87 protein-coding genes and 2 tRNA genes (2 of these 89 only partly in view) are annotated in these 115,343 nt (G+C 61.0%); 48 read left to right on the forward strand and 41 right to left on the reverse strand.

The annotated features are described in order from the left end of the window. Nucleotides 1–621: the start of a glutamate synthase large subunit gene (gltB, locus tag GGU46_RS10760; protein WP_183403555.1), read on the reverse strand. It extends 3,900 nt beyond the left edge of the window; 621 of the gene's 4,521 nt are visible here — the first part of the coding sequence; its start codon is at nt 619–621; its stop codon lies beyond the left edge, outside the window. Nucleotides 622–880: 259 nt separating this feature from the next. On the opposite strand from gltB, the gene GGU46_RS10765 reads away from it, so the two are divergent. From GGU46_RS10765 to GGU46_RS10800, 8 genes are all read left to right on the forward strand, one after another. Beyond that, nucleotides 881–1,237: a winged helix-turn-helix domain-containing protein gene (locus GGU46_RS10765; RefSeq protein ID WP_246399000.1), complete on the forward strand. Its 357-nt coding sequence runs from the start codon at nt 881–883 to the stop codon at nt 1,235–1,237. 69 nt (nt 1,238–1,306) lie between these two features. Further along, nucleotides 1,307–2,269 carry a bifunctional helix-turn-helix transcriptional regulator/GNAT family N-acetyltransferase gene (locus GGU46_RS10770; protein WP_183403556.1) on the forward strand — a complete coding sequence of 321 codons (963 nt, stop codon included), beginning with the start codon at nt 1,307–1,309 and terminating at the stop codon, nt 2,267–2,269. A gap of 117 nt (nt 2,270–2,386) precedes the next feature. Next, the gene (locus GGU46_RS10775) at nt 2,387–5,029 is read left to right on the forward strand and encodes a TonB-dependent receptor (protein ID WP_215906329.1); all 2,643 of its coding nucleotides are present in this window, start codon (nt 2,387–2,389) and stop codon (nt 5,027–5,029) included. Nucleotides 5,030–5,227: 198 nt separating this feature from the next. Beyond that, the gene (locus GGU46_RS10780; RefSeq protein ID WP_183403557.1) at nt 5,228–5,542 is read left to right on the forward strand and encodes a hypothetical protein; all 315 of its coding nucleotides are present in this window, start codon (nt 5,228–5,230) and stop codon (nt 5,540–5,542) included. A gap of 255 nt (nt 5,543–5,797) precedes the next feature. Then, nucleotides 5,798–8,227 (forward strand): TonB-dependent receptor, encoded by a 2,430-nt coding sequence (locus tag GGU46_RS10785; protein WP_183403558.1) that lies wholly within the window; start codon nt 5,798–5,800, stop codon nt 8,225–8,227. Nucleotides 8,228–8,434: 207 nt separating this feature from the next. After that, the gene (locus GGU46_RS10790) at nt 8,435–9,145 is read left to right on the forward strand and encodes an ABC transporter ATP-binding protein (RefSeq protein ID WP_215906330.1); all 711 of its coding nucleotides are present in this window, start codon (nt 8,435–8,437) and stop codon (nt 9,143–9,145) included. Nucleotides 9,146–9,155: 10 nt separating this feature from the next. Then, nucleotides 9,156–10,574, forward strand: a complete 1,419-nt coding sequence (locus tag GGU46_RS10795; RefSeq protein ID WP_183403559.1) for an ABC transporter permease — start codon at nt 9,156–9,158, stop codon at nt 10,572–10,574. A gap of 4 nt (nt 10,575–10,578) precedes the next feature. After that, the gene (locus GGU46_RS10800; RefSeq protein WP_183403560.1) at nt 10,579–11,961 is read left to right on the forward strand and encodes an ABC transporter permease; all 1,383 of its coding nucleotides are present in this window, start codon (nt 10,579–10,581) and stop codon (nt 11,959–11,961) included. Nucleotides 11,962–12,000: 39 nt separating this feature from the next. Here the strand turns inward: GGU46_RS10800 and GGU46_RS10805 are convergent, their stop codons facing one another. Genes GGU46_RS10805 through GGU46_RS10815 form a run of 3 tightly spaced genes read right to left on the reverse strand, consistent with a single transcriptional unit; the run spans nt 12,001 to nt 13,977 of the window. Next, entirely contained in the window at nt 12,001–12,351 is a 351-nt protein-coding gene (locus tag GGU46_RS10805) for a hypothetical protein (RefSeq protein ID WP_183403561.1), read from the reverse strand. A gap of 16 nt (nt 12,352–12,367) precedes the next feature. Beyond that, entirely contained in the window at nt 12,368–12,955 is a 588-nt protein-coding gene (locus GGU46_RS10810) for a hypothetical protein (RefSeq protein ID WP_183403562.1), read from the reverse strand. Between the two features lie 47 nt (nt 12,956–13,002). Continuing rightward, nucleotides 13,003–13,977 carry a hypothetical protein gene (locus tag GGU46_RS10815; RefSeq protein WP_183403563.1) on the reverse strand — a complete coding sequence of 325 codons (975 nt, stop codon included), beginning with the start codon at nt 13,975–13,977 and terminating at the stop codon, nt 13,003–13,005. A gap of 89 nt (nt 13,978–14,066) precedes the next feature. On the opposite strand from GGU46_RS10815, the gene GGU46_RS10820 reads away from it, so the two are divergent. From GGU46_RS10820 to GGU46_RS10835, 4 genes are all read left to right on the forward strand, one after another. After that, nucleotides 14,067–14,648 carry a Crp/Fnr family transcriptional regulator gene (locus tag GGU46_RS10820; RefSeq protein WP_317171904.1) on the forward strand — a complete coding sequence of 194 codons (582 nt, stop codon included), beginning with the start codon at nt 14,067–14,069 and terminating at the stop codon, nt 14,646–14,648. A gap of 359 nt (nt 14,649–15,007) precedes the next feature. Then, nucleotides 15,008–15,544 carry a (2Fe-2S)-binding protein gene (locus GGU46_RS10825; protein WP_183403564.1) on the forward strand — a complete coding sequence of 179 codons (537 nt, stop codon included), beginning with the start codon at nt 15,008–15,010 and terminating at the stop codon, nt 15,542–15,544. Between the two features lie 94 nt (nt 15,545–15,638). Further along, nucleotides 15,639–16,661, forward strand: a complete 1,023-nt coding sequence (locus GGU46_RS10830) for an FAD binding domain-containing protein (protein ID WP_183403565.1) — start codon at nt 15,639–15,641, stop codon at nt 16,659–16,661. After that, entirely contained in the window at nt 16,658–18,889 is a 2,232-nt protein-coding gene (locus GGU46_RS10835) for a xanthine dehydrogenase family protein molybdopterin-binding subunit (RefSeq protein ID WP_183403566.1), read from the forward strand. The genes GGU46_RS10830 and GGU46_RS10835 overlap by 4 nt, the downstream gene beginning before the upstream one ends. Before the next feature lie 59 nt (nt 18,890–18,948). On the opposite strand, the gene GGU46_RS10840 is transcribed toward GGU46_RS10835, so the two are convergent. From GGU46_RS10840 to GGU46_RS10865, 6 genes are all read right to left on the reverse strand, one after another. Further along, complete coding sequence (locus tag GGU46_RS10840; protein ID WP_183403567.1) at nt 18,949–20,208, reverse strand: hypothetical protein; 1,260 nt, start codon at nt 20,206–20,208, stop codon at nt 18,949–18,951. Nucleotides 20,209–20,381: 173 nt separating this feature from the next. Further along, nucleotides 20,382–20,534: a tetratricopeptide repeat protein gene (locus GGU46_RS10845; protein ID WP_183403568.1), complete on the reverse strand. Its 153-nt coding sequence runs from the start codon at nt 20,532–20,534 to the stop codon at nt 20,382–20,384. A gap of 100 nt (nt 20,535–20,634) precedes the next feature. Then, a complete protein-coding gene (locus GGU46_RS10850; protein WP_183403569.1) occupies nt 20,635–20,964 on the reverse strand; it encodes a DUF5615 family PIN-like protein in 330 nt (109 codons plus the stop codon). After that, nucleotides 20,948–21,187, reverse strand: coding sequence for a DUF433 domain-containing protein (locus GGU46_RS10855; protein ID WP_183403570.1), 240 nt, complete (start codon nt 21,185–21,187; stop codon nt 20,948–20,950). Before GGU46_RS10855 ends, GGU46_RS10850 begins: the two co-directional genes overlap by 17 nt. Nucleotides 21,188–21,217: 30 nt before the next feature. Continuing rightward, nucleotides 21,218–22,393, reverse strand: coding sequence for an MFS transporter (locus GGU46_RS10860; protein WP_183403571.1), 1,176 nt, complete (start codon nt 22,391–22,393; stop codon nt 21,218–21,220). A gap of 225 nt (nt 22,394–22,618) precedes the next feature. After that, on the reverse strand, nt 22,619–23,179 hold the full coding sequence (locus tag GGU46_RS10865; protein WP_183403572.1) for a GNAT family N-acetyltransferase: 561 nt from the start codon (nt 23,177–23,179) through the stop codon (nt 22,619–22,621). 479 nt (nt 23,180–23,658) lie between these two features. Here GGU46_RS10865 and ygiD point away from each other — a divergent pair, with 479 nt between their 5' ends. Continuing rightward, the gene (gene ygiD / locus GGU46_RS10870; protein WP_183403573.1) at nt 23,659–24,492 is read left to right on the forward strand and encodes a 4,5-DOPA-extradiol-dioxygenase; all 834 of its coding nucleotides are present in this window, start codon (nt 23,659–23,661) and stop codon (nt 24,490–24,492) included. 266 nt (nt 24,493–24,758) lie between these two features. Then, nucleotides 24,759–27,392 (forward strand): MGH1-like glycoside hydrolase domain-containing protein, encoded by a 2,634-nt coding sequence (locus tag GGU46_RS10875; RefSeq protein ID WP_183403574.1) that lies wholly within the window; start codon nt 24,759–24,761, stop codon nt 27,390–27,392. 64 nt (nt 27,393–27,456) lie between these two features. On the opposite strand, the gene GGU46_RS10880 is transcribed toward GGU46_RS10875, so the two are convergent. Continuing rightward, on the reverse strand, nt 27,457–27,912 hold the full coding sequence (locus tag GGU46_RS10880; RefSeq protein ID WP_183403575.1) for an ankyrin repeat domain-containing protein: 456 nt from the start codon (nt 27,910–27,912) through the stop codon (nt 27,457–27,459). A 154-nt stretch (nt 27,913–28,066) separates the two neighbouring features. On the opposite strand from GGU46_RS10880, the gene GGU46_RS10885 reads away from it, so the two are divergent. Continuing rightward, nucleotides 28,067–28,771: a dienelactone hydrolase family protein gene (locus GGU46_RS10885; protein ID WP_183403576.1), complete on the forward strand. Its 705-nt coding sequence runs from the start codon at nt 28,067–28,069 to the stop codon at nt 28,769–28,771. Between the two features lie 80 nt (nt 28,772–28,851). On the opposite strand, the gene GGU46_RS10890 is transcribed toward GGU46_RS10885, so the two are convergent. Further along, the gene (locus GGU46_RS10890; protein WP_183403577.1) at nt 28,852–29,304 is read right to left on the reverse strand and encodes an ankyrin repeat domain-containing protein; all 453 of its coding nucleotides are present in this window, start codon (nt 29,302–29,304) and stop codon (nt 28,852–28,854) included. Nucleotides 29,305–29,564: 260 nt separating this feature from the next. Between GGU46_RS10890 and GGU46_RS10895 the strand changes: the two genes are divergently transcribed. Further along, nucleotides 29,565–32,027, forward strand: a complete 2,463-nt coding sequence (locus tag GGU46_RS10895) for a TonB-dependent receptor (protein WP_183403578.1) — start codon at nt 29,565–29,567, stop codon at nt 32,025–32,027. 18 nt (nt 32,028–32,045) lie between these two features. Further along, nucleotides 32,046–33,185, forward strand: a complete 1,140-nt coding sequence (locus tag GGU46_RS10900) for a PepSY-associated TM helix domain-containing protein (RefSeq protein ID WP_183403579.1) — start codon at nt 32,046–32,048, stop codon at nt 33,183–33,185. A 226-nt stretch (nt 33,186–33,411) separates the two neighbouring features. Here GGU46_RS10900 and GGU46_RS10905 read toward each other — a convergent pair whose 3' ends face one another. The 5 genes from GGU46_RS10905 to GGU46_RS10925 form a co-directional block, all read right to left on the reverse strand. Further along, a complete protein-coding gene (locus tag GGU46_RS10905; protein ID WP_183403580.1) occupies nt 33,412–34,455 on the reverse strand; it encodes a bile acid:sodium symporter family protein in 1,044 nt (347 codons plus the stop codon). An 86-nt stretch (nt 34,456–34,541) separates the two neighbouring features. Next, the gene (locus GGU46_RS10910) at nt 34,542–35,909 is read right to left on the reverse strand and encodes a PepSY-associated TM helix domain-containing protein (RefSeq protein WP_183403581.1); all 1,368 of its coding nucleotides are present in this window, start codon (nt 35,907–35,909) and stop codon (nt 34,542–34,544) included. 140 nt (nt 35,910–36,049) lie between these two features. After that, a complete protein-coding gene (locus GGU46_RS10915; protein WP_183403582.1) occupies nt 36,050–38,614 on the reverse strand; it encodes a TonB-dependent receptor in 2,565 nt (854 codons plus the stop codon). A gap of 204 nt (nt 38,615–38,818) precedes the next feature. Beyond that, on the reverse strand, nt 38,819–39,871 hold the full coding sequence (locus GGU46_RS10920; RefSeq protein WP_183403583.1) for an LLM class flavin-dependent oxidoreductase: 1,053 nt from the start codon (nt 39,869–39,871) through the stop codon (nt 38,819–38,821). A 55-nt stretch (nt 39,872–39,926) separates the two neighbouring features. Continuing rightward, nucleotides 39,927–40,568 carry a CatB-related O-acetyltransferase gene (locus tag GGU46_RS10925; protein ID WP_183403584.1) on the reverse strand — a complete coding sequence of 214 codons (642 nt, stop codon included), beginning with the start codon at nt 40,566–40,568 and terminating at the stop codon, nt 39,927–39,929. A gap of 153 nt (nt 40,569–40,721) precedes the next feature. Here GGU46_RS10925 and GGU46_RS10930 point away from each other — a divergent pair, with 153 nt between their 5' ends. Beyond that, the gene (locus tag GGU46_RS10930; RefSeq protein ID WP_183403585.1) at nt 40,722–41,504 is read left to right on the forward strand and encodes a sulfite exporter TauE/SafE family protein; all 783 of its coding nucleotides are present in this window, start codon (nt 40,722–40,724) and stop codon (nt 41,502–41,504) included. A gap of 178 nt (nt 41,505–41,682) precedes the next feature. Here the strand turns inward: GGU46_RS10930 and GGU46_RS10935 are convergent, their stop codons facing one another. Beyond that, nucleotides 41,683–42,156: a hypothetical protein gene (locus tag GGU46_RS10935; protein WP_183403586.1), complete on the reverse strand. Its 474-nt coding sequence runs from the start codon at nt 42,154–42,156 to the stop codon at nt 41,683–41,685. 225 nt (nt 42,157–42,381) lie between these two features. On the opposite strand from GGU46_RS10935, the gene GGU46_RS10940 reads away from it, so the two are divergent. From GGU46_RS10940 to GGU46_RS10960, 5 genes are all read left to right on the forward strand, one after another. Beyond that, nucleotides 42,382–43,407 (forward strand): SDR family NAD(P)-dependent oxidoreductase, encoded by a 1,026-nt coding sequence (locus GGU46_RS10940; protein WP_183403587.1) that lies wholly within the window; start codon nt 42,382–42,384, stop codon nt 43,405–43,407. 392 nt (nt 43,408–43,799) lie between these two features. Next, on the forward strand, nt 43,800–44,552 hold the full coding sequence (locus GGU46_RS10945; protein WP_183403588.1) for a prolipoprotein diacylglyceryl transferase: 753 nt from the start codon (nt 43,800–43,802) through the stop codon (nt 44,550–44,552). Nucleotides 44,553–44,604: 52 nt separating this feature from the next. Further along, nucleotides 44,605–45,390 carry a DUF3223 domain-containing protein gene (locus GGU46_RS10950; protein WP_183403589.1) on the forward strand — a complete coding sequence of 262 codons (786 nt, stop codon included), beginning with the start codon at nt 44,605–44,607 and terminating at the stop codon, nt 45,388–45,390. A 20-nt stretch (nt 45,391–45,410) separates the two neighbouring features. Continuing rightward, nucleotides 45,411–46,811: a radical SAM protein gene (locus GGU46_RS10955; RefSeq protein WP_183403590.1), complete on the forward strand. Its 1,401-nt coding sequence runs from the start codon at nt 45,411–45,413 to the stop codon at nt 46,809–46,811. A gap of 12 nt (nt 46,812–46,823) precedes the next feature. Next, the gene (locus tag GGU46_RS10960) at nt 46,824–47,105 is read left to right on the forward strand and encodes a hypothetical protein (RefSeq protein ID WP_183403591.1); all 282 of its coding nucleotides are present in this window, start codon (nt 46,824–46,826) and stop codon (nt 47,103–47,105) included. Between the two features lie 117 nt (nt 47,106–47,222). Here the strand turns inward: GGU46_RS10960 and GGU46_RS10965 are convergent, their stop codons facing one another. The 4 genes from GGU46_RS10965 to GGU46_RS10980 form a co-directional block, all read right to left on the reverse strand. Further along, nucleotides 47,223–47,723 (reverse strand): DUF5004 domain-containing protein, encoded by a 501-nt coding sequence (locus GGU46_RS10965; protein WP_183403592.1) that lies wholly within the window; start codon nt 47,721–47,723, stop codon nt 47,223–47,225. A 315-nt stretch (nt 47,724–48,038) separates the two neighbouring features. Next, nucleotides 48,039–48,857 carry a DNA-formamidopyrimidine glycosylase gene (mutM, locus tag GGU46_RS10970; protein WP_183403593.1) on the reverse strand — a complete coding sequence of 273 codons (819 nt, stop codon included), beginning with the start codon at nt 48,855–48,857 and terminating at the stop codon, nt 48,039–48,041. A 163-nt stretch (nt 48,858–49,020) separates the two neighbouring features. Beyond that, the gene (locus GGU46_RS10975; protein WP_183403594.1) at nt 49,021–49,923 is read right to left on the reverse strand and encodes a PhzF family phenazine biosynthesis protein; all 903 of its coding nucleotides are present in this window, start codon (nt 49,921–49,923) and stop codon (nt 49,021–49,023) included. Nucleotides 49,924–50,083: 160 nt separating this feature from the next. Beyond that, nucleotides 50,084–50,968: a M48 family metalloprotease gene (locus GGU46_RS10980; RefSeq protein ID WP_183403595.1), complete on the reverse strand. Its 885-nt coding sequence runs from the start codon at nt 50,966–50,968 to the stop codon at nt 50,084–50,086. A gap of 187 nt (nt 50,969–51,155) precedes the next feature. Here GGU46_RS10980 and GGU46_RS10985 point away from each other — a divergent pair, with 187 nt between their 5' ends. Further along, nucleotides 51,156–53,252 (forward strand): IPT/TIG domain-containing protein, encoded by a 2,097-nt coding sequence (locus tag GGU46_RS10985; RefSeq protein ID WP_183403596.1) that lies wholly within the window; start codon nt 51,156–51,158, stop codon nt 53,250–53,252. 84 nt (nt 53,253–53,336) lie between these two features. On the opposite strand, the gene GGU46_RS10990 is transcribed toward GGU46_RS10985, so the two are convergent. The 4 genes from GGU46_RS10990 to GGU46_RS11005 all read right to left on the reverse strand — a co-directional run bounded on the left by GGU46_RS10990 (nt 53,337) and on the right by GGU46_RS11005 (nt 60,558). Beyond that, nucleotides 53,337–55,133 (reverse strand): ABC transporter ATP-binding protein, encoded by a 1,797-nt coding sequence (locus tag GGU46_RS10990; protein ID WP_183403597.1) that lies wholly within the window; start codon nt 55,131–55,133, stop codon nt 53,337–53,339. A gap of 329 nt (nt 55,134–55,462) precedes the next feature. Continuing rightward, entirely contained in the window at nt 55,463–57,154 is a 1,692-nt protein-coding gene (locus GGU46_RS10995; RefSeq protein ID WP_183403598.1) for an MFS transporter, read from the reverse strand. A gap of 287 nt (nt 57,155–57,441) precedes the next feature. After that, nucleotides 57,442–59,616 carry a hypothetical protein gene (locus GGU46_RS11000; protein ID WP_183403599.1) on the reverse strand — a complete coding sequence of 725 codons (2,175 nt, stop codon included), beginning with the start codon at nt 59,614–59,616 and terminating at the stop codon, nt 57,442–57,444. 225 nt (nt 59,617–59,841) lie between these two features. Next, nucleotides 59,842–60,558, reverse strand: a complete 717-nt coding sequence (locus GGU46_RS11005; RefSeq protein ID WP_183403600.1) for a DUF305 domain-containing protein — start codon at nt 60,556–60,558, stop codon at nt 59,842–59,844. A gap of 172 nt (nt 60,559–60,730) precedes the next feature. Between GGU46_RS11005 and GGU46_RS11010 the strand changes: the two genes are divergently transcribed. After that, the gene (locus GGU46_RS11010; protein ID WP_183403601.1) at nt 60,731–63,004 is read left to right on the forward strand and encodes a heavy metal translocating P-type ATPase; all 2,274 of its coding nucleotides are present in this window, start codon (nt 60,731–60,733) and stop codon (nt 63,002–63,004) included. Nucleotides 63,005–63,147: 143 nt separating this feature from the next. On the opposite strand, the gene GGU46_RS11015 is transcribed toward GGU46_RS11010, so the two are convergent. After that, nucleotides 63,148–63,219 (reverse strand) — tRNA-Glu (locus tag GGU46_RS11015). Nucleotides 63,220–63,331: 112 nt separating this feature from the next. After that, the gene (locus tag GGU46_RS11020) at nt 63,332–64,060 is read right to left on the reverse strand and encodes a TVP38/TMEM64 family protein (RefSeq protein ID WP_183403602.1); all 729 of its coding nucleotides are present in this window, start codon (nt 64,058–64,060) and stop codon (nt 63,332–63,334) included. Nucleotides 64,061–64,218: 158 nt separating this feature from the next. Between GGU46_RS11020 and GGU46_RS11025 the strand changes: the two genes are divergently transcribed. Further along, entirely contained in the window at nt 64,219–66,006 is a 1,788-nt protein-coding gene (locus GGU46_RS11025; RefSeq protein WP_183403603.1) for a glycoside hydrolase family 15 protein, read from the forward strand. Between the two features lie 110 nt (nt 66,007–66,116). Here the strand turns inward: GGU46_RS11025 and GGU46_RS11030 are convergent, their stop codons facing one another. From GGU46_RS11030 to GGU46_RS11040, 3 genes are all read right to left on the reverse strand, one after another. After that, the gene (locus GGU46_RS11030; protein WP_183403604.1) at nt 66,117–68,291 is read right to left on the reverse strand and encodes a bifunctional alpha,alpha-trehalose-phosphate synthase (UDP-forming)/trehalose-phosphatase; all 2,175 of its coding nucleotides are present in this window, start codon (nt 68,289–68,291) and stop codon (nt 66,117–66,119) included. A gap of 304 nt (nt 68,292–68,595) precedes the next feature. After that, nucleotides 68,596–69,822 carry a PQQ-dependent sugar dehydrogenase gene (locus GGU46_RS11035; RefSeq protein ID WP_183403605.1) on the reverse strand — a complete coding sequence of 409 codons (1,227 nt, stop codon included), beginning with the start codon at nt 69,820–69,822 and terminating at the stop codon, nt 68,596–68,598. Between the two features lie 261 nt (nt 69,823–70,083). Further along, nucleotides 70,084–70,155 (reverse strand) — tRNA-Glu (locus GGU46_RS11040). Between the two features lie 298 nt (nt 70,156–70,453). Here GGU46_RS11040 and gap point away from each other — a divergent pair. The 3 genes from gap to GGU46_RS11055 all read left to right on the forward strand — a co-directional run bounded on the left by gap (nt 70,454) and on the right by GGU46_RS11055 (nt 73,074). Continuing rightward, the gene (gene gap, locus GGU46_RS11045) at nt 70,454–71,464 is read left to right on the forward strand and encodes a type I glyceraldehyde-3-phosphate dehydrogenase (protein WP_183403606.1); all 1,011 of its coding nucleotides are present in this window, start codon (nt 70,454–70,456) and stop codon (nt 71,462–71,464) included. A 320-nt stretch (nt 71,465–71,784) separates the two neighbouring features. Next, nucleotides 71,785–72,651 (forward strand): diacylglycerol/lipid kinase family protein, encoded by an 867-nt coding sequence (locus GGU46_RS11050; protein WP_183403607.1) that lies wholly within the window; start codon nt 71,785–71,787, stop codon nt 72,649–72,651. Nucleotides 72,652–72,729: 78 nt separating this feature from the next. Further along, on the forward strand, nt 72,730–73,074 hold the full coding sequence (locus GGU46_RS11055; RefSeq protein ID WP_183403608.1) for a translation initiation factor: 345 nt from the start codon (nt 72,730–72,732) through the stop codon (nt 73,072–73,074). A 19-nt stretch (nt 73,075–73,093) separates the two neighbouring features. On the opposite strand, the gene kdsB is transcribed toward GGU46_RS11055, so the two are convergent. Continuing rightward, the gene (gene kdsB / locus GGU46_RS11060; RefSeq protein WP_183403609.1) at nt 73,094–73,840 is read right to left on the reverse strand and encodes a 3-deoxy-manno-octulosonate cytidylyltransferase; all 747 of its coding nucleotides are present in this window, start codon (nt 73,838–73,840) and stop codon (nt 73,094–73,096) included. A gap of 261 nt (nt 73,841–74,101) precedes the next feature. On the opposite strand from kdsB, the gene GGU46_RS11065 reads away from it, so the two are divergent. From GGU46_RS11065 to rlmF, 4 genes are all read left to right on the forward strand, one after another. Beyond that, nucleotides 74,102–75,136, forward strand: a complete 1,035-nt coding sequence (locus tag GGU46_RS11065; RefSeq protein WP_183403610.1) for a LysM peptidoglycan-binding domain-containing protein — start codon at nt 74,102–74,104, stop codon at nt 75,134–75,136. A 105-nt stretch (nt 75,137–75,241) separates the two neighbouring features. Beyond that, on the forward strand, nt 75,242–76,000 hold the full coding sequence (locus tag GGU46_RS11070; protein ID WP_183403611.1) for a TIGR02757 family protein: 759 nt from the start codon (nt 75,242–75,244) through the stop codon (nt 75,998–76,000). A gap of 252 nt (nt 76,001–76,252) precedes the next feature. Next, on the forward strand, nt 76,253–78,670 hold the full coding sequence (locus GGU46_RS11075) for an endonuclease MutS2 (RefSeq protein ID WP_183403612.1): 2,418 nt from the start codon (nt 76,253–76,255) through the stop codon (nt 78,668–78,670). A 115-nt stretch (nt 78,671–78,785) separates the two neighbouring features. Next, a complete protein-coding gene (gene rlmF, locus GGU46_RS11080; RefSeq protein WP_183403613.1) occupies nt 78,786–79,736 on the forward strand; it encodes a 23S rRNA (adenine(1618)-N(6))-methyltransferase RlmF in 951 nt (316 codons plus the stop codon). Between the two features lie 80 nt (nt 79,737–79,816). Here the strand turns inward: rlmF and GGU46_RS11085 are convergent, their stop codons facing one another. The 6 genes from GGU46_RS11085 to GGU46_RS11110 form a co-directional block, all read right to left on the reverse strand. Continuing rightward, the gene (locus GGU46_RS11085; protein WP_183403614.1) at nt 79,817–82,096 is read right to left on the reverse strand and encodes a phospholipase D-like domain-containing protein; all 2,280 of its coding nucleotides are present in this window, start codon (nt 82,094–82,096) and stop codon (nt 79,817–79,819) included. Nucleotides 82,097–82,373: 277 nt separating this feature from the next. After that, nucleotides 82,374–83,390, reverse strand: a complete 1,017-nt coding sequence (locus tag GGU46_RS11090; protein ID WP_183403615.1) for a fibronectin type III domain-containing protein — start codon at nt 83,388–83,390, stop codon at nt 82,374–82,376. A gap of 202 nt (nt 83,391–83,592) precedes the next feature. After that, nucleotides 83,593–84,621 carry a UDP-N-acetylmuramate dehydrogenase gene (gene murB, locus GGU46_RS11095; RefSeq protein ID WP_183403616.1) on the reverse strand — a complete coding sequence of 343 codons (1,029 nt, stop codon included), beginning with the start codon at nt 84,619–84,621 and terminating at the stop codon, nt 83,593–83,595. Nucleotides 84,622–84,752: 131 nt separating this feature from the next. Continuing rightward, nucleotides 84,753–86,150, reverse strand: coding sequence for a sugar MFS transporter (locus GGU46_RS11100; RefSeq protein WP_183403617.1), 1,398 nt, complete (start codon nt 86,148–86,150; stop codon nt 84,753–84,755). 72 nt (nt 86,151–86,222) lie between these two features. Further along, nucleotides 86,223–87,242 carry a hypothetical protein gene (locus GGU46_RS11105; protein WP_183403618.1) on the reverse strand — a complete coding sequence of 340 codons (1,020 nt, stop codon included), beginning with the start codon at nt 87,240–87,242 and terminating at the stop codon, nt 86,223–86,225. A 188-nt stretch (nt 87,243–87,430) separates the two neighbouring features. Continuing rightward, on the reverse strand, nt 87,431–87,976 hold the full coding sequence (locus GGU46_RS11110; RefSeq protein ID WP_183403619.1) for a hypothetical protein: 546 nt from the start codon (nt 87,974–87,976) through the stop codon (nt 87,431–87,433). A 112-nt stretch (nt 87,977–88,088) separates the two neighbouring features. On the opposite strand from GGU46_RS11110, the gene GGU46_RS11115 reads away from it, so the two are divergent. The 8 genes from GGU46_RS11115 to GGU46_RS11150 all read left to right on the forward strand — a co-directional run bounded on the left by GGU46_RS11115 (nt 88,089) and on the right by GGU46_RS11150 (nt 98,687). Continuing rightward, entirely contained in the window at nt 88,089–89,267 is a 1,179-nt protein-coding gene (locus GGU46_RS11115) for a THUMP domain-containing class I SAM-dependent RNA methyltransferase (protein ID WP_183403620.1), read from the forward strand. A gap of 156 nt (nt 89,268–89,423) precedes the next feature. After that, entirely contained in the window at nt 89,424–91,304 is a 1,881-nt protein-coding gene (locus tag GGU46_RS11120) for a glycoside hydrolase family 13 protein (RefSeq protein WP_183403621.1), read from the forward strand. 368 nt (nt 91,305–91,672) lie between these two features. After that, nucleotides 91,673–93,949, forward strand: a complete 2,277-nt coding sequence (gene recQ, locus GGU46_RS11125; RefSeq protein WP_183403622.1) for a DNA helicase RecQ — start codon at nt 91,673–91,675, stop codon at nt 93,947–93,949. A gap of 305 nt (nt 93,950–94,254) precedes the next feature. Beyond that, nucleotides 94,255–94,956 (forward strand): DUF2306 domain-containing protein, encoded by a 702-nt coding sequence (locus tag GGU46_RS11130; protein ID WP_183403623.1) that lies wholly within the window; start codon nt 94,255–94,257, stop codon nt 94,954–94,956. Between the two features lie 184 nt (nt 94,957–95,140). Continuing rightward, on the forward strand, nt 95,141–95,926 hold the full coding sequence (locus GGU46_RS11135; RefSeq protein WP_183403624.1) for a hypothetical protein: 786 nt from the start codon (nt 95,141–95,143) through the stop codon (nt 95,924–95,926). Nucleotides 95,927–96,156: 230 nt separating this feature from the next. Then, the gene (locus tag GGU46_RS11140; protein WP_183403625.1) at nt 96,157–96,966 is read left to right on the forward strand and encodes an XRE family transcriptional regulator; all 810 of its coding nucleotides are present in this window, start codon (nt 96,157–96,159) and stop codon (nt 96,964–96,966) included. Between the two features lie 208 nt (nt 96,967–97,174). Beyond that, nucleotides 97,175–97,894 (forward strand): pirin family protein, encoded by a 720-nt coding sequence (locus GGU46_RS11145; protein ID WP_183403626.1) that lies wholly within the window; start codon nt 97,175–97,177, stop codon nt 97,892–97,894. A 76-nt stretch (nt 97,895–97,970) separates the two neighbouring features. After that, nucleotides 97,971–98,687: a GAF domain-containing protein gene (locus GGU46_RS11150; protein ID WP_183403627.1), complete on the forward strand. Its 717-nt coding sequence runs from the start codon at nt 97,971–97,973 to the stop codon at nt 98,685–98,687. A gap of 542 nt (nt 98,688–99,229) precedes the next feature. Here the strand turns inward: GGU46_RS11150 and GGU46_RS11155 are convergent. From GGU46_RS11155 to GGU46_RS11165, 3 genes are all read right to left on the reverse strand, one after another. Continuing rightward, the gene (locus GGU46_RS11155; RefSeq protein ID WP_183403628.1) at nt 99,230–101,083 is read right to left on the reverse strand and encodes a M2 family metallopeptidase; all 1,854 of its coding nucleotides are present in this window, start codon (nt 101,081–101,083) and stop codon (nt 99,230–99,232) included. Between the two features lie 124 nt (nt 101,084–101,207). Further along, complete coding sequence (locus tag GGU46_RS11160) at nt 101,208–102,152, reverse strand: zinc-dependent peptidase (RefSeq protein WP_183403629.1); 945 nt, start codon at nt 102,150–102,152, stop codon at nt 101,208–101,210. Between the two features lie 57 nt (nt 102,153–102,209). Next, the gene (locus tag GGU46_RS11165) at nt 102,210–102,533 is read right to left on the reverse strand and encodes a low molecular weight protein tyrosine phosphatase family protein (RefSeq protein WP_246398998.1); all 324 of its coding nucleotides are present in this window, start codon (nt 102,531–102,533) and stop codon (nt 102,210–102,212) included. Between the two features lie 231 nt (nt 102,534–102,764). Here GGU46_RS11165 and GGU46_RS11170 point away from each other — a divergent pair, with 231 nt between their 5' ends. From GGU46_RS11170 to bglX, 7 genes are all read left to right on the forward strand, one after another. Next, nucleotides 102,765–103,373: an RNA polymerase sigma factor gene (locus GGU46_RS11170; RefSeq protein WP_183403631.1), complete on the forward strand. Its 609-nt coding sequence runs from the start codon at nt 102,765–102,767 to the stop codon at nt 103,371–103,373. A gap of 136 nt (nt 103,374–103,509) precedes the next feature. Then, nucleotides 103,510–104,547, forward strand: coding sequence for a FecR family protein (locus tag GGU46_RS11175; protein WP_183403632.1), 1,038 nt, complete (start codon nt 103,510–103,512; stop codon nt 104,545–104,547). Nucleotides 104,548–104,743: 196 nt separating this feature from the next. Next, nucleotides 104,744–108,037 carry a SusC/RagA family TonB-linked outer membrane protein gene (locus tag GGU46_RS11180; RefSeq protein WP_246398997.1) on the forward strand — a complete coding sequence of 1,098 codons (3,294 nt, stop codon included), beginning with the start codon at nt 104,744–104,746 and terminating at the stop codon, nt 108,035–108,037. Between the two features lie 23 nt (nt 108,038–108,060). Further along, nucleotides 108,061–109,539 (forward strand): RagB/SusD family nutrient uptake outer membrane protein, encoded by a 1,479-nt coding sequence (locus GGU46_RS11185; protein ID WP_183403633.1) that lies wholly within the window; start codon nt 108,061–108,063, stop codon nt 109,537–109,539. A gap of 76 nt (nt 109,540–109,615) precedes the next feature. Next, the gene (locus GGU46_RS11190) at nt 109,616–110,995 is read left to right on the forward strand and encodes a glucoamylase family protein (protein ID WP_183403634.1); all 1,380 of its coding nucleotides are present in this window, start codon (nt 109,616–109,618) and stop codon (nt 110,993–110,995) included. Nucleotides 110,996–111,183: 188 nt separating this feature from the next. Then, nucleotides 111,184–112,944 carry a family 43 glycosylhydrolase gene (locus GGU46_RS11195; RefSeq protein ID WP_183403635.1) on the forward strand — a complete coding sequence of 587 codons (1,761 nt, stop codon included), beginning with the start codon at nt 111,184–111,186 and terminating at the stop codon, nt 112,942–112,944. Between the two features lie 248 nt (nt 112,945–113,192). Next, nucleotides 113,193–115,343 carry the 5' portion of a beta-glucosidase BglX gene (gene bglX / locus GGU46_RS11200; protein WP_183403636.1) on the forward strand. 174 nt of this gene lie beyond the right edge of the window, so the window shows 2,151 of its 2,325 coding nt (coding positions 1–2,151); it begins with the start codon at nt 113,193–113,195; the stop codon falls past the right edge of the window.

The following is a 115,343-nucleotide window of genomic DNA, read 5'->3' on the forward strand; positions in this document are numbered from 1 at the left end:
CTGGTAGGTAGTCAGCTGCCCTTTATAGATGATAACCCGACAGGAAAGCGACGCGAAGTACACCTCCGCCGCGGGTAGCTGGGCGCCTACTTCGCGCATCACCAGGCGGCGCAGCACGTAGAGCTTGCGCTCAAAATTCTCGGGGGTAGTCACGCCCGCCGGGCGGCCCACGAACAGCTGCTCCACGGCCGGCTCGGCGGCCAGGGCAGTGGGCCCAATGCCCGCCGGATTCACGGGCACGGGGCGGTAGCCCAGCACCGGCAGGCCCAGGCGGGCGGCAGCGGCGTTGATAATCGTGCGGCAGGTTTCGCGCAGTTGGGCATCTTTGGGCAGAAACGTCATGCCCACCCCATACTCGTCGGGCTCGGGCAGGCGGATGCCCAGCGCGGTGCATTCTTCCAGCAGAAACCAGTGCGGCAACTGCAGCAGCAGCCCGGCCCCGTCGCCGGAATCGGCGTCGCAGCCGCAGGCGCCGCGGTGTTCCATGTTTTCCAGAATCGTCAGCGCATCCGCCACAATCTGGTGCGATTTACGGCCATCGACGTAGGCCAGCAGGCCCGTGCCGCAGGCGTCGTGTTCAAACTCGGGCTGGTAGAGGCCCTGGGGCGCGTGGTGCTCCATCGGAGAGAAGGGTGTCGTGGTTCGAGCGTGGAAAGGTGACCCCCGGCAGCAGGTCCGAAATAGCAACCTAGGCACTGGCCGCAACCCCCGCTACCCGCCCGCGCCTCGTTTTCCGGTTTCTACCTTCGCGCCGCCTACCCCTCCGGCCGGCTCAAAACCCCCTCAAGGCCCGGGTTAGCGTATACCAGCGGCGCAGCCCGCCGGCCAACCGCCTACCCCCGCTACGATTTCAAACCGTTCGTTCTGCCATCTTTACCCCATGAAAAACCTGCTCCGCCCCGACCTGAACTTTCGCCTCACCGGCCGCCTCTGGGTAGAAACCCCCGACGACCGATTCATGGGCATCGGGCGGCTGGAGCTGCTTACGCTTATTCAGGAGCACGGCTCCATCTCAAAGGCGGCGCAGGAAATGGGCATGTCGTACAAGCGGGCCTGGGACTTGGTGTCGTCTCTGAACGCCCAGAGTGCTACCCCCTTGGTGCAAACCCAAACCGGCGGCAAGCGCGGCGGTGGAGCCGAGGTGACCCCCGAAGGCCAGCAGCTGATTCAGGAATTTCGGGAGTTACAGGAACGGTTCCAGGAATTTCTGCGGGTAGAAGCTGCCCGGCTGCTATAAAATCAGGGATCATACTTTTATATATTAGTACTAATGTAAGCACTTACGTAAATTATTTATGTTTGCAGTATGGACTTCTTTGATGAATTAGGCTCCGCCGGGCTGGGAAGCCGGCTGCGCCGACTGAGTGAAGTAGTGACGAGCCAGGCCGCCGAAGTGTACGAGCTATACCATGTAGCCTTTGAGCCTCGCTGGTTTCCCGTGTTTTATGTGGTAGCCACGGAGCCGGGCCGGCACGTCGGCGACATTGCCGAGCGAATCGGGCAAACCCACGCCGCCGTTAGCCAGGTAGTAAAGGACCTGGTAAAGCACGAGCTAGTGCAGGTACAGCGCGGCGAAACCGACCAGCGGCGCAGCGTCATTTCGCTCACCGAAAAGGGTGCCGCCCTCTGGCCCGCCCTCCAGCAGCAAACCGCCGACGTACGCCAAGCCACCGAGACGCTACTCGCCGAAACCCGCCACAACCTCTGGCTGGCCATCGGGGAAATGGAATACGCGTTGTCGCGCCAAAGCCTGGGGAGCCGGGTGAAAGCCATCCGGGATGCGCGGGTGGGCAGCGCAGTGCGCATTCGGGAGTATGAGCCGCAGTTTCAGCCGGACTTCAAGCGCCTCAACATCGAGTGGATTGAGCGGTATTTCCGGGTAGAGGAGCCGGATTTGAAAGCCCTGGACCACCCCGAGGAATACATTCTGCAGCCGGGCGGGCGCATTCTGCTAGCCGAGTACCAGGGGCAGATAGTAGGCGCGTGCGCCCTGCTGCGTATGGACGCCGATACAGTGGAGTTAGCCAAAATGGCCGTGTCGCCGGCGGCGCAGGGCCTGGGCATCGGATTCCGGCTGGGCGAGGCGGCCATTGCTCAGGCCCGGGCGCTGGGCTCGAAACGACTGTATCTGGAGAGCAACACCAAGCTGGCGCCGGCCATTCAGCTCTACCATAAGCTGGGCTTCCGCAAGACGGTGGCTGGTCAGCCCTCGCCCTACGAGCGCTGCAACATCCAGATGGAGCTAGTGCTGCAGGAAGTGAAAGGGTAAGGGCCGTAGCCAAAGCGTCAGGTGCACCGCCGAATGGCTTGCGGCTGGCCGGAGCAAACCATTCGGTGGGTTCTGCGTTATGTTTGTCGGAATATAACGACGCCTGAATCCGCCTGCATGCCTACTACTACCCCCTACAAGCCCGCAAAGCCCAACGTACGCGCCCTATGCCGACCGGCACTGATAGGCGGAATCATGGTAGTGGCGAGTGGGCCAGTGCTGGCCCAACGCAGTCTGCAACCCACGGCCCTGGCCGATACGACGCGGCTGGGGGAGGTAGTAGTGGCCGCCTCAAAGGTGGAGGAGAGCATGCTGCAGTCACCGGTGACGGTGGAAAAGCTGACGGCGCGGCAGCTGCGGCTCACGCCGGCTCCGTCCTTTTTCGATGCTATTGAGCATGTAAAGGGCGTGCAGGTGATTACACCCAGCCTGGGCTTCAAGGTGATAAACGCCAGGGGCTTCACCAATACCACCAACGTGCGCTTCGTGCAGCTGGTAGACGGCATCGATAACCAAGCCCCCCACATTGGCGGGCCCATCGGCAACGTGCTGGGCCCGAGCGACCTGGACATTCAGGCGGTGGAAATCGTGCCGGGCACGGCCGCGGCGTTGTACGGGCTGAACGCCATCAACGGGCTGGCCAACTTTAGTACCCGCAACCCCTTCCGCAGCGAAGGATTGAGCGTGCAGCAGAAGGTAGGGGTGAACCATGTAAACGACCCGAACACCGGCGCGCACCTGTTTTCCGAAACCAGTGTGCGCTACGCCAAAGCCGTGAGCCCCAAACTGGCGTTCAAGGTGAACGGCACCTACCTGCGCGGCTACGACTGGATGGCCACCGACCCCACCGACATCAACCCGAACGGCAACGCCACTACCGGCTTGTTCGGCACCGATAACCCCGCCCGCGACCCGGTAAGCAGCTACGGCAACGAGTCCTCCAACCGCTCGAACCTGACGCTGGGCGGCAAAACCTACCAGGTAGCCCGCACCGGCTACCGGGAGCAGGACGTGGTGGATTACCGCCTGCAAACCTTCCGCTACGATGCCGCCCTGCACTACAAGCTGACGCCCACGGCCGAGCTAGCCTACACCTACCGGGGCGCTAACTTCGACAACGTGTACCAGCGCAGCAACCGGTTTCAACTCAGTGATTACCACCTACAGCAGCACGCCCTGCAGCTGACTACCCCCGTAGTGCAGGCCCGCACCTACTTCACCCAGGAAAACACTGGCCGCAGCTACAACCTGCGCTCTATGGCCGAAAACCTGGACCGCAGCTTCAAGCCCGATGCGCGTTGGAACCAAGATTACACCGCCGCCTGGAACAGGGCCACGCAAGACGGCCAAACCGTAGCCCAGGCCCACGCCGCGGCCCGCGCGGCCGCCGATGCCGGCCGCCTGCAGCCCGGCACCCCCGAATTTAAGCAGCGCCTGCGGGAGCTAGCCGGCATCAACAACTGGGACCAGGGCGCGGCCCTGCGCGTGCAGGCCGAACTGCTCCACGCCGAAGGCCAGGTGAACGTGGGGGAGGCTTTGCGCCGGGGTGGCAACGCCCTGCCCGCCTGGACCGACCTACTGGTAGGTCTCGACCACCGCACTTACTTCATTCAGCCTGATGGCAACTATTTCATCAACCCCGAACAAGGCGAGGACCCGTACGGCACCCTGACTTATGGCAAAACCGGCGGCTTTGTGCAGGCCGGTGCCCGGCTGCTGCAGGAAAAAATCCGTTTGACGGCTACCCTGCGCGCCGACAAGAATGACTACTTCAGCACCCGCTTCAACCCGCGCCTGACGGCAGTGTACTCGCCCACCCAGCGCCACAACTTCCGGGTAAGCTACCAGAGTGGCTACCGTTTCCCGAGCTTGTTTGAGGGGTTTTCCAACGTGAACAGCGGACAGGTGAAGCGTATTGGAGGGCTGCGGGTTATGTCGGACGGGGTCTTCGAGAACAGCTACCTGCGCAGCTCCATTGATGCCTTTAACGCGGCTATAACGCGCGACGTGAATACCGGCGGCCTCTCGCGCAGTCAGGCTATTGCCAAAAATCAGGGCACCCTAGTGAAGAACCCCTATACCTACCTGCGGCCCGAGCACATCAAGTCCGTGGAGTTGGGCTACAAAGCGGCCCTGCTGCCCGGCGGCCGCCTGCTGGCTGACGTGGACTTCTACTACAATACCTACCGCGACTTTATTGCCCAGGTAGAAGCCTACGTGCCCATCAACGCCGCCGGCCAGCCGCTGTCTGCCGACGCCGACCTGAATACCGTGGCCACTGCCCTGAGCGCCCGTGCCGGCCAGGCCCGCTACCGCCTCTGGACTAACTCCCAAAGCCAGGTGTACAACTACGGCGGCTCCCTGGGGTTGCGCTACGACGTAGCGGGCGGCTACCTGGCCGGCGCCAGCGTCACCTACGCCCGCCTCGACCGCACCGAGTCGGGCGACGGATTAGAGGACGGCTTCAACACCCCGCGCTGGGCGTATAACCTGAGTCTGGGCAACGAGCATGTGGTGAAGAACTTCGGCTTCGGCCTCAACTTCCGCTGGCAGGCGGGCTACTACTCCCAAACTTTCCTGGTGACCGGCCACGTGCCCGCCTATAGCACCCTCGATGCCCAGGTCAGCTACCGCCTGCCTACCCCCAACCTGCGCCTGAAGCTGGGCGCCAGCAACCTGCTGAATCAGTACTATGTGAGTTACCTCGGCGGCCCCAGCGTGGGCGGACTATACTACCTGCAGGTGACGTACGGACTGTAAGCACTGACCTGCTCCGCTTGCCGGGTTACCGCGAAGCATAGGGGGTAGGGGGCGCCCTAGTAGCAGCCGGTTTCAGCCTAAGGCATTTATTAAATATGCAACAATGATGCATATTTAATAAATATCCTACCTTTGCCGGATATGATGCAGAAACAAGGGTAAGTGCATACAGGACGCAGACTAATAGCGTGGTGGCTGTTGAGCCTGCTACTTCGGGTGTTGGCACCCGAGGCCGCTATCCTGCGCCTGCACTTCCACCAGCACACCGAGGATGCGCCCCTGACCAGCAGTACGGTCACGTTGGGCAAGCACAAGGCTATGCTGTCGGCTAAGCACCAGCACTGTTCTACGGAGCAGCTGTACAATGCGCCTTTTCAGCCGGCTGTGCGTATCAAACTGCCGGAACCCGTGCGCCTGTTAGCCTACGCGGTCTACCGGCCGCAGGCCCCCGTATGCCGGGCCTCACACCTGCTGGATGGGGCTTCGCTACGCGGGCCGCCGGCTCGCGCCTAGTCTTGATTTAGGCTGCTACCCCCTCCGGGGTAGGGTAACCTGCCGTGCCTATCCGGCTGCGCTGCTAATTCCGCGCCCGTAGTGGCCTGCGTCCTTTTTCCGGCAGCCTGAATTCAGGCTAGTGGGCTCCTGCTGTATTTCAGCGGGTCGTCCGGCGCGGTGGGCGTGTAACGGCCTCCCCCTTCTTCCTCTGTTTTTCTGGTTTATTATCAGGAGCTGATGCCTCAGCTCACGGGCCCGGTGTGGCCCTGTCCTATGCCCCGCATTCTACTGGTTCTACTGCTCGTTCTTCCCCAATTGGCCCTGGGCCAACTCTCCGGCCACATCAGCGGCCACCTCATCAGCCCTACCGGCCAGACCCTAGAGGGCGTTATGGTGGTAGAGAAAAGCGGGCGGTTTTCTGCCCTTTCTGACGCCGAAGGGCATTTCTCCCTTGATCAGCTGCCCCTGGCTGAGTATACGCTCATCACCCGCAGCCTGAGTCACCAGCAGGAGCAGCGCACGGTTATCCTGAGCGCCGAAACGCCCGCCTTGGTAGTCGATTTTACCCTGCGCGCCAGCACCAATGCCCTGCAGGAAGTGGAAGTGCTGGGCCGCAAGGAAACCACCTACAAGAGTAACTACAGCTTTGTGGGCACCAAAACGGCCACTGCGCTAAAAGACGTGCCACAGTCCATTTCTACGGTCACCAAGGAGCTGATGGAGGACCGCCAGGCCCTGCGCTTGCCCGACGTGGTGAAAAACATTGCCGGCGTCACGCAGTACTCCCACTACGACGACCTGACCATCCGGGGCTTCCGCAACGGCTACGAAAGCGGCTTCCGTCTCCTCAACGGGTTGCGCTCGGGTTTCAGCTACGGCAACTCCTTTACCCAAGCTCCCCTGACCGTGAACCTGGAGCGGGTGGAGGTGCTGAAAGGTCCCGGCGCGGCTCTGTACGGCGACATCAACCCCGGCGGCACGGTGAACATGGTCACTAAAAAGCCGCTTGATGTGGCCCGCAAGGCAGTGAGCTTCTCCAACGGCAGCTTCAATACCTCCCGCGCCACGGCCGATTTCACGGGGCCGATGAACGAGCGGAAAAACCTGCTCTACCGCTTCAACGCGGGCTTCGAGAAGTCCAATACCTTCCGCGACGTGAACGACACCCGCTCCGTGATGGTGGCGCCCACGGTCACCTTTCTGCCCACCGACAACACCACCCTCAACGCCGAGCTGGTGTACACCCACATCGACGGCTACCTCGACCGGGGGCTTGCCATTCGGGGGGGCGACTTGTACGCCCTGCCGCGCTCCTTTACCCTGAGCCAGCCGAGCGACTATTTCCGCACCAGCACCTACTATCTCAACGCCTCGCTTAACCACAAATTCACCGACTGGCTGTCGCTGAACGCCTCCTACCTCGACTTCACCTACAACGAAGACCTGAGCGAACACCGCACCCTGAATTCCTATGCCGACGCGCCGGCCAACACGGTGATGAACCTGCGCTATTTCGACCGCCGCGCCGAGGAGTACACCAAAAACCTGGCGGCCTACTTCGCCCTGAACCGCTTTACCGGCTCGGTGGCCCACAAAGTGGTGCTGGGCGTCGACTACATCCGCTTCAACACGGATAAGCAAAGTACCATGTTTGAAGCGCGGCAGAAGCTGGTGGATGGGGTGAAATCTCCCCTGACCTTCGACCTGAAGAACCCGGTGTATGAAATCCAGGACCCCACTAAGTACATCCGCCGGCCGCTGCCCCTGTTCTTCATCGACTACATCAACTCGGTGTACCACACCACGGGCATTTATGTGCAGGACCAGCTTACCGTAACGCCGCGCCTGAGCCTGCTGCTGGGGGCCCGCTACGAGCTATTTGCCGATGAGCGCGACTACCCCGACGGGTCGCAGACCATTCCGCAGCGCCGGCTGCTGCCCCGCGCTGGCCTTACCTACGCCCTGCGTGACAACCTGAACTACTTCGCCAGCTACAGCGCGGGCTTCCGGCCCCTGAAGCCGGAGCTGCTGCGCTTTCCGGAGCGCTACGGCCGCGCTACTCCCTTCGATACCGAAACCAGCTACCAGGTAGAAACCGGCCTGAAGGGGGAGTTTTTCGATAAAGCTCTGTTTGGCACCCTGGCCGTGTATCAGATAGATAAGCGCAACCAACTTGTGCCAACCAATGCGCTGATGCCTGACGGAACGACCATCTACCGCCAGAATGATTTGGTCCGTTCGCGTGGGGCCGAAGTGGAGCTGACCGGCAACCTGCTTCCGAATCTGAATCTGAACGCCACTTACGCCTTCAACCACTCCGAGGTACTGGATGCTGCGCTGGCGGTGGAGGAGGGCCAGCCCCTGGCCAACTCGCCCAAGCATTCGGCGGGTTTGTGGACCAAGTATACCTTCACTCTACCTGCCCTGCGCGGCCTGGGAGTGGCCTTCGGTGGCAACTACGTAGCTGCCCGCCGTACCGAAAACCAGGTGACCAATACCACGACGGGGGAGGAGTACTGGGGGCACTGGCCTTCCTACACCGTGCTCGATGCGGCCCTGTTCTATACCGTGGACAAGTTCAACTTCCACCTGAACGTGAACAACCTGCTCGACCGGTACTACTTCGTGGGCGGGTATGACTACTTCCGCACCAGCCCCGGCGCCCCGCGCAACTTCATGGCTACCGTGGGCTACACCTTCTAAGGGGCGCCTCACCCCCCGGCCCCCTCTCCGAAAAAGGAGAGGGGGTGCCAGCCGTCAGCAACCTCCGCAACGCGCGGAACTGGTCGGCGCGAGTAAGGTCGCTTAACTCACCTCACCCTGCATTCATCAATCTTTTCACTTAAACGCCTGCGCCGCCGTGGCTCCCCCTCTCCCCCGGAGAGGGGGCCGGGGGGTGAGGCCCCTACTATGAACTACATTCTGGAAGCGCGCGACTTGCGCAAGGAGTACCCTAATAAACTGGCCCTACAAGGGCTGAACCTGCAAATTGAGCCGGGAGAGGTGTTTTGCCTGCTCGGCCAGAACGGCGCGGGCAAATCCACGACCATCAACCTGTTCCTGGGCTTCATTGCGCCAACGTCGGGGGCGGCCTTCGTGAACGGGTTGGAGGTAGCCCTCAATCCGCTCAAGATCAAGGAGCACCTGGCCTACATTCCCGAAAACGTGATGCTCTACCCCCACCTGACAGGCCTGGAAAACCTGGCCTTGTTCAGCAGTCTGGCGGGTTTTAAATACAAAGAGGCAGAGCTGCTCGACTACCTGCACCACGCCGGCTTGCCGGCCGAGGCGGTGCGGCGGCGGGTGGGCACCTACTCCAAGGGCATGCGCCAGAAAGTAGGCATTGCCATTGCCGTGGCCAAGCACGCCAAAGTGCTGCTGCTGGATGAGCCTACCTCCGGCCTCGACCCCAAAGCCTCCAATGAGTTTTCGCAGCTGCTTACCCAGCTAAGCGCCGAGGGCACGGCCGTGCTCATGGCTACCCACGACATCTTCCGGGCCAAGGAGGTAGGAACCCGCGTGGGCATTATGCGGGAGGGCGAGCTAGTGGATGTGCGCCCCACGGCGGCCCTGAACGCCCAGGAGCTGGAGCAGCTTTACCTCACCTACATGCACAACTAGCCCACCCCCGATGATGCATAGTATTGCGCAAAAAGAATTCGTCAGCACCCTGCGCGACAAGCGTTTCCTGGTGCTGAGCGTGCTGGTGCTGGCCTTGCTGCTGGCCGCTACCCTGGTGGGGCGGGCCAGCTACCAGACCCTGCAGCAGGAGCGCCAGTTGGCCCAGGAAACCGTCAATGACCAGTTTCGCCACCAGCCGGCGCGGCACCCGCACCGCGTGGCCCACTACGGCTCCTTTGCCTTTCGGCCCCGCTCCGGCCTCAGCCTGCTCGACTCGGGCGTGGACTCATTCACGGGCACCTCGGTGTTTCTGGAGGCCCACCAGCAGAACAGCGTCAACTTCAGCCAGGCCCAGCAATCAGGCTCCCTGATTCGGTTTGGGGAAATGACGGTGGCCTTCGTGCTGCAAATGCTGGTACCGTTGCTCATCATCTTCCTGTGCTTCGGGGCCTTCACCCAGGAGCGCGAAACGGGTACGCTGAAGCTGCTGCTCAGTCAGGGCGTATCCTTGCGGCAAGTGGCCTGGGGCAAGATTGTAGGGTACAGCCGCGCTGTGGCCCTGGTGGTTGCCCCGGCTCTGGCCCTGGCCGCCGCGCTGCTGTTCGGGACCGAGGAGTTTGCTTCCGGCGCTGACCTAGTAGGGCGGCTGGGGCTGTTTGTGCTGAGCTACGCCGTATACTTCTTCCTGTTCATTGTGGGGGCCGTGGTGGTATCGGCGGTGCAGGCCAGCTCCCGGGCGGCGCTGGTGACGCTGCTGGGCCTCTGGATTCTGGGCTGCATCATTCTGCCCAAAGCCACCGCCAACCTGGGCGCCACGCTCTACCCCGCCGTGACTAAGGCCCAGATGGACGCCGACGTGCACGAAGAAGCCCAGCACGGCATCAACGGCCACGACCCGCAGGACCAACGCTCGGCCGCCCTGAAGGCCGGGCTGCTCAAAAAGTACGGCGTCGATTCGGAGGAGAAGCTGCCGGTGAGCGTGGGTGGCATTGTAATGAGTGAGAGCGAAGCCTACTCGGCCAAGGTGTACCAGCAGCACTTCGCCGACCTGAATGCCACCTACGAGCGGCAGAACCGCCTTTCTGATTGGGTAGGGCTGCTAAACCCCTACCAAGCCATCCGGCCCCTGTCCATGGGTCTGGCCGGCTCCGATTTCGCCCACTACGTGCACTTTCAGCAGGCCGCGGAGGCCTACCGCTATAGCCTGGTGCAGCGCCTGAATGCCCTGCAAGCTAGCATGGGCTACGGCGACAAGGAGCGCAAGCTCGATGCCCACACCTGGCAGCAGCTACCCCTCTTTGCTTACCAGGCGCCACCCCTGGGCTGGGCCCTGCCCCGCCTGCTGCTGCCCGTTGTGGCCCTATTGCTTTGGGCCGTGGGCCTGAGCTGGCTGGGGCTGCGGCTGATTTCCAACTCCCGACTTGCCTGATCTGATGAGAATATTCTGGCTTCTGTTTTCCTACGAGTGGCGACACTTCCGCGCCGCCAAAGGGCTGGTGCTACTGTGCGCCTTACTGCTACTCACGGGCCTCTACGGCATTTACTACGGCACCACCGAAATTGAGCGCCAACGCCAGCACCTTACCACCCTGCCCGAGCTCACGCGCCGCAACGTGGAGGAGCTCAAGGTGAAGTTTCCTGGCCCCGCCGATGCCGGCGACATTGGCTACTACCACACCACCTACGCCGTGCACCACCCCGATGCCTGGGCGGCCCTCTCCCTGGGCCAGCGCGACGTAAATCCCTACTACGTGAAGCTGCGCCTGCTGGGCCTGCAAAACCAGCTCTACGCCACCGACAACACCAACCCCATGAAGGTGCTCAGCGGCAACTTCGACCTGGCGTTTGTGTTGGTGTACTTGTTTCCGCTGCTCATCATTGCCCTGAGCTTTAACCTGCTGTCCAGTGAGCGGGAAGAAGGCATCCTGACGTTGCTGCTGGCCCAGCCCGTAAGTTCTGGCGTGGTAGTGGGCGCCAAGCTGGCTTTCCGTCTGGCCGTGGTGCTAGGGCTGGCCTGGCTGCTCTCCGTCGTGGGCATGCTGTGGGCCCAGGTGCCGCTGGATGGCCGTATGGTTACCTGGCTGGGCCTGAGCACGCTGTACTGCCTATTTTGGTTCGGGGTAGCGCTGATTATCACGGCCTTGCAGCGCACGTCGGCTTTTAATGCGGTAACCCTGCTGGGCGTGTGGCTGCTGCTAGTGGTGCTGGTGCCCAGCCTGCTGAACCTGGGCGTGGCCGCCGCCCGCCCCGTACCGCAGGGCATTGAGCTGACCATCAAGCAGCGCGAGGAAATTCATGCCGGCTGGGACCGGCCGAAAACCCAGACCATGAACCGGTTCTTTGCCCTGTATCCGCAGTGGCGCGACACGGCCACCATCCGGGAGCGGTTTGTGTGGCGCTGGTACTACGCCTTCCAGCACCTCGGCGACTTGGCCGTGGCCAAGCAAGCCGCCGCCTACGCTAACGGCCTCCAGCAGCGCTACGACCTAGTAGAGAAATTGAATCTACTCTCCCCGGCCATCAACGCCCAGAGCAGCCTCAACGCCCTGGCCGGCACCGACTTGCCAACCCACCTGAAGTTTCAGCGCAGCGCCACTGCCTACCACGATGCGCTCCGGGCCTTTTACTACCCCTTCCTGTTCCGCAAAGTCGAGTTCACCCACGCCGATTATGCCCAGGAGCCTACCCACACCTTCACCAGCCAACCCGAGTTGGACACCGCGCTGCGCGGCCTCGGCAAGTTGCTGTTGAGCGTGGGGGGCGTATTTGCGGCCGGACTGCTGCTGCTCCGGGCGCGGCCCATCAATCCGCGCTAGGATTTAGCCAGCAGGGGCAGAAAGACGCAACCGCAGCCGCTAGTGACCTTCCTCCACGAATTGACGCAGGCGCCGACGGGTGATGGTCTGGTTGTTCCAGTAGAATGAATCGGCCATTTCCCGTCGGTTCAGCGTGGCATCCGACTGTTGGCTGAGCCAGCTTACGAAAGCTGCCCGGTCGGGGAAGGGTCGGGCGTAGGGTGGGCGCTCATCCAGGGTGTTCAGGCCCTGCAACTGCCCATCCCAGACTTCGGCGTAGATAAATGTGCCTTCTACGCAGGCCAGCCCGAGGCCACCATAGTCGCGGTGGTAGGGCACCAGCGTCCGGCCCGCGGCCAAGGCATCGGCTACCTGCTCGGCTAATGGCAACCCGTAGGCGCGTGGGGGCATGGCGGCTATAGTGGGGCTAGTACTCTAGCACGTCGTCAATCTTATAGCCCTGGTCCGTTTGGAGCACCTTGATGTCGCCCTGGTTATCCATTTTGTAGGTCACGTCCCGGATGGTAACGTTAAAGAGGTACCCGTTATCCTTGGTGCGCTCTTTGAACGTGCAGCGCGTGACTTTCAGGTTGCCGTAATCCTGAGCGGTGAACAGGAAGCCACCCGTGCCCACGTACTTGGTATTGTACTGGCCCGCCCACTTCTTTTCGAAGTCCGCTATTGCCTTATCCTGATCCTCCGCAAATTCCAGGTTGATGGATTCGAGCTTGTAGGCTTTGTAGCGCCGGGTGTAAATGCCAGCGGTAGTATCCGTATCGGCCTTGGCATCGGCGCCGGGGCTGTCCGTGTGGTAGTAGTCTTCCACGCTGGTCATGAGCCATTGCCGGGCACCGGCTACATCATCAGCGGCGGCCTCGGATGCTGTAGGTTGAGTGGGCGTCTGGGGTGCGCCTGCTGCGGGCGTGGAGGCAGCGGCTGGTGTTTCAGTGGGTTGGGTCTGGCAAGCCGTGAGCAGGCCCGCTAAGGCGGAAAGCGGCAACAGGAATTTAAGCATACAGGCATCTGGCGAATAGAGGGGGGTGAATAAAGAAAATCCTCTTCTTACAGGCGAGAAATTAAATCGGTTAGAGCCTCTTTTACGGTGGGTAGATGAGTGCAAACTCTTGGGTCCATCAGATTGCCCCCGAAACCTGCTCTATCTTCGGACGCTTTGCTAATTAGCTTTTGCAGGTTTGTCTTTAATGCTTTAGGCTGATGGGCACCCAGAGTCCAAATGGCAACTACTTTGGGGAAATCCGGCGTCTTGGCGTCTGACAGCAGAGTGAGCAACTGCTGATTTGCTTCCTGGGTGTTAACGGCCGTCAGCGCCCGAGCAGCGGATATTTGGGAGTGGAAGTTTTGGCTGTCGCGCAGGAAGGGTAGGGTAGCGGCGTAATAATCAGTCAGCCCCAGGTGATAAATAGTTTCCAGGGCGGCGTGCTGCTTAAAAAAGATAGGTAGTTCTTCCTCGTTCAGCGCGGCAGGCTTTTGGGCCAGCTGTTGCCCGATAAAAGTGCGAACTGCCTCGGCTGCGTATGGTTGCTGATGGTAGTGCTGAAAAATAGCCGTCATGGTTAGCTCATAGGCTGGTCGCTCCAGCAAGGCTTGATGGTAGCTATGGCGGTAGGTAGCGGAAACGCGCTGGCCTTTCACGAGGGCAAAGCCCGTGGTAGGGGTAGCCAGGCTGTAGGTACCAGTCTGATTTTTCTTAAGGAAAAAGTAAGCCGTATCCTGGGGGGTGAAGTGAAACTCTGGTCCGTGCCCGCCCGAAGTGCTGCACAAATCAAGTGCGTAGAAATCGGTGAGCTTAACGGTGCCCGTGAGCGGGCTGCCCGTCGTGCCCAGGGTAGCAAGTACAGTAAGAGTGGCGCTGTTCTTATCAGCCGCCGCGACAGTGGCCAGCACGAAATAATCTGCTTGCTTTACCACTTGGTCGTGCCAGGGTTCATTCCAGGTAGTAGCGTAGGTTAGGTGAGAACCGCCGAGCAGCAGGAGCCAAATCAGAACGAAGCGAAGAAAATGCTGCGGATTGCGCATACCAGCAATAGAATAGAAAAGAAGGTAGTATAGATTTGACGCAATACTATCAGATTCCTGTTGTTTTACTGCTACCTCATCCGCTTATTGTGCTTGACGCCCTGCGTACCTACCTGTCTGATAAATTCCCGCTCTCCGAAACACAGTTCGCGGAGTTGGCCGGGTTGCTTCTGCCGCGTCACCTGGCCCGGCACGAGGTGTTGGTGCGCCAGGGGGAGGTAGGGCGCTATGGGGCTTTTGTGGTACGCGGCTGCCTGCGCAGCTTCGTAACCGACGAGCGCCAGAAGGAGCACATTCTGCAGTTTGCGCCCGAAAACTGGTGGATTTCCGACCAGCACAGCCTCACGCGGCAGCAGCCAGCCCTGTTTTCCATTGATGCCCTGGAAGACTCCGAGGTGCTGGTGTTCGGGGCTGGGTTTTACGCGCGGCTGCCGTCTTTCGGGCCCGAGTTTCAACTGTTCTTTTACCAGTTGCTGCAAAACAGCCTGGTAGCGTTGCAGCGCCGCCTGATTGGGGTGCTGAGCGCTCCGGCGGAAGTGCGGTACCAGGAGTTTCTGCAGCTCTACCCCACGCTGGCCCGGCGCCTGCCCCAGCGCCACATTGCCGCCTACCTCGGCATCACACCCGAGTCCCTGAGCCGCATTCGGGGCGAGCTGGCCCGGAACGGGTAAGCCTGGTACTTTGCCAGTGGTTTAGGTGAGCCGCTGCCGGAGCGACGAGCAGTAGCGGGTCGCCGTTGTGTACGGTGATATATAACGCGAGGAATAGCAGGGACTCAGATTGAATTAGGGGGAATAGGGCGAATATTTAGAATTTGTATGCATAACCAATTAACTGCCTGAGGATTAGTCTTTCACCGTCGGGATTTTGGGCATATAGGATTTTTAAGAGAGAAAATACGCGCAAAAAAATAACGTGGGGCCGAGGTCCGGCGTAAAGCAAACCCACTATTCGGTCCGTAGCTCCTCTGGGCGCAGCAGGCCGGGTAGCTGCTTTCCGCTCGCACCTTCACCTAACTATCCTTTCGCTCATGATACAACAGTCCTCAACCTCCGCGGCCGCAGCGGGTGGGGTGGCCGCGCCGCCTCCCACGGGCACAGTGCGCCTCACCATCAACGGCCAGCAGCACACGCTGCAGATTGCGCCCTGGACTACCCTGCTCGACGCCCTGCGCGAATACGTGCACCTCACGGGCACCAAAAAAGGCTGCGACCATGGCCAGTGCGGGGCCTGCACGGTGCTGGTAAACGGCAAGCGCATCAACAGCTGCCTCTCGCTGGCCGTGATGCACGAAGACCACGACATTACCACCATTGAAGGGCTGGGCAGCCAGGAGAACCTGCACCCCCTGCAGCAGGCCTTCATCGACCACGACGCTTTCCAGTGCGGCTACTGCACGCCGGGTCAGATCTGCTCGGCCCAGGGCCTCCTCAACGAAGGCCGGGCCCACACCGAGGAGGAGATTAAGGAGCACATGAGCGGCAACCTGTGCCGCTGCGGCGCCTACGCCGGCATTCTGAATGCCGTGAAGGAAGTAGTGGATAGTCAATTAAGAATGAAGAATTAAGAATTAAAAATGGCTTGTCTGACGATGCGTAGCTGCCAGTGGCCCAAGCCTCAATTCTTAATTTCTAATTGTTAATTTTTAATTGACCTCAACCATGAACCCATTCACTTACTCCAGCGCTACGGCCGTCGAGGACGCCGTGCGCGACAACGCCAGCCACGAGGGCGCGGCCTACATTGGGGGCGGCACCAACCTGCTCGACCTGATGAAGGAAAATGTGGCGCGCCCTACCCACCTGGTGGGGCTGAACAAGCTGCCGCTGACTTCCATTGAGCCTACCCCCGAAGGCGGCCTGCGTCTGGGCGCCCTCGCCACCAACGCCGATACGGCCTGGAACGAGGAAGTAAAGCGCCGCTACCCCCTACTCAACCAAGCTATTCTGGCCGGGGCTTCTCCTCAGCTGCGCAACATGGCCACCAACGGCGGCAACCTCCTGCAGCGCACCCGCTGCTACTATTTCTACGACACGGCTACCCCCTGCAACAAGCGCGAACCGGGTTCGGGCTGCGGGGCTATTGGGGGCTTCAACCGAATTCATGCCATTCTGGGGGCTAGTGAGCAGTGCATTGCTACCCACCCCTCCGATATGTGCATTGCCCTGGCCGCCCTGGCCGCCACGGTGCGCGTGAGCGGGCCCCGTGGCGAGCGGACGATTCCCTTCGAGGACTTTCACCGCCTGCCCGGCACCACCCCGGAGCGCGACAACAACCTGGAGCCCGGCGAGCTAATTACCGGCCTCGATTTGCCGGCCAAAGGCTTCGAGAAGAACTTCAGCTACCTTAAGCTGCGCGACCGGAACTCCTACGCCTTCGCCCTGGTATCGGTGGCGGCGGCCCTGGAGCTGGACGGTGACACCATCAAGGATGCGCGCCTGGCCCTGGGTGGGGTAGCCCACAAGCCCTGGCGCGACCAGGAGGCCGAAAACCTGCTAAAAGGCCAGCCTGCTACCCCCGAAACCTTTGCCCGTGCTGCTGCCAAAGTGGTAGAAAGCGCCGTGGGCCAGGGCTCCAACAACTTCAAGATTGAGCTGGCCCGCCGCGCCATTGTGCGCGCCCTTAAGCAAGCCGCCGAAGGCAGCCAGCACGCATCCGACGTCTTTTTAAACTCGAATCCATGAGCACGACCAACTATATCGGCAAGCCCACGAGTCGGGTTGACGGCCCGGCTAAGGTGACGGGCGCCGCTACCTACGCCGCCGAGTTTCAGGTGCCCAACCTGGCCTACGGCTGGGTCGTGAGCAGTGCCATTGCCAAAGGCCGCATTACCAAAGTGCACTCCGAGGAAGTGCTGGCCATTCCGGGTGTGCTGGAAGTGTTTTCGCACGAAAACGTGCCCAGCCTGGCCTGGTTTGACCGCAACTACAAGGACGATGTGGCCCCCGGCGGCTCACCCTTCCGGCCCCTGCACGAAGACAAAATTCAGTTCAACCAGCAGCCCATTGCCCTGGTAGTGGCCGAAACCCTGGAACTGGCCCGCTACGCCTCTTCGGTGCTGCGCATTGACTACGAGGAAGAGAAACACGAAACCGACATCGAAGCCAAGCGCGACGAGGGTTTCGAGCCCGGCAACGGCAAATCGGGCTGGATGCCGCCGCCCCCGCCCCGCGGCAACCCCGATAAAGCCTGGGAGGAAGCTGAGCACCGCCTGGAGCACGAGTATGTGCACGGCGCTCAGCACCACAACCCCATGGAAATGTTCGGGGCCACGGTGGAGTGGCGCGGCGACAAGAAGCTGACGGTCTATGACAAGACCCAGGGGGTAGTAAACGTGCAGAACTACCTCACCAAAATCTTCGGGCTGAGCAAAGACGACTGCCGGGTAATCAACCACTACATGGGCGGCGGCTTCGGCTCGGGCCTGCGCCCCCAGTACTCGGTATTTCTAGCTGTGCTGGCCTCGCTGGAGCTGAAACGCTCGGTGCGCGTCACGCTCACGCGCCAGCAGATGTTTAGCTTCGGCCACCGGCCCCACACCCTGCAGTACGTGAAGCTGGGCACCAACCCCGATGGTACCCTGGCCGCCCTGCAGCACCACGCCCTCCACGAAACCTCGCAGTTTGAGGAGTACACCGAAAACGTGGTGAACTGGAGCGGTATGCTCTACCAGTGCGAAAACGTGAAGCTGGGCTACCAACTGGCTAAGCTGGATGTGTTTACGCCCCAGGACATGCGCGCGCCGGGCGCCGCTACCGGCTCCTTCGCCCTGGAAGTAGCCATGGACGAAATGGCCGCTGCCGCCGGAATTGACCCCATCGACTTCCGCATCCGCAACTATGCCGAAGAAGACCAGAACGCTGGCAAGCCCTTCTCCAGCAAGCGCCTGCGCGACTGTTACCACCAGGGAGCGGCCAAATTCGGGTGGGACCAGCGCAACCCCCAGCCCCGCTCCATGCGCAAGGGCAACCGCCTGGTAGGCTATGGCATGGCTGGCGGCGTGTGGGATGCCACCCAGAAGAAAGCCGCCGCCAAGGCTACCCTCACCGCCGATGGCCAGTTGCTGGTTTCCAGCGCCACCGCCGACATCGGGACGGGCACCTACACCATCATGACCCAGATTGCGGCCGAAACCCTGGGCCTGCCGCTGGAGGCCGTCACCTTCAAGCTCGGCGACACCGACATGCCCGAAGCTCCCGTGCAGGGCGGCTCCTGGACCGCCGCCTCCGTCGGCTCGGCCGTGAAGAGCGTGTGCGAGGCCATCGGGGAGAAGCTGCTCAAGCTGGCCCAGAAGATGGAAGGCTCGCCCCTAAAAGGCGCCAGCCCGGACGAGGTGGAGTTCGTGAACGGCCAGATCCGGCTGCGCCAGGACCCCGACAACGCCGTAGTCATCCGCGACGTGCTCCAGGCCAGCGGCGAAACCAAGCTGGAAACGGATAGCTCGGCCACGCCCAATATGCTCAAGCAGGGCACCCACTCCATGCACTCGCACAACGCCGTGTTTGTGGAGGTGGAGGTGGATGAGGAGTTCGGCACCGTGCACGTTACGCGCGTGCTCAACGCCGTAGCCGCCGGCCGTATCCTCAACCCCAAAACCGCCCGCTCGCAGGTGCTGGGCTCCATTGTGTGGGGCATCAGCATGGCCCTGATGGAGGAAACCATCATGGACCACCAGTTTGGGCGCTACATGAACCATAACTACTCGGAGTACCACATCCCCGTGCAGGCCGATATCCACGATATCGAGGTGCTGTTCGTGGAGGAGGAAGACGACGTAGTGAACCCGCTAGGGGTGAAGGGGGTAGGCGAAATCGGCCTACTGGGCGTAGCCGCCGCCATCACCAACGCCGTGTACCACGCCACCGGCAAGCGCGTCCGCGACCTGCCCATTTACCTGGATAAGCTGCTGTAATCCAGTTTGTCGTAATACAGAAAAGCCCCGGTTCCGTAAGGTACCGGGGCTTCTTCTTATTATGTCCTTTCTATTAGAGATTCATAAAGCTTCGTTCTCCAAAAATTTCTAGATATGACATCGTCATGTTCAAATAATTCTTCAACTTCTCTTAATAACTCGAAAAGTTTAAAAGTATTATCTACGTTTATGGTTGTCAACTTTTTATAAACTGCGTCTTTGTAGGTTTTAAACTCTTGATTCTTAGAATTTTTTACTTTTTCGCTTATAAATTTTCTGACATCATCAGGGTTTTGAATATTCGCTATTTTCTTAGCATCATCACTAACTTGCTTTATGAAGAAATCAATGAGTTGAGGAAGTTGTTTAGTTTTATCGAATATAGTTTCTACTTTGCCTCTGTGTGGAAAAGTAAGAAGATCTACTGGATGATTATATTCATCTGTTTTAATTCCTTTAGGCCTGATGTATATTTGACTAGTTTTGGAGTTGTCTTCAAATTTAAGTTTAAAAACCCCATTAAATGATACCGAACTTCTCTTTATCTCATCATTTTCTAATATTAAGTTGAAGGATAGATGGAGGTTATTGCTAACCCTTACCTGGTTCTTCATACTAAATGATACATATAGTGTAGAATCGTCTACTCGATAATTGTCAATAAAAATCTCGTTCTTAGATGTTTCAACGTATCTGCCTAAAGCAACTAAGGCAAAGAATACAGAAAAATTTATTCCAAAGTCCTTGTATCCATTGCCTGACGTAAAAGCGCGGATATAGAATTTTTCATCAGAATTCTTGTAGATTAATCTTAGGTTTTTTTCTTCTTCATTGTTAGAATTTTTATCACGTAAATATTCTTTTATTGTATTAATTAAGCTATCAAATTCTTTATCTCTACAATAGTTTGCAAATTTGCTAAAATTGAAGTAGTCTAATATGTCATTTTTGGCTGAATATCTTGTCTCTGCTATCAGTAAATCGGATTTTGTTTTTGATCTAATGAAGTTGTCATTTGTTGAAAATACTTCAAATAATGCCTTTTCTTCTTCTAGTATTTTGGAAAGATATATATTTTTAATCTTTGATGTTATATCAATTTTCTCACATTGTTTGTCTAGTCTGTTTAATGACGACAAAAGGTAACTTGCGTTTCCTATTTTGAAAACTTCATTTTTATTTTCATCTATCTCGAATATTTTTTGTAAATCTTCTTTGAATTCGTTTCTCTTTTCTAATATTCCTAATAGTTGCTTAGCTGTAACGAAGCTGTTAGATTCGAAATCATCCTTTTTACTCGACTCGCTTTCTAGTATCATTTGTGATGTTTGGTAATAGGGTTAAAAGAACAAATTGATAGAGTACTGTTCATGTATGCATCGACACTCCAAAGTAGATAGTTATTGATGTAAACTATGACAGTATATCTAAGCCCAAGATAGAAGTAATTGTAAGATTTGACAAACATATAAATTGACTGTTTGCCAACATGCTATAATGTTTTCAACACCTCCACCGCATTCGTGTTCTTCGGATTAAGCTCTACGGACTTTTTATAGTTGGCTTTTGCCAGCTCTTTGTTGCCGGAGGTGAGGTAGGCTTCGGCGAGGCTGTCGAAGGCGTTGCCGCTTTGGGGGTGGAGCACGGTGTTGAGCTTGAAGATCTCCAGGGCTTTCTGGGTTTCGCCCTAGCGCAGCAGCGTGTAGCCCCAGCTGTTCAGGTCGCTTTCGGAGTGGCGGTAGTGGTTACTCTGCTTTGATCACAACTGGACCGGTTGGTAGGGGTGAACTGGTTAACTGCTGCCTGACTTGGTTTGAAAGTGTCGTTAGCACGCTGTATTGGTTGATAGCTGCCGACAGCACGAAGACCGTAAGTGTGTACTTCTCGAAATTCTGCTGGTGCTGCAGGTTCTTGTCGAAGGTAAGCAGGGCGTCGAATCCTTCGGCCAGCATCCGTTTCAGCAGCTCGCCGTTTTTGATGCCGGCCCATCCTTTGTCGCGGACGGTGTACACTTCGTGCTCGGGGAAGTCTGCCTTCAACCGCTTCGGTAGGTTCTCATCAAGCAATAGCCGCATACCAGTGGGCTACGTTGCGGGAAGTCAGCAACTTGTTGGCGACCTCCAAAACGGCCACAGCTTGCTCCCGGCTTACCGTGGGGAAGTCGTCCAGGAATTCGGCCAGCGAAACGCCAGCTTCCAGGTGGTCGAATAGCGACTCCACAGGCACGCGGGTACCGGCAAACACCGGCTGCCCGCCCTGAATGTCTTCATCAACAGTAATCAGCGTCTTAATGTCCATAGCGAATTCAAGGTACTGCTTATTGGTCTTTTACGCGAGTACGCCTGGTTTGCTACCCCGCCGCAACCCCCAAAGCCCCAGGGCCGGCCCAATGGCCAAGGGCAGCAGCAGATACGGCGGCTCCAGGAAGTGGCTTAGCCAGTTGGTAAGCTGAATGCTAGCAATGGTCAGGGCAAACCCAAGGCAGTTGACAATAGTCAGAGAAGTACCCCGCGAGGCGGCCGGCGCGTTCTGCGCTACCAGCGTCGAGAACAGCGGCGAATCGGCTACCACCACTACCCCCCAGAAAAACAGAAACCCCAGCAGCAACCCCACCGAGCCACTCCCCAGCACCAGCGGCGACACCACGCAGCACACCCCCGACAAAGCCAGTGCCGCCGTAGCCACCGGGCGCGGCCCCAGCCGCTGGGAAAGCAGCCCGCTGCCCACGCAGGCCAGACTACCCACCCCAATAATCAGAAACGAGAGCAGGGGCACTGGCAGCGCTGCGCCGGCATGCTGCTGGTTATACGCCGCCAGCAGCACTGGCACGAAGGCCCAGAACGTGTACAGCTCCCACATGTGCCCGAAGTAGCCGAATGCCGCCGCCCGAAACGCCGGCTCCCGGAACCCCGCCAGAAACGCCGTGAGGCGCAGCTGCTGCCCGGCGCGGCGGTAAGGCCCATCGGGCACCAGCAGTACCAGCGCTACCCCGCCCAGCACCGCCAGTCCCGACGTAGCCAGCGTCACGTACTGCCACGGCAGCTGGGCGGTAGCGGCCTTGAGTAGGTGCGGAAACGCTGTGCCCAGCACCAGCGCCCCCACCAGAAACCCCAGTGACTTGCCCAGCCCGGCCTGGTAGTAGTCGGCGGCTATTTTCATGCCCACGGGGTAAATGCCGGCCAGGAAAAATCCCGTCAGGAAGCGCAACGCCAGCAGCTCCGGGGCCCCAATGCCGCCGAGGTTGACGCCCAGGTTGCAGGCCGCCGCCAGCAGCGCACTCACGCAAAATACCCGCGAGGGCGAAAACCGGTCGGCCACAGCCAGCAGGGCGAAGGTGAGCGTGCCGGTGATAAAGCCCAGCTGCACGGCGCTGGTGAGCGTAGCCACGAAGCTAGGCGGCAGGTGGAGTTGAGCGGCTATATCGGGGGCTACGGCGTTGCCGGCAAACCACAGCGAGGTGCAGAAAAACTGCGCCCCCACAATGGTGGGTAGGATGCGGGACATGAATGGTTGGGCGGGACGGGTGGGTAGGAGCGGAACAGGTCAGCAAGTTGCCGAAAGTTCGGCGGAGGTGCTCAGGGTATGTGGACAGGTAGCAATACCCGACCAATTAGAACAGTCATTTCGAGCTTGTCGAGGAATCTCGCGTGCTGATGTCTGATTAGTAATCCAACGTCAGCATGCGAGATTCCTCGACAAGCTCGGAATGACGTTCAGTAAACGGACGTGTTATTCCAGCTTCTTCGCGGTTTTGCAGGCCAGCTCGTAGTAGTGGTTGCCGTTGAACGCAAACTCCCGAATAACCTCCAGGCCCAGCTTTTGGGTGTGAGCGGCGTAGGAGCGGCCATTGATGCGGTTGATGAACGTGACCAGCACGGGGTAGCGCGCCGCCATCTGCTCCCTGGAGAACTCAAAAATCCGCTCCAGCAGGCCGCTACCCCGGTAGGCTTTGTCCACGCAGACCGGGCCGTACTGGTAGGAATTTTCGGTGCTCAGCTGCCGGTCCGCGTACGTTAACGTTGGCAATTGCTCGATCATAAAGGCAAAAATCGGCCACTCCGCCCAGAACTGCCACGAAGCCGCCATGACGTAGGCCACTACCTGACCCTGGTGGGTGGCAACGGACAGACCTTGTTCCTGCTCGATCAGCTGCATGAGCTGCTCGCGGGCAAAGGCCGTCGTCACGAAGCCGTCGGGCTTGTCTTCCTCGGCAATAGTGGCTAGCTGGTACTTCCGATGCAGGGCCAGCACGCCGTCGATGTCGCCTATGTCGGCTAGTTTGAGTTGCATAGGGGGGTAGGGGAAAGGGAGGTTGGGAGTGGAGAACTACAGGAAATAACCAGAACGTCCTATCGAGCTGGTCGAGACATCTCGCGGGCTGACGTTGCGGTGCTAATAAAACTGGCCTAGAACAGTATATAGCCTGTCATCCTGAGCTTGCGAAGGACCTTCCCCCGTCAGCACGAGAAGCTAGGCCAGTCGTTCACGCGGGGTAAGGTCCTTCGCAAGCTCAGGATGACGTGCTTGTATAGCGGGTTACCACTCCAGCGTCAGCCCGCGAGATGTCTCGACCAGCTCGACAGGACGTTCTGGTTGTTTTGAGGACGACTTCCGGACAGCAGCAATATAAGTGACGCCTTGCCCATTTCTTACCCTACATCAAGGCCCCGCCACCTAAGCCGGGGTACTTTTGTTAGGTAACTATTACCAACCGCATGCATCGCCAAGATTTCCTCAAAGCTCTGGCCGTGCTACCCCTCGCTACTGCTATGAATTCCCTGCAAGACCTCCACAAAACCGCCAGTTCCTTCCAGAAAACGGCCAAGATGCCCGTGCTTTTCGTGGGTCACGGCTCGCCCATGAACGCGCTGGCCGACAACCCTTTCACCCAAACCCTGCACCAGCTCGGCCATGATATCCGCAACCGGCAGCCTCCGCGGGCCGTGCTGGTGGTGTCGGCGCACTGGCTGACGCGCGGCACTTTCGTGGCCGTGAACGAGCGGCCCGAAACCATCCACGACTTCGGCGGCTTCCCGCAGGAGCTGTTCGACATGCAGTACCCCGCCCCCGGCGCCCCCGATGTGGCCCAGGAGGTGCTGCAGGCCCTGCCCGACGCCTACCCCACCGAGGAGTGGGGTCTCGACCACGGCACCTGGACGGTGCTGCACCATATCTTCCCGGAGGCCGATATTCCGGTGTTCCAACTCAGCATCGACTACTATAAGCCCCTTACCTACCACGCCGAGCTTTCCCGGCAGCTGCAGTTTCTGCGCCGCCGGGGCGTGCTCATTCTGGGCAGCGGCAACATCGTGCACAACCTGCGCCAGAGTATGCCCAAGCTGATGCAGGGTGACGCCACGCCTTACGCCTGGGCGCAGGAGTTTGATGAGTGGGCCAAAGCCAAAATAAACCAGCGCGACCTGCACGCCCTGGCCCACTACCAGCAGGCCGGGGCCAGCGGCCCGCTCTCCGTGCCCACCCCCGACCACTACATCCCCATGCTCTACAGCCTGGCCCTGGCCGAGCCCGCCGACGACATCCGCCACGCCTACGAGGAAGTGAGCTTCGGGGGCATGAGCATGCGCACCTTTGTGGTGGGGTAGGGTACGGATAACTGCCGTCTGCTGCTAAGCAGGGTTCAGTGTGGTGGGAGGGGTAGGAAAAGAGCCGTGGCAGGTTTTCGCGCTACCTCCTCCGTAGCAACCATCCTGCCCGAAACAGAGTAGGGCAAAGCTCACCTGAGAAGACCAGCTGCCGCCGGGCCGGGGCCCGCAGGCTACCCGGCGCCGTGGGCGCCCCGGCTCGGCGGCAGCTGGTCAATCGTGCGGCTCCTGGAAGTTTTAAGGAGCCTCTCCCGAGCTATTACTCTATGACGCAGGAACAACTACGCCTCGCAGAAACGAATACACACACCGCCCCCTGGAAAAAGTTTGGCCCCTACCTCACCGAGCGGCAGTGGGGTACCGTGCGCGAAGATTACTCGGCCGAAGGCAATGCCTGGAATTACATCAGCCACGACATGGCCCGCAGCAAGGCCTACCGCTGGGGCGAAGAAGGAATCGGCGGCATCTCCGACGATCAGCAGTTGCTGTGCTTTGCCGTGGCCCTCTGGAATGGGAAAGATGAAATTCTGAAGGAGCGCCTGTTTGGCCTCACCAACGGGCAGGGCAACCACGGCGAGGACGTGAAGGAGCTGTACTACTACCTCGACAGTACGCCCACGCACTCCTACATGAAAATGCTCTACAAGTATCCGCAGCGGGCGTTTCCGTACCGGAAGCTGGTCAGGGAAAATGCGCGCCGCACGCGTCAGGAACCCGAGTATGAGCTGCTCGACACGGGCATCTTCAACAAGGGCCGCTACTTCGATGTGTTTATGGAGTACGCCAAGGCCGGCCCCGATGACATCCTGATTCAGCTAACGGTGCACAACCGCGGGCCCAAGCGCGCCTCGGTGCAGGTGCTGCCCCAACTGTGGTTTCGCAACACCTGGAGCTGGGGCTACGATGCTGCTCGCCCCGTAATACGCGAGCTGGAGCCCGGCACGGCCCTGGCCGAACATCCGGCCCTGGGCGCCTACCACCTCTACTGCGACCAAGCCCCGCCGCTACTCTTCTGCGAAAACGACACCAACGGCGCCCGGCTCTATAACCTGCCCGCCGATGGCCTGCATTTCAAAGACGGCATCAACGATTACATTATTGATGGCAACGCGGCCGCCATTAACGCTGAGCAGCAAGGCACCAAACTGGCCGTTCAGTACCACCTTACCCTGCAGCCGGGCCAGTCGCAGCAGGTGCGGCTGCGGCTGCGGCAGCCGGCCTGCCCCGAGCCCTTCCTGGACTTCGACCACATCTTCGCGGCCCGCCGCCGCGACGCCGACGAATTCTACGACTGTCTCCAGGAAAACCTGCCCCCCGACCCCGATGCCCGCAACGTGCAGCGCCAGGCCTTTGCCGGCATGCTCTGGAGCAAGCAGTTCTATTACTACGATGTTACGCAGTGGCTGGAAGGCGACCCGGCCGTATCTACGCCGCCGGCCGAGCGCCGCAAGGGGCGCAACCGGCAGTGGGGCCACCTGCAGAACCAGGACATTATTTCCATGCCCGACAAGTGGGAATATCCCTGGTACGCGGCCTGGGACCTGGCCTTTCACTGCATTCCGCTGGCCATGGTCGATGCGGAGTTTGCCAAAAGCCAGCTGCGCCTGCTCACCAAAGACTGGTACATGCACCCCAACGGGCAGCTGCCAGCCTACGAGTGGAACTTCTCCGACGTGAACCCGCCCGTGCACGCCTGGGCTACCTGGCGCGTGTACAAAATGGATAAGAAGCTACGCCAGGACCAGGGCGACACGGCGTTTCTGGAGGCCGTGTTTCATAAGCTGGCCCTCAACTTTACCTGGTGGGTAAACCGCAAGGACAAGAGCGAGCGGAACATCTTCGAGGGCGGTTTCCTGGGCCTGGATAACATTGGGGTATTCGACCGCTCGGCTCCGCTGCCTACCGGGGGCTTCATCGAGCAGTCGGATGGCACGAGCTGGATGGCCATGTTTGCCCTGAACCTGATGCGCATGGCCCTGGAGCTGGCCCGCCACAACCCGGTGTACCAGGATATGGCCAGTAAGTTCTTCGAGCACTTCCTCTACATCGCCGATGCCATGACCCGCGGCGGCGACGGTCTGTTCAACCTCTGGGACGAGGAAGACGGCTTCTACTACGACGTGCTGCACACCCCCGATCAGGAGCGCATCAAGCTGAAAGTGCGCTCCATTGTGGGCCTGATTCCGCTGTTTGCGGTAGAAGTAGTGGACCAGGCCCTGCTGGACGCCATGCCCGAGTTTACCCGGCGGGCGCGCTGGCTGCTGGATAGCCGCCCGCACCTGGCCAAGCTGGTGGCCCGCTGGGAAGAGCCCGGCAAGGGCGCCCGCCACCTGCTGGGCCTGCTGCGCCGCTCCCGCCTGAAAAAGCTGCTCACCCGCATGCTCGATGAAACCGAGTTTCTCTCGGATTACGGCATCCGGGCCATGTCGCGCTACCACCTGGAGCACCCCTACGTGTTCAGCACCGAGGAAGAAAACTTTGAGGTACACTACGTGCCCGGCGAGGCCGAAAGCAGCATGTTCGGGGGCAACAGCAACTGGCGCGGGCCCATCTGGTTTCCTATCAACTACCTCATCATCGAGTCGTTGCAGCGCTACCACTTCTACTACGACAGCAAGTTTCAGATTGAATATCCCACCGGCTCCGGCACCTTGCTCACGTTGCAGGAGGTAGCCGCCGCCCTGGCCGGCCGCCTGACCAAGCTGCTGCTTAAGGACGAGAACGGCCACCGCCCCGCCTTCGGTGATAATGAGCTGTTGCAGCAGGACCCGCACTTCCGGGACTACCTGCTTTTCCACGAGTACTTCCACGGCGACACCGGCCTGGGCCTGGGGGCCAACCACCAAACCGGCTGGACCGGCCTGATTGTGCGGTTGCTGCAGTTGCAGGAGCAGCGTTAAACTGCCAGGGACCCGCCAACAAGCTGTTAGCGGGTCCCTGACGATTTGACGACGGTCGTTGCGCTTATTCTTTCAGTTTGGCCTCAATCAGGGCAATGACCTTCCGGTTCTTGCTTTGTTGAGCTGCCCCCAGTACCGTAGTGCCTTGGCCATCATCGGCCCGTACGTCGGCGCCGTGGGCCAGCAGCAGCTCCACCAGCTCCGGGCTGCCTTTGCCGGCGGCGTACATCAAGGCCGTCGTCTTGAACCAGTCTTTCCATTCGAGTTGGGCCTTGTGCTCTACCAGCAGCTTCACAATAGGAAAGGTACTGGTGTTGATGGCCATAGTAAGGGCGCTAAACTGAGCGCCCGGGCCCATTTGCATGATGGCGCTGGCGTCGGCACCCTCGTTGAGCAACTGCTCTACTTTCCGGGCGTCGTTGTCGTGAATGGCGGCAAACAGCTCCTTGGCCTTCGTCTGAGCGAGGCTTGCAACGGATAAACTAACGATGAATAGGAAGGTGAGGAAAGCTCTGAGCATACCGCAGCAGCAAATGTGTATTAGGAATAAACCCTAAAGGTAAGGTGCCTCGTCAGTAAACCAGTGCCGCAGGAAGCTGCCTGGCTGTAAAACAAACCGTCTGATTACCCGCTTTAGCACCTCAGCTGCTTTCCAACAACCGCACAGCTTCCATATGAGCTACCCCAACGCCGTTTCGCTTACTGCCTCCGATAACACCCAGTTCAACGCCTATACCGCCTTCCCGACTACGGAGGGGCCACATCCCGGCATTATTCTGCTGCAGGAAGCCTTTGGCGTAAAAGGCCACATCCGCAACGTGGCCGACCGGCTGGCTCAGGCGGGCTACGTGGTTATTGCTCCCGAAGTATTCCACCGCACCGCCGCGCCCGGCCTGGAAATACCTTACTCCGACTTCGCCAGCGCCATGCCCCACTACCAGGCGGTTACCCCAGAGGGCGTAACCGCCGACGTGCAGGCCTGCTACGACTGGCTGCGGGCCCAGCCCACCGTAACGGAGAAGATTGGCAGTATCGGGTTTTGCCTGGGCGGGCGGCTCTCGTTTCTGGCCAACGCCGTACTACCCCTCGCGGCGGGCGTATCCTACTACGGGGGCGGCACTCACCTGCTGAAAGACCGCGCCGCTGACTTGCACGCGCCGCACCTGTTCTTCTGGGGCGGGCTCGATCAGCACATCAGCAAGGAGAAGATTGCGGAGGTAATTGACGCCGTAGAAGCGGCCGGCAAGCCCTACCTCAACACCGTTATTTCCTACGCCGACCACGGTTTCCACTGCGACGAGCGCCCCAGCTACCACCCCCAGGCCGCCGCCGAAGCCTGGGCTCTCACGCTGGCCTTCTTCCAGGAAAAGCTGCGCTAGGCACTGCTTTATCGTGGGTGAAAACAACGGCGCCCTACCCCTCATTGTGGGGGTAGGGCGCCGTTGCTGCTTTATGGCATCTACTTGGCTTTGGCCTGAATCAGCTTGACTACCTCGGCGTTGCCGCCTTCCTTGGCGCTGGCCAGTACATCTTTGCCGTCCTTGTCTTTGGCTTTGGGGTTGGCCCCGCTGGCCAGCAGAAACTCCACCACTGGCAGGTGCCCGGCGGCAGCGGCGGCTATGAGGGCGGTGGTGTTAAACGAATCGGGCTTATCGACCTGGGCTTTGTTTTTAACGAGGGCTTTCACCACATCCAGGTGCCCATTGCCGGCTGCAATAACCAGGAAGGTTGTCGGGAAGCCAGGCATCATTTCTACCGCGGCGTTGGCATCGGCGCCGGCCGTGAGTAGGGCTTCCACTTCGGCCGCTTTGTTCTTCATTACAGCGGCGTACACCTTTTGGGTGAGAGTTTGGGCGTGGGTAAGGGTAGCGGTAGCTAAAAGTATCGTGAAAGCGAGAAGAAGTTTTTTCATGCCGGGAAATCCAATTACAAGCGGGAACCAAGCCCAAAGATAGTGCTATGCCACCGGAATATCCCTATTTCCGGCCCGCTGTGTGGCCCGGCAGCCAACGCGGGGCAGGAACGCAGGTAATTTTGGTAGAGCAGTTATAAGAGGACCAAAGCGAGTTGGTTATGGATATTTATATAGAATTAATCTAAATAAATTTTACTTCTCGGTTTTTCCGCTCTTACTTTGCAGCGTTTTAGAACGGTTCTAAATAAGTAGCTCGCATGAACACACTGCAACGCCTGGGTCTGGTTTCCACCTTAACGGCCTGTTCTCTTTCCGCTGTGGCCCAACAAGCCGCCTCCATTCGCGGCACGGTTACCACGGCCGACGGCCAGCCGGCCGAAGCCGTAACGGTTGGGCTGAAGGGCCGGAGCCAGGGCGCCATTACCAACGGCCGGGGCCAGTACACCATCGACCGGGTGCGCGACGGCGAATACACCGTCGTTGTATCGGCCGTGGGCCTAAAATCGGAGGAGAAGACAGTAACGGTAAGCGGGGGCCAGGGCGTAACGCTGGATTTCATGCTGACGGAAAGTGCCCAGCAGCTGAAGGAGGTAGTGGTGAACGGCGCCCGCGTGAACCGCTTCGCCCGCAAGCAGTCCGTGGACGTAAACAAGATGCCGCTCGACAACCTGGAAAACCCGCAGGTGTACGCCACCGTGGGCAAGGAGCTGCTGACCGAGCAAGTAGTATTCTCCGTGGATGATGCGACGCGCAACGCCCCGGGCCTGCAGAAAATGTGGGACGCCACCGGCCGCGGCGGCGACGGCGGCGCCTTCTACGCCGCGCGGGGCTTCGTTACGCAAAGCCAGCTGCGCAACGGCGTGGCCGGCAACGTAACCGGCAACATCGACGCGGTGAACCTGGAAAAGCTGGAAGTTATTAAAGGCCCCTCGGCCACGCTGTTTGGCTCGGCCCTGACCTCGTACGGCGGCCTGATCAACCGCGTCACCAAGAAGCCGCTCGACACCTTCGGCGGCGAAATCAACGTGGCGGCCGGTAGCTACGGCTTCCACCGCGTGAGTGCCGACGTGAACCTGGTGGACCAGAACACGCCCGCCGACCAGCTTAAAACGGTGGGTTTCCGCCTGAACACGGCCTACACCTACGAGGACAACTTCCAGAACCAGGGCTACACCGGCTTCAACAAGAACCTGGCCGTAGCCCCCAGCCTGCAGTGGCGCCCCTCGGACCGGCTGACGGTAAACCTGGACGCGGAAATCTACAAGGGCCGGGGCACGGGCAACCAGTTCATCTTCCTCTACTTCGCCCCGAACGTGCTGGGCTTTGACCGGGCCGACCAGTCGCCGTTTGACTACCGCCAGTCGTACCAGGGGCCGGGCCTGCTGCAGGATTCGCGCAGCACCAACCTGTTTGGGCAGGTGCAGTACAAGATTTCGCCCGCCTTCACCAGCACCACCTACCTGACCAGCAGCAACAGCTACTCCAACGGCAACTCGGCGTATTTCTACCTGACGCCGTCGACCGAGAAGTTCCGCCGCCGCCACCCCGAGCTGCCGGCCGCCGACAATTACCTGGTGCGGGCCGACCAATCGACGGACAATAGCCAGAAGCAGCTGTGGGAAGTGCAGCAGCTGTTCAACGGCGACTTCCAGGTGGGCAACATGCGCAACCGCGTGGTGCTGGGCCTGGACTTCCTGCGCATCGACTCGGACGTTAACTTCGTGGGCGCCAACTTCGACACGGTAGCCCTGGCCTCGCCGCGGCCCGTCCTGGACCGCTTCAACGGCCCCAATATGAACGCCGTGTACGCTAGCGGCGGCGGCGGGCGCTACCTGGTCACTACCAAATCGAACACCTACAGCGCCTTCATCTCGGACGTGCTGAACCTGACCGAGCAGCTAAGCGTGCTGGCCGCCCTGCGCGTGGACCACGTCAACAACAAAGGCGGGCTGTACTACTCGCCGGTGGCGGCCTACAAGCAGACCACTTTCTCGCCGAAGTTCGGGCTGGTGTATCAGCCGGTGAAGGAGCGGGTGAGCGTGTTTGCCAACTACCAGAACAGCTTCAACAACCTGGGCATTTACCTGGCCGCCGATGGCAGCCGGCCGCTGGCCCGGCCTGAGCGCGCCAACCAGTGGGAAGGCGGGGTGAAGCTGGACGCGGCCGGTGGCCGCCTCAGCGCCACGGTGAGCTACTACGACATTCGGGTGCAGGACCGGCTGCGGCTGCTGGGCTACGCGCCTACCACGTTTGAGGCCATCAACGCCCAGGATGCCACCCAGCGCAGCAAAGGCGTGGAAGTCAATTTCACGGCCAACCCGGTGCCCGGCCTGAACATGGTGGGGGGCTTTTCCTATAACGATTCGAAGTTTGAGGACTCGCCCGAAGATGTGAACGGCCGCCGGCCCAACACCGCTTCCTCGCCCTACCTGGCCAACGCCTGGGTAAGCTACCGCCAGCCCGAGGGCGCATTGCGCGGCCTGGGCGCCGGCATCGGTGGCAACTACGCCAGCGAAAACCGCGTGCAGAACTCCAGCACCAACGTATTCATCCTGCCCAGCTACACCATTTTCAACGCCAGCCTGTTCTACGACCAGCCCAAGTACCGCATTTCGGCTAAAGTGGATAACCTGACTGACCAGCGCTACTGGACCGGCTACACCACCATGAACCCGCAGAAGCTGCGCAGCATCATCGGCAGCGTGGCCTACAAGTTCTAACCTAATCCTTTCCCGCTTATGACGGCTAAGCAGCTCGTTGGCAAGCTACACCTCTGGCTCGGACTCGCGTCCGGGCTAGTGGTGTTTATTGTAAGCATCACGGGGGCCATCTTCGTTTTCCAGGATGAAATCCGGGACCTGACCGAGCCCTGGCGCAAAGTGGAGGCCCGGGCTATGGCGCCGGTGCTGCCCTCGCGCCTGCAAGCCGCCGCCCTGGCCGCCCACCCCGATGTTGCCAGCCAGGACACCTGGGTAACCTATTTCGGGCCCGCGCGCTCGGCTACCGTGTTCTTTACCACCAAGGCCGGGGCGCCCACCCAGGTGTACCTGAACCCCTACACCGCCGAGGTGCTGCACGAGCACGACCTGCGCACCCACTTCTTTGCGGTGGTGCAGGAAATCCACATGACCCTGCTGCTGCCCGAGGCCATTGCCAAATGGGTAGTGGGTGGCGCCGTCCTGATTTTCGTGGTGATGCTTATTACCGGCCTCGTGCTGTGGTGGCCCAAGCGCAAGCAGGAGCGTAAGCAGCGCTTCACCATTAAGTGGGGTGCCCGGTGGCGGCGCGTGAACTATGATCTGCACAACGTGCTGGGCTTTTACGCCGCCAGCATGGGGCTGCTACTGGCCCTGACGGGCCTGTTCATGATTTTTCCTTCGGTGCTGACGCCCATTGCCTACGTGGCTAACGGCGGCAAAACCTACCCCCAGGACCTGATAACGGCCAAAGTAGACACGTTGCAGCCTGTGGCCGCGGCAGCCCTGCCCGTCCGCGACGTTATCTACCAAGCGGCCCGCCGCCGCTCGCCCCAGGCCGAAATGATTCTGCTGGGCCCCACCGGCACCGGCAAGCAGCCCGCCTACTGCTGGACTTACCGCCAGGCCCTGCACTACTACTACCGCGACGACTACGCCTTCCACCCCGTTTCGGGCCAGGAGCTGCAGGCCAGCCTGCACGACACGAAAAGCGCCGGTACCCGGCTCACGGACATGAACTACGACATCCACACCGGCCAGATTCTGGGCCTGGGTGGGAAAACCGTGGCGTTCCTGGCCAGCCTGGTTTCGGCCAGCCTGCCTGTAACCGGCACCATTATCTGGTGGGGGCGGCGTAATAAAAAGAAAAAGCCCCGGAAGCGGCAGGTGCAGGTTGCCTGAGCAGGCGGGGGTAGGGCGCTGCCGCCGCAATGCAATGATAATAAGCCAAAAAGCTGGGCCCAGGGGTCCGGCTTTTTAGTTGGTGTGAAAACCAAACCGTCTGTCATCCTGAGCGCAGCGAAGGACCTTGTCACGTTAAAACGAGCCGTTAATACGTCTATTGTTCTACCGTGACAAGGTCCTTCGCTGCGCTCAGGATGACAGACGGTTTACGCCAGAAACTAGCTTACTGCCTACCATCAGCCTCCCTACCCATGCGCTGGGTCATCATGCTGGCCAGAATGATTTGCAGGGCGTGGTAGAGCATGAGGGGTAGCAGCAGGAGGCCCGTGGCGGCGGTGGCCGGGAATAGGAGGCTGGCCATCACGCTGCCGTGCACCAACGATTTTTTGGAGCCGCAGAACAGGGCCGTAATCCGGTCTTCGCGCGAGAAGCCCAGTACCCGGCTCAGGCCCCACACCACCCCGAAAATAGCCAGGTACAGCCCTACCATGCCCAGGCCCAGCAGCACAATGTCCTGGGCGGCGTAGCTGCGGAAAATACCCTCGGCAAACGACTCGCAGAAGGCCGTAAAGACAATTAGCAGAATCACGACCTGGTCGGAGATGCGCAGGGTGCCCTTGTGGTGCTCGGCAAAAGCCCCGAAGCGGCGGTTGAGCAGCACGCCCGCCACCACCGGCAGAATCACCTGCCAGGTCAGGCTCAGGGCCAGGCCCCAGAGGTGGCCGCCATCGGCGGACGTGTGCAGGAACAGGCTGGTCCAGAGCGGGGTGAGCAGGATGCCCAGCAAGCTGCTGATGCTGGCGTTAAAAATAGCGGCTGGCAGGTTGCCCCGCGCAATGCTCACCATCACCACGGAGGTAGAAACCGTGCTGGGCAGCGTGCACAGAAAGAAAATGCTCTGCCACAGCTGCTCGCCCTTCAGCCCCGCAAACAGGGGCCGGGCCAGCAGCGCCAGCACCGGAAAGGCCACGAACGTAATCAGCTGCACCACCACGTGCAGGCGCCAGTTGCGCAGGCCGGCCTTTAGCTTGTCGAGGCTCAGGCGCAGCCCGTAGAAAAAGAAAATCAGTGCCACGCCGGCCGTGGTAATGGCTTTCCACGGAATCGGGCTGGCCTTGCTGCCTACGTCTGGAATCAGGTACGCCAGCACCACCGCGCCAAGCAGCCCCAGCAGAAACCAGTCGAGCAGGCCCGCCCGACGGAGCAGGGCCAGGAAACGGTTTTCAGAAGGGTTTGGGGGCAGAAGGGGGGTAGGAGATGAAGCCATAGAAGCACAAAATAAAAGCGTCAGGCTGAAGTAGCCTGACGCTTTTTGCAAGTACGGACGCGTAACGCCCGGGTTATAGCCCGGCCTTATACGGCCGTAGCCAGCTTGCGCTCCTTCTTCCGGGCCTTACGCAGGCGGTTCAGCCACAGAATGGTGCCCGTGATGGGAAACGTGAAGCCCAGTACGCACACAATCAGGCTGATAACCTTGGACGGCCAGCCCCAGATAGAGCCCGTGTGCACGGGCTTAAATAGGCCGCGCACCCGCTGGCCGAGGCTGCGCTGCTCGTAGGTCTGCTGGCTAAGCACCTGGCCCGAGTACTGGTCGAGGTAGGTTTCGTCGGTGGCGTTTTCGTAGCTGGCATTGGGGCGCAGGGTAGCTACCCGAATGCTACCGGTAGGCTCCTTGGGCAGCTGCAGGGAGTAGTACACCGAAGTGGGCGCCAATGCGCGGGCCCGGGCCAGGGCCGCGTCGGGCGTGAGGCCGGGGGTAGGCGCTACTTCCGGGGTAGCAGTGGTTTCGGGGGCGGCGGCGGGGGTAGGGGCCGACGCTACGGCCGGGGCGCCCGGCACTACAGAAACCGGCGGCTCGGGGCGCTGCATGGGCGAGTTGGTCACGGCGTAGATGCCCTTGTTAAACCACTCAAACGACCAGGCCAGGCCCGTGAAGGCAAATACAAACAGGAACAACGCCGAGTAGAAGCCCAGCACAATGTGCAAATCGTGGTTGAGGCGCTTCCAGCCCCCGCTCCACTTCACCCGCAGGCGCTGCTTCAGGGCCTTGCGGGTAGCGGGCCACCAGAGCACAATGCCGGTGATGATGATGAACAGAAACATCACGGTGCACACGCCCACCACCAGCTTGCCGATGGGGCCGCCCACCATGCCGCGGTGCAGAGCCATCATGGTGAAGAAGAAGGTTTCGCGGTAGTTCAGCTCGCCGGTTACGGCGGCGGTATAGGGGTTCACGAACACCACCGGGCCGCGGCCGCCTTCGCCGCCGCCGCCCTTGCCTTCGCCTTTACCTTCTTTGCCGCCTCGCTCGCCCCGGCCTTCTCCCTGTCCGCCTTCGGGGCGGCGTTCTTCTCCCTGCGGGGTTTTGCCAGCTTCCATGCGGCCTCCTGCCGCTCCTTTGCCTTCGCCCTTGTGCTCACCACCGGGGCCACCGGGGGCGCCAGCCAGGTTAACCTCCACGGTGCGGGTAGGGTCGGCGTACACTTTCACGCCCGTAATTTTCGCATCGGGCTTGTAGGCTTTCACGGCGGCCGTGAGGCGGTCCAGGGGCAGGGCGGGGGTAGCGGCGGCCGGCGCGGCCACGAAGTAACGCTCCGGGTGCCAGGCCTGCTCCAGCTCTTTCTCGAAAACGAGCACGGCGCCCGTCAGGCAGACCACGGCAATAATCAGCCCCGAAACCAGGCTGAGGTAGAGGTGAATGTTGCGGAAGAAGATTTTCATGGGGCTAAAATACAAGGCGGGACGTCGGGCGAAAACCCGGAAGGTGGCTAGTTGCAGCCAGCACCTTCCGGGTTTCCTTTTCACTCACTTTTTGTTCGGCCAGCAAGGTCAGGTTCTTCAACCCGGCTGCCGTTAGGCGCTTACAGGCGGTAGCCCAGGGTAGCCGCGAAGTTGCGCGGGGCAATGGGGTTCACGCTGTTGTCGTCGTGCATGTTGTAGCTTAGCTCGTTGAGCAGGTTGGCCAGCTTCACGCGCACCGAGAACCGGTCGTAGCTGTAGCCCAGTGAGGCGTCCAGCTGCATGTAGTTCGGGATGGTAATGAACTGGTTGGCATCGGCGCCGGTAGCCCAGGGCTTGCCGTCGGCGGGGTTAACCAGGCGCGGGTTGCGGCCGGCCAGCTTATCGCCCACGTAGTAGGTCGTGATGCCCGCCGTCAGGCCCCGCAAGAACCCGTTGTCGCCGAAGGTGCTGCCGAAGTTGTAGAACAGGCTGAGGTTGGCCGTGTGGGCGGGGTTGTAGCGCAGGCGGCTGCCGTTTTCGAAGATGTTGCTGTTCGTGTACGCCGTGTGGTTGTAGCTGTAGCCGGCAATAAACGACAGCCCGTACATCGGCTTGCTCTGGATATCCACCTCCACGCCCTTGCTCGTCACCTCGCCGGCCAGCTCCTGGGGGCTGGTGGAGAACTGGGTGGTAAAGCGCGGGTCGGTGGGCAGTACGCTCTGAATCTGGTTGCTGTTGACGATGCGGTAGGCCGTCACGTTCGCCGACAGCGCCCCCTTGAACAGGTCGTTCTTGATGCCTACTTCGTACTGGTCGATGATGGACGGGGGCAGGGGCTGGCCGTTGAGGTCAACGGCCGTGTTGCTCTGCGGGGTAAACGAGTTGGAGTACGAGGCGAACAGGGCCGTCGTCTTGATGGGCTGGTACACTACCCCCAGGCGGGGCGAGAAGGCGTCATCGTAGCGGCGGTTGTTCACCAGCTGGCCGGCCAGGGGGCCATTCTTGTTGGTGCCCGAGCGGTTGGCGGCCGTGTTGTAGTAGTACAGGTCGCTGGGGGTTTCCTGGTAGCTCCAGCGAATGCCGGCCAGCACCTTCACCTTCTCCGAGACGCTAAGCAAATCCTGGGCGTAGAAGCCGGCCCGGCGGGTGTTGCTCCGGGTGGAAAGGTTGCGCACCAGGTCCCCAAAGCCCCCGATTCGCTCCTTGGGCTGGGCTACCACCTTGTTGCGGTCCAGGATGTTGATGGCGTCGTAGGCCGTAACGCTGGTGCGCGAGTTGGTGGCCGAGGTCGGGCCGGAGTAGGCCAGCGTGTTGGTCAGGTACTGGTCGGCATCGGCGCCCACCAGCACGGTGTGCTCCAGGGCGCCGGTGCGGAACTTGCCCGTCAGGTCCAGCTGGGCCAGGAAGTAGTTTTCGTTGGTTTCAGTGCGCTGCAGGCTGCGGGTCAGGTCGCCGTAGGTAGCGGCGGCGGCGCTGGCCACCGGGCGGCTGGCGCTGCGCAGCTCGTTGTTGTAGCGCTGGTAGCCGGCTACCCCCCTAATCTGCCAGGTATCGTTCAGGCGGCTGGTGAGGGTAGCGGTGGTGCTGGTTTGTTGGGTGGCGTTGTTGGCCCCGGACACGTTCAAAAAGCGGCTCCGCGACTCCTGAACCTGGTAGTTGATGGCCCCGATGCCGAAGTCGGGCGTGCGGTTGTCGCGTAGGTAGTCGCCTTCCAGCACCAGGGTGGTCTTGGGCGTGAGGGTGAACAGCAGGGAAGGGTTCACGTACACCCGGTCCGACTTCACCTCGTCGCGGAAGCTGTTGCCCTGCTCGTAGGTGCCGTTCAGGCGGAAGGCCACGTTTTCGCTGTTGCCCACGGCCCCGTACACGTCCACCATGGGCTTCCAGAAGCCGAAGCTGCCCACGCGCAGGCCCACCGAGCCGCCGCGCTCAAACTGCGGCTTCTTGGTGACCAGGTTCAGCACGCCGCCCGCGGCCACGTTGCCGTACAGAATGGCCGCGCTGCCTTTCAGCACTTCCATGCGCTCCAGGGAGCTGGCCTCGGGCATCACGCCGTTGTTGAAGCGCACCCCGTTCTTGAAGGTATTGTTGCTGCCGTAGGCAAAGCCCCGGCTGCCCAGCTCTTCTTGGGTGCCGCCGGTGGTGCTGGTCACGTACAGGCCGCTCACGTTCACCAGGGCATCAGAAAGGCGCAGTACCTGCTGCTGCTCCAGCACCTGGCGCTCCACCGTCACGGCGCTCTGGGGCAAATCCAGGGAGGCTACGGGCAGCTTGCTCACGCTGGTGGGGCGCTCGTTCAGGCTACGGTTGCCGGTTACGGTTACTTCGCTCAGCTGCTGGCTGCTCTGGGCCAGCGTAAACGAGGACAGGGTAGTGGTTTCGCCGGCCGCCACTGTTACGCTCAGCTCCTGCGTGGTGTAGCCCAGGCTGCTCACTACCAGCTGGTAAGAGCCGGCCGGCGCCGAAAGGCGGAAAGAGCCATCCGTGTTCGTCGTCGTGCCGAAGGAAGTGCCTTTCAAGGCCACCGTCACGCCTTCTACCGGCAGGCCTTTCTCGTCTTTTACTACCCCGGCCAAACGGCCGCGCTGGGCGGTTTCATCACCGGTATGTTTGGTAGTAGCCGGGCCATTATCACCGCTGAGGGAGGTAGCAAAGCCAGTAACCGGGAGAGAAAGCAGCAGCAGAAGGGGGAGAGGTCGGGCCATCGGGCGGGGGCAATCTTGTTTAGAACGATTTAAAACAATGCAAAGCTCGGCTCTATTTAGATAGATTCAAAACAGTTCTTTAGAAATATTCTACCCTTGGTTTAAGGCTTTTGAAAATCAGAATGATACCCAACAAAAAACCCAACGCGAGCAGGGCTTTGCGTTGGGTTTACACGATAGATAAGGGGTAGGCAGGGCAGCGCGCTACCCTGCTACGGCAGTCTGCGCGGCTGCTACCCCCACTGGCAAGGCAAAAGCCTCCGCCAGCAACTCGTAGGAGCGCAGGCGGTCATCAAAGTCATGGGTGATGGTAACAGCTACCACCTCGTCCACGGCATAGTCGGCGGCCAGGGCCAGCAGGTCGGCCTTTACCTTATCGGGCGTGCCGCTGATGATACGCTGGTGGTGGTAGGCCAGGCGGTGCAGCAGATCGGCCGAGAGGTTCTTCAGATTTACTTTCTCCACGGCATCAATGGGCGAGTAGTTGCCGGTTTCCAGCTTTAGCATCTGCAGGGCCAGGTTGTCGGCCAGGGCCTGGGCGTAGCCGGCCGTATCGGCGCACACTACAAATATGGCCACATTGGCCTGGGGCGCGGCCAGCTCGGCGGAAGGCTTGAACCGGTCGCGGTACAGCTTCATAAGCTTGGGGCCGCTGTTGGGGTTGATGAAATGGGCGAACGAGAAGGCGGCGCCCGCCTCCGCCGCAAACAAGCCGCTTTGGCCGCTGGAGCTGAGCAGCCACAGCTCGGGCTGGGTATCAGCGAAAGGCGCGGCTTTCACGGTGGCGTGAATGGTATCGGCCACTACCTCGTCGCGCAGGTAGGCCCGCAGGTCCATGAGCTGCTCGGCGAAGTCCTCGTCGCTGAAGGTGTTGTGCGGGTTGAGGGCGTGGGCCGTGATGCGGTCGGAGCCCGGAGCGCGCCCGATGCCCAGGTCGATGCGGCCGGGGTAGAGGGTTTCGAGCAGACGAAAGTTCTCGGCCACCTTCAGGGCCGAGTAATGGGGTAGCATCACCCCACCCGAGCCCAGCCGGATGCGGTCGGTTTCGGCCCCGAGGCGGGCCAGCAGCACCTCCGGCGCCGAGCCGGCCAGGGTATTGGTATTGTGGTGCTCCGACACCCAGAAGCGGGTAAAGCCCCGCTGGTCGGCCAGGCGGGCCAGCTCCAGGGTGTGCTGCAGGGCCTCGCGCGGGGTGCGGCCCACCGGCACCGGCGACTGGTCGAGGACGCTGAGATGTATGGTCGAAGAAGTTTTCATGGCAGAAGAGTAACAGCTACCATAACCGCCGGGCGGCCGGGTTAGTTTGCCGCCGCTACTCCGCGCATTCCAGGGCCGCCACGTCGGCGGCGTTGAGCAGGGCCAGGTGGCGGGTGATTTTCTCGGCCGGCCAGTCCCACCACGCCAGGCGGTTGAGGCGGGCAATGGTGTCCTCATCGAAGCGGTAGCGGACCAGCTGGGCGGGGTTGCCGGCCACAATGGCGTAATCGGGCACGTCGCGGGTTACCACGGCCTTGGTAGCCACCACCGCCCCGTTCCCGATGCGCACCCCGGGCATGATGGTGGCCTCGTGCCCCATCCAGACGTCGTGGCCCACCACAGTGTCGCCCTTCGAGGGGTACTTGTCCCGGATATCGACGCCCGCCATCAGCTGCTCCCAGCCGCCCCCGAAAATGGCGAAGGGGAAGGTGGAAACCGGAGCGGTTTCGTGGTTGCCGCCGTTCATGATGAACTTCACCCCCGAAGCCAGGGCACAGAACTTCCCGATAATCAGCCGGTCGCCAATGAAATCGAAGTGGTAGAGCACGTTCCGCTCGAAGTTGGCCGCATCGTCCAAGTCGTCATAGTAGGTGTAGTCGCCGACGATGATGTTGGACCGGGTGATGCTGTTTTTCAGGAACACCAGCTTGCGGTGGTGGGGTAGGGGGTGCAGGGTAGCGGGGTCGGGGCCGTGCATAGGAAGTCAGCAAAAAGTCGGCGTAAAGATAGATTGGCGCGTAGCTGCGGAGCGGCAGGTACCACCTTTTCTGGTGGCGGCGCGCACAAAATCCGGGTAAGATGGCGCACGCGTAGAAGTCTGCCGGCCGGCGTGCGCTACCTTCGCGCCCGCATGATTTCTACCCTTACCCTCGCCCTGCTCTGTGTATTTGCCTTTCTGGCTGGTTTGATTGACGCCATTGTGGGCGGGGGCGGCCTGATTCAGCTGCCGGCCATGCTGGTGCTGCTCAAAGATGTGGGTACGCCGGTGCCTACCATTCTGGGCACGGGCAAGGTGTCTTCCCTCATGGGCACGGCCGCCGCCCTGCGGCGCTACGCGGGCCAAGTGCCCATTCAGTGGCGGGCCGTGGGTACGGCGGCGGCCGTGGCAGGCATATTTTCGTTTCTGGGGGCGCGGGTGGTGAGCCGGCTGCCCCAGGAGCTGCTGCCGCCCCTGGTGCTGGGGCTGCTGGTGGTTATTGCCATCTATACCTTCTGGCGCAAGGATTTCGGCTCCATTCACGCCCCGCGCCTGCCCAAAAGCCGGGAGGCACTGTATGGTGGACTGGTTGGGCTGATTATCGGATTTTACGACGGATTTTTCGGGCCGGGCACGGGGTCTTTCCTGCTGTTTGCCTTCGTGGGGCTGTTCGGCTACGACTTCATTACGGCATCGGCTTCGGCTAAGCTGGTGAATGTGGCCACCAACCTGGCGGCCCTGGCCTACTTCGCTTATACCGGCCAAATTCTGTGGGGCGTTGCGCTGCCCATGGCCGTGAGCAATATCCTGGGCTCCACGCTGGGCGCCCACCTGGCTTTGCGCCACGGCACGGGTTTCGTGCGTATCCTGTTTCTGGTTGTCGTTGGCGCCTTTATTATTAAGCTCAGTCTGCAAGTCTTCGAGGTGAAGTTTTAAAGGGGTGTCATGGCGAGGAGGTACGACGAAGCCATCCTTCCTCTGCGTGTGAAAATCCTGATAACGTGACAAGCCCTTACTTCCAGCACGGAGGTAAGGGCTTGTCACATTTCAGGGGGTAGTGCGCTGGTCAGGACGGATGGCGTCGCGCTGCTCGCCATGACAATCCTTTGCCGCGCTACTCCTCGTAGCGGCTGGGCAGGCCGGGGGCGGCGTTGCCCTGGGCGCCCTGGCCGCTGGGCACGCCCATTTTCTCTTCGCGCTTGCGCTGATATTTATCGAACTGCTGGGGCGTGAGGGTTTCCTTGAGCATGGCCATGCGCGACTGCCCGATGTCGTCGATGACGGCGGCCATCTTGCGCACATCCTGGCGGTAGGTCTGGCGGGCCGTTTCCACGCCGCGCACACTAATCAGGTTGATCTGGCGCACTTTCTCTACTTGCTGCGGATTTAGCCCCAGGGCCTTCTGCATGTTATCGGTGAGGGCGTTGGCGCGGGCTTCTACCTGAGCCGGGTTGGGAGCCGCCGGACGGGTAGGAGCCGCCGTGGCCGCCGCCGCTGGCTTGGGTTTGGGCTTAGCGGCGGGGGTAGTCTGGGCCAGTAAGGCGGCGGGGGTAGCCAGCAGCAGGGCCGCGAAAAGGGTAGTCTTCATGTGGGAAAAGCAGAAAAATCGGGGCGCCGATAGCAGAGGCGCGAGGCTTTGCAACTGTAAAGATGATGCCAGATTATGAATGTCCTGGTCCGACAACGCAGAAAAGGCCTGGTGTATTCCGTGGGGTAGCAAAAATCTGGCGTTAGCGGGGCGCAACCTTTCCGGTCGGGTTTCCATACACTCCAATGAACCGGCCGTCCGGTTCTACTTGCATCCTACCTGCCTATGAAACCTGAAACCCGAAATACGCTTCTGGCCGCCGCGGCCGGCGCCGTGGGCCTGCTGGCCGCTACTCTCTACTCCAACCGTCGCGGCAATTACGACCTCTCGGGCCGCGTGGTGCTGATTACGGGTGGCTCGCGGGGGCTGGGCCTGATTCTGGCGCGGCAGGCGGTGGCGGAAGGCGCCAAAGTAGCCATTTGTGCCCGCGATGCCGACGAGCTGGAGCGGGCCCGCCAGGAGCTAACCCAGGACGGCGCCGAAGTGCTGGCCCTGGTCCGGGACCTGACCAACGCCGAGGAAGTGCAGACCCTGGTGGCCGAGGTGGAGCGCCGGCTGGGCAGCATTGAGGTGCTGGTCAACAACGCCGGCATCATCACGGCCGGCCCCCTCGACAACATCGAGCTGCGCGACTACCAGGATTCCATGGATACTCACTTCTGGGCTCCCCTGCACGCCATGCAGGCCGTGCTGCCGGGTATGCGCCGCCGGGGCGAGGGCCGCATCGTGAACATTGCCTCCGTGGGCGGCAAAGTGCCCGTGCCCCATCTGGCGCCCTACTGCGCCAGCAAGTTTGCGCTGGTGGGCCTCTCGGAAAGCTACCGCGCTGAGCTGCTGCAGTACGGCATTCAGGTGACTACTGTTTGCCCCGGCCTGCTGCGCACGGGTAGCGCCCGCCACGCCATTGTGAAGGGCCAGCACCAAAAGGAGTACGCCGCCTTCATCATTGCCGACTCCCTGCCCATGCTGTCCATGAATGCCGACCGGGCCGGCCGCGAAATCTGGAACGCCTGCCGCCGCGGCGAGGCCGAAGTAATTCTGAGCGTGCCCGCCAAAGTGCTTTCCACCCTGCACGGCCTCTTCCCCGGCACTACGGCCGATGTACTGAGCTGGGTGAACCGCGCCCTGCCCGGTCCCGGCGGCCCCCTCGGCGACGAGCGGCGCCGGGGCTACGAAAGCGAATCGGAAGCCAGCCGATCTTGGTTGACGGCGCTAACCCGCAAGGCCGAAAAGCAGAACAACGAGCGGTAATTCGGTTGTCAGAGGTGAGTTGCCAGTTGCCGGTTAGCCGGGTGAACTGCTGAGCAACACGAAGGACCTTGGTGTAAAAGCCTCCTGGGGAGTGCCCCAGAACGTTATGCAGAGGCGCGGCCGAAGCATCTCGCGTGCTGAGTTTGCCAAAGTACCTGTCATGTCGAGCCCCGCGAGACATCTCGCGTGCTAACGTTGTAATGGTAGCTCAACATCACCACGCGAGATGCTTCGCCTTCGGCTCTGCATGACGTTCAGTCGTTTTTAATACCTTCCAAACAGAGAGCCAACTATAAATACCTTTTTGAGCGCCGGCTGACAGGCCTTTTGTAGCGGTTCGTTTTGTGTATCATTGCCCCCTGACAACCGGCAACTGGTAACCCGCACCTCCTTTGTCCTACCCCGTTCACCTCACGTTAGGGCCCCTGCTCGTTCCGGTGCATCTGCTGCTGGAGGTGTTGGCGTATTCGGTGGGCTACCGCTTTTACCAGCACCTGCGCACCCGCACCCCGGACCCGATATCCGACGAAAACCGCCTCTGGATTTTCATCGGCTGCGCGGCCGGCGCCCTGCTCGGTTCCCGCGTACTGGGCCTGCTGGAACACCCGGAACTGCTGCTCGATCCGCCCGGCGGCTGGCTGTACTACTTCACCAACAAAACCATTGTTGGGGGCCTGCTGGGCGGCCTGGTAGGGGTAGAGCTGACCAAAAAGCGCCTCGGCGTAACAACCTCCAGCGGCGACCTGATGGTGTACCCGATTCTGCTGGCCATGTGCATCGGCCGGCTCGGCTGCCACCTCTCGGGCCTCGAAGACGGCACCTACGGCACGGCCACTACCCTGCCGTGGGGCTTCAACTTCGGCGACGGGGTAGCGCGCCACCCTACCAACCTCTACGAAATCGGGTGGCTGCTGCTCACGGCGGCCGGCTTATGGCTCTCGGAGCGCCGCGGTCCGCTCCCGAACGGCTGGCGCTTCCGGTTTTTCCTGGCCGGCTACCTGCTGTTCCGGCTGCTGGCGGAGTTTCTGAAGCCCACGCCCGCCCCGTCCGGCTGGGGCCTCACCGCCATTCAGTGGGCCTGCTTGGCGGGACTGGGGTATTACGGGTGGTTGTTTGCCGCCGACCAAAGGAAAGCTCTATCTTGAAATAAATACACTCTATTCTAATTCTATAAAGCTTTTTGAAAACCAATATATTATGAGAAAATCCATTACGATAGGTAAAAGAAGCTTCTTGTCCAAGAAAGAAGCATTGCTTTATTACAAGAATATACTCAATAGCTACAAATTCGGCCAATCATTAAATGATAATGATTTTGATAGCCTGATAGCCTTGCTTGACTATGACTACCAGATTAATACAGAGAAATTAGATAATTCAGAAAAGATAGATAAAGCAATAAATAATAAATGTGAAGATGAGTCAGAGAAATTAGTAGTAGAAGATATAATCGTGTCTAAAGCTCAATTTAATACTAAATGCTTCGAGGTAGTATATAGTGATAATACAAGCTGTTATATATCATATATAATGATAATCAATAGAAAGGAATACACACACGAATCATTGTTTAATATTGCCTGTAGAAACTGTATTCAAAAAGATCTACGCAAGGTAAAATTGGAATATTTTAAAAATAATTCTGTTCAAGGAAGGGTAAAGTGCCAAGAAACAAATGTCTTATCAAGATGGGAAGAATTGGTTGTGGATCATAGGCAGCCAAATACTCTTTCTATGATCATAGACAGATTTAAAGAAATTAATAATATTTTTTTAGAAAATTTGGAATATCAAACTGATAAAAATAATCTAATAATGTTTAAAGATCAGGATTTATTACAAAAATTTTCTTTGTATCACCAGGCTAAAGCTACATTACGTGTGGTTCGTAAGGAATGTAATTCTTCTCGGTCGTCTATGGGTCGTGTAAAGAAAAATTTAAAAGACTTGACAATTGATCAGACACAGCTCCCTCTGTTCTAGGTTTTCCAATCGTCCCTACCATGCCCGAACGGCCCTACACCTATTACGACTTCACGCTAAGCCTGTGCCCGCACTGCCTGCGGCGGGTGGAAGCCAAAATCGTGTTTGAAGACGGCGGCGTGTACATGCTCAAGCGCTGCCCCAGCCACGGCCGCCAAAAGGTGCTCATTGCTACCGATATTGAGTACTACAAGAGCATCCGCAACTACGTGAAGCCCAGCGAAACGCCGCGCCGCTTCAACACCGCTACCCACTACGGCTGCCCTTACGACTGCGGCTTGTGCGCCGACCACGAGCAGCACAGCTGCCTCACCGTTATCGAAATAACGGACCGCTGCAACCTCACCTGTCCTACCTGCTACGCCGAGAGCAGCCCCCTGCACGGCCGGCACCGCACCCTGGCGGAGGTAGAAGCCATGGTGGACGTGCTGGTGGAAAACGAAGGCGAGCCCGACGTGGTGCAGATATCCGGCGGGGAGCCCACCCTGCACCCGCAGTTCTGGGAGATTTTGGATATGTGCAAGCGCAAGCCCATCAAGCACCTGATGGTGAACACCAACGGCGTGCGCCTGGCCAAAGATGAGGCCTTCGTGGCCCGGCTGGCTACCTACGAGGGCGCGTTTGAGGTGTATCTGCAGTTTGATTCCTTTAAGAAGGAAGCCCTGGAAAGTCTGCGTGGCCGCGACCTGCGCGAGGTGCGCCTGCAGGCCCTGGAACACCTCAACAAGTACAACCTCAGCACTACCCTGGTCGTGACCCTACAGAAGGGGCTGAACGATGATGAAATGGGCCAGATCATCGACTTTGCCCTGCAGCAGCGCTGCGTGCGCGGCGTCACGTTCCAGCCCACCCAGGCCGCCGGCCGCCTCCAGAACTTCGACCCCGCCACCGACCGCCTCACCCTCACCGAAACCCGCCAGCGCATCATCGAGCAAAGCCCCGTCTTCACGGCCGAGGACCTATTGCCGGTGCCCTGCAACCCCGATGCCCTGGTGATGGGCTACGCCCTGAAGCTGGGCGGCGAGGTGTTTCCGCTGACGCGCTACGTGCAGCCCGCCGAGCTGCTCCAGAGCAGCGGCAACACCATCGTGTACGAGCACGACCCGCGCCTGCGCCAGCACCTGCTGCGCCTGTTCAGCACGGCCAACACCGTGGATACCATCACCCCCGAGCTCAACCAACTGCTCTGCTGCCTACCCTCCATTCAGGCTCCCAACCTTCGCTACGAAAACCTGTTCCGGGTAATTATTCTGCAGTTCATGGATGCCTGGAACTTTGATGTGCGCGCCATCAAAAAGTCCTGCGTGCACATCGTGAGCAAGGATTTGAAGATTATCCCTTTTGAAACCATGAACCTGCTGTACCGCGACGAGGAAAAGCTGGCGCGCCTGCAGCAGTTGCGGGACATTCCGGTCCTCTAACTTTCCTACCCCATGGAAACGCCTGAACCTTCCAAACCGCCCGAGCTGTCCACAGGGGCCCTGCTGGGCCGGGTAGTGGCAGCTAATTTCGCTGCGCTGCTGGTGCTCGGCAGCGTGGGCGGCTTCATCGGAATGCTGGCCCTGCCAGTACTGAACCTGGTAATTGGGGTGGCGCTCCTGTTTACTGCGCACCGCAAGCTGGGCAAGGTCATGCTGGTGTCGGGGCTGGTGGTGGCGCTGCTGGGGCTGGGCACCTGCGCCCTCATCCTCAGTAACCTGCGCGTCAGCCACTGACGCCCCAGGTAGGGTGCGTTTGGGCCTGTGCTCAGAGTCTCGGAAACTGCTTGACGGAAAACAAAAAGCCCGGCTACCACAGCCGGGCTTTTTGCACTTGAACAGGGAGAAAGGCGCTTAGCGCGCGAATACCGAGGTATAGGTGGTAGTGCCTTGCTCGCCGGTCTGGGTTAGCTTGAGGCGCAGGGTCGTGGGGGTCAGCTCTTCTACGGCGTAGTGGCGGGTCACGTCGGGCTGGGTAACCGTCAGGGAGTCGCCGGCCAGCGTCCAGGAGCCGGTGAGCTGCTGGGGAGCTTCGGGGTGTGCTTTAATAGCGGCCTCATCGAGGGTGTAGCTGCCGCCGGTGTTAAACAAATGCAGATTGTCGCGTTGAGCGTCCTTGATGCGCGAAAACAGGTCCACGGCGGGGGTAGCGGCGGCACCCGGGGTAGCAGTAACCAGCGTCAGGCCGGTCAGGCGCCAGGGGCCGGCAGCCAGCAGCTCCGGTTTCGATTGGACGGTTGTAGCGGCAGCTGCCACTTCCTGGGCGGGATCTTTAATCTCCTCAATCTCTTTTTCGCAAGAGGCAAATACGAGGGTACTAGCCAGCAGGCTCAGGAATACGGGCAGTTTCTTCATGAAAACGGGTTTTGGTGATTGTACAACAACACGCTTCGAGGCGTAGTACATCTGCGGCATAAGCCTCACTTTTTACGTCCAACTTCTCTACTACCTGGTTGCCCGTGGGCTACCGATATCACAAAGGTAATGGATTGTAATTAATACTGGTTCAGGCGGTTAGAAAAATTACCTGATTCGTGCTACGCGGTACCCATGAGGTGCAATATCAAGCGTATTTTCTTGCTATATAGCCCTGTATATCCCCGAAAAATAAAATCAGCCGACTGTATCCCAGTCGGCTGTACCAAATAGAGAATATGGTTTTTTAAGTATTTACCCGGCGGGCTGGCAGCGGGGGCAGGTGTAGGTAGCCCGGCCCCCGACGTACGTTTTTTCAATTTTGGTAGTAGCATGCCGCGGACAGAACTGGTGCTGATCCGTGCCGGGCGTCGCGGAATCGTCCCATTCCCGAGCATGAATCAGGAAGCTGGCCGGGAAATCCCGGTAGGTGGCCTCGTGGCCGATGGCCGTGCGCAAGACCAACTGAATAGCGTCGTGCAGGTCGTTGAACTCAGCGGTAGTCAGGGTATGGGCCAGGCGCTCCGGGTGGATCCGGGCCTGGAACAGCACCTCGTCCACAATCCAATTACCGAGGCCCGCCGTGATGCTCTGGTCGAGCAGCAGCGGTTTTAGGAAAGTTTTACGTTTGGCGAGCTTGTGCTGCAGCTGTCCGGCGGTAACATCCAGCGCATCGGGGCCCAGCTTTTTCGCCTGTTGGTATTGGGCTACTCCTTCGGCCAGCCGGATGCGGCCAAACTTGCGCGGATCAACAAAGGCCACGCGCAGCCCCGACCCCAGGTGGAAAGCCACGCGGGTGAACCGAGGCGCGTCGGGCTCGTCGCGGTAGGCGCCTACGTCGCCGGTCATGCCGAAGTGCAGCACCAGCACCTGCCCGCTGCTCAGGAGCAGAAAGCAGTTTTTGCCCAGCCGGCTGGTACCGGTTACCGTGTGGCCCACCAGGGCCCGGCGCAGGGTGTCTTCGTCGGTGGCTAGTACGTGGGCGTCTTTTACTTCGAGGGCCGCAATGGATTGGTGCAGCATCACCTCCTCCAGAAAGCGGCGGTAGGTTTCAACTTCCGGTAGTTCGGGCATGTAGAGAAATGGGTAGGTTAGCAGGACGCACCTGCACGGAGGGAGCAGGGCAGCCCTTAGTAACAAGCGCGGCACCAGGCTACGTTCCCGGCCCGCTCAACCTCTGTGCCCGCCCGGCCGCGTCGCCGCGAAAAAGTGCCCCGGCGGCTTGCCCGTGTGCCTGCTAGAGCCGGAGCAGGCCTTCCAGCACCACTACGCCGGTGCCGCCTATCTGCACCGCCTCAATGGCCTCGCGGGGGCCGTGCACACTCACCTGCACCGTGCCCGGCCGGCCCAGCCAGTGACCCTGCTCGGCCACGAAATCAGGGCGGCTGAGGTAGCCGTAGTGCCAGAGGTAGGCGGCCATGCCGCCAGTGGCCGAGCCGGTTACGGGGTCTTCCAGCACATCGGGCGGGGTGCACAGGTGGCGGGCAAAGGTGGCGCCGGCGGAGGTAGCGCCTTCCAGGCAAAACAAGTGGGAGCTGAAAAAATCGGTGCGCCGCCGGTATTCCTCCAGCGCGGCCGGGTTGGGCAGGTAGGCCCGGCGCAGGGTAGCCGCGTCGCGCACCAGCACCATGAGCTGGGGCGTGCCCGTGCTCACCGTCTGCACCACGGAACCCGGCACCAGGTCATCGGGGGTAAGGCCGAACAGGGGCAGCACCTGGGCCGCATCGTGTATCTGCCCAAACACCGGGCGGCGCTGGGTCATGAGCACCTGGGCCGGCGCCGTGGGGGTAGCGGGTGGCAGCACCGCAATAGCAATGGGGCCGTGAATCAGCTCGAGCTGCAGGGCCAGCGGCTCCGTTGTGGGGCGCAGCAGGCGGCCCGTGTGCAACAGCGCCGTGATGGTGGCAATGGTGGGGTGGCCGGCCAGCGGAATCTCCTCGCTAGGCGTGAAGTACCGCACCCCAAACTCGGCCACTTCCGAGCGCCGCACAAAGGCCGTTTCCGACTGGTTAAACTCCTGGCCCAGGCGCTGCATCTGCTCGTCGGTGAGGTCGTCGGCGTCCAGCACTACGGCGCAGGGGTTGCCGCCCAGAGCGGTTTCGGTAAAGGCATCCAGCAGCAGAAAGGGGTAGGAGGGCATGGCAAGGGAACAAGTACAGGGCTAAAGGTATGGCAGATTAGAGAGTACTACCCTAGCAAGCTATAGTACGCTAGTAAACAAGCCCTGACAACCTGAACATGAAAAAGGCCAGCCTCCGTGCGGAAGCTGGCCTTTCGGGACAGTGCTTACAGCAGATGCACTACGACGGATCGGAGAGCAGGGCTACCTGCCGGCCGCTGGTGTCGTAGATGCCGCCGGTGCGGCTGATGTAGAGGCGTCGCTGCTGGCCGTCAACCAGCACGTAGGGGTAATTGGTGCTTTCCGAGCGGGTCAGGCGGCCTACTACCTGGGCGGTCCGGTCCTGCCGATCCACGTGCACCACGCTCAGGCGGTTGGTGATGTAGTAGGGCTCAGCGGGGTTGTCGCGGAAGGTAATTTTGCCCAGCACGCTCACGGGGCTGGCGGTGGTAGCCACCGTGCGCACGGGAGCCGTGGCGCGGTCGGCCAGCACGGCGGGGGTAGCCGAAGGGGCTGCCGTGCGGGTGCTGGCTACAATTTGCTGATTAGCCCGCTGCCAGCCTTCGCCAATGGCCGTGAGGCGGGTGCGGCGGCCGGGGTGGGTCGGGGAGGCCTCATCATCAGACACAACGGCCATACCGGCCTGGGCCTGGGCCAGGCTGGCCCCCATCTTCCGCAGCACAAAGCCCGAAAACTCGTCGGCTTCCAGCTCATCGGCGGGGTTCGAGCCCCCGGCGCGCAGGGTGTGGCCGTTGAGGTGGTGGCCCATTTCGTGGGCCAGAATGCTGATGCCCGCCCAGTCGGTGCGGCCGGCGCGGTTTACCGCCGCCACAAACTGCGGGTTATACAAGAGGTAGCGCTTGCCGCCGTACACCACGGCAGCGGCATTTTGTACTTCGGTGGTAGCACGCAGCTCAAAGCGCGGCTTAAGCCCCACTACATCCGTTATTTCGCGTAGCACGTCGCGCTGGCCGGTGGAGGTTTGCGCCGCTAACGAGCCGGTAAGTAGGAGCCACCCGGCAAGCACCAAGCCTGCGAAGCGGCGGAAGAAGCGAGGGTGGTTCATGAAAAAATCCTGTTAGATGGATGTATCGAGTTGACAATAACCTTGCCGAAAATCCGCAGCCGACATACAGGCGTCAGAAGCAAGGCAGGCAAAGATGGCGGCAAGGAACAATATCTTGAGCGCCTGAGTTGAAGCTGCTACGCGAGCAGGTTAGGGGGGAGAAGATGCGGAATACTTATTGAGCTACATGAAAAAAACACAATTAACCCGGCATTGGTTCATACGGGCCGGGGTAAGCCTACTACTTGTGCTGGGGCCGGCGGCCGGCCTGGTACGAGCCCAGGAAACCTGCCTGCTGGAGCCACTCCCCCTGAGCCAGCGCGTAGCGGCGGCCGCTCTGGTAGTAGAAGCCCGGGTAACCGCCGCCCGCAGCCAGGACGAAGGCGCCCACATCGTCACCCTTAACGAGCTGGAGGTCTATAAAGTATTTCGGGGGGCGCTGCCGGTCGGCAACCTGACCGTAGCCACGGCGGGCGGCACGGTAGGGCTACGGCGGGAGCAGGCCACGAACTCGGCCCAGCTGGCCGTGGGGCAGCAGGGCGTGTTTCTGCTGGTGCCCGATGCCCGGCAGGCGGGCCGCTACCGCCTCTACGCCGGCCCTCAGGGCATCATCAGCTACGATTTAACCACGGCAACCGCCTCCGAGCCTTTTGCGCGGTACGCCTCCATTGAACAGGAGTTGTACCCGGCCCTGGAAGCGCCGGCGGGGCAGGCTTTTCGGGCCGTGCGCCCCAACTCCCTGCTGCAGGCGCGGCTGAGCCGGGCGGCCCGGCCTACTGCCGCGCCGTTTATCAGCAGCCTGAGCCCGGCCGTACTTACGGCCGGTACGGGGGCAGTGCTTACCATCAAAGGCTCGGGGTTCGGGGCCACGCAGGGCAAAGGGATGGTAGGCTTCCGCAATGCCGACAACGGAGGACAGTCTTTTGTCTCGCCCCTGCCTTCGGAGTACGTGAGCTGGTCGGATACCGAAATTAAGGTGCGCGTGCCCTCGGTGGCCGAAGGCGACGGCGGAACGGCGGGCTCAGGAGCCGTGCTGGTCACCAACGGAACCTCGGAAAGCGCCCTGAGCCTGGACAACCTCACCGTTACGTACGCCCTGATCAACCTGGATTATCAGCCCAACGACAGCTCCCCGCTGCTGGCCTACCCCGTCGCGCTGGCCGGGGCCGACAAGCAGGGCGGTTACACCCTACAGTATAACGAGCGGTTTGCGGCTAACACGGCCGCTAAGGAAGCCTTCGAGCGGGCCCTGCTGACCTGGCGCAATGGGGTAGGGGCCAACCGCAAAATAGCCGCCACTACCACCACAACCAATGCCGAGGACCAGCGCGACAACATCAACCTGGTAAGCTTTGATGATGCCCGGGAGCTGGACGCCGGGGTGCTGGGCGTTACCTACTCTTACTACACCGGCTGCAGCAACGGAGGCCCCATCAGCTGGGTACTCACCGGCACCGATTATATTTTCGACGGGGAGCAATTCTGGCAGTTTACGTCCGCTGCCCCCACCAATGGGCAGTTCGATTTTGAAAGCGTAGCTCTGCACGAGCAGGGCCATGGCCTGCAGCTGGGTCATATCATCAAGCCGGGGGCCGTTATGCACTACGCCATTGCTCCCGGATCCAGGAACCGGGCGCTAAGCACCCTCAACGAGGTAGCCGGCGGCAACGCAGAAACGAATTTCAGCCTGACGGCCACTACGTGCAGCCTCGGGGCCTACGCCCGCCTGGCGCCGGTGCCGCTGCCCGTAACCCTGGTGAGCTTTGGGGCCGAGGTGAGACCCGAAGGCGTGCAGCTGCAGTGGCGCACGGCCATGGAGCTGAACAGCCGCTTTTTTGCCCTCGAAGCGGCCGACGACCCTACTGCCTCGGCCTGGACAGAGGTGGCCCGCCTGCCCGCCGCCGGCACCAGCGCCAGCCCCCGCGACTATGCTTACCTCGATGCCCGGCCCCTGAGCGCGTTGCGCTACTACCGCCTGCGCCAGCAGGACCTGGACGGTACCTCGCACTACTCCGAAGTCCTGACCGTGACGCCCGCGGTGGCCGACACCCAGCTGGCCGCCTACCCCAACCCGTTCACGACGGAGCTGCGGGTGCGCCTGCCCGCCGCGCCGGCCGCTACCCTGCGCCTGCTCGACCTCGCGGGCCGGAGCGTGTACGCGCTGCCCGTACCAGCCGCCCAAACCTCCCTGACGCTTACGCCGCCCGCGCTGCAGCCGGGGGTGTATCTGCTGGAGTGGCGGAGCGGCAGCCAGGTGCAGCGTACCCGCCTGCTGAAGCAGTAAGTTGCTGGGAGCAATAACGAAAGAAGCCGCCGGGAAATAGGTCCGGGCGGCTTCTTTTGGTTGAGAAGGGGTAGGCCGACGTACTTACACGGCGGCTGGCTGCCGGCCGGGGGCAACAGCCGCCTGGGGCCGCTCCCCAATCTGCTGGCGCCACATGGCGTAGTAGAGGCCGCGCTGGGCCAGCAACTCTTCGTGGCGGCCGGCCTCGGCTACGTGGCCGCGCTCCAGCACAAATATGCGGTCGGCGTGCAGGATGGTGCTGAGGCGGTGGGCAATCAGGATGGTAATGTGCTGGCGCGAGCCCGACAATTCCCGCACCGTCTGGCCGATTTCCTCCTCCGTCAGCGAGTCCAGCGCCGAGGTGGCTTCGTCGAAAACCAGCAGGGTAGGGCGGCGTAGCAGGGCGCGGGCGATGCTCAGGCGCTGCTTTTCGCCCCCCGAAACCTTCACGCCCCCTTCGCCAATAACCGTATCGAGGCCCAGCGGAGCCCGGGCCAGCAACGACTCGGCAGCGGCCTGGTGCAGGGCGCGCAGACACTGTTCGTCGGTGGCCTGGGGCGCCACAAAACGCAGGTTCTCCCGGATAGTGCCGGCAAACAGCTGAGTGTCCTGCGTGACGAAGCCGATTTGCTCGCGCAGCAGGTCCAGGTCCAGCTCGGGGCCGGGAATGCCGTTATAAAGAATCTGGCCCTGAGCAGGCGGGTAGAGGCCCACCAGCAGTTTCACCAGGGTAGTTTTACCCGAGCCCGAGGGCCCCACGAAGGCAATGGTTTCGCCGAGCTTGGTCTGGAAGCTGATGCCAGCCAGAGCCGGTGTGCTGGCCGTCAGGTGCTGGAAGTGTACCTGCTGGAAAGCCAGGGTTTCAATCTTGCTGATCAGCTTCGGGTGGGTAGGCTTCACTTCCTTGGGCGTGGCCAGAATAAGCTGGTAATTGGCCAGGGAAGCCTCCGTTTCGCGGTACACATTGATGATGGTGCCCATTTCCTGCAGGGGCCCGAAGATGGCGAAGGAGTAGATGAAGAAGGAGAAAAACTCGCCCGGCGAAATCAGCTGCTGCACCACCAGAAACACCAGCATCAGCAGAATCACGTTGCGCATCAGGTTCACAAAGGTGCCCTGCACAAAGGACAAGGAGCGCAGGTAGCGCACTTTCTTCAGCTCCAGCTTCAGGATTTTTTCGGTGGTAGCGTTCAGGCGCTGGGTTTCCTGCTGGGCCAGCCCCAGGCTTTTCACCAGCTCAATGTTGCGCAGGCTCTCGGTGGTAGAGCCGGCCAGGGCCGTGGTTTCGGCCACAATAGTTTTCTGAATTTCCTTGATGCGCTTGCTCAGAAACAGGCTCAGGGTACCCAGCAGCGGAATGGTGAGGAAGTACACCACCGCAATGGGCCAGTACACGCTCACGGCGTACCACGTCACGAACAGAATGGCGACCAGGGAAATAAACAGCACGTTCACGAAGCTCTGAATAAGCTTTTCCACGTCGGTGCGTACTTTCTGGAGCTTGCCCAGGGTTTCGCCGGAGCGCTGATCCTCAAACACCTGGTAGGGCAGCTCCAGGGAATGCCGCAGCCCATCGGAGTACAGCTGGGCCCCCAGGCGCTGGGTGATGACGTTGGTGTAGTAGTCCTGAAAATTCTTGGCAATGCGCGACACCATGGCCACGCCCAGGGCCTTGAGAATCAGCAGGCCCGCGCCTCCGGTCAGAAAAACCCAGAAGGTAGGCTGCCGGGAATCTTGCAGGGCGGGCGTTACGTACCGGTCAATTATCTGCCGCAGAATGTAGGGGTCGAGCAGGGAGAAAATCTGGTTGATGGCCGCCAGCAGCAACGCCAGGGCCAGCAGGCCCCAGTAGTTGCGCAGGTAGCTGTAGAGAAGTTTCATGGAGAGTGGAACAGAGGGGAGACGGGTAAGAAGCACAAACCTACCCGGAAGGTTTAGTTAGGGCATGGGGGTAGGAGGGGTTGTTTCGGGTAGGAAGGTAGGAGGGCGCGAGGGTAGGAGGTGGGCCAGGGCAAGTTCGGCATCCCTAAGGTGCTGGTCAGGTGAGTATTACGTCTGGCAATGTGCTAAAGTCTTATCCAGCCCTAAGCCAATTCTTCGCAAGCAAACCGCCCTGTATTCCTCCCCAACTACCTCTGCTGCCCTCTTGCCCTCACACCCTCACACCCTCTTGCCCTCTTGCCCTCTTACCCCCCACACCCTGAAAGCCCCTACGCCGTAGCCTCGCCGGCGGTACTGGCTACCAGGCGGGTGCTGCCGGGCACCATCACGGGCGGGGCGGCGGTGGCGTTGTAGTGCTGGGCCAGCAGGTGGGTCACGGCGGGCGGCTCCGGCCCCTGGTGCAGCGCCCGGATCCGATTTTTCAGCTCTGCCTCGTCGCGGCTTACGCCCCGCTCATGCTGCTGGGCGTGCTCCGCCCACGATTCCGTCATGAAGTACTCCACCATGCGCGCAGGATCGGCCAGGTCGGCGTAGAGGCCCCAGCCAATGGCGCCCTCGCGGCGCCGGATGCGGGCCAGCTGCTCCATGAGGTAAGTGAAAGTGGGGCGGTCGGCGGGGGCCACGCGGTAGGTGGTGGTGATGATGACCGGGCCGGCCGCGGGGTCCGGGTCCTCGGCCAGCACCGGCTCGGGGCGGGGCCGGGCGGGGGTGTGGTCGAGGCTTTCGGGGGAAGTGCGCAGGGAGAAGCGCAGGACCAGCAGCATCGTCAGGGCCAGCCAGGCGGCGGCTCCGGCCAGGGCCAGGGGTAGGCCCGCGCGCTCCGCTACCGTGCCCCACACCACACTGCCCAACGCCATGCCGCCCTGAATAGTAAGCAGGTACAGGCTGATGGTGCGGGCCTGCACCCAGCGCGGTACCACCGTCTGTACGCCCACGCTAAACGAGTTCAGGACCAGCATCCAGGCCATGCCCACCAAGGTCAGGAGGCTATACAGCAGCCAGTGATTATCGGCGTAGCCCAGCCCCAGCAAACTCACGGCAAAGGCCCCGGTAGCCAGCGTTACGCGCCAGTCAATGCTGAGGCGGCGGTTGAGGCGGGGTAGGATGAACGCCGCCAGAACGGCCCCCAGCCCCATGCAGGAAAGTAGCAGCGAGTAGAATGAAGTCGGCTCGTGGAGGCGGCGCGCTACCACGGCCGGCATCAGGGCAAACAAGGCGCTGGCCCCGAAGGTGAAGCTGACGCCCCGAATCAGAATGTGCTGCACCGCTGGCGCAAACCGGGCGTACCGAATCCCGCCCCGGATGGCCGCTACCACCCGTTCCGTAGCCAGGGTGGAGGTGGCCTGTGGCTCGCGCTGCCAGCGGTACACCATGTAAATCGTGGCCAGAAACGACAGCCCATTCAGCAGAAACGCCGCGCCGGCCGAAAAGTAGCCGATAACCAACCCGCCCAGGGCCGGCCCAAACGCGCGGGCCAGGTTGAAGCTCACACTGTTCAGGGCAATGGCCTGGGGTAGCTCCTGGCGGGGCACCAGCTCGGGCGTCACGGTTTGCCACACGGGGTTGTTCAGGGCCCCGCCCAGGCCCAGCAGAAACGTGAGCGTCAGCAGCAGCCAGGGGTTGTTGAGGCCCAGCAGCGTGACGGCGGCCAGCAGCAGGGCTACCACGGCCATCCAGGTTTGGGTGGCCAGCAGCATTTTGCGGCGGTCCACCAGGTCGGCGAGGGCGCCGGCGGGCAGGCTCAGCAAAAACACGGGCAGCGCCGAAGCCGTCTGGAGCAGGGCCACCAGCACGGGCGAGGGCGTCAGCTCCGTCATTAGCCCCACGGCCCCCACGTTCTGCATCCACGTCCCGATGTTCGACACGAAAGACGCAATCCACAGCATCCGGAAAAACGGAATTTTCAGGGGCGTAAACGGCGAGCTGGACGGCGCAGGTGGGGCAGTAACGGAAGCAGACATGTAGCTCCCTTGCGTAGAAGTGGTGAGGAGGTGATGGGGTGAGGAGGTGAGGAGGTAAATGGTGACAAGTGACAAGTGACAGGTGACAGGTGACAGGCGAATGGACGGCAGACGCTTGGCCTGCGGCCAGAACCTTCCCTTCCTCACCTCCTTACCTCCTCACCCCATCACCTGTCACTATTCACCTGTCACCTGTCACCTGTCACCTGTCACCTGTCACCTGTCACCTGTCACCTGTCACCTGTCACCTGTCACCTGTCACCTGTCACCTGTCACCTCCTCACCCCTTACAGCCTGAGGCCGATGCCGGGGCCGAGTAGGATGAAGGGCTTGCCCTTGCCCAGCAGGTAGCCGCCGCCCAGGTAGAGCGGGAACGTGAGCTTGGCGTCGCTGCGGGTGGGATAGATAGAACCCAAAATAACCACACCCAGGTCGCGGTTAGCGTCTTTGTTGCTGGTGCTGGTCAGGTTGAAGGCGTTGAGGGCCACGAAGCCGGCTCCCACTTTGTAGGGCCGCAGGCGGTTGATTTTTTCGGGATGGTAGAAGCTCAGCTGGCCCAGCATGGCCAGGGAAATACCACCAAACGAGGTATAGCTCGACTCGCCCGAGTACTTGGTCAGCAGACCGCCCGGAAAGCTCACGTCAATATCAAACTTGATGCGACGCTGCAGCACCAGCTCCAGCTTCTGCGAGAAGCCCGGCTCCTGGTACTGGCTTTGGGTGTGCTTCACCGTGATGATAATGGTGCTCCAGTCGTCGAGGGCGTAGGTTTTGCGGTAGCTGAGCAGGCTATTGAGGCTGATGTTACCCACCTGGCACTGCTTGTCCTGATAGAAAGCCGCCCGCACCGAGCTGCCATCGGGGCACACCACCACGTTGTCCACGGTACGCATTTCAATCAGCTCGCCTTTGGCATTCTGGGTTCGGATGTCAAAGGTCAGGTACTGCTTGCCGTAGAGCTGCTGCTCCGAGTCGATGGCGCCGGTATTGAAGCTGAACACTACGTCGCTGATGGTGCGGTTGTAGAGCACCGGCCCGTTCAGGCGCGTCAGCGGCCGGGGCGACTCGCCAAACGTCACGCCCACGAAATCGAGCGGGTGCGGGCGCTGAAACTCCCGCACCGAGAGCCCAAAGCCCGTGGGCTGGCCCGCGTTGAAAATGGTAATGCGCTTTTTATCAATGGTAACCGGCACCTGCACCCGGTACACCACCGCCGCATCGGAGCGGATGCTGGAGTCGGAGGGAATAATCTGCACGTCCTCGAAGTGAAACCGGGCCCGGGTCAGCGACTCGCCCTCCAGGCGCACGTCCACGGTTTCGCCGGGATTTACGGTGGGGTTGGTGCTCCAGTCGCCGCCGCGGTGGCGCACGCTCACGGCCGTAATAGCCGTTTTAGGCGAAATATTAAAATTGGTGACGTACTTAGCCTGGTCGTTTTCCTTGATGTAGAGGTAGCTTTCCGTCTGGCGGTGGGTGTTGTACACGCGCAGCCAGCACAGCACCCGGTCGTTGGTAAGATACTGGCGCGTAAACAGCTCAGCAATCAGGGCGCCGCCGGCTTCCTCCTGATCCTCAATGCGGTAGGTGCGCTTCAGCTCAAAGGTGCGGCCGTTGTCCAGAATCAACTCCACGCCCCGGCGGCGCGAGGCCTCATCCAGGGTAATTTCCTTTTTATCAACGCTCAGGAAACGCAGCCGCGAGGCCTTTACCGTGAATTCCTGCCGGATGGGGGGTAAGGAGTACGTGACGCGGCGGTTATTGTCGGTCAGGAAAGGACGCTCGGTCTGGGGGCGCAGCGTCAGCTGGCGCGTACCCAGAGCGTTGGGCAGCACGTGCAGGCGCAGCACGCCTTTCTCCTGCTCAATGCGGTAGTCAATGTCCTGCCCGCGGGTCCATTCCGTCGTGACGCGGATGTTTTTGGGGTTGTTGCTGCTCAGGTCAAACACCTTCTCTTCGCCCACAAACAGCTCCGTATCCGCAGGCCGGAACTCCAGCACCGTGCGCGTAACGGGCAGCAGCTTCACGGTTTGGGTAAGGGGCGGGCGCCCCACTGAGTCGGCGGGCTGCCGGAAGGTCAGGCTCAGAAACTTGTTGCCGCCCAGGTCCTTGAACCGCAGCTTGGCCCGGTAGTACTGGCCCCCGTCCACAGCCGTGAGCGAGTCCACCAGGGTGAAATCGGCGGAGCGCTGCAGGCGCAGGGCGCCGGCGCGCGCCACTGCCTCGGGGTACACCAGCAGCTCGGCGGCCTCGTCGTCCTGGCGGTAGAAAAAGTACAAGTGGGGCTCACCCTGCACGGCCACCGTGTGGCGGCTCAGACTGTAGCGGGTGGTATCGGTGCGCAGGCTCAGGTCGCGCACCAGGGAAAGTTGTTGGGCCTGAGCAGGCAGGCCACAGAGCAGCAGCAGCAAGGCGGCCAGGCCCCACGCGCCCGGCAGCCTGCGGAACCCGGAGAAGTTCAACACGGCAATCAAAAAAGAAAAAGCAGCTCCCGACCCACCGAAAGCTGCGCAAAGGTAGGACGCGCCGTAGGCCGGTTGCACTCTGGCAGTCCTTTTTTTCAGCAGCTCGCAAGCGCAATTTCCTTCCTCGTGAAAACAGAAGCGCCCCACGCTGCCACGTACGGCGGCGCGGGGCGGCCCGCCGGCTACCCCGGTAGCAGGGGCGGAACTGCCTGGGGGCAACAGGTGCTACAGCTTACCGGCGTTTTGGGCGTGCCAGGCCTTGAGCTCTTTAATCTCCTGCTGTTGGGCCTCCATCATCTGCCGGGCCATTTCCCTGAGCCGGCTGTCCTGGCCGTGGTCAAGCTCAGCGCGGGCCATGTCCACAGCGCTCTGGTGGTGTAAGGTCATGAGCTGATTGAAATTCAGATCGGGGTTAGTGCCCGCCTGCGCCATATTCTGCATCATCCCCTTCATGGAGGCGTTCATTTTGCGGGCGAAGGGGGCAGTGGGCTGGTAGTTAACGGGAGCATTTGCCAGGCGGGCAATACTGGCTTCCAGTTCCCCGATTTCCTTTTGCTGATCAGCCTTAATCTTCTCCGCCATCCGGCGCATCGTGGGGTCCTGGCCGTCGCGCAGTTCAAGGTCGGCCATCACCACGGCACCCCGGTGGTGCTCCAGCATATGACGGGCGAAATCGTAGTCGGTGTTGCCGCGGGGCTTGGTGGCGTGCATCCGCTGCATCATCTCAGTCATGGCCGTTAGCTGGGGCGAGGTGCCGGCCGGGCCAGTAGCGGCAGAATGCCCCATGGCCGCGTGGTCCATGCCGGCCATACCGTCGGCGGCCGGGGCGCCTGGCTGGGTAGCAGTGGCCGCCGGGTCGGGGGTGTGGGTGGCGTTGTTGCAGCTGCTGAGCAGCAGGCCCACTGACAAGAAAGCGGTAAGGCCAAAAGCTGAAGTTTTCATGAGAGCAGGGGGTAGGGTGGGGAGGCCTAGTAAGGGTCGTGAAAATCATGCAAGAATCCGGAAAAATTCCGTACGAACTCCGGCGCATTTCGGCTGTTCCTTTGCAGCAGATAAAAAAGGCCGCCACGCCCCGAGCAGGCCGCCTTTCCGCTTCGCTTTGCTGCGCACCGCCATGGAACCTACTACTAGAACCGAAACCCTCGCTATTGAGGGCATGACCTGCGCCTCGTGCGCTTCCTTCGTCGAAAAGTCGCTGAGCCGCACCCCGGGCGTGCAGCGGGCCGTGGTCAACTTCGCCACCGAAAAAGCTACCGTTGACTACCTGCCCACCCAGGCCACCCCGGCCACCCTGAAAGAGGCCGTAATCAAGGCGGGCTTTGGCGTCAGTGAGCGGGCTCCCGACACCAGCGCCGCCGACCGGCAGGCGGAAATTGATCAGCAGAAAGCGCAGGCCTATCAGCAGCTCCGGCGCCGGTTCGGGGTAGCCGCGGGCCTGGCCCTGGTCATCATGCCCCTGAGTATGCTTATGCTCTGGCCGCCCCTGCTGCAGCACATCACTATGCAGTGGCTGAACTACTTACTGCTGCTGCTGACGCTGCCCGTGCTGCTGTACAGCTGCCGCGAGTTTTACGTGGCGGCCTGGAACGGCCTGCGCCGCCGCACCGCCAATATGGATACGCTGATTGCCGTGGGCACCGGCGCCGCCTTTCTCTATAGCGTGGCCGCTACCCTCGCGCCCGGCTTGTTTCTGCGCCGCGGCCTGATGCCCGAGGTGTACTACGACACCACCGCTACTATCATTGCCCTGATTCTGCTGGGCAAAGTGCTGGAGCTGCGGGCCAAAACCCAAACCTCGGCCGCCATCAGGGCCCTGCTGGGGCTGCAGGCCAAAACGGCCCGGGTGGTGCGCCCCGGTGGGCTGGAGGTGGACGTACCCCTGGAGCAGGTTCAGCCCGGCGACCTGGTGGCCGTGCGCCCCGGCGAGAAAGTAGCCACTGATGGGATAGTAGAAGAGGGCCATTCCGCCGTGGATGAGGCCATGCTGACGGGTGAAAGCCTGCCGGTGGCGAAAAAGGCCGGCGACCCGGTATTCGGGGCTACCCTCAACAAAACCGGGGCCTTCCGCTTCCGGGTAACCAAAGTAGGGGCCGATACCCTGCTCTCGCAAATTGTACAGCTGGTAGAAGATGCCCAGGGCAGCCGCGCCCCTATTCAGCGCCTGGCCGATAAAGTCAGCGCCGTCTTCGTGCCCACGGTCATTGGCATTGCCCTGCTCACCTTCGTGCTCTGGTTTAGCCTGGCCCCGGTAGAAAGCCGCCTGCCCCTGGCCCTGGTCAATTTTGTGGCCGTGCTCATTATTGCCTGCCCCTGCGCCCTGGGGCTGGCTACGCCCACGGCCATCATGGTGGGCACGGGCAAAGGAGCCGAGTACGGCGTTCTGGTCCGCAGCGCCGAAGCCCTGGAGAAAGCCTACCAGGTAACCACTGTGCTCCTCGACAAAACCGGCACCATCACCCGCGGCGAGCCTACCGTCACGGACCTGGTGGCCGCGCCGGGCTGGGCGGCGGATCAGCTGCTACCCCTGGTGGCGGCCGTAGAGCGCCTTTCTGAGCACCCGCTGGCCGAGGCTGTGGTGCGCTACGCCGCAAGCCAGGGGGCCGCGGGCCTGCCCGCTACCGACTTCCGGGCCGTGGCAGGCAAAGGCGCTACCGCTACGGTGCAGGAGCAGGCAGTGCTGATCGGCAACGGGCGGCTGCTGGCGGAAGCCGGCATCAGCCTGCCGCCGGACCTGCAGCAGCAGGCCGACGCCCTGCTGGCCCAGGCCAAAACCGTGCTCTACGTGGCAGTAGCCGGACAAGCCGCCGGGCTGCTCGGGGTAGCGGACACCGTGCGGGCTACCTCGGCGGCGGCCATTAAGCGCCTGCAGAGCTTAGGAATTGAAGTGGTCATGATGACCGGCGACAACCCCCAGACGGCCGCCGAGGTAGCCCGGCAGGTAGGCATCAGCCGGTACTTCGCTGAGGTGCTACCCCAGGACAAAGCGGCTAAGGTGAAAGAGCTGCAGCAGGAAGGGCGCACCGTAGCTATGGTCGGCGACGGCATCAACGACGCCCCGGCCCTGGCCCAGGCCGACATTGGGCTGGCTATGGGCCAGGGCACTGATGTGGCCCTGGAAGCCGCCGGCATCACCCTCATGCGCTCTGATCTGCACGGCGTGGTAACGGCCATTGAACTCTCGCGCCAAACCATGCGCACCATCCGGCAGAACCTGTTTTTTGCCTTTATCTATAACACGCTGGGCATTCCGGTGGCCGCTGGGCTGCTTTACCCCGTCTTTGGAGTGCTGCTCTCGCCCATGCTGGCCGCCGGCGCCATGGCCCTGAGCTCCGTATCGGTACTGACCAACTCGCTGCGGTTGCGTCGTTTTTCGCCCCTAGCACCCTAAGTTTCACCGATACTGCAGTGCCTGCCCGGGGCCAGGGAGCCAGAAGCTGCTTTCGTACCGGGCAGGCTAAGTAGGCGCCCAATCAAGCTGGCTGAAAAAAAACGCCCTGTAAACCTCTTGTTTACAGGGCGTTTTTTGAGTTGTAGTCCGTAGGGGAATCGAACCCCTGTTGGCAGAATGAAAATCTGCAGTCCTAACCCCTAGACGAACGGACCATGTTACCAGCGGAGCGTTTTCCGTTTTGGTGGTGCAAAGATACAAGGCGAAGACTTTCGCGCAATGCCTGGCCAGGAAAATTTCTTTCAAAAGAAGCTAACTACGCCAAAGTCAGAGAGTTTTTTTTTGATTCCGCGTTCGGTCCCACCAAACGTAGGCTCCAAACAGCAGCAAACTGACCACCGTCACCCACAGTAGCCCCGACTTCAGCCGTTCACTGTCCTCACCCAAGTAGGCCAGCAGAGCAATGAGTGGGGTTACGCCGGCCACCGTGGCCAGCATAAACCGCAGGTAGCCCATGCGCGCCAGCCCGGCCACAAAGCTGATGGCATCGTCGGAGAGGGCCGGGGAGAGGCGGGCAATAATGACGGCCCACATGCCGTAGCGCTCCACCACATCCAGCACCTTCTGCTCGTTTTTCTGGCCCAGCACCCGCGTCACGAACGATTCGCCGAGGGCCCGGCCCAGGCCGTAGCCTACCGATGACGCCACAATAATGCCCACCAGCGCCAGCAAGGAGCCCCACCACGGCCCGTAAGCCAGGATAGCCACCAGAATCAGGAGCACCACGTTGACTACGAACAGGAACATCTGGGCTACCATGGCGGCTACTATCACCACGGGGCCCCAGTAGCCAAACTGCTGCATCCAGGCGGCAATGCGGGGCTGCTCGCCGCTCCTGAGCACCGTCCAGCCCTCGCGGATAGTGGACTGAAAATCGGGCCAGGCAAACCAGCAGACCGCCAGCGCCAGCAGCAGGGCCAGCGTGATGTAGAGCGGAACGTGGTTGGTTTTGCCGGGGGTAGGCTTGGCTGAGGAAGCAGGGGTAGCGGAAACCAAGAGCAGAAAAGTTGCGGGGTGAGGTACTCAGGAAAACAAGCCTTACGCAGCCCGCCGCCAAAAAGCTACGGCAACCCCAGGGCCGCGAGTGGGGTACTACCTTCTGAAAATGCAGCAACCCGGCCGGCTGGCGGTGGGCTGACAACCTCTCTTTCCTGATGACAAAACATACCTACGACTTCGGCCTGATCGGCAACTGTGCCTTTCTGGGGCTGATTGGCACCGACACGGCGGTGCGCTGGCTGTGCTGGCCCCGCTTTGACAGCAGCTTCGTGTTCGGCTCCCTGCTCGATGAAAAAAAGGGCGGCGAGTACAGCATCCGGCCCGCCGATGAGTCACTGAGCTTTTCTTCGCGCCAATACTACCGCAGCAACACCAACGTGCTGTGCACCGAAATTACGGCCCCCGACGGCAGCTACCGCGTCACGGACTTTGCCCCGCGCTTTCAGCAGTACGAGCGGTACTACAAGCCCCTGATGTTTATCCGGAAGGTGGAGCCTCTGGCAGGCTCGCCGCGGGTGCGGGTGGCCTGCCGGCCGGTAGGGCAGTACGGCGAGCTGGAGCTCAGCCGCCGCCGCAGCTCCAACCACATTGCGTTTCTGGGCCTGGAGGAGGAAATTCGCCTCACCACCAACATCCCGCTTACTTACGTGCTGGATGAGGAGGACTTCGTGCTTAACGAAACCAAGTACCTAGTGATGACCTACGGCGCCCCGCTGGAAGCGCCTCTGGAAAGTACCGCCGAGCGTTTCCTGCGCTCCACCATCGACTACTGGCGTATTTGGGTGAAAAGCACCAGCATCAGCAACTTCCGGCAGGACCAAGTAATTCGCTCGGCGCTGGCGCTCAAAATTCACCAGTACGAGGACACCGGGGCCATTATTGCGGCCAGCACTACCTCCCTGCCCGAGGCCCCCGGCAGCACCCGCAACTGGGACTACCGCTACTGCTGGATGCGCGACACGTACTACATTCTCACGGCCTTCAACAACATTGGCCACTTCGAGGAGATGGAGCGCTACTTCCACTACATCGCCAACATTTCCACCAAAATCAAAGGCAAATACCAGCCGCTGTACGGCATCAGCGGAAAGTCGGAGCTGGTGGAGCAGGAGCTGCCCCTGGCCGGCTACCTCGGCAACCAGCCCGTGCGCATTGGCAACGACGCCTACACCCACATTCAGAACGACGTGTACGGGCAGGTGCTAGTGGCTTTGCTGCCCCTGTACGTGGACTGCCGCTTCCTGGACCCCGAGCGGCCCAACCCCGAGAAGCTGGTGTTTGAAACGCTGGGCCTGATTGACGCCACCATGGACCAGCCCGATGCCGGCCTCTGGGAATTCCGCAACCTGGCCCAGTATCACTGCTATACTTACCTGTTTCACTGGGCCGGCAGCCACGCCGCGCGCAAAGTAGCCCGTTCCCTGGGCAACCAGGAAATGGAAGCCCGTGCCGAGCGCCTGATGCAGGCCGCTGCCGACCACATCGAGCAGTGCTACAACCCCGAGCTGGGCGCCTATACCAATGCCATCGGCTCGCCCCACCTCGATGCCAGCTCCATGCAGCTCATCCTGATGGGCTACCTCGACCCCAGCTCCGAACGGGCCCGCACCCACCTGGCGGCCCTGGAAAAGGAGTTGAAAACGCCCGAGGGCCTGTTCTACCGCTACCGCCACGCCGATGACTTCGGCACGCCCGAAACCACCTTCCTGATCTGTTCTTTCTGGTACGTGGAGGCCCTGGCGAGCGTAGGTAGGGTAGAAGAGGCCATTACCGAGTTCGAGAAGCTGACCACGTACACCAACCACCTGGGGCTGCTTTCCGAAGATGTAGATGCCAAAACCGGCTCGCAGTGGGGCAACTTCCCGCAGGCCTACAGCCACGTAGGGCTGGTAAACGCCGCCTACCGCATTGCCCAGAAACTGGCCAAGCCGAATTTTATCTAGAAGGGTCTTGGATTTACAGACATAAAAAGCCCCGTCATCAAATGATGACGGGGCTTTTTGTATAACCCGTTTTCGAAAAAGTCATACACCCGAAGTCCCGAAGTCCCTGGTTACAACAGGCTTCGCAGCAGGTTGCGCACTTCGGTAGGCGACGCCACGCTGAAGCGGGCCAGAGACCGAACGCCGGAGCCCACTTTGATAGTGTAGGCCTCATTGGGCAGGGCCCGGAACGTGTCCTCATCGGTCCGGTCGTCGCCGAGGGCCAGGATAAAGCTGGGGTTGTAGGCCGCCAGCCACCGGGCGGCGGCGGTGCCTTTGTTGATGCCGGCCGTTTTTACCTCAATTACCTTGTTGCCTTCCATCACCTGCAGCTCGGTGTTAGAGGTCATGAACGTAAGGTGGTTGAGCAATTCCCGGGCCCGCACGTCGCCTAGCTCCACATCGGCGCGGCGGTAGTGCCACACCAGGGAGTAGTCTTTGTCCTCGATGAAGGAGCCGGCCGTGCGCGCCACGTACATTTCCATGATGGGCCGGATGTCCTGCTTCCAGTTGTTGTTCAGGGGCTGAAACAGCTGCCAGTCCTCCCTGACCGGGCGCAGCCACACGCCATGCTCGGCAATAAAGTCGAGGGGTAGGTGCCCGAGCCAGTTCTGCAGGGTAGTCCGGTCGCGGCCACTGATAATAACCACGTGGTTTTGCGGATTGGCCGTCAGGGCCTGCAGCAGCAGCAGCAGTTCCTGATCGGGTTGGGCACGTTGGGGCAGGTTATGAAACGGCATCAGGGTCCCATCATAATCGAGCAGGAGCAAGCGCTGCTCCGCCGCCTGAAAATTGGCGGTCAGCTGCGCCGTAGCTTCCGGGGTTAGCTGCTCGGTGGCTAAGGTCAACTGCTTGATTTTGCTGTAGGCCAGGCGGTCTATGAACAGCTTGGTCCAGGCAAACACATCATACTGCTGCACCAGGGCCCGCATGGAGGCCATACGATGTTCCTGCTCTTCCTCGGGCATCACCAGCGCGTCGTGCATGGCCTCCGCCAGCTGGGCCGTATCCGTGGGGTTGATGATCAGGGCGTCGGATAGCTCCCGGGCGGCGCCGGCCCGCTCGCTCAGAATCAGCACGCCCCGGGTTTCCACCTTGCTGGCCACAAACTCTTTGGCTACCAGATTCATGCCGTCGCGCATGGGGGTTACCAGTGCTACCTCGGCCAGGCGGTACAAGGCCGAAAGCTCTTCCAGCGGGAAGGAGCGGTAGAAGTAGTGAATGGGCGTCCAGGTAATGGTGCGGTACTGGGAATTGATGCGCCCCACGAGCTCATCAATTTCTTCCTTAAGAGAAGCGTACTGGGCCACCTGGTCGCGGGAAGGTACCACCACCATAATCAGGCTGACTTGCTCGCGCCACTCGGGGTAGCGTTGCAGCAACACCTCAAACGCCCGCAGGCGCTCGGCAATGCCCTTGGAGTAGTCGAGCCGGTCGATGGAGAGGATAACGCGGGCATTATGCAGGGCGGCGCGGTACTCAGCCTCGTGCTGCCGGGCCCGCTCCGAGGCCGCTACCTGCGCGTACCGCTGGTAGTCAATGCCCATGGGGAAGGCATCAATCAGCACGGTGCGGTTGGCGGTTTCAAGCTGCCCGTTCTGCGAAGAAAGCCCCAGCACCTGCGACACGGCGCTGAGGAAGTGGCGCATGTACCCGAAAGTGTGGAACCCGATGAGGTCGGCGCCGAGCATGCCGCGCAGCAGCTCTGAGCGCCACGGCAGCGCCCGCACCAACTCGTAAGAAGGAAACGGGATGTGCAGAAAAAAGCCGATGGTGCAGTCGGGGCGGGCTTTGCGCAGCATCTCGGGTAGCAGCAGCAGCTGATAATCGTGCACCCAGATGGTATCCTCGGGGCCGGCCAGCTCCAGCACGGCCCGGCAGAATTTCTCGTTCACCGCAACGTAAGCCTCCCAATGGGCCTGCTCGTAGGTGGCGTACTGCGGGAAGTAATGAAAGGTAGGCCAGAGGGTAGAGTTACTGAAGCCTTCGTAAAAGTCACGGATTTCCGATTCGGTCAGAAACACCGGCGCCATGCTGTCGGCGCTTAGTTCCTCCACAATGTATTGTTCTTCGGCCGCTGCTTCTACAAAGAGCCCCGGCCAGCCTACCCACACGTTGCCTTCCTGCCGGTAAATGGAGCCCAGTCCGGTGGCTAGCCCTCCTTCGCTGGGCTGAAACGTAAGGCTATCTGCGGTGCGTTGAACTTTAGTAGGCAGGCGGTTAGAAACGATAATCGTGCGGGACATGAGCCGTGGCGAAATGATGATTATCCCTCCTTACGGGAGAAAACGGCCTCTAGTCGTTATTTTTTCCGCCGCGTTGCCCCGGCGCCCTCGTAGCGCTGAGCTTAGCTAAACAGTAGCTGGCTGGGCGCCGGCCGGGCCGTTTTGGCTTAGCAGGCGGCTGTTGTTGCGGGGTAAAAAATTGCGAGCCATGCACTTGCCTGAAGCAGCCCAGCCGCCAGTTGCGGCCCGGCCTGCCGGCCAAAAAAAGTAGCGGACTACTGCCCGCTACTTTCTTCTTCCGACCAATGCGGCTCGGGGCGTTTGCCTACTGCCGGGCCACGCGGTAAATCACGCCGTTCGTATCATCCGACACCAGCAGCGCACCGTCGCGGCCAACGGCTACCCCTACCAGGCGGGCGAAGTGGGAGCGGTTATTATTTACCAGGAAGCCAGTCAGGAAATCGTCGAAGCGCACCGGCTGGCCGTTTTCGAAGTGAACCCGCACCACCTTGTAGCCCACGGGCGTACTCCGGTTCCAGGAGCCGCGCAGGGCCACAAACGCATCGTTCTGGTACTCGGCCGGAAACTGCTGACCCGTGTAGAACACCATGGCCATGGGCGCCGAGTGGGCCTGGTAGGTAAGGGTGGGCAGCGTGGTCAGGGCTTTGTACTGGGCGTACGTGGTGTCGCCCCGGGGCCGGTCGGAGGGGTTGTACTTACCTTCCCCGTAGATGTAGGGCCAGCCGTAGTTGGCGCCCCGCACAATTTTGTTAAGCTCCTCCTTCTGCTCGTCGTCGCCCAGCCAGTCGATGCCGTGGTCCAGGCCCCACAGCTCCCGGGTTTGGGGGTGCCAGCCGAACCCAATGGTATTGCGCAGCCCTTTGGCGTAAATCTGCCGGTTAGAGCCGTCGGGCTCGGCCACCAGCAGGGTGGCGTTTTCCTTATTGGGCTCGGGGCAGGAATTGCAGGTGCTGCCCACCGATAGGTACAGCTTGCCATCGGGCCCGAAGGCAATGGTGCGGTTGGGGTGCTGGCCTCCGTCGGGCAGGTCGCGCAGCAGCGTCTGGGGCGTCATCAGGGTGCCGTCCATGTTGATGGTAGCCACGTAGAGCTCCTTAACGGCCACAATGTAGAGCCGGCCGTTCTGGATGGCCAGCCCGTGCGCCTGCCGGATGTTGGCTACCGTTTCCTGACGGTCGGCGGTGCCGTCGCCGTTCGTGTCCTGGAGCAGCAGCACCTTGCCCGCTTCCCGGTCCGTAACGTACACGTGGCCAGCGCTGCTGACGGCCATAATCCGGGGCTTGCCCACATTTTCCGCAAACTTACCAACGGTAAAGCCTGCGGGCACCCGCAGCTGCTGCACATTCGCGGCCGAGGCGGGCAGCAGGGCGGGATAAAATACAAAGCCCTTAATCTGCGCGGTAGTCGGCTCGTCTTCGTTTTCCGGAATCATTGATTCCCAGAAGTCTTCCTCGTCGTCATCGTTGCTGCAGGCGCTCAGGCCGGCCGTGGAGAGAAGAAGTGCGAGGGTAAACTTAGCCCATGTTTTCATCCTGACGAACGGTTAGGTAGGGTAGGCTAGACGTAACGCATGAACCTGATAGTGGTTGCTGTTCAGCTGGTTATGCGCTGGGGCTAAGCAACTGGAGCGGCGTTTTTCCGGCGCTACGCCGGGGCCTGATATGCCTTCAGAAGCAAACCGCGGGGGGAGGGCGGGAGCTGGGAAGCTGCACTGCTGGACTGAAAAAGAAAAAACCCGCTTATCAGATTGATAAGCGGGTTTCTCAGGAAGAGAGCCCAAACGGGAGGCGAGTAGTCCGTAGGGGAATCGAACCCCTGTTGGCAGAATGAAAATCTGCAGTCCTAACCCCTAGACGAACGGACCAGATGACGCGGCCTTGTTCCGTTTTGGTGATGCAAAGATAGGAAGCCAAACATTCAGCGCAATACCCGGTTTAGAAAAAAATCTGCCCTGAGGGGTAAATAGGCTGATTTTCAAGCCGAAATTTTTTGGCGGATAAAGCTAGCGGCTACCGGGATGCCAGTGCTTTCAGAAGTTCTCCCAGGGCCTTATTATAGGATATTGGGTTTGATTTGGCGAAGTACCCCGAGCCCGTTACCTTCGCTCCGCGTTTTCACCCGGCCCCTCCGGACCGATAAACCTCCCATTTCCCCAACCTATTATGGCTAAAATCAAAGTTGCCATCAACGGCTTCGGCCGCATCGGCCGCCTGACGTTCAAGTCGCTGCTGCAGCGCGAGAACGTAGAAGTCGTGGCTATCAACGACCTCACGGACAATAAAACGCTGGCGCACCTGCTGAAGTACGACTCCGTACACGGCCGCTTCGATGGCACTGTAGCATACGACGAAGAGAGCCTGACCGTAAACGGCCAGCGCATTGCCGCCCTGGCCGAGCGCGACCCCAAGCTGCTGCCCTGGGGCCAGATGGGCGTGGACGTGGTGCTGGAATCGACCGGCCGCTTCGTGGACGAGGCCGGTGCCGGCCAACACCTGACGGCTGGCGCCAAGAAAGTAGTTATTTCGGCTCCCGCCACCGGCAACATTCCGACCGTGGTACTGGGCGTGAACGAAGACATCCTGACCGGTGAGGAAACCATCCTCTCCAACGCTTCGTGCACCACCAACTGCCTGGCTCCCATGGCCAAGGTGCTCGACGATGCCTTCGGCATTGAGAAAGGCTACATCACCACGGTGCACGCCTATACCTCTGACCAGAACCTGCAGGACGCGCCCCACAAAGACCTGCGCCGCGCCCGCGCCGCTGCCTACAGCATCATTCCTACCAGCACCGGTGCCGCTAAGGCCGTAGGGCTGGTGCTGCCCCAGCTGAAGGGCAAACTGGACGGTATTGCTATGCGCGTACCCATTCCGGACGGCTCGACGACGGACCTGACCGTCATCCTGAAAACCGAAGCTACCAAGGAGCAAATCAACGAAGCCATTCAGAAGGCGGCCAGCGAAGGCGCCCTGAAAGGCATTCTGGAGTACAGCACCGATCCGCTGGTGAGCATCGACATCGTGGGTAACACGCACTCGTGCATCTTCGATTCGCAGCTGACTTCGGTGAACGGCACCCTGGCGAAAGTAGTAGGCTGGTACGACAACGAAACCGGCTACTCTACCCGCACCGCCGACCTCATCCAGAAGCTGGGCGAGAAAATGAACGGCTAAGCCGTTTTCCTAATGAGCAACAAAAAAGGGCTGCCCACGTGGGCAGCCCTTTTTTGTTGCTCATTAGGAAAACGAGTAATTGAGTAAGGTGCTGATAACTTCTAGTGGAGCGTATTCATAAGGTAGCTGTAACAGATTAAGCTGCTAATGATATAATTGAGTAACTGAGGAAAATGCTGATCGGATGGGTTTGAGCGAGGAGAAGGGGTAGGGTGCGGAACCGGAAACGCCGGGGAAATGCCGTAGCTGCTCACTCACTACCTTTGCCTGCCTCGCCGAAAAGCTTTACTCAGCTACTCCGTTACTCAGCTCCTCTCTCCGTGCGCATCTGCTTTATTCTGAACCCTACTTCCGGCACCAACCGCACCCAGGACGTGCCCGCGCTGCTCACGCGCTATGCCACGGCCGCCGGCGCCGACTTCGAAATCAGGCCCACGCAATACGCCGGGCACGGGGAGGAGCTGGCCCGCCAGGCCGCCGCTGAGGGGTGCCGGGTGGTGGTAGCCGTGGGCGGCGACGGCACGGTGAATGAGGTGGCGCGCGGGTTGCTGAGGAGCACGGCGGCCCTGGGCATCGTGCCCCGCGGCTCGGGCAATGGCCTGGCCCGCCACCTGCGCCTACCCCTCGATTTGCCGGGAGCCGTGCGCCGGGCCTGCCAGCCCACGTTTCAGCGCATCGACGCGGGCCGCATCAATGGGCGCTGGTTTTTCTGCACGGCGGGCCTGGGGTTTGATGCCCACGTCAGCAAGAAGTTTGCCCAGGCCGGCACGCGGGGGCTGAGTACCTACGTGAAGGTAGCCCTGCGCGAATACCGCTCTTACCGGCCCGTACCGGTGCAAGTGGAGCTGAACGGGCAGGTAGTGGAAACCAGCTGCTACGTGCTGGCCTTCGCCAATGCCGCCCAGTACGGCAACAATGCCTACATCGCGCCCCGCGCCAACATTCAGGATGGGCTGCTGGATGTGTGCCTGATTGATGCGCTGCCTTTGCTGCGGGCCGTGCGGGTAGGGGTAGGGCTGGCCCTGGGTACCCTGCCTACCTCCGGCGGCGCCGTGTACCACACCAGCCACCACATCCGCGTCCGAACCCGGCATCCGCTGGGCTTCCATGTTGATGGCGACTACGCCGGCGACGCCACCGAGTTTGAAGTGCAACTCACGCCCCTGGCCCTGGAGGTAGCGGTGTAGCGAGTAACGGAGTAGCGGAGTAACTGAGTAAATTTGCCGCTTCCAGCACCATTACTCAGTTACTCCGTTACTCGCTACATGAAGTCCAATAAAAACCGCCGCGAAGGGGTCGTGTACTCCACCAACCCCGATTTTGAATACCAGGAAACCGGCGACGAAGCCGTGGCTACCCTGCCTCCCCAACAGCAAAACCTGCGCGTGCAGCTTGATAAAAAAGCCCGGGGTGGCAAGCAGGTTACGCTTATCACGGGCTTTGTAGGGCAGGAGGCTGATTTGCAGGAGCTGGGCAAGCTGCTCAAGACCAAATGCGCGGTAGGCGGCAACGTGAAGGATGGCGAAATCCTCATCCAGGGCGACTTCCGCGACAAGGTGATGGCCGTGCTGCTGGAGAAGGGCTACAAAGCCAAGAAAGCCGGCGGGTAGAACAGCTAGCTTTCGTGGCTTACTGAGCGCGCAGGTAGCGCAACGCCCGCTCTACATCCTCGGGCGTATCAATACCAATGGTTTCCAGCTCGGTTTCCGCCGTCAGGATGCGGTAGCCGTGCTCCAGCCACCGCAGCTGCTCCAGGCTTTCGGCTAGTTCTAGTGCAGAAGGCGGGAGCTGGGTTATTTCGGCCAGCACATCGGGGCGGTAGGCGTAGAGGCCGATGTGGCGCAGGTAGCGGTGGTGCTGCAGCCAGTTGGCCGGGTCCTGCTGCCGCTGATAGGGTAGGGGGTGGCGGCTAAAGTACAGGGCGTGGCCGGCCGCGTCGCGCACTACCTTGGGCAGGTGGGGGCTAAACAGTTCTTCCTTATTCACAACCGGCTTAACCAGCGTGGCCAGCTGGGGCGGCTGGGGCTGGTCGAAAAGGCGCACCAGGGCATCAATCTGGGCCGGGTGAATGAAGGGTTCGTCGCCTTGGATGTTGATGATGCAGTCGGCGGTAGTCTGGAGCTGCTGGTAGGCATCCCAGATGCGGTCGGTGCCGCTGGGGTGGTCGGCGGAAGTCAGCACGGCCTCGCCGCCAAAGCCGCGCACGTGCGCCAGAATTCGCTCGTCGTCGGTGGCTACTATCACCCGGCTCAGGCTGGCTTGCCGGGCCTGGGCTACTACGCGCTGAATCATGGACTGGCCCGCCAGATCAACCAGCGGCTTGCCGGGCAGGCGGGTGGAAGCGTAGCGGGCGGGGATGATGCCAATGGCTTGCATGTGCGGACGGGGGTAGGGTGAAGTCCTGCAAAAAACGGGAATTTCCACTCACCAGCCCCGGTAGTCAGTTTCAAGGAGAAGCGGCAGCAGCCCGGCCCGCCTATGAAAACGGGAATGTCCTGAAATCAAGCAATAAAAAAGCCTGGGCGTCATATAGTAGCGCGGGCTTTCGGCCGATTCCGTAACTTTCGGCAAACTTTATGTACGCCGGCAGTGACTTTCTCTCACCGGCCTGCTCATTGCCTTTCCGCCTCCCCTAGTATGTTCCGATTTTCGTTGCTGACCACCGCGCTTGCCCTCACTGGTTTCACTGCTGCGGCCGGGCCCCGGCCAGTGGCGCCGCCTGATTCCATCGGGGTGGAGTACCGCAACAACATTATGCTGATCAAGCACCGCGTGGGACCCGGCGAAACTCTGTACGGGTTGGCTCGCCGCTACAAGGTACCCGTAGAGCAGATTGTGGAGGCTAACTCGGGACAGAAGGGCGCTTTGGTAACCGGCCAGGTAGTGCTGGTGCCGCGCAGCCGCGTTGTGCTCAGCCAGCCGGCGGCCCCGCGTACGGCAGCTGCGGCCACTTCCACTTCGGCGGCTATCCGCTCCTTGCCCACGGATGCGCGCGGCAACCGCATCTATAAGGTAGAGCCCGGCGTGACGCTGTTTGCCATTGCCCGCCGCTTCCAGACGACTCCCGCCGAGCTGTACCGGCTCAATAACTTCCCGGCCAACTACAACGTGCGCGTAGGCCAGACGGTGATTGTGGCTGCTGGATCAGGTAGCACGCCTGCCCCGGCTCGTGTCGCCACTCCAGCTCCGACAGCAACTGCCCCAGTTCGCCCCGCACCAACAACCCGCCCGGAGCGCGACGATGAGGCCGAACGAGATGCCCGGGAAACCCGGGAACGAGAGGCCCGGGAGCGGGCCGCCCGCGAACGGGCCCGCGACTCGGCAGCTTCCGCAGCAACGCCGGCTACCCCGGCTGCTGAAGACCCTGATAAGGACCGGGGCCCCTCCCGCGCCAGCGAAATTGTGCGCCGGGTGTCGGAAAGCGGCCTGGCCACGGCCATTCAGACGGATGCTTCCGACAAGTACCTGGCCCTGCACAAAACCGCTCCGGTAGGTACCATTATGCAGGTGCGCAACATCATGAACGGGCAGTCGGTGTACGTGCGCGTGATTGGGCCTCTGCCCGATACGGGCGAGAATACCAACATTCTGGTTCGCCTCTCCAAGAAAGCCGTGCAGCGCCTGGCTACCCCCGACCAGCGCTTCCGCGTAGAAACCAGCTACGTGCCGTAGCAGTGAACTAGTGAGCTGGTGAGTTGACGTTCTGGCTGCTCCACTTGTGCGGATTGCACTACCGGATCATCAGCTCACCAGTTCACCAACTCACTAGTTCACCTTATGAATCACGCTCAGGTTCGGGCCCTGCTCGACGAAAAATATCTTCACTACGACCAGCCCGGCTTCATTCTGGCCGACCCGGTTAGCATTCCGCACCGCTTTACCCAGCGGCAGGATGTAGAAATCAGCGGTTTATTCGCGGCTCTGCTGGCCTGGGGGCGCCGGCCTACCATCATCAGTAAGTGCACGGAGTTGCTGCGCCGCATGGACGATGCGCCGTATCAATTCATCACCCAACACCACGACGAGGACCTGAAAAAGCTGCTGGGCTTCTGCCACCGCACCTTCTGCGACACCGACCTCTTATACTTCGTGCACTGGCTGCGCTGGTTTTACGCTGACCATGATACACTGGAAGATGCTTTCCTGGTAGGCAGCACCCAAAAGGAACGGCTGGAGAACTTCCACAATCTGTTCTTTAGCCTCGACGACGCGCCCCAGCGCACCCGCAAGCACGTGGCTACCCCCGCCCGCGGCTCGGCCTGCAAGCGCGTGAACATGTACCTGCGCTGGATGGTGCGCCCCGACCCGCGCGGCGTCGATTTCGGCCTCTGGACCCGCCTTTCCCCCGCCGACCTCATCTGCCCCTGCGATGTGCACGTGGAGCGCGTGGCGCGCCGCCTGGGCCTGCTGGAACGCAAGCAGGTGGACTGGCTGGCCGCCGAAGAGCTCACCACCCACCTCCGCACCCTCGACCCCCTGGACCCCGTGAAGTACGATTTTGCCTTGTTCGGGCTGGGCGTGGAAGGGGAGATGTAATGAAGTGAAGAGGTGATGAAGTGATAAGTGAATGGTAAGGAGGCAGAAAGTAAGCTGAGGAATCAGCAGCCTCTTTATTCATTTGTGCAGGATGAAAGTTTGTTAGTCCTATTACCGGTTATCCATTACCGCTTACCTGTCACTTGTCACCCTCTCACCAGATATTCCAATTATTGAATCTTTCCCGCCCTCGCGAGTGTTTATCTTCGCATTCCCATTCTATTACCAAGTACCTACTACCAACTACTTCGTTTGATTCTTCCTCAGAACTTTGAGCAAAAAATAGGTTTTTCGCAGCTGCGCGAAATGCTGGAACAGCTATGCCTGAGTGCACTGGGCCGGCAGTTCGTGGCCAAGATGTCGTTTCAGACCAAGGCCGATCAGCTGGAAAAGCTCTTGCTGCAAACCGACGAATTCCGTCAGCTTCTCAACAGCAGCGCCGATTTTCCCAGCCAACACTACCACGATGTGCACCAGCATTTGGTGCGCGCCAATCTGCCCGGCTCCTACCTGGACGTAGCGGCCTTCTTCGCCGTGAAAATGAGCCTGCGCACCATTCGGGAGGCGCTGACTTTCTTTACCCGCGCCGAAGAAAACCTGTACCCCACCCTGCGCCTGCTGGGCATTGGCGTGCAGGTGGACCGCAACCTGATGGCTAACCTGGACAAGGTGGTGGACGACGAAGGCCAGGTGCGCGAGGATGCTTCCCCGCTGTTGCGCCAGATCCGGCAGGAGCTGATTAACCGCCAGGGCCAGCTGCGCAAGCAGATTGCCGGTATCCTGCGTCATGCGCGCAGCGAGGGCTGGGTGCCCGAAGGAGCCGAGCCTACCATTCGGGGTGGGCGCTTGGTGCTGCCTGTAATTGTGGAACACAAGCGCCGGGTAAAGGGCCTGATTCACGACGAGTCGGCGACGGGCCAGACGGTGTTCATCGAGCCAGAAGCCGTATTCGAGCTGAACAATGACATCAAGGACCTGGAAAATGCTTATCAACGCGAGTTGGTCCGTATTCTGACCCAGCTCACGGCCCAGCTGCGCCCTCACATTCCCGACCTGCGCAAGGCCTACCAGTACCTCGGCCTGCTCGATTTTATTCGGGCTAAGGCCCAGCTGGCGCGGCAGCTGGAAGCGGTGCTGCCGAAGCTCAGCCCCCGCCCCCTGATTCGGTGGCAGCGGGTGCGGCACCCGCTGCTCTACCTCACCTTCCAGACCCACGCCAAGGACGACCCCCGCGAGGTAGTACCCCTGGACATCGAGTTAAACCAGGAACAGCGGATTCTACTGATTTCGGGGCCGAATGCCGGTGGTAAGTCGGTGAGCATGAAGACGGTGGGGCTGGTGCAGTACATGCTGCAGTGCGGCCTGCTGATTCCGGCCGGGGAGGAGTCGGAGGCGGGCGTGTTCGATGATATTTTTCTGGATATCGGCGACGAGCAGAGCCTGGAAAACGACCTGAGCACGTATTCCTCTCACCTGCTGAGCATGAAGCAGTTCGTGACGCTGGCCAACAAGCGCAGCCTCATTCTGATTGACGAGTTTGGCACCGGTACCGAGCCCAGCCTGGGCGGGGCCATTGCCGAAGCCGTGCTGGAGCAGCTCAACCGGGCCCGCGCCTTCGGAGTTATTACTACCCACTACACCAACCTGAAAAACTACGCCGAGCGTACCCCGGGCATTATCAATGGGGCCATGCGCTACGACCCCGAGCAGCTGCAGCCCCTCTACCGCCTCGAAATCGGCAAACCTGGCTCCAGCTTTGCCATTGAAATAGCCCGTAAAATCGGTTTGCCCAAGCAGATTGTGGAGCGCGCTACCCAGCTGGTGGGCAAGGACAAAATCCGCTACGACCGGCTGCTGGAAGGCCTGGAAAAGGAGAAGACTGAGTTGGAGCAGCGCACCGCCGAGGCGGCCAAGCAGGAGCGGCGCATGAAAAAGGCCGCTCAGGAATACCAGGACCTGAAGAAGTACCTCGACGATACGACCCTGGAGGTACTACGCGACGCCAAGTCCAAGGCCAAGCTGCTGCTCAAGGATGCCAACCAGCAGATCGAGGCGACCATCCAGGAAATCAGGGTGGGGCAGGCCGAGAAGGAACGCACCAAGGAGGCCCGCGGCAAGCTGGACACCTTCGTGCGCGAAAAGCTGCAGATGGAGCCGCCCAAGCCCCGCGCTTCCCGTGAGCTGGCCGACCCTACTACCCTCAAGCCCGGCGATAAGGTAGCGCTGCTGGGCCAGGAGGGGCACGGCGAAATCATGGCGGTGAAGGGCAAGACGGCCGAGGTTTCCTTCGGGGGCCTGAAAACCATCGTCAAGGTGAATCAGCTGGAGAAGCTGACGCGGTCTGAGATTCGGGAGCGGGAAAAGGAGGCGGCCCGCAAGGCTCCGGCCCAGCACGCTACCCTCGATATTACCGGCCGCATGTCGGGCTTCAATACGACCCTCGATTTGCGCGGGGAGCGGGCCGAAGATGCCCTGAACCGCATCATGGCCTACGTGGACGATGCCGTTATGCTGGGCGTGCCGGAAATCAAGATTCTGCACGGCCGGGGCAACGGCATCCTCCGTCAGATTGCCCGCGACTACCTGCACAAGGTGCGCGAAGTGGCCAGCGTGGCCGACGAGCACGCCGACCGGGGCGGCGACGGCGTAACCATTGCCGTGCTGAAATAACCTCATTCATTTTCATTCCGACCGTAGGGAGGAATCCGGGTTACTCACAAGAAGCTGACCCAGATTCCTCCTTGCAGTCGGAATGACGCTTTTTTCGCTTCTCATTCCCCGTCATATGCACCCTCGCAACCCCCACGCCGCCCGCTACAACTTCCCGGAGCTTGTGCAAGCCAGCCCCGAGCTGGCGGCTTTCGTCATTCCGAACCCCACCGGCGACGACAGCATCGACTTTGCCAATCCGGCCGCCGTGAAAGCTCTGAATCGGGCCCTGCTCAAGCAGCACTACGGGGTAGCGCACTGGGATGTGCCCGCCGGCTACCTCTGCCCGCCCATTCCGGGCCGGGCCGACTACCTGCACTACGCCGCCGACCTGCTGGCCGCTGACCACGCGGGCGTCATTCCGCGGGATAAATCGGTGCAGGTGCTGGATGTGGGGGTAGGCGCCAACTGCGTGTATCCCATCATCGGGACGCAGGTATATGGCTGGCGGTTTGTGGGCTCGGAGGTGGATGCGGTGGCCCTGCGCGCGGCCAAAAGTATGGTAGCCGTGAATCCCGTGCTGGCCGGCCGCGTTGATCTGCGCCTGCAAAGTCATAAGGAGAACATCTTCGCTGGCATCGTGAAGCCGCGGGAAGAGTTTGACTTGGTGATCTGCAATCCGCCGTTTCACACCTCCGCCGCTGATGCCGCCGCCGGGAGCCGCCGCAAAGGCCGCAACCTGGGCTACGCCAAAACCAAAGCCCCGGAGCCGTTGCTGAACTTCGGGGGCCAAAGCACGGAACTCTGGTGCGAAGGCGGCGAAGAAGGCTTCCTGAAGCGTATGGTAGCGCAAAGTGTGCCGCTGGCAACCCAGGTGCTCTGGTTTTCGTCGCTTATCTCCAAAAAAGAAACGCTGCGGAGTGCCCACTATTTTCTGGGTCAAACGGCCGCTACCGAGGTGAAAGTGCTGGATATGACCCAGGGCCAGAAAGTGAGCCGCGTGGTGGCCTGGACCTTCCAGGACGAAGCCCAGCGCCAGGCCTGGGCCCAGCGCCGCTGGAAACAGGGGGTAGGCTCTGGTCAATAAGGTGTAGTCAATAACACAGCTATGCAAAAAGGCCGTTCCCAGGGTGGGAACGGCCTTTTTGCTGTAAAGAGAAGAAACGATTACTCCACTACCACCCGGCTAACCTGGGTTGACTCAGGCGTTTCGATTTGCACCAGATAAAGGCCGGCGCGCAGCGACGAGGCATCTACGCTTATCTCCTGACCGTTCAGGGCCTTGGTTTGGTTGAGGACCACACGGCCGGTAGCGTCGCGCAGGATAATGTGAGCGGTGCGGGCCGCGCTGGCCGGCACGCGCAGCTGGAACTTGCCGCTGGTGGGGTTGGGATACACCTGCACGGCACTCTGGGCCACAGTTTTCTTATTGCTCAGCACCAGGTTGCACACCTGGAAGCCCCGGTTTTGCTCCGCAATCCGGGCCGAAAATTCCTGAAAATACTGGTTTACCACGCGGGCATCGTGCACGATGAGCGTGTTCTCGTCATTCTCCGTGTCGGCCGAGAGCGACCAGTTATGGGAGCCCACAAACACCTGCGGGTCCGATTGCGAGGCGCCGGCATCCACGATGGCATATTTGTGGTGCATGATGCCAGAGGTATTTTTCACGATGGCCCGGTCGCCGAGCGCCGTGCGGATGGTGCGCAGAATGGCGCCGGTCCCGGCGTTAGTGGTGTCGTTGAGCAGCACTTCCGAGCAGGCCGCGATGTTGCGGGCCCGTACCTGGTCCACGATGGTGCGGCTCAGGTCGGTGCGCGTAATCAGCATGGTGGCAATGTGCAGGTCGTTATCCGCTGATTGAATAGCCTGAATCAGGCGGGTGTTTACCTGGTCCGTCGGCGAAAACCACGACTCCACACTTTTGCCGCCAATAAGGAAGTAGTGGGGCGTGTTGTCGGTTTTGGCCGAACCGAAGCGGGCCGTGGCCGTGGTACCGCCGCCCCACATTTCATTGAACTCTAAGGTGTAAGTCCGGGCCAGAACCTGGTCCTGAATGGCAATGGCGTTGTTGCGGTCCTGGTTCAGCTGGGCCGGGGTCCAGTTCGTGGAGCCCGTCCACACCCACGGCACGTTGGGGTTGGAGTCTTCCGCGTCAATCACCACAAACTTGTTGTGCATGATGTTCTGCTGGGTCTGGCGGCCGATGCGGGGAATGGCTGAGTTCAGGCCCGAGACGCTGGCATTGGTATTATCATCCTCGAACAGCACGCGCACCTGCACGCCGCGGGCGTGGGCCGCGTTTACGGCGTTGAGAATAGTAACGCTGTTCCAGTTATAAATGGCAATATCCAGCGTTTTGGTGGCCTTGCTGATGTAGCGGGCCACGGTATCGGCAATGGCGCCGTTGGCCAGGTAGGTGGCGCCGTTGCCCGGCAGGGCCACGCTCGTATTCACCGAGCCGGTGAAGTAGGCGCGCATCTTGCCGCTGGAAAGCGAAGCCGTTGCCATGGGTACCACCCGCGACTCCGAGGTGCCGATGGCGTTGGTTGAGGAAGCCTTCACGTAGTAGATAGTACCCGGCTGCAGACCCGTCAGGGCAATGCTGTGCTGGGTGGCGGCGGTTGTAGCGCCCGTTACGGTAGTAAAGGGGCCGGCCAGGGCCGTGCTGTATTCCACCTTCGCAGTGCCGGCATTCTCGGTAGCAAAGTGTACCGTGAAGCCGGTATTGCTGATGTTGGTGGGGTAGGGCGAGCTAAGGAAGTTGGGCGTGCCCCCCAGAATAAAATCCTGGTAGCGGCGGGGCAGCAATTGGTAGCCGCCTACCCCGTTGCTGGCGAACTGGCTCATAATGCCCAGCAGATCAAACTGGCCGCTAGGGGCCTGCTTACCCACAATGTCGTTGCCCACGTTGGCACTGGCAGCCGTGCGCACCACCGCGCCGGTCTGGCCGTTGAGCAGATAATTGGTATTGCCCCCGAAGGTGCTGACGGCCCCGCCGGTGCTGGTAGTAACGGACGTGTTTTTGTTGATGCGCACCACCCGCGACTCGTACTGCTCGGCAAAAACTGAGGTTATGGCCGAGGCATCGACGGTAGCGGCGGGCCGGATGACGCGGTTCTGCGCCAGCAGGGTTACGCTGCTCACCGGGTCTATTTCCAGCAGGCCGTTGAAATTTTTCAGGGTACCACTGATTTCGATACTGTCGCCGGGGGCCAGGGCCGAAAAGCCCGCCGCGGAAGTGGAGTAGGCGGCCAGGCCGGCCGTGCCATCCTGCAGGTAGCGGATAACCCCTAGCTCGGGGCCGTTGGTTACCACGCCGCGTACGGTCACGGTAGCGCCCGCCCCATCGGCGCGGGCGGCCGCCACCGATTTTACAGTTTGGGCCGTGGCGGCTGGTAGGGCGGCTCCGCCAAAAAGCAGAGCCAGCAGAGTAATTTTCTTCATCAAATGAAAGAAGTGGGGGATGAGGTGGGAAGCAAAAGCTGCTACAAATATCCTGATCTTACACCAAACAATAAGCCGGCGCCAAAGAAGATTTTCGGAAATAGGCCAGCCGGCGGATGGTCGGTATATATTTGAAAATCAAATATATAATTAGAGTATATTGTGCCGGGCTGCTACCAGAAAACTCCGGCCGATGCCCCTCCATCGGCCACCGGTGAGGGTAGGTGGCAGGTGCGGGTGGCATCGGCCGGGGCGCTGGGCAGAAAGCATCGGGGGCTTACGGCCGGGCAGTCAGGCGCTTTTTGTTGTCCGTAATCATGGGCACGGCCGCCGAGCTGGAAGTGCCCGCCGCATTGCCCGACGATACCCGCACGTAGTACACGGTGCCGGGCTCCAGATTGGTCAGTTCCACGGAGTGCGCGGTAGTAAGTGCCGGCAGGTTTACTTTGGAGCCTAGCGCGGCCGTTTTGCCGTATTCCACCACCGTAGAGCCGGGGTTAATAGTCTGGAAGGTAACCGTGAAGCCGTTGCGGTGCACCGCCGTAGGCACAGGCTCGCCCTGAATAGCGGGCATCCCCCCGGCCACCACAAAGTCGGCGGACAGGCGGGGGAGCAGCTGGTAGCCGCCGGTACCGCTCTGAGCAAACTGGCCCAGCGTCCCGACCAGATCAAACGGGCCAGCCGGGGCCGTTTTTTCCACCAAGCCATTTTCTCCCGTGGAAGCCACATTGATGCGCAGCGGCAGGTTGCGCTGCCCATTGATAAAGTAATTGGTGTTGCCCTTCAGAGGGCCGGCGGGTGCCCCGGCGTAGCTGGTCAGGCTGCTGACTCCGGTAATGCGCACCAGCCGGCCTTCGTACGCCTCATCGAAAAGTTTAGCTGCTTCGGCGGCGGGTACCTCAACCGCCACTACCCGGCGCCCGGCCGCCAACTTCCGGACGCTGGTTACGGGGTCCATTTCCAGCAGGCCGTTGTAGTTTTTCAGTGTCCCGGTAACCTGCACACTGTCGCCGGCTGCCAGGGCGTGCAAGTCGGGGTTGGAGGTGGAAAAAAGGGCCAGGCCGTGCGTGCCGTCCTGGATGAAGCGAAGCTGCCCCAGCTCCGGACCGTTCTCAATGACGCCCCGCACCGTGACGGTAGCGCCGGGACCGGCCTGGCGGGCGGCGGCCAGCGTAGGCGGGGCCAGAGTTGCAGCAGCGGGAGTTTTACCGGCAGGTTGAGTAGGGCGAGGTGTGCGTTGGGCCTGCGCAAGCAGGGCGGAAAGAAGCAGGGAGGGTAATAAAAGTTGTTTCATCAAACGAGCGGTGAAAGTAGCCCACAGGCCCTAGAACCAGCTGAAAGGCGCGAAAACAGCTGCTCTGGCTGGGGTGGTCGGAGGAGGTAAAACTACAGGAATCCTGCGCTAAAAAGTGCGGGCAAAGTCCTGTCGCAGGAAAAATATCCTATGAAAAGAAAGACCCGACTGCCAGAAGGAAGCCGGGTCCGTGGGAGAAGCGCTAGAAGATGTTAACCTCCGGGTGCAGCTCAATACCGAACTTTTCGCGCACGGAGGCAATAATGTCGTGGGCCAGCTCCCGGATGTCGTGGCCCTGGGCGCCGCCGTGGTTGACCAGCACCAGGGCCTGCTTGTCGTGCACGCCGTGGGCGCCGCGGCGCTGGCCCTTCCAGCCGCACTGCTCAATCAGCCAGGCGGCGGGCACTTTCACGCCGCCTGGTACGGGGTAGCCGGGCAGCTCAGGATACTGCGCTTTTAGCTCGTCGAATTTCAGCTGGGATAGTTCGGGGTTTTTGAAGAAGGAGCCGGCGTTGCCGATCTGGGCGGGGTCGGGGAGCTTGCTGCGCCGGATGTGCATCACGGCTTCACTGACCTCGCGGGGGGTAGGGTCGCCCCCGATGCCCATGTCTTCGAGGGTGGTTTTGATGGCGCCGTAGCTGACGTTGGGTCGGGCCTGGCGGAGCAGGCGCAGCACCACGCCCGTCACGATAAACTGGTTTTTCAGCGGACCCTTGAACACGCTTTCCCGGTAGCCGAATCCGCACTCGGCGGCCGAAAACGTGCGCACCTGCCCGGTGCTGATTTCCAGGGCTTCCAACAGCTCAAACGTATCCTTCAGTTCCGAGCCGTAGGCTCCGATGTTCTGCAGGGGGGCCGCGCCCACCGTACCCGGAATCAGAGAAAGGTTCTCGATGCCGCTCAGCTCCTGGTCCAGGGTGTACTGCACCAGCCCGTGCCACGACTCGCCGGCGCCGGCCCGCACCAGGGCCGTTTCCTCGTCCTGGCTGATAATGTCGAGCCCCCGGATTTCATTTTTGAGTACCACGCCGTTGAAATCCTGGGTGAAAAGCAGGTTGGAGCCGCCGCCCAGCACCAGCTTTTCCGCCGCCTGCACCTCGGGCAGGGCCAGCAGCGTCCGCAGGTCTTCCACCGAGGTAAACCGGGCAAAAAGCCGGGCTTTCACATCCAGACCGAACGTGTTGTGGGGGCGAAGGGAAACGTGGTGTTCGAGAACGGGAGCCGAAGCCATACGAAAAGCGCTGAAGGTGATTTCGGGGCAAAGGTAGCCGTTTGGCTATTGTAGGAATTACGGCGGGTCACAAAAGAAAAGGTTCGCTACCCCCGCGGGGTAGCGAACCTTGCAAACCGTCGGGCGGGTATCTAGCGCACCCGGTAGCCGCGCAGGGCATAGAACAGCAGGTAGGCGTAGCAGAGGGCCGGAATCAGGAAGGCCACGCGTAAACCACCCGCGTACGTAGCTACGGCTCCCATCAAAAATGGAATAGCGGCGCCGCCTACAATGGCCATAATCAGGTAGGAGGAGCCCTGCTTGGTGAAAGCCCCCAGCCCCTGAATAGCCAGCGGGAAGATGACTGGCCACATGATAGAGTTGCATAAGCCGCAGAGCACCACCAGCCACAGCGCTGTCTCGCCGCGCACCAGCACGGCCGCTGCCACGCTCAACAATGCCACGGCGCACACCAGCACCAGGGCATACCGGGCATTGATGCGGCTGAGCAGCGGAATGCCGATTACGCGCCCCACCAGGGAGCCAAACCAGTAGGAAGAAACCAGCACGGCGCCCACCGCCTTAGTGAAGCCTACGGTGGTATCAATAGGGGCAGGGGCCTGGCCGAACAGGGCCGCCGCCCAATTGGTAGCTACGCTCAGGCTGCGCACCAACGCCTGCGTGAATCCCGAAAGCTGCCCAATGTTTTGGGCCTCCCCGAAGCGGATCAGATAGTCGCCCAGGCCTACTTCTACCCCCACGTACAGGAAAATAGCTACTACGCCCAGAACCAGATGGGGGTAGCTGAGGGCTGAGGTCCGGGCCGGGAGGGCTTCTGCAGCCGCACTGACTTCCTCGTCGGCGAAAGTTTCCAGCTCGGGCAGTTTCAGGAAAGCGAATATGCCGGCCAGCACCGCCAGAAACACGGCCAACCCAATGTAGGGCCCCTTTACCAGCGCCGCTTCTTGGCTCAGGCGCTGAGCCACGGGCAGGGTTGCCAGTTGGGCTTTTAGCACCTCCGAGCCCCCGAAGAGCAGCAGGCCGCCCAGCAACGGCGAAAGGGTGCCGCCAAAGTTGTTGGCAACGCCCACCAAACTCACCCGGGAGGCGGCCCCGCTGGCCGGGCCCAGTACCGATACGTAGGGGTTGGCGGCCACCTGCAGCAGCGTAATGCCCGCGCCCAGCACTGCCAGGCCCAGAAGGAATACCCCAAACACCCGCGAGTTAGCCGCCGGTATAAATACCAAAGCCCCCACGGCCATAATCAGCAACCCTACCACTATACCCCGCTGGTAGCCCAGCCGCTTAAGCAGCACGCCGGCTGGTAACGACATCAGAAAATACGCCCCAAAAAAAGCCACCGATACTGTAGAGGACTGAAAATCGGTGAGTTGGCATACATCCTTGAGGTAGGGCATGAGCACGCCGTTGAAGTTTGTGACGGCCCCGAACAGAAAGAACAGGCTCGTCATGGCCGCCATGGGCAGGGCGTAACTGCGGGCGGCAGTTGCAGTGGCGGTTGAGGTGGCAGAAGTAGTGGGAAGGGCCATGCAGCGGCAAAGGAGTAGAAAACAGAGGAGCCTTAAAGATAGAAAGACCCTGCGGAACAGTGGCGCTGGCAGTTACAGCGGAAACTGCCGCCGCAGTTGTTGGTAGCCGGGGTGGTCGTCGAGGCTGGTGAGGCTCTCGAACATGCTGATGAAGGTGCGCACCAGCTCCGGATCGGCCGACTGCAGGGCGCGGGTTTCGGCCACCCTGTCCAGGTTGTACTGGCCCAGAAATACCACCAGGGCCCGGAAAGGCTCCTTGGCTTCGGCGTTGAAGCGCAGCAGCAGCTGCAATGGCAGCACCGGCAAGTGCTGGTGGGGCGCCAGGCCGGCGGCCCGCTGCTCGGGGTGCTCGGAGAGGGTCGTAAACGTTTCGTGAATCTGGCGCAGGGTAGAAAGGTGCTGTTCCCGGTGCTCCTGCCAGTGCTCTTCCACCGGCGCTTCGGGGTGAAACTGCTGCCACACCCCCTGCACAAAATGGTGGAGCAGTCCGTGCTCGTCGCGGGTGGGCGGTTGGGCTTCCGGAGTGGCATCAGCGGGCAGGGTAGCGAGGTAAAACTCGCGGGCGTCGCGGGCCCGCTCCAGCAGCAGGTCATGAATCCGGTCGGTGAGGGCCCGCATTTCCCGCTGGTTGAGGGCCGGCTGGTGGTGGCGGGCATAGAAGGTGCCAATGGCGGCCGAGTCGGTCATGACGGCCAGGTACTCGCTACCCTCCGCTTCGGCCAGAAACCCTGCCACTTCCTGCATAATTGGCTGAAAACCCTTGTACAGCTCCCGTGTCGCGTCGCTGATAGTCACCACGGCACTTTTAATTTGCTCTTCCACCGCGTTACTGCTCTCAATCAGCTGGCGGGTTTCGTGCACTAGCTCCTGCATCTTGGTCAGCGTCTCATCGGTTTTGCGCGAAGCGTTGTCGGCGGCTTTCCAGCTCTGAAAGGCCACGAATAACCCCAGAAACGAAGCCACGCTGCCCACCACGGAGTAGTGGCCATTGAGCGCATCATAGGCAGTCAGGCCCAGCACCGACAGCGTTAGAAACACAACCAGATAGAAGACGGAGCTTTGGTTGGGGTCAAAGAGAAAGGAAGGACGCATGGCGTAAAGATGCGCGACGGGAATTGCCTTGAAAAATAAACCGCACCGCATCAGCCCGGAGCGCTGGGCTGCCTGGCGGTGGAGCGACCTAGCCGGTAACTCTTGCGGTATAGGGTAGGTCAGTTGGCCTGCCGTTACGGCCTGGGGTAGTGCTGCGTGGTGTACTATGTTTGCTGCCAGCCGGGTTTCTATACGCGCTCCGGGCGCTGCACAAAATAGAACAGGTCCCGTTCCAGTTCATAGGCTGCCTTCTGCATGTGGCGGCGAGCCGATGCATATGGGATACCAACCATGAAACCACCCTGCAGCAGCATAGCAAACAGGATGAAAAATATGGTAGACATCGTGGTGTCGCTACCCTGCATAAGGAGGGATGTCAACGCGAAAACCCAAAACACCAGATAGAAAAGCGCAAAAAACAGGAAAAAGCCCGAGGCACCCCTTAGTTCAGCTTCCAAACGGGTTCCGGATGCTAGTGGCACGATGTGGCCTTCAATGGAGGGAATAAACGCTTGGTTGCCCTCAGTCCGGGGTTTCAGGCGAAAATAATCACGCTGTACTACCCCGCTATAAGGCGCTACGGTTGGGGAAAAGATGCGCCCTAATCGACCAAAAGGATTTGTGTTTGGTGGCGCAACGTGTTGCCGCAGCCGCTGCACAAACTCTTCCTGTCCAACAGGTAGCTCAAGCGTAAATGGCGTAATCAGGCGCAGCCGGCGTAGGACTCGTTTCATAGGCAGATAGGAGGCAGACCTGTTATTGTAAGTCTGAGCGGGTAAAGATAGAGGCTGGTGCCAGCAAGGCGTCGTAAATTGCGCCTCACTTCGTTTTTACTACCCCCCCCGTATGCCTGCCAACCGCCGCTCCGCTCCGTTTTATATGACTGCTACCACCCAGTTTGGGCTGGAAGAGGTGTTGGCCGAGGAGCTGCGCCAGTTGGGGGCTAAGATTGAAAAAGTGGGTCAGCGGGCCGTAGAGTTCACCGGCGATACGCAGCTGCTCTACGAGGCCTGCCTGTGGTGCCGTACCGCCATGCGCATCCTGCGGCCCTTCGCCGGCTTCTACGCCCGCGACGAAAAAGCCCTGTACCGCGAGGTAGGCCGCATCGACTGGCAGCGGTTTATCCGCCCCGACCAGACCTTTGCCATTACGGCCGTCGTCAACAAATCCACCTTCGAGCACTCCCTGTTCGTGGCCCAGCTCACCAAGGATGCCATCGTGGACCAGTTCCGCAACCGCACCGGCTCGCGCCCCAGCGTGGACGTGAAGAACCCCGACATCCGCCTGCACCTGCACATGATTGAAAACGAGGTGACGCTGAGCCTGGATGCCTCGGGCGAATCGTTGCACAAGCGCGGCTACCGCCAGCAAACCAACGTAGCTCCGCTCAACGAGGCCCTGGCCGCCGGCCTGCTGCTGCTGGCGGGTTGGGACGGCCGCAAAACCCTCATCGACCCTATGTGCGGCTCCGGCACCCTGCTCACCGAGGCCGCCATGCTGGCCCAGCGCATTGCCCCCGGCCTCTACCATCAGGGCAGGTTCGGCTTCGAGAACTGGGCTGATTTCGACGCGGCCCTCTGGGAATCGGTGCGGCTGGACGCCCGGCAGGCTCGCCTGGAGGAGCCCCAGGCCTACCTGGCCGGCTCCGACTTGTCGCGCGAGTACATTGAACTGGCCCGCCAGAACGTGGCCGCCGCCGACCTGGAAGACTTTATCCGGCTGGGCGTGCGCGACGTGAAGGAAGCCAAAGCGCCCGCCAAAGAAGCGCCCGGCATCGTCATCATGAACCCGCCCTACGGGGAACGGATTGGGGAAGAAGCCGAAATGGATGCCCTCTACAAAACCATCGGCGACACGCTCAAAAGTGGCTTCCAGGGCTACGACGCCTACGTATTTACTGGCAACCTGGAGGCGGCCAAGCGCATCGGCCTGAAAACCTCCCGCCGCATCCCGCTCTACAACGGCCCCATCGACTGCCGCCTGCTCAAGTACGAACTCTACCAGGGCACGCGCAAGGCGAAGTAGGGTAGGAGGTGATGAAGTGATAAGTAGAACGTCAGGCTGAGCGTAGGCGCAGCCCTAGTCGACGCATGACGGGCTATTTTCACCAACACCGGTAGGCTGTCCGCTTCCGCTTCGCGCTATGGCAGTATCTTCCGCTTCTCAATGCTCCTGTCCAATATGAAAAAGAAGCTTTACGCGCTGCTGCTGGCCGCTGCTCTGCCCCTGGGGGCTGCGGCCCAGTCTATTACCCGCCTGAACCCTACCAACTGGTGGGTGGGTATGAAGCACAACTCGGTGCAGCTGCTGGTGTACGGGCCCCAGGCGGGCACCCTGGCCTACTCGGTGAATTACCCCGGCGTGAAGCTGGTGAAAACCAACACTGTCGAGAACCCCAACTACGCCTTCCTCGACCTGGTGATTGCCCCCACCGCCAAGCCCGGCCAAGTGAAGCTGGTGGGCAGCAAAGGCACCCAAACCGTTACCCAGAACTGGGAGCTGAAGGTCCGCGACAACGCGCCCAAGGGCCAGGGCGTCACGCAGGCCGACTTCATCTACCTGGCCATGCCCGACCGGTTTGCCAATGGCGACCCGTCGAATGACAAGTTTGCCGATATGGCCGACCCGAACTTGGACCGGGCCAACCCCTTCTACCGCCACGGCGGCGACCTGCAGGGCGCGGCCCAGCGCTTGGGCTACCTCAAAGACCTGGGCGTCACGGCCGTGTGGTTTACGCCTGTCATCGAAAACGACCAGGGTCTGACCAACGAGGCAGGCACCATGCGCGCCGCCTACCACGGCTACGGCTTCACCGACCACTACAATGTTGACCGGCGCCTGGGCGGCAACGTGGCCTATAAAGCCTTTGTGCAGCAGGCTCACGCCCAGGGCCTGAAGGTGGTGCAGGACGCCGTGTATAACCACGTGGGCAACCACCACTGGTTTGTACAGGATCTGCCCATGAAAAGCTGGCTGCACCAGTGGCCTGCCTACACCAACACTTCGTACCGCCAACAGCCCATTACCGACCCCCACGCCGCCCAGATCGACCGTAAAGTTACGCTCGACGGCTGGTTCGTGCCCTTCCTGCCCGACCTGAACCAGCAGAACCCCTACGTGGCCAACTTCCTCATACAGCACGCCTTGTGGTCGGTGGAAACGTTTGGGGTGGATGCTTGGCGCATCGACACGTACATGTACAACGACCAGCCCTTCATGAACCGCTGCAATGCGGCCCTGCTGGCCGAGTACCCCCGCATCCACATCTTCGGGGAGTCGGCGGTGACGAGTGTGGTGGACCAAGCCTACTACGTCAAAAACAAGATTGACTTCCCCTTCAAGTCCAACCAGCCCGGGGGCCTTGATTTCGTGCTGGAAGGCGGTATGCTGGCCGGCTTGAAGGAGGTAGGCACGCCCGCCGCCACCGGCTGGGACAACGGGGCCCAGCGCGTGTACCAGGCCCTGGCCCAGGACGCCGTGTACCAGGCCCCCGAGAAGCTCGTGACCTTTCTCGACAACCACGACCATAACCGCTTTCTTTCGGAAGTAGGGGAGGACCTGGACCGCTACAAAATCGGCCTGACGTGGCTGCTGACCACCCGCGGCATTCCGAGCATGTACTACGGCACCGAAATTCTGATGAAGAATTTCAAAAACCCTACCGACGCCGAGGTGCGCAAGGACTTCCCCGGCGGCTGGCCCGGCGACCCGCACAACAAGTTTACGGCCGCCGGCCGCACGCCCCAGGAAAACGAGGCCTTCGGCTTCGTGCAGAAGCTGGCCCAGTACCGCAAGTCGCACCCGGTGCTGAGCTCCGGCAAGCTCATGCAGTACCTGCCCGAAAACGGCCTCTACGTGTTTTTCCGCTACGATGCCACGGGCACCGTCCTGGTCGCCACCAACACCACCGACAAGCCGGCCACCCTGCCCACGGCCCGCTTCTCGGAGCGGCTAAGCGGCTTTAGCAAAGCCCGCAACGTCCTCACCGGCGAAACCCTCAGCAGCCTGGCTACTCTGCAGCTGCCGGCCAAGACGGCCCTGGTGCTGGAGTTGGGAAAATAGGGTAGGAAATGAGCCTGGTTAAGTCCCGCCTGTTTCCTCAGGCGGGACTTGTGGTTTATTGCCACGATGCCGAGCCGCAATAGCCTGCGGCTCGGCGTTGCTGAGGTGGTTTAGCCTAGTATTCCAAGCACTCTGCGCAGCAAGCAGAGTAAAGGAATCCGGGTTAAATCGAAGCAGCACCCCACCTGTCATTCCTCCTGCGTTAGGATGACAGGTGGGGTGCTGCTTCCCTGCCCCTGGTAGGGCCGCTGAGCTTACCCGCCGGCGCCTCAGGCCCACAGGATTCGGCTCCGGAAGTGCACGATTTACCCGGCCGGCTGGTTATATTCACTCTTTCACCCCGCCGCGTTTCGCCCTATCTTTACCCCATGTTATTTGCTGCCGAACAACTCGCTCCAACCCTCGATTCTGCCCGTCGCGTCCTGAAGAAATACTACGGCTACGACACCTTCCGGCCCATGCAGGAAGACATTATCGGCAACATTCTGGGTGGGCAGGATACCGTGGTGCTCATGCCCACGGGCGGGGGCAAAAGCATCTGCTTTCAGGTACCGGCCGTGGTGCAGGAGGGCGTGTGCGTGGTCGTCTCGCCGCTGATTGCTCTGATGAAAGATCAGGTGGAAGCCCTGAAAGCCAACGGTATTTCGGCCGCCTACATCAACAGCAGCGTGGGCCAGAGCGAGCAGAACAACATTGCCGGCGACTGCCTCAACGGCTACCTCAAACTGCTGTACGTAAGCCCCGAGAAGCTGCTTTCCGAAGGCTTTCTGACGTTTCTGCGGCGCCTGCGCATCAGCATGTTCGCCATTGATGAAGCCCACTGCATCAGCTCCTGGGGCCACGACTTCCGGCCCGAGTACACCCAGCTGCGGGTGCTGCGCGAGCAGTTTCCGCAGGTGCCCATCATTGCCCTCACCGCCACCGCCGACCGCCTCACCCAGCGCGATATTCAGCAGCAGCTGCGCCTGAACGAGCCGCGGGTGTTTCTTTCCTCCTTCGACCGGCCCAACCTCAACCTGATTGTGCGGCCGGGCCAGGATAGGGTAGGGGGCATTCTGGAGTTTCTGGAGCGCCACCCCGGCGAGGCCGGTATCATCTACTGCCTCTCGCGCAAGCAGTGCGAAACCCTGGCCCAGAAGATTCAGGCCAAGGGCATCAAGGCTGGGTTCTACCACGCCGGCCTGACGCCCAACCAGCGCGGGGCGGTGCAGGAAGCTTTCCTGAAAGACGATCTGCAGGTGATTGTGGCCACCATTGCCTTCGGCATGGGCATCGACAAGAGCAACGTGCGGTGGGTGATTCACTACAACCTGCCCAAGAACATTGAGGGCTACTACCAGGAAATCGGCCGCGCCGGCCGCGACGGCGCCCCCGCCACGGCCGTGCTGTTCTACTCCTTCGGGGATGTGATGAGCCTGCGCGACATGCTCACGAAGGAAAACCCCAACCTCACCCAGCTGAACCTGACCAAGCTGGAGCGCATGCAGCAGTTTGCGGAAGCCGCCAGCTGCCGCCGCAAAATCCTGCTCAACTACTTCGGCGAAACCCTGGCCACCGACTGCGGCAACTGCGACATCTGCCGCAACCCGCCTACCACTTTTGATGGTACCGAGCTGGCCCAGAAAGCCTTGTCGGCGGTAGTGCGGGGTAGGGAGCGGCTCAGCATCAACCTGCTGATTGATGTGCTGCGCGGCATGCGCAACCAGGCCGTGCTCAGCCAGGGCCTCGACCAGATTAAAACCTACGGCGCCGGCCGCGACCTGCCCTACCTCGACTGGTACAGCTACATCCACCAGATGCTCAACGACGGGCTGGTGTACATTGCCTACGAGGAAGGCTACGCGCTGAAAATCACCGAGCTGGGCCGCGAAGTGCTGCAGGGGCAGCGTCCCGTGCCCATGAAGAAGTTTCAGCCCGCCGAGAAGGCCGAAAAAGCGCCGAAGGGTCGGAAAGCCGCCGCTACCACCAAAGCGGCCCCGGTTTCCCGCGAGGCGCAGCTGTTCGAGGCCCTGCGCACCCTGCGCAAGCGCATCGCCGACGAGCAAGGCGTGCCGCCCTACGTTATCTTTACCGACAGCACCCTGCAGGAAATGGCCGAGGAGCGCCCGGTGAACCGCACGGCCATGCTCTCTATTTCGGGGGTAGGCATGAAGAAATTCGAAACCTACGGCGAGGCCTTTATCCGGGAGGTGCTGGCCCACGGCGGCAACCCCGCCGCCCAGGCCGAGCTGGAGGAGGGCGACATTGCCAGTAACCTCGACCCGGACGACTACAGCGCCGCCCGCGCTCCGCGCAAGCGGGAGCCGCGAGCCGCTCGCGAAACCAGTGGCACGGAGGTGAACGGCACCATGGAAACCACCCATCAGCTCCACCGCATGGGCCTGAGCGTGGAAGCCATTGCCCAGCGCCGCGACCTGGCCATCTCCACTGTGCAAACTCACCTTACTACCTGTTACGGCAAGGGTATGGAGCTGCGCCTGGAGGAATTTCTGAAGCCCGAAGAGCTGGCCGAAATTCAGACGGCTCAGGCTCAGCTGGGGGGTAGCCCCATGCTCCGCGACTTGTTCGACCACCTGCGCGAGAAGTACGACTACTTCCGGCTGCGGCTGGGCCTGATGTACCTGAAAAAGCTGCGGGGGGAGTAAGGAGTGAACTGGCGAGTTGACGTTCGGCAGACGCTGAAGGGGTAGCCTGCAGGCGGCTCATCCGTAGCAAACCCTACCCCTCTGAAAGGCCCAAAGCCGCAATGGGGTGGCTGTTGGTAGGAAAGCGTAAGTAGAATAGAGCAAAGCTCCGGCGGGGCGGCGTCCATCGTTCAACGATTCGGGGCCGTTCCGTCGGGGCTTTTCAACTTTATTACCTTGCTTTGCTGTCGGTGGGTGGTTGCTGCGCGAGCAGAACGCCGGAAGCCCGCTGAGTTTTCCCTTTCACTACCTCACTGGTTCAACTCATGCTGCGCGTTTTACGGCTGCTGTTACTGCTGGCGGTGGCGGCTTTCAGCCTGCGCATGCTCACGATGGTGCTGCCCTACCTGGGGTTCGAGAAGGGCATCCTGTTTTTAACCACCAAGTCGGCGGATATCAACGACAATCCGTGGTTTCGGGCGGGGTTCTACGTGCATATTACCAGTAGCTGGTGGGTGATAGTAACGGGCCTGTTGCAACTGGTGCCCGCCCTGTACCGCTGGCGCCCGGCCTTGCACCGGCGCCTGGGGCAGGTGTACGTAGCGAGCATTCTGGCCCTGGCCGCCCCCTCGGGGCTGGTGCTTGCCGCCTTTGCCAACGGTGGCCTGCCGGCCAAGGTGGGCTTTACCCTGCAGTGCCTGGTATGGTGGCTGGCTACCTGGCAGGCCTACCGCCTGGCCCGGCAGCGCCGCTGGCTGCTGCATAGCGAATGGATGCTGCGCGCCTACGCCGTGACCTTAGCCGCCATGAGCCTGCGCCTGGAAAGCTATGGGATGCACTCTTTCTTCCAGACCCGCCCCCTGGAAACCTACCTCACGGTGGTGTGGCTGTCGTGGGTAGGCAACCTGCTGCTAGCCGAAGTGCTGGTGCAGGCTGGATTGGGCAAATGGTACCTGCGAGCCTTCGGGCCCCGGGTAGCCCCAGCAGTTGCCGCTCCAGAGCCGGTAGTTGCGGCTCGTATCGGGTAAGTTGTATATTCCGGTCTGCAATCTTGTTCAGCTACTTTATCCGGTGTTTCTGATGCGCTCCGCCTACCTCTCCACTGCCTTGTTAACCTTATTGACTGCCTGCCAGCAAAAGCCCGTCGCTGATGCTTCCGGCCCGGCTGCTAGCGCTGTACAGGCAGTTGTAGCTCCAAAAACAGGCACTCCAGTGGCCCCGGCTGTCGCGCCGTTGTCGGCTGAGGAGCTGACGTTTCTGCGGGAGTACAGCCTGGCCGCCCTGCTTGCGAAAGAGCCGGACGACCACGAGGTAATGAACGGGTTCTATGGAGCGGACCACTACCGCATTGAGTTCGCCATGCTGGAAGTGCGCCGGGACCCAGCCAACCCCGCGCACTACTTCGTGAAAGGCAAAAATCGATTCAAGAAGTCTATTACGCCTTTCGAGGGAGATATTTTGCTGACCCAGCTGATGAACCAGCCCCAGGCTGAGCTTCCTAAGGGAGAAACCGATAAGAGTGTGAAAGATTACTACCGGGAGCTGAATCGGCGGAATGCGTACTCCGTGCTGGGGACCTTCACCTTGCGCGAAGACGCTGCCTACAAAGGGGCGGGTACATTCCGGGGCGATGTGCTGATTGACTTCTCGGTATCGGAAGAGGGCGACATCGAACTGTTTACCCGTAACATTAGCAAAAACACCCGGGGCGGGGGCGTGCTGTTTGAGGGTACTTGGGAAAACCCGGAAACGCACCAGCAGAAGCCCGTGCTCTTGGTTCAGAACATCTTTGAATATCAGCAGGATATTTTTCGCGACTTCATGGTGGGGGAGCGGGACCGGGATTTCAACCCCAAGTATGCCAAGCTGGGCTGGGATACGTACTGGCAGAACGAGGAGTGGTGGGCCGAGCCCGGGCAGGCTACCGCAGCTAACGAGCCGGAAGCCGAAGAAACCTACTACGAAGACACCACCACGGTTGCCCGCACCTTGCTGTAACGGCCACTCATGCCTCCCTATGCCTGCCTTAGCCGCTACCCTGCGGAGTTAAAAGCAGATGCGAGGTAGCATAATGCAAGGCTGAAGAGGTAAAATTCAGGGCCAGAGCCGCGTAAAATTTTAGTAAAAATTTCAGCTAATTGAATTAGTATTCGCGTACTGCGGTTTGTACCTTCGTGAGCCGGTACTTGCTTTGCCGATGCAGCCATTTCTCCCGGCTCCCCTGCGTTATGATTAACACGAACCTTAAATTCTGGCGGCGCGAACTGAGCCTCACGCAGGCGCAGATGGCCGAAAAACTAGGCATCAAACGCTCCCTGGTGGGCGCGTACGAAGAAGGCCGGGCCGAGCCCAAGCTGGCTACTCTCGTGAACATGGCCCGCCTGTTCGGCATTTCCCTGGATGCCCTGGTCACCACCGACTTTAGCAAAAAGAAGAACGCCAAGGCGGCTCTGCAGCTGCAGGCTCAAACCGCTGCTACCCCCGAGGCTGGCGCCAACCGCTCCAACGGCAATCTGCGCATTCTGGCCCTGACGGTGGACAAGGAGCAGAACGAGAACATTGAACTGGTGCCCCAGAAGGCGGCGGCCGGTTACCTCAACGGCTACGCCGACCCGGAATACCTCGAGGAGCTGCCCAAGTTCCGCTTGCCCATGCTGGGCAACACCGGCACCTACCGCGCCTTCGAAATTGCCGGCGACTCCATGCTGCCCATTGCCAGTGGCACCGTCATTGTGGGCCGCTACATCGATGATTGGATGAGCATTAAAGACGGTACGCCCTGCATCGTGGTGAGCTCCAAGGAGGGCATCGTGTTCAAGCGCGTGTTCAACCGCCTCAAGGACGCCGCCATGCTGGCCCTGCACTCCGATAACCCCCTCTACCAGCCCTATCAGGTTGATGTGGAGGATGTAGTGGAAATTTGGGAAGCCAAAGCCTATATCAGCAGCACCTTCCCCATTGCCGACCTCTCGCTCAGCCGCTTGGCCAGCATTGTGCTGGACTTGCAGCAGCAAGTGAGCACCATGAAGAAAGTATAGGCTTCGCTCTGCGCCTCAACAGGTAAGCGCCCGCCCTTCCTTCCGGAGGGGTGGGCGCTTTGCATGTAGCCCAGGGAAGCCCAGGGAAGCAAGCCTGCGGGTGCGGCGCCGGGCGGGAGAAGGTAATATCTATTGAGCGGGCTTTCCCGTTTAACTAACCGCGCCTTGCCGCGTAAGCTCATCTCAACCCTCAACACCTCCTCTCCCAATGCTTAAAATTATTCCTGCCACCGACCGGCATCATGCCGCTCCCGTCAACTGGCTCAGCAGCTATTTCCTGTTCAGTTTCGCCGACTACTACGACCCCCAGAACGTACAGTTTGGGCCTTTGCGCGTGTTTAACGATGATTCTATTCAGGGCAAGGCGGGTTTTCCCCAGCACCCGCACTCCGAAATGGAAATCGTGACGCTGGTGCTGGACGGGGAGCTGACGCACGTGGACACCATGGGCAACCGCGCCACCATTAAGAAAGGCGAGGTGCAGCGCATGACGGCCGGAACGGGCTTGGCCCACTCCGAACAAAATGACACCGATAAGCCGGCCCACATTTACCAGCTCTGGTTTCAACCCAACCAGAAAGGCCTGTCGCCCAGCTACGAGCAGAAGGACGTTGATTTTCTGGACAAGAAAAACGAGCTGGTGCCGCTGGTATCGGGGCAGAAAGTGCTGGAGGACGTGGTGTACATGAACTCTAACACAACGGTGTACTGGTGCAATCTGGCGGCTGATAAAACAGTGACGTTCAAAACCTTCCCGATCCGGAATACTTTCATCTACGTTAAGGAAGGCAGTCTCTACATCAACGGCGTGGATATTGGCCCCAACGACCAGGTTCGCTCCACCGACGAGCACGTCCTGGAAATCCGGGCCTCCAAGGATGCGCAATTCATCCTGATTGATCTGCCGGGCAACGAGGCTAACTTTTAGGCTCCAGCGCTCTGAACTTTACGGCGGGCCGGCAGTTACTAACTGCCGGCCCGCTCTTTACTTATAGCTTTCTACGATGACGAATATTTTCCCTGACCGTCTGGTGCCTACAAACGAAGCGGCGCGCCTGCGTACGCTGCACGTGTACCAAATTGTGAACACCACCCCGGAGCAGATATTCGACGACTACGTAGCCTGGGCCGCTCAACTCTTCAACACGCCCATTGCCCTGATTTCCTTTGTGGATAATGACTACGTGCACTTCAAGGCCGTAACCGGGGCCGAGGGCATCCCCGGGCTACCCCGCGCGGAAAGTATGTGCTCGGCGGCCATTCTGCCCGATATGCCGGTCGTAACCTCAGATTATTCGGCTGATAGCTGCCGGCTCATCAGCCCCGACGTGGCGCAGGCGTTGGGCCTGAGTTTCTATGCCGGCTCGGCCCTGCGCATGCCTGGTGGCGCCCGTATTGGCATGCTGGCCGTTATTGGCCGCGAATACCGCACGCTCTCAGGAGCGGAAGAGGACGTGCTGACCCGCCTGGCCGATCTGGTAAGCCGCACGGTAGAGCTGCGGTTTCAATATCTGCGCACCGAGCGCCCGGAAACCTGGGAAGCGGCCCAGCAGGACCTGGCCGATACCCTGGATGACAACGCTACCCTCACCCGCTACCTCAGTACCCGCAACCACGGCATCAACCTGGATGATACCGAAGTGCAGGACCTGGTTTTGCGCCGTCTTGCGGGGGTAGGGAAGGTGCTGGAGCGCCGCCTGCGGGAAGCCCTTGCCGCCTAAATACAAACGAGCACAAAAAAACCGGCCCATATAGGCCGGTTTTTTTGTGCTCGTTTGTATTTATCGACTTAGGAGAAGCGCTAGTCTATCCCCCAGATCTGGTACGTACTCTTCCGCATCACAGCATTCTGGTTCCTCCAAGCGCTTTTTGTTGAAGCGCGCCTGTGCAACCAATAACTCTCGGCTTATACGCAGGGAAAGAAGTACGTCGCGCCAGAACAGCTGCCGTAGCTCTGCGGGATGACAAGGACCGTCGCGACCATCTTGCATTCTACTTGGGTCAATACTAAGTAAGTCTGTTTCGTCGAGTCCCATTTGCAGTAGCTTCTCGCTGCGCAACTCCCGTAGGCCCCACTTATCGAACCAATGCCCTCCTACATCATTGTCCATACAGAAGTGGCGGCCAATCCATACTACCTCATTCCACTCAACCAAGCCCAGCTGCCGAACTACGGCAGCCTAGCCTGGATGAACTAGAAAGCAGTCCAGTTCAGCTAGATAGGTAAAGACTTGATATTGCACAGGGGACACGAAAGGGCTGGTTACATCGTGTACTTGCGGCCTTTGTTCTGCTGCTTAAGGTAGGCCATCAGGGGCTGGAAGTACTCCACCATGGCGCGGGCCGAGAGGTCTTCACCGGTTTTTTCCTTGAGCACGGCGCGCCAGTCTTTGCTGGAGCCGGGGCGCATAATATCGGCCAGGAACTGGCCTACCTCCTTGCTGCCGTAGTAGTTGGTCGCGTGCGGGTCCTGCTTCAGAATCTTCTTGGCAATGTGGTCGTGCAGCTGGAACAGGATGACGTAGGAGAGGGCGTAGTCGTAGTACTGAGCCGGGTCGTCGTTGATGTGGGTTTTGGTGGCGGGGTCCAAATAGTTTTCCCCGCGCGTAGTAGGCGGCACGATGCCCTGGTACTGCTTGGCCAGCTGCCACCAGCGGGCGTTGAGCTGATCGGCGGGCAGCTTATCGGCGTAGAAGGAGTTTTCCCACTCACTCATCACGCCCGAGGCAAACGGAATGAACACGGCGTAGTTCAGGGCTTCTTTTAGCAGGGTCTGAGTTTCGTCGGTTTTGGCTTTTGGGTCAATCAAGCCCAGGCCAGCCAGGAAGGGCTTTTGGGTGGCCGCCAGGCCCATTAGGGAGCCCATGGCCTCGTGGTAGCCGCGGTTGGCGCCCTGGCGCAGCAGCGGCGGCACCTCGGGGTTGGTGTAGGTGAGGTAGTAGTAGATGTGGCCCAGCTCGTGGTGGGTGGTTTCGTACCACTCGGTGTTGCCCTCCACGCTCATCAGGCTGCGCACATCCTGGTTCAGGTCCATGTGCCAGGCCGAGGCGTGGTTGTTCTTCTTGTAGGTTGCGCCCTTGGGTAGGGGGTAGAGGCTGGACTTCTCCCAGAATACCGCCGGCAGGGCCCGGAAGCCCAGGCTCTGGTAGAAACGCTCGGCCTGCTGTACCTGCCACTCTGGCCCCTTTTTGGCCAGCACGGGGTCGAGGTTAAGGCCTTTCACATCTACCATGGCGCTCCAGTCCTGGCCCCAGCGGTTGGGCAGCCAGGAAGCGGGCAAGTAGTCGGGCACCTGCTTCACGCCGTACTTCTTGGCCAGCTCGTAGCGGGCGTAGGTGTGCAGCTCGCGGTAGAGGGGGCGCAGCTCTTCGTTTATTTTACGCACCAGCGTCATCATTTCCTCCCGGCTCATGCCGTAGTCACTGGCCTGGTAGGAGAAGTAGTCGGGGTAGCCCAGGGCCTGCACGGTCTGGTTGCGCAGGTCGCGCAGGTTGAGCAGTCCGTCCTTGAGGGTAGGGCCAATGGCCTTGCTGGCCTCCCAGATCTGCTGGCGCTTCAGGGGGTTATTCTCCTTGCGCAGCAGCTCGTCCAGGTCGTTGGTGGTGACGGATTTACCCTGGTACTTATAGTCGTAACCGTAGAGCTTCTCGGTTTGGGCAGTTTCGGCCTTAATGCGGCGCTTCACTACGTCGGCAATGGTTTGGGGCGAGTTGGCAGCGTTGTAAAGGGCGGTTTGCAGCTGCTTCACCTGCAGCTCCGTCAGGTCCTGCTTGTGCTCCAGCAGCTCCCGCAGGCGCTGAATGTTCCGGGTCGAGCCGGTGAAGGCCGCCATTCGCTCATTGGCCCGGGCCGTGGCGCCGGCATTGCTGGTGTCGCCGGCCACAATGCGCGTGTTGGAGCGCCACTCCGCCTCCGACGACTGGGTGTAGAGGCGCTGGTATTCAGCGGAGTATTCTTTCAGGAAGGCTTCGGCCTGCTCCTGCCAGTTGGGGGCAGCGGGCGGGGTAGCCGGTTCAGCTGCCGGGCTAGGGGTAGTAGCGGCGGTAGGTATTCTGGTGCTGGGCGCGCAGGCCGTCAGGACAGCCGCGGTGAGGGTAGGGAGGATGTGTTTTTTCATGGGCCAGCAGAAGGCTTTGGAAGAAATAGTGGGTAGGCGAAGGTACACAACTCCTGACGGCACGCTCGCCCGGGCGGCCAGAGGTCTGCCGCCCGGGCGAGCGTGCCGTCAGGAGTTGTGTACCTTACGCAGCGGTCGGCTCCTGCTGCAGCAAATGGCAGTCTTTGTACTTCTTGCCGCTGCCGCAGGGGCAGGGCGAGTTGCGGCCGAATTTGCGACTGCGCAAACTCCGGATCCATTCGCGCGGGTCCACGCTCAGGCGCAGGAAGCGTTTCTTGGGGTTCTGGCGCAGCGCCCGGCTTAGCAGCTGGTACAGCTCAGGGTGGTGTTCCTGCAGCTTCTCGGGCTTCTCGAAAAAGTACTCGGTTACCACGGCAAAAAACTCGGCTTCGTTGGTGCCCGCGTAGTCATTGATTTCTGAGTTGCCGGCCCGGATGGCGGCAATTTCGCGCTGCATCACGGCTTCCCACTCCGGGCGCAGCTCGGGGGGTAGGGCCAGGGCCGGCACACCGTCAATTACGCCATCGGCCTCATCCAGCAGGTGGGCAAACTCATGAATGCCCACGTTCTGCTTGTCCATAGCATCCTGGAAGCCTTGTTCCAGGGAGGCTTTCGAGAGGCGCATGTAGTGGGAGGTCTGGAACCCCTGCACGCTCCCCAGCAGGGTGCCTTCCAGGCCCACAAACTCCTTGTTGGGGTCGCGCTGCTGGGTCCAGGCGTCGGGTACTACCAGCACTTCGCTCAGGTTGGCATACTCCCAGTCAGGAAAGCCGAACACCGGAATTACGGCCGAGGCCGCCACCAGCACGCGGGTCGTGTCGTCGATGTCGGTCTGAATGCCGGTTACGCGGGTCTGGGCCAGAAACACCTGCACTTTCTTCTCGAAACGCAGCTTGTCACCGGGCGTGAGCGAGAGGTAAAAGGCCACACGTTGGGCCAGAATCTGTCGCCACTCGGCCGGAAAGTCGGCGGCGGCAGCGGCCTGCTTCAGGCGCGCTTCGCGGGTGATGTACCGGTAGAAGAAATAAGCCACCACGGCAACCAGGGCGGCAAATAGGAAATACTGCATGGGGCGCTAAACGCGCCAGCGGCCGGGAGGTTGTGCACCCGGCTTGTGGCCGCCAAACTACAGCACCTCGGGACCCAGCTGCTCGCGCAGCCGCTCCCGGAGCAGGTCCAGCAGCACATGGTCAAGGAACTGAAACTTATCGGGAATGCGCAGATTGATCAGGCGCTTGCCGGCCAGCGCTTCCCCAAACTTCTGCCGCAGAATATCAGCGTGCCGGCGCTCCATTACCAGCACCACATCGGCCCAGCCCAGGTGCCCGGCCGTTACGCGCACCCGGGCGCCCGGCTCGGTGCCGGCGGAGCGGGCTTCGTAGCGCGGATGCTGGTCGAAGAGGCGCTCGGCCGAAAGGCTGCGCCAGCGGTTCTGGCTGCAGATAAACAAAAGTTTTTGGGGCGGAGCGGTTGCGGAAGAAAACGCCAAGGCGCTATTGCGTGGATGGAACAGGCGCAAGGTAGCACCGGAAAGGCAGCCCCCGGCATCGGCTGAGGCGTGGTTGCGTATGCTACGGAGCAGCTTCGGGTACCCGCCCGGCCGCCTGGCCACCGGGTGGGCCCCGGCGGAACCCTTGGAGGTTGCTGGTAAGAATGATAAGTTAGGTTCTCTGTACCGCCCATGGCCTCGTCTTCCACCTCTTCGCCTAAGCACCACCAGCTGTACGCCGCCCGCCCCGACGAGGCGCTGCTGCGGGCCTTGCGCGAGGACGACAAACTGGCCTTTGCCGAAATATATGAGCGCTACTGGGAGCTGCTGCTGGGTGTGGCCTACCGCAAGCTTCACTCCCGCGAAGCGGCCGAAGAAGTAGTGCAGGACCTGTTTGCCGCCCTCTGGCTCAAGCGCCGTACCCAGGCTATTCAGCACCTGAAAAGCTACCTGCTGAAAGCAGCAAAATACCGGGTAATTGATGTGCTGAAGGCCCGCCTGACCCAGACCGCGTACCTGGAGCGTACCCGCCCGCACGTGATGCCGCAGGACCATAGCACCGAAGAAACCGTTGCCGCCGACGACCTTTCGCTGGCCTTGCTGGCCAGCCTGATGCGCCTGCCCGAGCACACCCGGGAGGTATTTCGGCTGAGCCGGCTGGAGCACCAGTCGGTGCCGGAAATTGCGGTGCGCCTGAACCTGTCGCGCAAAACCGTGGAGTACCACCTCACCCGCGCCCTGAAGGCCTTGCGCGTAAGCCTGCGCGATTTTCTGACCCTGGCCCTGGTGTGGTGGTGGTAACGTTGGGGCCGCGGGCAGTAGGCCGGCGCCAGAGCAGTCGCTACTTTTTAGAAAATTTTTCGGGGCAGGACTAGGGTGCGGGCCCGGTTGATCGACTGTAGGAATAGCGCGCCTCTTGTCGTCACGCTGTTCGACCATGAAACACCCCGACCTACTCACCCTTTTGCGGCGATACCAGCAAGGCGAGTGCACCCCCGAAGAGAAGCGGGTGGTAGAAAACTGGTATGCCCTGCTGGGCGAGCAGCAGCCACCCCTTACCCTAAGCCCGGCGGAGCGGGAACAATTGCGTGCCTCGCTCTGGCAACGCGTTGAAAACCAGCTCGCCGCCGAGGATGAGGATGCCGCTTCGATGGGCCCAGCGCGGCCCTGGTACGCGGGGCGGTGGCCCTGGGCGGCCGCGGCGGCATTGGCCGTCGGGCTGGGGGTAGCAGGAGGCAAGAAGCTGCTAACGGCTCCGGCGGCCGGACCTTCAATAGTCGCCGGCCCGGGGCGGCAGGCTTCCGGCTGGCACTCTTACCACAACACCACCCGGCAGTACCGGCGCATCCGGCTAGCGGATGGCAGCACGGTGGAGGTGTCGCCGGGAGGTCAGCTGAAGTACCCGCGCCAGTTCGCAGATCGGCACCGTACCGTTTACCTGCAGGGGGAGGCCTTCTTCACCATTGCCCACGACAAGGCTCATCCCTTCCGGGTGTATACCAACCAAGTAGTAACTACCGTGCTGGGCACCAGTTTTTTAGTACGAGCTCCGGCCGGAGGGGCCCCGGTGGTGGTGAAGGTGCGTACGGGCCGGGTGCAGGTAACTCCCCGGGCCGTGCCTGCTGCCGCAGTCCGGCCGGCCAGCCTGGTGGTGCTGCCCAACCAGCAGGCCGTGTACTCGCCGGGACAACAGGCGCTGCAGCGCGAATTGGTTGCCGAGCCCCTGCAGCTGGCGGCGCAGTCGTTTGCCTTCGATGACCGGCCGGTAGCGGAGGTGCTGGCGGCCCTGGAAACAGCCTACGGGGTAGCCATTGACTACGATGCCCAGGCCCTGGCCGGCTGCACCGTCACGCTGCATCTGGGAGATGAATCACTGTACGGCAAGCTGGACGTGCTCTGCAAAACCCTTGGGGCCAGCTACTCCACCGTTAACGCGCGCATTCTGTTCCGAAGTCCGGGCTGTGTGGCCCACTAGTTTTCCTTACCGTCCAATGTTGTTGCTGCCCTACCTGCTGCCTATGGTGAAAACGCTGTAATTCCGTTGCCTACCCCCGCCCTTGGTGGGCGCGGCAACTCCCACCGGCGCTCAGCGCAGCCCCGGTTGCCGCGTCTCTCGCTCCCTCGCGAAATGCCTTTGTAGTCGTGAGCCACTCCTTCCAATTCCCACACGCATGAAAAATCCCCTACCTTTTTTTGCCCCGCTTCAGCTGAAGCGGGCGGCGCTGCTGCCGCCTTTGTGTTTGGCGGTACTGAGTAGCGCCGCGGCCGCGCATCCTTTCTCGCAGCAATACCTGGAGCAGCCCGTTACCCTGCAGGCCCAGGACGAGACCATGCAGGCCGTGCTGACCACGATTGAAAACCAAACCAAGGTGCGCTTTCAGTACAGCCGCCAGCTGATTGGGGCCGGCCGGCGGGTGTCTATCCAGGCCGAAAACCAGCCCCTGGGCCAGGTATTGCACCGCCTCTTCGACCCGTTGCGCATTGCCTACGAGCCCCTGCCCAGCGGCATCGTGCTCAAACCCGCCGCCAAGCCTGCGGCCGATATTACCGTCAGCGGGCGGGTGCTGGACGAGAAAGGCTCCCCCTTGCCCGGCGTGAACGTGGTCGTGAAAGGCACCAGCATTGGCACCCAGACCGATGCCGACGGCCGCTACACCCTCGCGGCGCCCGAAGGAGCTACCCTGGTGTTTTCGTTTGTGGGCTACACGGCCCAGGAAGTGGCCATTGCGGGCCGCACCAGCATCGACGTATCGTTTGCCCCCAACCAGGCCCAGCTCAATGAGGTGGTGGTGGTGGGCTACGGCACCCAGCAGAAGCGCGACGTAACCGGCTCCATTGCCTCGGTAAAGGGCGACGTGCTGGTTAACCAGGCTTCCCAGAACCCGGTCAGCTCCTTGCAGGGCAAGGTGGCCGGCGTGCAGATTACCAACAACGGCCAGCCCGGCGCTTCCCCCCAGATTCGCATCCGGGGCACGGGCTCCATCCAGGGCAGCGCCAACCCCCTGTACGTGGTGGATGGCACCTTCGTGGACGACATCAGCTTTATCAACCAAGAAGATATTGCCTCTATTGAGATTCTAAAGGATGCCTCCAGCGCGGCCATTTACGGGGTGCGCGCCGCCAACGGGGTAGTGCTGGTGACCACCAAGCGCGGCAAGGCCGGGGCGCCGCGCATCAATTACAACGGTTTCGGGGGCGTGCAGCGCGTGACCAACAAGGTGGACATGGTGGACGCGGCCGAGTACGCCACCCTCATCAACGAACGCACCGGCACCCAAACGCTGGCTACTAACCTGCCCAGCACCGACTGGTTTGACCAGATAACGCGCACGGCGGCCATCCACAACCACCAGCTTAGCCTTTCGGGCGGCTCGGAGAAGATAAGCTACAGCCTGAGCGGCAGCTACCTCAAGCAGCAGGGCATCGTCAAGAACAACGACTACGAGCGGATTACGGCCCGCCTGCAAACCGATTTCAGCCCCACCGACCACATTAAGGTGGGCTACAGCGCCATCTTCCAGAACTTCCGCTCCACCGATGTGCCGGCCGACGTACTGTTCTACCAGGCCTTTGTGGCCCCGCCGGTGCTGCCCGTGTTCAAGGCCAACGGCAACTACGGCGACGCGGCCGACTTCCCGCTGGGCAACTTTGCCAACCCCAGCGCCACGCTGGCCCGCTATAACCAGAAATCCAACGGGCAGCAGCTGGTGGGCAACATCTACGCCTCGCTGAATTTCCTGAACGCCTTCACCTTCCGCACCAGCCTGGGCCTGAACTACGGCATTGCCCAGTACCGCAACTACCAGGCAAAGGACTCGCTGACGACTACCCAGTTTGCCCAGCGCAGCCTGCTGACGGCCTCTAACGGCAAAAACAACCGCTGGCTCTGGGAAAACACCCTGACCTACGACAAAACCATTGCCGACGACCACCGCCTGACTTTCCTGCTGGGCGTCTCGTCGCAGCGCGACCAGTCCAACCAAACCATTGGCTCGGTGAACGACGTGCCGTACTTCAGCGAGTCGTCGCTGTACCTGGGGCTGGGCACGGCCACTACGGCCCGCATCCAGACCAACGCCGACAAGTTCACGTTTGCCTCCTACTTCGGGCGCCTGAACTACGCCTTCCGCGACCGGTACCTGCTCACGGCCACCCTGCGCCGCGACGGCTCCTCGAAGTTCTCGCCCGATAAGCGGTTCGGGACCTTCCCCTCGGTGGGGGTAGGCTGGGTGGTTTCGGAAGAGGTATTCCTGAAAGACGGAGTGTTCGATCAGCTGAAGCTGCGGGCCAGCTGGGGCCGCCTGGGCAACAACAACATTCCCTCCAGCATCTCCATTCTCACGGTCAGCAACTCACCGGGCTACACGGCTATTTTCGGGGGTAGCCCCTTCCCCGGCCGCAACGTGAATGCCCTGGAAGCCCGGGTGCTGGACTGGGAAACCACCACTGAAACCGACGCCGGAATTGACGTAGGCTTCCTCGATAACCGCCTCACGGCTACCCTGGACTTCTACAACCGCCGCGTCAATAAAGCCATCTTCGATATTCCGATACCGGGCACGGGCGGCCTGGCCGACCCCCGGACCCGCGGCAACTACGCCAGCCTGCGCAACCGCGGCGTGGAGCTGACGGTGGGCTGGAACAACCAAACCACCGAGCGGTTCAGCTACACCACGGGCTTCAACGTCACCTACAACCAGAACCGGGTGCTGGATCTGCAGGCCATTGGGGCCGATTTCCCGAGCGGCAACCTGCCCGTGGGCGGGGTGCAAACCACCATTACCCGCGTGGGGCTGCCCCTGGGCTCCTTCCTGGGCTACGTAGTGGACGGCATCTTCCAGACCGAGGACGAGGTTAACAACTCCCCGCAGGCGGGCTCCGGCGCCGCGCCCGGCTCTTTCCGCTACCGCGACCTGAACAACGACGGGGTAATTGACGCCAACGACCGCCAGATCATCGGCAACCCCAACCCGCGCTTTACCTACGGCGTGAACCTGGGCTTCCGCTACGCCAGCTTCGACGTGGCCCTGGACGTGCAGGGCGTGGCCGGGGTGGAAATCTACAACGCCACCAAGGGCGTGCGCTACGGCAACGAAAACTACACCCAGGACTTCTACGACAACCGCTGGCGGGGCCCCGGCACCTCCAATTCCTACCCCTCGGCCGCCATCGGGGGCTCGGACCTGAACGCCAACACCTGGTACGTGGAGAAGGGCGACTACATCCGGCTGCGCAACGTGCAGCTGGGCTACACCCTGGCCAAATCCTTTGCCAGCACCCTGCGGGTGCAGGGCATCCGCTTCTACGCCAACGCCCAGAACCCCCTGACGCTGTTCAAATACAAGGGCTTCACGCCGGAGGTGGGGCAGTTGCGCGGCAGCAGCGGCAACACCAGCCAGGGCATTGATCTGAACGTGTACCCGCTCTCGGCTACCTACAACCTGGGCGTGAACGTGACTTTCTAACCACCCCGTAAACTTCCCACCCCATGCTACCTGTATCAGTCGCCCTTAAGCGTAGTTTGCTGGGCGCCCTCTGCCTGGCCGCCCTGGCGGGAGGCACCGCTTCCTGCAGCAAATCCTTCCTCGACGTGGACCCCCAGGGCCAGCTCCCGGCCGAGGGTTTTTTCGAAACGCCGGAGCAGGCCATAGAAGCCACCAACTCCATCTACGGCAACCTGCGCAGCTGGCCCCTGGTGGCCTTTGCCCACCTGGCCGTGACCACCCTTACCTCCGACGACGCCGAGAAAGGCAGCGTGGCCGGCGACGCCTCCTTCCTCAACGACTACGACAACTTCACCTTCACCTCCAGCCAGGGCATCCTCAACGATTACTGGCTGGGTCAGTACCAGGGCATCAACCTCTGCAACCAGGTGCTGGCCAACGTGCCCGGCATCAGCATGGACGCGGCCCTGAAAAACCGCCTGCTGGCCGAAGCCAAGTTTCTGCGGGCCCACCACTATTTCAACCTGGTGCGGGCCTTCGGTGGCGTGCCCCTGGTGCTCCGGCCCGTTACCTCCAGCAGCACCCCCGACGAGATTAATCCCCTGCGCAACACCCGCGAGGAGGTGTACGCCCAAATTGTGACCGACCTGACGGAGGCCGGCGCGGTGCTGCCCGTCAGCTACCCCGCCTCCGACCTGGGCCGGGCCACCAAGGGCGCGGCTCTGGGCCTGCTGGCCAAGGTGAAGCTGTACCAGAAGCAGTGGGCCGAGGTGCTGGCTCTTTCCGATCAGGTCATCGGGCTGGGCTACTCCCTGGCCCCCGACTACGAGAAAATGTTCCGGATTGCGGGCGAAAACGGGCCGGAGTCCATCTTCGAGATTCAGGCCCAGACCATTCCCGGCAACTGCGACGCCTCCAACAGCCAGTGGGCCGAGGTGCAGGGCGCCCGCCCGCAGTTCGGCTGGGGCTTCTTCAACCCCACCGCCGACCTGGAAAACGCCTACGAGCCCGGCGACAAGCGCAAGGACGCGACCATATTGTTCCGGGGCGAAACCACCGCCGAAGGCGACAAGATTGACGCTACCGCCCCCAACCCCCGCTACAACCAGAAGGCCTACGTGCCCTCGTCGGTGGACCGTGCCTGCGGCTACGGCAAGGACCAGAACATCCGCCTTCTGCGCCTGGGCGAAGTCCTGCTCATCAACGCCGAAGCGGCCAACGAGCTGGGCCAGACCACCAAGGCCCTGACGGCCGTGAACCGAGTGCGCGCCCGCGCCGGTCTGGCCCCCCTGACCACCACCGACCAGGCCGCCCTGCGCCAGGCCATCTGGAAGGAGCGGCGGCTGGAGCTGGCCATGGAAAATGGGGACCGGTTCTTTGACCTGGTGCGCCAGGGCCGTGCCGGCACCGTGCTCCGGGCCCAGGGCAAGCAGTTCGTGGACGGGAAAAACGAGGTGTTCCCCATTCCGCAGCAGCAGATTACCATCACCGGGGGCAAGCTGACCCAGAACCCCGGCTACTAACCTAGTAATAGCAGGAGCGCCGGCGTAGTTAGCTGCCCCGGCGCTCTTTCGTGCTACCTCTCCCGTTCCCACCCTCATGAAAAAGCATTGTCTCCTGCTGGCCTTGCTCTGCGGGCTGCTGCCCGGCCTGCTCCGGGCCCAGCAAAAGTCCGCCCCCCAAAAAGCGCCGGCCCCCGCTGCTACTGCCAGGTTCGACCCCCGGCAACGGCCCAAAAACCTCACCGACGAGCAGCTGCTGGACCTGGTGCAGCGCCAGACCTTCCGCTACTTCTGGGACTTCGGCCACCCCGTGTCGGGCATGGCCCGGGAGCGGAGCAACGTGGCCTACGATTACGGCAATGAGGTAGTAACCACCGGCGGCACGGGCTTCGGTATCATGGCCATTATTGTAGCCGCCGAGCGCCAGTGGATTGCCAGGGAAGAAGCGGCAGCGCGCATCTACAAAATCGTGCGGTTTCTGGAGAAGAAGTCCGACTCGTTTCACGGCGTGTTTCCGCACTGGCTGAACGGGGCCACCGGCAAAACCATCCGCTTCAGCCAGAAGGACGACGGGGGCGACCTGGTGGAAACCTCCTTTCTGTTCCAGGGGCTGATCTGCGCCCGCCAGTACTTCACCGGCGAAAGCGCCACGGAGCGGGATTTGCGCAACCACATCTTGTGGCTGTGGGAAGGGGTAGAGTGGAACTGGCACCAGCAGGGGGGCCAGAACGTACTGTATTGGCACTGGAGCCCCAACAACGGCTGGAGCATGAACCACCAGATTCACGGCTGGAACGAGTGCCTGATTACCTACGTGCTGGCCGCGTCCGCGCCCAAATACGCCATCGACAAGAAGGTGTACGACCAGGGCTGGGCCACCGGCGACTACTTCAAAAACGGCAAGGAGTTCTACCAGACCAAGCTCCCCTTGGGCTTCGATTACGGCGGGCCGCTGTTCTTTTCGCACTACAGCTTCCTGGGCCTCGACCCGCGCGGCCTTAAGGATCAATACGCCGATTACTGGCAGCAAAACCAGGCCCACACCCGCATCAATTACGCCTACTGCGTACAGAACCCCAAGCAGTACAAGGGCTACGGCCCCAACAGTTGGGGCCTGACGGCCTCCGACAGCCCCAAAGGCTACGCCGCCCACTCGCCCACCGAAGACCTGGGCGTCATTTCGCCTACCGCGGCCCTCTCGGCCATGCCCTACGCGCCCAAGGAGTCAATGGCGGCTTTGAAGCACTTCTACTTTGATCTGGGGGACAAAATTTGGAGCCAGTACGGTTTCGTGGATGGCTTTAGTGAGCACCACAACTGGTACGCCAAGTCCCACCTGGCCGTCGACCAGGGCCCCATCGTGGTCATGATTGAAAACCACCGCACCGGCCTGCTCTGGCGCCTGTTCATGAGCAGCCCCGACGTGCAGCGCGGGCTCGGGAAGCTGGGCTTTGAGGGCGCGCAGGTGAAGAAGTAAGCTGTTGAAGTGTTAAAGACCACAATTTGCTCTGTCATCCTGAGTGCAGCGAAGGACCTTATCACGTCTGAACGAAATCATTAGGTAGTAGCGCTGAAATGATAAGGTCCTTCGCGGCGCTCAGGATGACAGGAGTGAGGTAATGTCGAATAGTGCCCCACCGCCCCGCTAACTTCCTACCCCCACCCATGCGCCAAACCCTACTTCTGTGCCTGGCGGTGCTGCTGAGCCTGGCTACTGAGGCCCAGCCTATGGCCAGCCCGGGCGGGCAGCGCACGTACTGCAACCCGCTCAACCTCGACTACGGCTACACGCCCATTCCCAACTTCGCGGAGGCCGGCCGGCACCGCGCCACCGCCGACCCGGTTATTACCCTCTACAAGGGCGACTACTACCTGTTTAGCACCAACCAGTGGGGCTACTGGTGGAGCCCGGATCTGTACAGCTGGAAATTCGTGCCTCGCCACTTCCTCAAGCCCGAGCACAAGGTATATGACGACCTCTGTGCCCCGGCCGTGTTCGTGCTGGGCGATACGCTGCTCGTGTACGGCTCCACGCAAGAGAAGAACTTTCCCATCTGGATGAGCACCAACCCCAAGGCCGGGGAGTGGAAGGAAGCTGTGGACCCCTTCCAGGTAGGCGCCTGGGACCCGGCTTTTTTCCTGGACGATGACGGCAAGCTTTACCTCTACTGGGGTAGCTCGAACGTGTATCCGCTCTACGGGCAGCAAATCAGCCGCAAAACCCTGCAGCCCATCGGGCAGCGCAAGGAGCTGTTCAAGCTGAATGATGAAAAGTTTGGGTGGCAGCGCTTCGGCGAATACTTAGATAACACGTTTCTCGACCCCTTCATGGAGGGCGCCTGGATGACTAAGTATCAGGGAAAGCACTACTTACAATATGGCGCGCCGGGCACCGAGTTCAGTGGCTACGCCGATGGCGTGCAGATAAGTGACAAGCCCCTGGGCCCCTTTACCCCCCAGAAGCACAACCCCTTTGCCTACAAACCCGGCGGTTTCGCCCGCGGAGCCGGTCATGGCAACACCTTCCAGGATACCTGGGGCAACTGGTGGCATTTATCGACCATGGTGGTATCGGTAAAAAACAATTTTGAGCGCCGCCTGGGGTTGTGGCCCGCCGGCTTCGATAAGGATGGGGTGCTGTACTCGAACACCGACTTCGGTGACTACCCCCACTACCTGCCCAAAGGCCCCGCTGACCACCTACAAAGTCGCTTTACGGGCTGGATGCTGCTCAACTACCAAAAGCCGGTGCAGGCCTCCAGTACGCTGGGCGGCTACCAGCCCAACTATGCCGTCGATGAAAGCATAAAAACCTATTGGAGCGCTAAAACAGGCAATAAAGGCGAGTATCTGCAGACGGATTTGGGCGAAGTAAGCACCGTGCACGCCATCCAGATCAACTACGCCGACCAGGACGCCGAGTTCCTGGGCAAGCAGCAGGGGACCTACCACCAATACAAGCTTTGGGAGTCGAAGGACGGTAGGAAATGGAAGCTGCTGACGGATAAAAGCCAGAACAAAACCGACGTGCCTCATGACTACATCGAGCTGGAAAAGCCGGTGCAGACGCGCTACCTCAAACTGGAAAATATCCATATGCCCACGGGTAAGTTTGCCCTCAGCGGACTACGAATTTTTGGCAAGGGAAACGGTTCAGTACCCAACCAAGTCAAAGGTTTTGTAGTATTGCGAACCGAGAAGGACAAGCGCAGTGCCTGGCTAAAATGGACTCCTTCCGCTGATGCGTACGCCTACAACATCCACGTAGGCGTGGCGCCCGACAAGCTCTACAGCTGCATACTGGTGCACGGAGCCGCTGAATACTACTTCAAAGGCATGGACAAGGACCTGCCCTACTACTTTACCATCGAGGCCCTCAACGAAAACGGCGTTTCCGCGCGCACTCCCGTCGCGGAAGTGAAGTAGCGTTGTGCGTTTTGTCCGGTGACAGTAGAACGTGTTATGCTGAGCCCCGCGAAACATCTCTACCGCTGACTAATCAATAGTCGTCAGGCTCCCCCTCTCTCTGCCGGAGAGGGGGCCGGGGGGTGAGGCGCCCCGCCAGAACAAAGCGGTAGAGATGCTTCGGCTGCGCTCAGCATGACGGGCTGGGAGTACTTTCCAGTCCATAGCTCGCCCATCTGACTTCGCCTATTTCCTAATTCCATTCCCACATGAAACGAGTTTTTCGTACCGCTTTGCTTATGTCGCTGGGCCTGCTCGCGCCACAGCTGCAGGCTCAGAAACCAGCTGCTACCACGACTACCCGCGCCGCGGCCGCCGATGAGGACAAGATGAACAAGTTCATCGCGGACCTGATGCAGAAGATGACGCTGGAGGAGAAAATTGGCCAGCTGAACCTGATAACGGTAGGCTTCGACGTGACCGGCCCGGTAGTAAGCAAGGACGTGGACGCCAACATCCGCAAGGGCAACGTGGGGGCCGTGCTGAACACGTTTACCCCGGTGGCTGCCCGCAAGCTCCAGGAAATGGCCGTGAAGGAGTCGCGGCTGCACATTCCGCTCATTTTCGGCTACGACGTCATTCACGGCCACCGCACCATCTTCCCCATTGCTTTGGGCCTGGCTTCGAGCTGGGATTTGACCGCCATTGAGCGCAGTGCCCGCATTGCCGCCGAAGAGGCCTCGGCCGACGGATTAAACTGGGTGTACTCGCCCATGGTGGATATTGCCCGCGACCCGCGCTGGGGCCGCATCAGTGAGGGCTCGGGCGAGGACCCCTACCTGGGCTCCCAGATTGCCCGCGTGATGGTGCGCGGCTACCAGGGCGACGACCTCTCGAAGAACAACACCGTCATGGCCTGCCTGAAGCACTTTGCCTTGTACGGTGCTGCCGAAGCCGGCCGCGACTACAACACCACCGACATGAGCCTGGTGCGCATGTACAACGAGTTCCTGCCGCCCTACAAAGCCGCCCTCGATGCGGGCGCGGGCTCGGTTATGTCTTCGTTCAATGACATCAACGGCGTGCCGGCCACCGGTAACAAGTGGCTGATGACTGACCTGCTGCGCAACCAGTGGGGTTTTAAAGGCTTTGTGGCTACCGACTACACCGCCATTAATGAAATGACCGCCCACGGTATGGGCGACGATGCCCAGGTATCGGCCCTGGCCCTGAACGCTGGTATTGACCAGGACATGGTAGGCGAGATTTTCCTGCGCAACCTGGCCCAAAACCTGAAAGACGGTACCGTGAAGCAGGAGCAGATTGACCAAGCCTGCCGCCGCATTCTGGAAGCCAAGTGGAAGCTGGGCCTGTTCAAAGACCCCTACCTCTACACCAACGAGAAGCGCGCCAAGGCTACGATGATGAAGAAGGAGTTCATTGCCGATGCCCGCGACATTGCCCGCAAGAGCATGGTGCTCCTCAAAAACAGTAACAACGCCCTACCCCTCAAAAAGCAGGGAACCATTGCCTTGGTGGGCCCCTTGGCTACCCGCCAGCGCGACATGATTGGCTCGTGGAGCGGGGCCGGCGACTGGAAACAAGCCGTGTCCTTGGAGCAGGGCATCCGGAACGTGGCCGGCAACGGCGTGAAGATCGTAACGGCCCAGGGCGCCAATTTCACCGACGACCAGCAGATGATTGACCGCCTCAACGCCCACGGCGGCGAGCTGAACGTGGACAAGCGCAGCTCGGAGGAAATGATTCGGGAGGCGGTGCAGGTAGCCCAGGGCGCCGACGTAATTGTGGCTGCCGTAGGGGAGAGCCAGGGCATGACCGGCGAGGCCGCCAGCCGCGCCGACATTGGCCTGCCCGGCCAGCAACTGGAGCTATTGAAGGCCCTCAAGAAAACCGGCAAGCCCCTGGTAATTGTACTCATGAGCGGCCGCCCCATGACGTTGCCCTGGGAAGATAAAAACGCCGATGCCATCCTGGAAACCTGGTTTGCGGGCACCCAGGCCGGCAACGCCATTGCCGATGTGCTGTTCGGGGCCTATAACCCCTCGGGCAAGCTCACGGCCACCTTCCCCCAGCACGTAGGTCAGATTCCGCTCTACTACAACCACAAAATGACTGGTCGGCCCTACCAGGGCGTGGCGCTGGATAAGTACAAGTCGCGCTACATGGACGTGAGCAACGACCCGCTCTATCCCTTCGGTTACGGCCTGAGCTACACCACCTTCGAGTACGGCAAGCCCGAGCTGAGCACCACCACGCTGCCCATGAACGGCACACTGGACGTGAAAGTGACCGTACGCAACACGGGCAACTACGACGGTGAGGAGGTAGCCCAGCTGTACATCCGGGACATGGTCGGCTCCATTTCGCGGCCCGTGAAGGAGTTGAAAGGCTTCCAGAAG

Origin of the sequence: Hymenobacter latericoloratus, from assembly GCF_014199535.1 — a bacterium.
Taxonomy (GTDB): Bacteria; Bacteroidota; Bacteroidia; order Cytophagales; family Hymenobacteraceae; genus Hymenobacter; species Hymenobacter latericoloratus.

What these genes read in the sequence shown, in the direction of transcription:
- GGU46_RS10815 (WP_183403563.1), bottom strand. Translation starts at nt 13,977, where the DNA reads ATGCGCAATCCGCAGCATTTTCTTCGCTTCGTTCTGATTTGGCTCCTG.
- GGU46_RS10890 (WP_183403577.1), bottom strand. Translation starts at nt 29,304, where the DNA reads ATGAAAAAACTTCTTCTCGCTTTCACGATACTTTTAGCTACCGCTACC.
- GGU46_RS11055 (WP_183403608.1), top strand. Translation starts at nt 72,730, where the DNA reads ATGAAGTCCAATAAAAACCGCCGCGAAGGGGTCGTGTACTCCACCAAC.
- GGU46_RS10950 (WP_183403589.1), top strand. Translation starts at nt 44,605, where the DNA reads ATGAGAAAATCCATTACGATAGGTAAAAGAAGCTTCTTGTCCAAGAAA.
- GGU46_RS10855 (WP_183403570.1), bottom strand. Translation starts at nt 21,187, where the DNA reads ATGGACATTAAGACGCTGATTACTGTTGATGAAGACATTCAGGGCGGG.
- GGU46_RS11110 (WP_183403619.1), bottom strand. Translation starts at nt 87,976, where the DNA reads ATGAAACGAGTCCTACGCCGGCTGCGCCTGATTACGCCATTTACGCTT.
- GGU46_RS11085 (WP_183403614.1), bottom strand. Translation starts at nt 82,096, where the DNA reads ATGAAGAAAATTACTCTGCTGGCTCTGCTTTTTGGCGGAGCCGCCCTA.
- GGU46_RS11175 (WP_183403632.1), top strand. Translation starts at nt 103,510, where the DNA reads ATGAAACACCCCGACCTACTCACCCTTTTGCGGCGATACCAGCAAGGC.
- GGU46_RS11140 (WP_183403625.1), top strand. Translation starts at nt 96,157, where the DNA reads ATGATTAACACGAACCTTAAATTCTGGCGGCGCGAACTGAGCCTCACG.
- murB (WP_183403616.1), bottom strand. Translation starts at nt 84,621, where the DNA reads ATGGCTTCGGCTCCCGTTCTCGAACACCACGTTTCCCTTCGCCCCCAC.
- GGU46_RS11150 (WP_183403627.1), top strand. Translation starts at nt 97,971, where the DNA reads ATGACGAATATTTTCCCTGACCGTCTGGTGCCTACAAACGAAGCGGCG.
- GGU46_RS11185 (WP_183403633.1), top strand. Translation starts at nt 108,061, where the DNA reads ATGCTACCTGTATCAGTCGCCCTTAAGCGTAGTTTGCTGGGCGCCCTC.
- GGU46_RS11130 (WP_183403623.1), top strand. Translation starts at nt 94,255, where the DNA reads ATGCTGCGCGTTTTACGGCTGCTGTTACTGCTGGCGGTGGCGGCTTTC.
- GGU46_RS11155 (WP_183403628.1), bottom strand. Translation starts at nt 101,083, where the DNA reads ATGAAAAAACACATCCTCCCTACCCTCACCGCGGCTGTCCTGACGGCC.
- GGU46_RS10875 (WP_183403574.1), top strand. Translation starts at nt 24,759, where the DNA reads ATGACGCAGGAACAACTACGCCTCGCAGAAACGAATACACACACCGCC.
- GGU46_RS11180 (WP_246398997.1), top strand. Translation starts at nt 104,744, where the DNA reads ATGAAAAATCCCCTACCTTTTTTTGCCCCGCTTCAGCTGAAGCGGGCG.
- GGU46_RS11160 (WP_183403629.1), bottom strand. Translation starts at nt 102,152, where the DNA reads ATGCAGTATTTCCTATTTGCCGCCCTGGTTGCCGTGGTGGCTTATTTC.
- GGU46_RS11120 (WP_183403621.1), top strand. Translation starts at nt 89,424, where the DNA reads ATGAAAAAGAAGCTTTACGCGCTGCTGCTGGCCGCTGCTCTGCCCCTG.
- GGU46_RS11025 (WP_183403603.1), top strand. Translation starts at nt 64,219, where the DNA reads ATGACAAAACATACCTACGACTTCGGCCTGATCGGCAACTGTGCCTTT.
- GGU46_RS10905 (WP_183403580.1), bottom strand. Translation starts at nt 34,455, where the DNA reads ATGGCTTCATCTCCTACCCCCCTTCTGCCCCCAAACCCTTCTGAAAAC.
- GGU46_RS11030 (WP_183403604.1), bottom strand. Translation starts at nt 68,291, where the DNA reads ATGTCCCGCACGATTATCGTTTCTAACCGCCTGCCTACTAAAGTTCAA.
- GGU46_RS10880 (WP_183403575.1), bottom strand. Translation starts at nt 27,912, where the DNA reads ATGCTCAGAGCTTTCCTCACCTTCCTATTCATCGTTAGTTTATCCGTT.
- GGU46_RS10965 (WP_183403592.1), bottom strand. Translation starts at nt 47,723, where the DNA reads ATGAAGAAACTGCCCGTATTCCTGAGCCTGCTGGCTAGTACCCTCGTA.
- GGU46_RS10895 (WP_183403578.1), top strand. Translation starts at nt 29,565, where the DNA reads ATGAACACACTGCAACGCCTGGGTCTGGTTTCCACCTTAACGGCCTGT.
- GGU46_RS11145 (WP_183403626.1), top strand. Translation starts at nt 97,175, where the DNA reads ATGCTTAAAATTATTCCTGCCACCGACCGGCATCATGCCGCTCCCGTC.
- rlmF (WP_183403613.1), top strand. Translation starts at nt 78,786, where the DNA reads ATGCACCCTCGCAACCCCCACGCCGCCCGCTACAACTTCCCGGAGCTT.
- GGU46_RS11170 (WP_183403631.1), top strand. Translation starts at nt 102,765, where the DNA reads ATGGCCTCGTCTTCCACCTCTTCGCCTAAGCACCACCAGCTGTACGCC.
- GGU46_RS11190 (WP_183403634.1), top strand. Translation starts at nt 109,616, where the DNA reads ATGAAAAAGCATTGTCTCCTGCTGGCCTTGCTCTGCGGGCTGCTGCCC.
- GGU46_RS10910 (WP_183403581.1), bottom strand. Translation starts at nt 35,909, where the DNA reads ATGAAAATCTTCTTCCGCAACATTCACCTCTACCTCAGCCTGGTTTCG.
- GGU46_RS10885 (WP_183403576.1), top strand. Translation starts at nt 28,067, where the DNA reads ATGAGCTACCCCAACGCCGTTTCGCTTACTGCCTCCGATAACACCCAG.
- GGU46_RS10975 (WP_183403594.1), bottom strand. Translation starts at nt 49,923, where the DNA reads ATGCCCTCCTACCCCTTTCTGCTGCTGGATGCCTTTACCGAAACCGCT.
- GGU46_RS10990 (WP_183403597.1), bottom strand. Translation starts at nt 55,133, where the DNA reads ATGAAACTTCTCTACAGCTACCTGCGCAACTACTGGGGCCTGCTGGCC.
- recQ (WP_183403622.1), top strand. Translation starts at nt 91,673, where the DNA reads ATGTTATTTGCTGCCGAACAACTCGCTCCAACCCTCGATTCTGCCCGT.
- GGU46_RS10795 (WP_183403559.1), top strand. Translation starts at nt 9,156, where the DNA reads ATGATGCATAGTATTGCGCAAAAAGAATTCGTCAGCACCCTGCGCGAC.
- GGU46_RS10790 (WP_215906330.1), top strand. Translation starts at nt 8,435, where the DNA reads ATGAACTACATTCTGGAAGCGCGCGACTTGCGCAAGGAGTACCCTAAT.
- GGU46_RS11090 (WP_183403615.1), bottom strand. Translation starts at nt 83,390, where the DNA reads ATGAAACAACTTTTATTACCCTCCCTGCTTCTTTCCGCCCTGCTTGCG.
- GGU46_RS10860 (WP_183403571.1), bottom strand. Translation starts at nt 22,393, where the DNA reads ATGTCCCGCATCCTACCCACCATTGTGGGGGCGCAGTTTTTCTGCACC.
- GGU46_RS10960 (WP_183403591.1), top strand. Translation starts at nt 46,824, where the DNA reads ATGGAAACGCCTGAACCTTCCAAACCGCCCGAGCTGTCCACAGGGGCC.
- GGU46_RS10805 (WP_183403561.1), bottom strand. Translation starts at nt 12,351, where the DNA reads ATGCCCCCACGCGCCTACGGGTTGCCATTAGCCGAGCAGGTAGCCGAT.
- GGU46_RS10955 (WP_183403590.1), top strand. Translation starts at nt 45,411, where the DNA reads ATGCCCGAACGGCCCTACACCTATTACGACTTCACGCTAAGCCTGTGC.
- GGU46_RS10920 (WP_183403583.1), bottom strand. Translation starts at nt 39,871, where the DNA reads ATGAAAACTTCTTCGACCATACATCTCAGCGTCCTCGACCAGTCGCCG.
- GGU46_RS10935 (WP_183403586.1), bottom strand. Translation starts at nt 42,156, where the DNA reads ATGAAGACTACCCTTTTCGCGGCCCTGCTGCTGGCTACCCCCGCCGCC.
- GGU46_RS10985 (WP_183403596.1), top strand. Translation starts at nt 51,156, where the DNA reads ATGAAAAAAACACAATTAACCCGGCATTGGTTCATACGGGCCGGGGTA.
- GGU46_RS10865 (WP_183403572.1), bottom strand. Translation starts at nt 23,179, where the DNA reads ATGCAACTCAAACTAGCCGACATAGGCGACATCGACGGCGTGCTGGCC.
- GGU46_RS10995 (WP_183403598.1), bottom strand. Translation starts at nt 57,154, where the DNA reads ATGTCTGCTTCCGTTACTGCCCCACCTGCGCCGTCCAGCTCGCCGTTT.
- GGU46_RS10810 (WP_183403562.1), bottom strand. Translation starts at nt 12,955, where the DNA reads ATGCTTAAATTCCTGTTGCCGCTTTCCGCCTTAGCGGGCCTGCTCACG.
- kdsB (WP_183403609.1), bottom strand. Translation starts at nt 73,840, where the DNA reads ATGCAAGCCATTGGCATCATCCCCGCCCGCTACGCTTCCACCCGCCTG.
- mutM (WP_183403593.1), bottom strand. Translation starts at nt 48,857, where the DNA reads ATGCCCGAACTACCGGAAGTTGAAACCTACCGCCGCTTTCTGGAGGAG.
- GGU46_RS11065 (WP_183403610.1), top strand. Translation starts at nt 74,102, where the DNA reads ATGTTCCGATTTTCGTTGCTGACCACCGCGCTTGCCCTCACTGGTTTC.
- GGU46_RS10835 (WP_183403566.1), top strand. Translation starts at nt 16,658, where the DNA reads ATGAGCACGACCAACTATATCGGCAAGCCCACGAGTCGGGTTGACGGC.
- GGU46_RS10785 (WP_183403558.1), top strand. Translation starts at nt 5,798, where the DNA reads ATGCCCCGCATTCTACTGGTTCTACTGCTCGTTCTTCCCCAATTGGCC.
- GGU46_RS10850 (WP_183403569.1), bottom strand. Translation starts at nt 20,964, where the DNA reads ATGCGGCTATTGCTTGATGAGAACCTACCGAAGCGGTTGAAGGCAGAC.
- GGU46_RS11105 (WP_183403618.1), bottom strand. Translation starts at nt 87,242, where the DNA reads ATGCGTCCTTCCTTTCTCTTTGACCCCAACCAAAGCTCCGTCTTCTAT.
- GGU46_RS11115 (WP_183403620.1), top strand. Translation starts at nt 88,089, where the DNA reads ATGCCTGCCAACCGCCGCTCCGCTCCGTTTTATATGACTGCTACCACC.
- GGU46_RS10775 (WP_215906329.1), top strand. Translation starts at nt 2,387, where the DNA reads ATGCCTACTACTACCCCCTACAAGCCCGCAAAGCCCAACGTACGCGCC.
- GGU46_RS10915 (WP_183403582.1), bottom strand. Translation starts at nt 38,614, where the DNA reads ATGGCCCGACCTCTCCCCCTTCTGCTGCTGCTTTCTCTCCCGGTTACT.
- GGU46_RS10800 (WP_183403560.1), top strand. Translation starts at nt 10,579, where the DNA reads ATGAGAATATTCTGGCTTCTGTTTTCCTACGAGTGGCGACACTTCCGC.
- GGU46_RS10925 (WP_183403584.1), bottom strand. Translation starts at nt 40,568, where the DNA reads ATGCACGGCCCCGACCCCGCTACCCTGCACCCCCTACCCCACCACCGC.
- GGU46_RS11005 (WP_183403600.1), bottom strand. Translation starts at nt 60,558, where the DNA reads ATGAAAACTTCAGCTTTTGGCCTTACCGCTTTCTTGTCAGTGGGCCTG.
- GGU46_RS10770 (WP_183403556.1), top strand. Translation starts at nt 1,307, where the DNA reads ATGGACTTCTTTGATGAATTAGGCTCCGCCGGGCTGGGAAGCCGGCTG.
- GGU46_RS11070 (WP_183403611.1), top strand. Translation starts at nt 75,242, where the DNA reads ATGAATCACGCTCAGGTTCGGGCCCTGCTCGACGAAAAATATCTTCAC.
- GGU46_RS10940 (WP_183403587.1), top strand. Translation starts at nt 42,382, where the DNA reads ATGAAACCTGAAACCCGAAATACGCTTCTGGCCGCCGCGGCCGGCGCC.
- GGU46_RS10765 (WP_246399000.1), top strand. Translation starts at nt 881, where the DNA reads ATGAAAAACCTGCTCCGCCCCGACCTGAACTTTCGCCTCACCGGCCGC.
- GGU46_RS11100 (WP_183403617.1), bottom strand. Translation starts at nt 86,150, where the DNA reads ATGGCCCTTCCCACTACTTCTGCCACCTCAACCGCCACTGCAACTGCC.
- GGU46_RS11195 (WP_183403635.1), top strand. Translation starts at nt 111,184, where the DNA reads ATGCGCCAAACCCTACTTCTGTGCCTGGCGGTGCTGCTGAGCCTGGCT.
- ygiD (WP_183403573.1), top strand. Translation starts at nt 23,659, where the DNA reads ATGAATTCCCTGCAAGACCTCCACAAAACCGCCAGTTCCTTCCAGAAA.
- gap (WP_183403606.1), top strand. Translation starts at nt 70,454, where the DNA reads ATGGCTAAAATCAAAGTTGCCATCAACGGCTTCGGCCGCATCGGCCGC.
- GGU46_RS10825 (WP_183403564.1), top strand. Translation starts at nt 15,008, where the DNA reads ATGATACAACAGTCCTCAACCTCCGCGGCCGCAGCGGGTGGGGTGGCC.
- GGU46_RS11035 (WP_183403605.1), bottom strand. Translation starts at nt 69,822, where the DNA reads ATGAAAACATGGGCTAAGTTTACCCTCGCACTTCTTCTCTCCACGGCC.
- GGU46_RS10930 (WP_183403585.1), top strand. Translation starts at nt 40,722, where the DNA reads ATGATTTCTACCCTTACCCTCGCCCTGCTCTGTGTATTTGCCTTTCTG.
- GGU46_RS10980 (WP_183403595.1), bottom strand. Translation starts at nt 50,968, where the DNA reads ATGAACCACCCTCGCTTCTTCCGCCGCTTCGCAGGCTTGGTGCTTGCC.
- GGU46_RS10840 (WP_183403567.1), bottom strand. Translation starts at nt 20,208, where the DNA reads ATGATACTAGAAAGCGAGTCGAGTAAAAAGGATGATTTCGAATCTAAC.
- GGU46_RS10900 (WP_183403579.1), top strand. Translation starts at nt 32,046, where the DNA reads ATGACGGCTAAGCAGCTCGTTGGCAAGCTACACCTCTGGCTCGGACTC.
- GGU46_RS10830 (WP_183403565.1), top strand. Translation starts at nt 15,639, where the DNA reads ATGAACCCATTCACTTACTCCAGCGCTACGGCCGTCGAGGACGCCGTG.
- GGU46_RS11010 (WP_183403601.1), top strand. Translation starts at nt 60,731, where the DNA reads ATGGAACCTACTACTAGAACCGAAACCCTCGCTATTGAGGGCATGACC.